This window comes from Pseudomonas sp. ANT_J12, assembly GCF_008370045.1.
In the GTDB taxonomy this organism is placed as follows: domain Bacteria; phylum Pseudomonadota; class Gammaproteobacteria; order Pseudomonadales; family Pseudomonadaceae; genus Aquipseudomonas.
This window is the reverse complement of sequence record NZ_VOBN01000020.1, coordinates 1-114,197: the sequence shown is the minus strand read 5'-3', so window position 1 is coordinate 114,197 and position 114,197 is coordinate 1. Positions and strand designations below refer to the sequence as shown.

The window sequence follows — 114,197 nt, the reverse complement described above, 5'->3', positions numbered from 1 at the left end:
ACAATTTCGACTTCTACTACACCTACGGCCTGTTCCGCCTGGCCGGCATCGTGCAGCAGATCTACTACCGCTTCTTCCATGGTCAGACCCAGGACAAACGCTTCGCGCAGTTCATTCACATGAACAAACTGCTGGAGCAGATGAGCTTGCAGGTCATCCAGAAATCCAGCCTCTGATCCGGCTCCATAACAAGGAAACAGCATGTCCAAGACTCAGTTGTTCGACCTCGACGGCAAGATCGCTTTCGTCTCCGGCGCCAGCCGTGGCATCGGTGAAGCCATCGCCAAACTGCTGGCCCAGCAAGGCGCCCACGTGATCGTTTCGAGCCGCAAACTCGACGGCTGCCAACACGTGGCCGACGCGATCATCGCCGCCGGCGGCAAAGCCACCGCCATCGCTTGCCACATCGGTGAAATGGAACAGATCACCCAAGTCTTCGCCGCCATCCGCGAACAATTCGGGCGCCTGGACATCCTGGTCAACAACGCCGCGACCAACCCGCAATTCTGCAACGTGCTGGACACCGACCTCGGCGCCTTCCAGAAAACCGTCGACGTGAACATCCGCGGCTACTTCTTCATGTCCGTGGAGGCCGGCAAGCTGATGCGCGACAACGGCGGCGGCAGCATCATCAACGTCGCCTCGATCAACGGCATCTCGCCGGGGATCTTCCAGGGCATCTACTCGGTGACCAAGGCCGCCGTGATCAACATGACCAAGGTCTTCGCCAAGGAATGCGCGCAATTCGGCATTCGTTGCAACGCCCTGCTGCCAGGCCTCACCGACACCAAGTTCGCCTCGGCGCTGGTGAAGAACGATGCGATTCTGAAGACGGCGTTGCAGCAGATTCCGCTCAAGCGTGTGGCGGATCCGAGTGAGATGGCGGGGGCGGTGTTGTACCTGGCGAGTGATGCTTCCAGCTATACGACTGGGGTTTCGTTGAATGTGGATGGTGGTTTTCTGTCCTGATTCGATGCGCCGGATACACGAAGGCAGCCTCAGGGCTGCCTTTTTATTGCCCGCCGTCACCCACTGATCGTTCCCACGCTCTGCGTGGGAATGCCTCAAGGGACGCTCCGCGTTCCAGCTCTCGATTGGGACGCGGAGCGTCCCGGGCTGCATTCCCACGCGGAGCGTGGGAACGATCAGCGATCAGCCTGAAGAAATATAAATTCTACTATTTGCAAATAACGAATATTTATTCCATAAATAGCTCTCCTGAAAACAAAAATCCAAAAGGACCCCGGCTATGCGCGAACTCGGTATCGGACTCATCGGCACAGGCTTCATGGGCCGTGCCCACGCCTTGGCGTTTCGTAACGTCAGCGCGGTCTTCGAGCTGCCCTTTAAGCTCAAACTCGCCGCCCTGGCCGATGCCGACCCGCTGCGTGCCCGGCAATGCGCGGACGCCTGGGGTTTCGACAGTGCCCACAGCGACTGGCAACAGCTGATCGATGACCCGAAGGTCAACCTGATCGCCATCACTACCCCCAATCACTTGCACTACCCCATGGCCATGGCCGCCCTCGCCGCCGGTAAACCGGTGTATTGCGAAAAGCCCCTGGCCGTGAGCCTCGAACAAGCCAACGCCATGCGCCTGGCGGCCAAAGCCGCGGGTGTGGTGACGCGGGTGGGTTACAACTATCAGCACAATCCGATGATCGGCCTGGCGCGGGAGCTGATTCAGAACGGCGAGTTGGGCGACCTCATCAGTTTCCAGGGTGAGTTCAGCGAAGACTTCATGGCCGACCCCGCCTCACCGTGGTCCTGGCGTTGCGATGCCGGGCATGCCGGCGGCGCCTTGGCGGACCTGGGCAGTCATCTGCTGTCGATGGCCCGTTTTCTGGTGGGCGATGTCGAAGCGGTGTGCGCCGACACCCAGACCGTGCACCGGCAACGCCCCGCCACCGTCGGCAGCCAGGAGCAACGTTCCATCGCGGTGGACGATCAGGTCCATGCGCTGCTGCGCTTCGCCAATGGCGCCCGGGGCACGTTCAGCAGCAGTTGGCTCAAGCACGGCTACAAGAATCACCTGAGCTTCGAGATCAGCGGCACCCAAGGCACCCTCGCCTTCGATCAGGAACGCTTGAATGAATTGCGTCTGTTCCGCGCCGGGCAGGACGGCTTCCAGCGCGTGCTGGCGGGGCCGAACTTGCCAGGTTATGCGGCGTTCAGCCCGGCAGCCGGGCATCAGCTGGGTTACAACGAACTCAAGACGCTGGAGGTGCATGACCTGGTGATGGCGTTGGCCGGGCTCAGCCAGGGCGGGACGGATTTCGAGCAGGCGTGGGAAGTGGAACGGTTGGCGGCGGCGATTCGTTTGGCGGCGCAGGAGGCGCGTTGGGTCAGGGTTGAAGAGGTGTAAGTCAGGCAAGCCGATGGCACAAATTTACGCTGTACCTGTGGCGAGGGGGCTTGCCCCCGTTGGACTGCGCAGCAGTCCCCTTCCTTGCTTGCGAAGAGCGGGGGCCGCTTCGCGACCCAACGGGGGCAAGCCCCCTCGCCACAAGTTCTTGTGCTTACCGTACGTTTTCGGGTGGCTACTGAGTGACGCAACGGGTGGTCGTGGTGGTTCGAGTCACCTGCGCGTCCATCCGCGCATCGCCCATCACATCGGTTTTATCCAGGGTTTCACAGGTGCGTTCCGGCGGTGGTGGCGCGATGACGGGGGGCGGAGGTGGAGGACTGGCGCAACCACTGGCGATCACCGCGCCAAAGGCGAGCGACAGTGGCATGAAAACGCGTTTCCCAAGACTAGACATAGGCTGACCTGCGGTGGCTGATCGACGTGTTTCCGCGACACGCAAACATCACCGCGCAGCCGCGGGCCGGTCACAGAAAATGAGTACCACGCATTTCTTATAGCCTAGCTGCTTGCCAATGCCAGTAAACATCCTTGAATTGGCTGATCACAGATGGGGCCGCCCACGGTTTATGAGGTCTCAGGCCGATGCAGGCCATTGCTCTCAAGCTCATACCGCAGCTCCTCGATCAACGCCAAGACAGCCTCAGGCGTCCTGAGATTTGCCACACTCAAACCACTGACCACCAGGTCCACCTGCCCCGACACCGGGTGATAGAGCTTCACGGTCAAGGAGTTGTCCCCCGTGAGCGTGCACTCACAGGCCAGCGGCGAAAAACTGCGCTCCAGTTGAGCACGCAATTGAGTTAAATAAATCATGCCGATTTACCCAACCAACACTGCAGAAACGAACACGCTGTTGAACTGTTTATGATCCATGTGACTGTTCCTTAAGCTTTTTCGGAGGGACGCGATCGGGGTTCGAAGACCTCTGTCGCACCCTTGCAGACTAAGAACTGGCGCACCCGCCCAGAACATTCATTTGCACCGCTGCGGCTAGTGCATTTGCACCTTATCGCTGCGCCTTCGGCCGCCATTCGGTGGAGAACAACCCACGCTCGCGTGCCCAGACAATCGCCTCGCTGCGACTGTGCACATCCAGCTTGGAATACACCGTGGAAACGTGATTGCGCACGGTGTTCGGCGCCAGTTTCAGGCGCGCGGCGATTTCCTTGTCGGCCAGGCCTTCACAGATCAACCCGAGGACATCACGCTCCCGGGCCGTCAGGTCGGTGAACGACACACTAGGCAACTTCGGCGAATTGACGTTTTTCACATTGGCGAGCTTTTCGATCAGGGTGCGACTGAACCAGGAGGCGTCTTTCATCACTTCTTCAATCGCCGACACCAGCTCCAGTTCCGTGCGTTTGCGCTCGGTAATGTCCATGAACACCAACAGGTAGCAAGGGCTGTCCTGGATATTCACGGTGTCGGCCGAGACGGCACACTCGATCAGCTCGGCGCCTTTCTTGCGCACCCGGACGTCGATGCGATCCAGGCTGCCAGCCTTCTCCAGGGCCGCAAACAAACGCGTGCGCGCGCCCTTGTCATCGATGAAGTCGATCTGGGTCACGGTCTTGCCGAGCACTTCTTCGCAGGGGTAAGCGAGGGTATCGAGGAAGGCTTCGTTGACGTCGATCACCAGCTGATCCTCAGCACTGCACACCAGCGTCGGCACCGGCGTCAGGCGAAAGGCCTTGGCGAAGCGCTCCTCGCTCTGGCGCAGGGCGAGTTCGACCTTGTGCCGCGCCTCCATGTCGACGAAGGAAAACAGCATGCAGTCTTCTTCGTTGAGCTCCAGGGGTTGCCCGGCAACGACCACCTGTTTACTGCCGCCGTCGGGCAGCTTCAACTCGGCCTGCATTTGCGGAATCGTCGCGTGCTGGCGCAGACGTTCGATTGCCAGGTCTTTCTTTTCCGCGCCTTGCAGAATATCCAGCTCATAGGTGGACACGCCGATCACTTGATCACGGGTGTAGCCGGTCATTTCCAGGAAGCCCTGGTTGACCTTGATGTAACGCAAATCACTGAGACGGCAAATCACCGCCGGAGCCGGGTTGGCGTTGAACGTCTTCTCGAAACGCTGCTCGGCGCTGGCCCATTCGGTGACGTCGTTCATGATCAGCACCAGGGATTCGGTCTTACCTGCGCCGTCAGCCAGTTCCATGCTCCGAACGCTGTGAACCCGCATTCGCTCTTCGTCGTCGGTCGGCATCACTTCCACCAACACATCACTGAAAATCTCGCCCCGGGCGATCCGGTTGATCGGGTAATTGTCTGCGGGCACCAGGTGATTGTTGCGATAGCGCAAGGCGAAGCGCTCGGCATACTCCTTGGCATTCGCCCCCAACTCATTGATCCGTTTGACCCCGTGCATGGCCAGCGCGGCGTCATTGGCCCAGAGAATGGTCTGGTCAAGCTCCAGCAAAATCACCCCGTCGGACAAACCGGCAATGATCTGCTGCAACTGACGACGATTGGTTTCGGTGGTCAGGACGTCCTGGCTCATTGGATCTCCACAAAGTGCGGCGGCGCTCTTTAGCCCCCATGTGAAGATTACGACCGCAGTGGATTAGGAACGTGCGAATACAGACACTGTGGCGAGGGGGGCTTGCCCCCGTTGGGGCGCGAAGCGGCCCTCAGAAAGAAGGGACTGCTGCGCAGTCCAACGGGGGCAAGCCCCCTCGCCACAGGGGCTTGCCTCAACTCAGGGTTTAACGCTGTCCTCGACGATCAACTCACGCAACGTATCGAGAAACAACTTGAGCACCGGCGAGGCATCGTCGGCGCGGTAGGTGACGTATAACGGCACTTCCGGCAACGCCGGGGTCAGGCGGCGGAAGACCAGGCCGGCCGGGGCCATCTGTTCGATGGAGGCCGGCAGCAACGCCACGCCGAACCCGGCCCGCACCAGGCTGAGCAAGGTCTGCACCTCGATCACTTGCTGACGGATCTGCGGGGTAAATCCGGCCTTGATGCAGCACTGATAAAGGAAATCGGCAAACCGCGATTGCTTGAGCTCCAGCGCCACAAACGGTTGCTGCGCCAGGTCCGCAGGCGCCAGGCTTTCGCGTTGCGCCAACGGGTGGTCCGCCGGCATCACCACGCGGATCGGCTCGTAAATCAGCAGTTCATTACGCAACTGCGGATCATCAGAGCCGACTCGAAACACGCAGGCGTCGATGCGTTTAGCCTTCAACGCCTTGACCTGCGCCGCCGGGGTCATCTCGTGCAAGCGCCAATTGACCTGCGGATAGCGCTCGCGAAACAGGTGCAAGGCCCGGGGCAGAACGCCGACCATCACCGAGCTGATCATGCCTATTTCCAGTTCGCCTAATTGCCCACGCCCGGTCTGGCGCGTCAGGTCCAGCGCACGGTTCAGTTGCTCGAAGACCAGCGGCGCCTGCTCCTTGAGCATCTGCCCGGCCGCCGTCAGTTCGACTCGATGATGGGTGCGCTCGAACAACGGCGTGCCGAGCTCCTCTTCCAGCAAGCGAATCTGCTGGCTCAGTGGCGGCTGGCAGATGTGCAAGCGCTCGGCAGCCCGGCCGAAATGCAGTTCTTCAGCCAGGGCCATAAAATAACGCAGCAAGCGCAGGTCCATGGCGCTATCCCAGAATCAGAGGTGTCGAACGCTGACGCACGCCGGTCAGGCTGAACAGCGCATTGGCGATGGCCGGGGCCACCGATGGGCTGCCCAACTCACCGACACCGCCGGGTTTGCTCGGTTCGCCGTCGAGCACGAGGATGTCCGTTACCGGCATGTCCGACATCCGCGTCACCCGATAATCATGGAAATTGCTCTGCACCACCCTGCCCTGTTTGATGTCCAGCCGATCAAACAGCGCATGGCCGAAGCCCCACATCAGGCCACCGTAGATTTGCTCCTCGACCCCACCCGGCGACACCGCCAAGCCGCAATCGACCACGCAGGTGAGCTTGTCGACTTTGGTCGCGCCGTCCTTTTTCGACACCTGGGCGATCACGGCGATGAAGCTGGTGTAACCCTGATTCGTCGCGATCCCCAGCGCGGTGCCTTCGGGCAATGGCTGGCCCCAGCCGGCGCGTTCGGCGGCGCTTTTGAGCACCGCGACATGCCGGGGCCGGTCTTTCATGTTGGCCAGGCGAAACGCCAATGGATCTTGCCCGCCGGCATGGGCCAGTTCATCCATGAAGCTTTCCACGGCGAACACATTGGGAATGAAGCTGACCGAGCGATACCAGCCACTGGGCACGTCGCTTTCATGCTTGATCCAGGCCAGGTCGAGGTGTGGCGGACGATAAGCAAAGTCCCATGCGGTAATGGCCTCGGTGGTGCTGTAGTCCATTTTGTCCGGGCGCTCGAAATAGCCCGGCTCCCATTGTTCTGGCGAGGCCGGCGACACGGCGTTGAGTTGCAGCGCGGTCAATCGGCCCTGAGCGTCCAATGCGCCTTTGACCCGATGCAAGGTCGCCGGGTGCATGAACAAGGCACGCATTTCATCTTCGCGGCTGTTCATCAACTTGACCGGGACCTTCACTTGTTGCGCCAGATAGGCGACTTCGAACAGCCAGTATTTGGATTCCCGGGCACCGAAGCTGCCGCCGGACACCAGCTCGTTGATCGTGACCTTGTCCTTGGCGATCTTGCACACGGTTTCGGCCGCCTCCAGCGCCGACGACGGCACCTGAACCCCGCCCCAGTAAGTGATGGCGTTGTCCTTGACCTGGGCGGTGATGCAGATCGGTTCCAGCGGGTTTTGCACCTTGTAGGGCATACGGTAATCGGCTTCGAGCAGCTTCGCCGCGTTCGGCCATTGAGTACTGACATCGCCCGCAGCCATTGCAGTGACCCGCTGTGCCGCTTTGTCATCCAGTGCGGCTGCCTGCGCTTTCACCAGTTCATCGCTGTCGAACCCGGCCAGTGGCGAGTCGCTCCACTTCACCTCAAGCACGGCACGGCCCTGATGCGCCGCCCAATAGGTCTCGGCCAACACCGCGACCCCTTCCAGATTGCCGCCGAGCACATCCGGGCGCCCGGGAATCGCGATCACTTTGCGCACACCTGGCACTTGCAACGCGGCGGCGGAATCCACCGACATCACCTTCGAACCGACCACTGGCGCACGTTGAATCACCGCCACCAGCATCTGCGGCAATACCACATCGATGCTGTACTTGAAACGCCCGCAGACCTTGGCCGCGGCATCGCGTTTGTGCCGCAGTTTGCCGATGTACTTGAACTGCGCCGGGTCTTTCAGCGTCACCGTGGCCGGTGCGGGCAACTGGGCGGCAACCGTCACCAGCTCGCCGTACCCAAGGCTGCGTTGGCTTTTGCTGTGCAGCACCCGGCCCTCTTCCGTGGTGCAGCTGTCGGGGCTGACGTTCCACTGTTTGGCCGCTGCCGCGATCAACAGCGCCCGCGCCGTGGCACCGGCCATGCGCAAGCGATCGTATTCCAGGGAAACGCTGGTGCTGCCGCCCGTGGAAAACACTTTCCAGACCGGATGAATGTAAGCCTCGAAGAACGGATTCTCCGGGGTGATCACCTGCACGGTCATCGGGTTGACGTCCAGTTCCTCGGCCACGCATGCGGCCAGCGCAGTCTGAGTGCCGGTGCCGGAGTCGTGCTTGTGCACCACCAGTTTCACCGTTCCATCGGGCAGCACGCGGACCCAGGCGTTCGGTTCGAAGTCACCCGTCGTTGCGGCGATGCCAGAAGGCAGATGAAATGCAATCGCCAGCCCCGCCGTCACGGTCGCCGATTGTTTGAGAAAGGCCCGGCGCGACAGAGTGATCATCACGCCTCCTTCGGCGCGGACGCCGCGCGCTTGATGGCTTTGTTGATCCGCCCGTAGGTGCCGCAGCGGCACAGGTTGCCGGACATGGCGTTGCGGATCGACTCATCGTTGACCGCCGCCCCGGTGTTGAGCAACGCAGCGGCGGACATGATCTGCCCGGATTGACAGTAACCGCATTGCGGCACATCTTCGGCAACCCAGGCCAGTTGCAGCGGATGCTGTTCGGTCGGCGACAAGCCTTCGATGGTGGTAATGCGGTGCCCCGCCACAGCATCGACCGGCAACTGGCAGGAACGCACCGCGACGCCGTCCAGGTGCACGGTGCACGCACCGCACAGGCCCATGCCACAGCCGAATTTGGTGCCGGTGAGTTTCAAGTGGTCACGTAACACCCATAACAAGGGCATGGAGGGCGACGCCTCTACCAGCTCGTGTCGTTCGCCGTTTACCGTGAATTCGATCATTGTCAGGCTCCAAGAGAGCGGCCTGTCTTCATGCAGGCCTGGTGATCGATTATTGGAAGCCTGCGCAACAGCGGGCCAGCGACGATTTCTGCCATCCTGTGTAAGTAGGACTAACAGCATGTACAAGCGATACCCGTCGGTGCAGTCCATGAGCGCGTTTATCCAGGCCGCCCGCAGCGGCAGCTTCTCCAGCGCTGCGCGCAAACTCGATCTGACCCACAGCGCCATCAGCCAGCAGATCCGTTCGCTGGAAGATTTCATCGGCCAGCCGCTGTTCGTCCGTGAAGGCGGCGGCAGCAACCTGACTGACGCCGGGCAGTTGTTTGCCAGCGTGTTGTCCGACGGTCTGGCGCAGATTGACCGGGCATTGTCCTCGGTGAAAAACCGCAGCGTGGCGCAACGGCTGACGATTGACGTGGACAGCGAACTGGCCCAGAGCTGGCTCAATCCGCGCTTGCCGCAGCTGCTGGATTTATTGCCGGAGCATGAGGTGGTGTTGCTGTCGATGCCGCGCTCGGATCGCAGCGCATTTGAGCGCGTGGATTTGGCGTTACGCTATGGGTATGGCGATTGGGACGACTGCGAGATGTCGCAGATTTGTGGCGACAGCGTTCGGGCCGTGGCATCGCCTGCATTACTGGAACGGCATGGTTTGCAGGTGCCGATGACTCCAGCGCAGGTGCTGCAATTGCCGTTGCTGGGGTATACGCGCCGGTCGTGGATTCCATGGCTGGATGCGGCGGGCATGACCCCGGTTGAACCTTCGGCACGGGTAGTTTTTGATAATGCGGCGAACCTGATCGCCGCCGCCGAGGCCGGCGTCGGCGCAGGGCTGGTGCGTGGATTGCTGGCGGCGGATGCCTTGCGTTCGGGGCGTCTGGTAGAGCTGAACGAGGCGCAAATTCCAGCGCATTACAACCTCTACGCCGTGTGGCCGCCGGGACAGGCTGAGCGAGTGGCGCCGGTGGTTGAGGTGATCAAAACCCTGGCCCGACGCACCTTCGAGCGCTGATCGCTGATCGCTGATCGTTCCCACGCAGAGCGTGGGAACGATCAGTCGATCGGTTTGCCGCCCGATATCGAACAGGTATCAACACCCCGCCCAATTAATATTGTACGAACCGAACACCCCCTCCCAATACTTCCTCCCAGGCAACCAGCGTCCCGAACCGGATGCGACCAGGCGAGGGAATGCGCGTTCATGCGCATAGAAATGGCCGATAACCCGGGACGTGGTTGCTGTGAGCCCAAAGGCTCCCTTCCCCGCTATCAGGAGATCGACTTCAATGATCATCGATATCAGTTGCTATCCCACCGACCTGGTGGACCTCGCCTGGAGGCATGACGGTGACCCGTTCACCGGCGAGCGTCTGCTGGAGATGATGGATGGCCCCTACATGGTCAATGGCAAACCTCGCCGCATCGACAAAGCCTTCATCCAACCGCCCCAGGGCAACACCATTTACACCTGGACCGACGGCGACCTGAGCGGTCGCGAATCCATCGACGCCTACATGGCCTACACCCTGAAAATGGTCCAGACCTACCCGGACCGATTCATCGGCTGCTTCGTCTACAACCCGCGTTGCGGTGTTCAGAACGGCGTCGAAGCCATCGAGCGCTACGTCACCGAACACGGCTTCAAAATGGTCCAGATGCAGGCCAACATGCACGCCTACCGTCCTGACCGCGCACTGGACTGGGTCCGTCCATGCTTCGAGAAATGCGCCGAGCTGGGTATCCCGGTCAAGCTGCACACCGGTGACGGTCCGTACAGCATCCCGTCCGAATGGGTGCCGATGATCAAGGAATTCCCCAACGTCGATTTCATCATGGCCCACTTCGGCGTGCAGACCGGCGGCGTCTACGTGTTCGAACCGATGCAATGGGCGATGGAACTGCCCAACGTCTACTGCGAATCGGGCTGGTGCCTGCAATCGCGGATCGTCGAGTTCGCCAAGGTCCTGCCGACCCACAAAATCCTCTTCGGCACCGACACCCCGCCAAACGAACCGGGCATGTGGCTGCGCCTGCTCGAAGTGCTTTGCCATGAGCCGCCACAGGGCCTGAACCTCGACGAGGACACCCTCGAAGACTATCTGGGCAACAACACCGCGCGAATGATCGGCCTGGAGCCCACCGCGCCGCCGCGCACCGTCAGCGAAGCAGAGGCGCAACTCAAGCGCCCAGTCACCACCCAACTGGCCAGGAGCTGAACCGATGATTATCGACACCCATCTGCACCCCACCAACCTGGTCGACGAGGCCTGGCGCCACACCGGCGAACCGTTCACGGGCGAGCGCATGCTCAAGCTGATGGACGGCCCGTACATGATCAACGGCAAACCCCGGCGCATCGACATGGGCTTCATCCAGCCGCCACCGGGCAACACCGGGTATCGCGACGGCAACCGTCGCGGCCGCGAAGGCGTGCGTGACTACATGTCGTACATCGCCGAGCTGTGCATGAAGTACCCCGACCGTTTCATCGGTAACTTCAACTTCAACCCGCGCTGGGGACCGGAAAACGGTGCCGCTGAGCTGGAATTCCACATCAAGGAATACGGCTTCAAGATGCTCAAGCTGCACGCCAACATGCACGGCTACCGCCCGGACCGCGCACTCGATTGGCTGCGCCCGGCGATGAAGGTCTGCGCCAAGTACAACATCGTGGTGCTGATCCATACCGGTGACGGTCCCTACACCATCCCGACGATGTTCTACCCGATCATCCGCGAGTTCCCGATGGTCAATTTCATCATCGGTCACTTCGGTATCCAGACCGGTGGCAATTACTCGTTCGAAGCGTTCTGGATGGCCATGGACACGCCGAACGTGTACTGCGAATCCGGCTGGTGCTTCCAGTCGCGGATCGTCGAATTCGCCAAGGAATTGCCGCGTAACAAGATCGTGTTCGGCACTGACTCGCCCCCTAACGAACCGGGGATGTGGTTGCGCGAACTGGAGGTCTTGTGCTCACCGGCGCCGCAGGGTCTGGGCATCGATGAGGATCACCTTGAGGACTACCTGGGCAACAACATCGCCCGGTTGTGCGGCATCGAACCGACGCCGCCACCCAAGGACCTGATCGAGGCGGACATTCGTCTGACCACGACGTACCTCTAGGCTTTTTAAACAAGAGCACAGCGACCTTTCAGGCGTTCAGATGAACCGGCGTTCGATCGACCGGCAGGCCAACGGCTTGTCGATCGAACGTCGCCGATCCCCTGCGCGCCTGCTTTTTTACGAGGTGAAACCATGCCCCTCTCGACGCTCGGCGATACCCAGGACTTCCACGCTTTCATCGACGCCTATCGCCGGCAGTACCCGGACGATGTGCTGACCGTTCACCAACAGCTTTCGGCCGACCAGGACGTCACCGCCCTGGTCGATGCCCTCGCCACACAAGGCCGCGACCCGTTGCTGATCTGCGAAAAGGTCGGCCAGCTCGGCGTGCCGGTGGCGACCAACCTGTTCGCCTCCCGGACCCGCATTGCACGAATCTTCGGCGTGACGCCGGCGCAGTTGCACGAAACTTTTCAGGCCCGTGCCAACCAGCCGATCCCGCCGCGCTACGTGGAAACCGGCCCGGTGCTGGACCAAATCTTCGAAGGCGAAGCGGTAGACCTGGCGCTGCTGCCGATGCTCAAGCACTTCGACAGTGATCGCGGGCCGTACATCACCAACGCGATCATCATTGCCGAAGACCCGGTCACCGGTATCGCCAACATGAGCTACCACCGCTCGATGCGCCATGCCCGCCAGACCCTCGCCACCAGCCTGCATTCACGGGGGCACCTGTGGCGCATGCTGCAAACCGCACGCGAGCGCGGCGAAGAGTTGCGCGTGGCGATGGTGGTCGGTGCGCACCCCTTGTTCATGCTCGCCGCCGCCGCACGCTTGCCCTACGGCAGCGATGAACGTGCGGTGGCCGGTGGCTTGTTCGGTTCGGCGCTGGAACTGGTCAAGACCCCGCGCTACGGCATCGGTGTGCCGGCCTACGCCGAGTTTGTGCTCGAAGGCGCCATCGACCCGGCGGCCTATGCCGAGGAAGGGCCGTTCGGCGAATTCAGCGGCTATTCCTCGGATCGCTCGACCAACAACGTATTGCGCGTCGACACCCTGATGCGCCGCAAGGACGCCTGGTTGGTGGACGTGGTCGGCGGGCGATATGCCGAACACCTGACCCTGGCGCGGCTGCCTCGTGAAGCGGAGATGAGCGAAAAGCTCAAGGCGCGTTTTCCTTCTGTCACCTCCGTCCACTACCCGAATTCCGGCACGCACTTTCATTGCTACGTGGCGCTGGATCAAAGTCGTGACGGCGAGGCGCGGCAAATCATGCTCGCCCTGCTCGGCTGGGACCCGTATCTGAAAACCGTGATCGCGGTGGACAGCGACATCGACATCACCGATGACAGCCAAGTGCTCTGGGCTTTGGCCACGCACTTTCAGCCGCATCAGGACATTTTCGTCATCGACGGCTTGCCCGGCAGTCCGCTTGATCCGTCGTCCTCGGTCAATGGCACCACTTCGCGCATGGGGCTGGATGCGACGCGGGGTTCGGGCTTCGACGGGATCAAGGCGCAATTGAATCAGGACGTGATCGAGCGAGCGCGCACCTTGCTCAAGAGCTACCAGTCATGAACCGTCAGCGGATGGTGGTCGGCATCAGCGGTGCGTCCGGGTTTATCTACGGCGTGCGCCTGCTGGAATTGCTCGCCAGGCTGAACATCGAAACCCACTTGATCATCAGCCGTGCCGCGCTGCTGACCATGGCCCATGAAACCGACTACAAACTTGCCGACGTCACCGCCCTGGCCAGCCATTACCACCGGGCCGACGATGTGGCCGCCGGGATTGCCAGCGGTTCGTTTCGTTGTTTGGGCATGGTGGTCGCGCCGTGCTCCATGCGTACCCTGGCGGAGATTGCCACCGGCACGTCTTCGGGGCTGATCGGGCGTGCCGCTGACGTCACGCTCAAAGAACGCCGCACGCTGGTGTTGATGGCCCGGGAAACCCCGCTGACCCTCGCGCACCTGCGCAACATGACGGCCGTCACCGAGATGGGCGGGATCATCGCCCCGCCGGTGCCAGCCTTCTACGCCCGCCCGCACAACCTTTCGCAAATGGTCGATCACAGCCTCGGCCGTGTCCTCGATCTGTTCGGCCTCGATGCCGGTACCGCGCTGCGCTGGGGTGAACCCGGCCCAGTGGGCGCCGGCCAATCAGCAACACAGAAGGAGCTCGCATGAACAGCCCATTCAATGCCCCAACCCCGAACCGCAAAATCCCGGTGACCATCCTCACCGGCTTCCTCGGCGCCGGCAAAACCACCCTGCTGAACTACATCCTCAAGGAAAACCACGGACGCAAAATCGCCGTGATCGAAAACGAATTCGGCGAAGTCGGCATCGATGGCGACCTGGTGCTCAGCTCCGAAACCGAAGAAATCTACGAGATGGTCAACGGCTGCGTGTGCTGCACCGCCGAAGTCCGCGAAGACCTGGTGCGCATCGTCCGTCAACTGGTAGCGCGCCCGGTGCGCCTCGATCACATCCTGATCGAAACCAGTGGCCTGGCCGATCCGTACCCGGTGGCCCAGAGCTTTTTCATCAACGACCCGATTGCCGACGAAGTGGAACTTGATGCCATCGTGACCATGGTCGACGCCAAGCACATCGCCCAACACCTGGAAGATTTGCAGCTCGATGGCGTCGATAACCAGGCAGTGGATCAGATCGTGTGTGCCGACCGGATCGTGATCAACAAGGTCGATCTGGTCAGCGCCGCAGACGTGGAAGCGCTGCGGGGCAAGATTCGCGGGTTGAACGCCACGGCGGAGCTGGTGACGTCCAGTTATGCCGAGATCGACCTGACGAAAATCCTTGGTATCGGCGCGTTTGAATCGACTCAGAAGCTGATGGAAATCGGTTCGGAACACGACCATCACGCCGACGACCATCATCACGACGAACCGGACCATGAGCACGACCCGAGCGTGTCGTCAGTCGGGATCGCCGTGGACGGCGCGGTGAACCTGGGCGCCTTTCATCGCTGGATCACCCAGCTACGCACCGAGCAGGCCGACACCCTTTACCGCATGAAAGGCGTGCTGTCAGTGGCGAATCAGGACCAACGCTACGTGCTGCAAGGCGTGCACAGCCTGGTCGAGTTCCGCGCTTCGACGGCGTGGGGCACGGAACCGCGCTCCAGCAAAATCGTGTTCATCGGCCGCGACCTGGACCGCGCGGCGCTGAACCAGGGCTTCGCCGCCTGCCTGGCAGGCTGAACACGGCATCGGAGCCGGTGGATGGCGGTTCCGGGCACACAGAACGAAAGGCTGATGCCGGACGCAAAACCCTGTGTGAGCGGGCTTTTGTGGTGTGGGGGCATGCCCCCTCGCCTCAGAGTCAGCTCTCACAAGGAACGGCGGTGGTCGACTGATCACCCCCCGGCATCAGAACGAATACCCCTCTCTACAGCACAAAAACAGCAAGAGGTGTTTCCCCATGTCGTCAGCCACTACCGTCTCCACCGTGCACCCGGTCGATCAGATTCTGCCGGTCCGGCAAATGCTCACCCTCGGCCTGCAACACATGGCCGTCTCGTACATCGGCGCCATCGCCGTGCCGTTGATTGTCGCCAGCGCGTTGAAAATGTCCCAGGCCGATACCGTCGTGCTGATCAGCACCACGCTGTTCTGCTCCGGCATCGCCACCCTGTTGCAAACCGTCGGTTTCTGGAAATTCGGCGTGCGTTTGCCGATTCTCCAGGGCGTGGCGTTCAGCAGCGTCGGCCCGGTGATCGCCATTGGCACCAACCCACAGGTGGGGTTCGCCGGGGTCTGCGGGGCGGTGATCGGCGCGGGGATCTTTACCATGCTCGCCGCGCCGTTCGTGGGTCGATTGCGCCGGTTCTTCCCGCCAGTGGTGACCGGTTGCATCGTCACCGTGATCGGTTTGCAGCTGTTTCCGATTGCTTATGAGTGGGTCGGCGGCGGGCGCAACGCCAGCAATTTCGGCGCGCCGGCCTACCTCGCTGTCGCCGCCGTGGTGCTCGCGACCATCCTGTTGGTCAACCGTTACGGCAGCCCGATGATGCGCAACATGGCGGTACTCGTCGGCATGTTGGTCGGCGCCGGGCTGGCCTACGGGTTGGGCATGGGCAGTTTCCACAGCGTGGAGGAATCGCCGTGGCTCACCGTGCCCTACCCGTTCTACTTCGGCTTGCCGACGTTCAGCCTGATCCCGATTGCCACGATGATCGTGGTGATGATCGTGCAGATGGTCGAGTCCATGGGCCTGTTCGTGGCCATCGGCGACATCGTCGACAAACCGGTGGAAGAGAAACAAGTGATCAACGGCCTGCGCGCCAATGGCCTGGCCAGCACCATCGCCGGGATGTTCGCGGCGTTTCCGTTCATTGCCTTCATGGAAAACGTCGGGCTGGTGATTCTGACCGGCGTGCGCAGCCGCTGGGTGGTGGCGATCAGCGGCTTGCTGATGTGCTCGGTGGCGCTGGTGCCGAAGGCCGGGGCGATCATCGCGTCCATGCCCACTGCCGCATTGGGTGGCGCCGGGATCGCGATGTTCGGCGTGGTGGCGGCGGCCGGGATTCAGACCCTGGCCAAAGTCGATTACGAGCGCAATCGCTACAACGTGCTGATCGTCGGCTTCACCATCGCTGCCGCCCTGGTGCCGGTGCTCGCGCCGACCCTGTTCAAGCAAATGCCCGAGTGGTGCCAGCCGTTCCTGCACAGCAGCGTGGTGATCGCCTGCCTGGTGTCGGTGCTGCTCAACGCTGCGCTTAATGGCGTCAGCGTGCCCGATGCCCCCGCCAGTAACTCTGCCTCCCACATCCTCTGACCGGAGCCGACCATGACTCAACTGCAAAACATCCTGATCAAACACCCCGTGGCGGTGATGACCGGCCTGCGCGGCCCGCGTGCCCGGGCCGGCAATGTCGACATTCGCATCGTCAACGGCCGCATCGCCGAAATGGCCGTCGGACTGGAGGCGCAACCCGGCGAACGGGTAATCGATGCACGTAATTCGGTGGTCTATCCAGGCTGGATCAACACCCACCATCACCTGTTCCAGAACCTGCTCAAAGCCGTGCCCGAAGGTTTGAACCAGGACCTGCAAGGCTGGCTCGCCAGCGTGCCTTACCCGCGTCTCAACCGTTTTACCCCGCAACTGACCCGGATCGCCGCACGGCTGGGGATGGCGGAATTGCTGCTGTCCGGCGTCACCACCTGCGCTGATCATCACTACCTGTATCACGCCCATGGCAGCACCGAGAGCGGTGACCAGTTGTTCGACACCGCCGATGAATTCGGCCTGCGCTTCGTGCTGTGCCGGGGCGGCGCGCTGGAGTCGGCCAGCGCCCATCCGGGGTTCTCGAAAACCGCGCTGCAACCGGAATCGCTGGAGCAAATGGTTGGTGATATCGAGCGGCTCAAGTCTCGCTATCACCAGGACACACCCGATGCCATGCGCCGGGTCGTCGTCGCCCCGACCACCCCGACCTTCTCCCTGCCACCGACCTTGCTTCGGGAGTTGGCGCACACCGCACGCGGGCTCAATTTGCGCTTGCACACGCACCTGTCGGAGACGCAGAACTACGTGAACTTCTGCCGCGAGAAATACAACTGCCTGCCGGTGGAATTCGTCGCCGAACACGAATGGCTCGGCCCCGACGTCTGGTTCGCCCACGCCGTGCACCTGCAACCCGGCGAAATCCGCATGCTCGCGCAAACCGGCACCGGCATTTCCCATTGCCCGGTGAGCAATGCGCGCTTGGGCAGCGGCGTCGCGCCCGTGCCACAAATGGTCGAGGCCGGGGTGCCGATTTCGCTGGGGGTCGATGGTGTGGCGTCCAATGAATCCGGGAGCATGGTCGGCGAAGCGCACACCGCTTGGCTGATCCATCGCGCTGAACAAGGGGCCTCGGCGACCACTGCTGAAGAGGTGATCCACTGGGGCACGGCGGGTGGTGCGCAGGTGTTGGGGCTGGGCGCGGTCGGGACGTTGGAGATTGGCCAAGCTGCGGACCTGGTGATCTATGGCCTGGACCATCCACGGTTCTTTGGCTTCCACGACATTGCCGTGGCACCGGTGGTCGCGGGGGAACCGATTGTCGTGAAATACAGCCTCGTCGGCGGGCGCGTGGTGGTCGACGACGGCGTGATCCCGGGGCTGGATGTGGAGCGGATGCGCGCGCAAGCGTGGGATGGGGTGAGGCAGTTGATGGGCCAGGATGACGACTGAGCCGGGCCAAAACGATCGCTCCCACGCTCCGCACTGAACCCCACCGCAATCATCGCTCCCACGCTCTGCACTGAATCCCACCGCAACGATCGTTCCCACGCTCTGCGTGGGAATGCAGCCCGGGACGCTCCGCGTCCCATCAAACGCCGAACGCAGAGCGTCCGTTGAGGCATTCCCACGCGCGAGCGTGGGAACGATCCGCAATGTAGGTGCTGGCGAAGGCTGCGAACTTTTTACGTTGGCAGCCATGCATCTGGCCTTTCATAAGTTTTTTCGATACCCGCCCTACTCTGTTCTAAAGTTGATGGACACACCCACCCCACTTCAAGCAGTGTCCGGCCCTGGCTTTGTATGGAAACCCAGGCAGGTACAGGAGACAGCCGATGATTCTGGTCGCCCGCCCGTTGATCAGTGCCCCCGCGAAAAAAGGCACGGTACAACTGTGGGTCGGGGTGTTTGGCCTCGACAATCCGACGTCCCCGACGTTCTTCCTCGGCCCGACACCGACCACGCAGGCCCCGGCCGCACCCGCCCCCGACGAAAAACTTTATCCGATCGACGATGGTGTCAAGAACGCGGCTGAAAAACCGCTGAACCACCAGGGCGTGTTCACCTTCGCGCGCCTCGGCGCCGGGATTAATCACTGTTTCCGGCTAGTCGCCAACGGCGTGGAATATAACCTGGCGTTCGTCTCCCAACCCGATGCGGTGCCCGCCGACGGCGCCCCGCTCAACATTCTGCTGAGCTCCTGCTACTACCAGCCCAATGGCGATGACAAAGCCCTGGAAAACGCCGTCGCGCACCTGCCTTCTGGCTTCAAGCCACACTTGAGTCTGATGCTGGGCGATCAAGTGTATCTGGACGTGCCGGTGATCCCTTCGTGGCGTTTCAGCCTGGACGGCGTGCAGAAGCTGATCGGCCAGAAGTACTACAAGAACTGGTGCTCCGACTCGCTCGGCACCGGCGGCTTGCAATCGGTGCTCAGAACGGCGCCGACGGCCTGCATCCCGGATGACCATGAGTTCTGGAACAACTACCCGCTCGATCAGTTTCAGCTGCCGCCGCTGGCCTTTGTCGACAAGCAGGATTGGTCCAACACCGCCATGGATTTGTACGCCGGTTTCCAGTTGGGCGGGCCGTCCAGGACGCCCCAGGACATCCCCGGTTTCCAGCGTATCGAGGTCGATCCGCTGATCATCCTGATGCTCGACACCCGCACCCGACGCGATGAGGATTTCAAGCGCCTGATGCCCGACGATGCGGCGATGGCCCTGCAAAAATGGGCTGACGACCTGATTCAGGCCAAGCAGAACAACTCACCCAAAGTCGGTGTGTTGTCCGCCGGCCAACCCTTGTTTACCAAGCCGCCGGGGGACTTCAGCAAAAAGTACGTCGATGCCGACCTTGCCAACTATCAGCAGTTCGAATTGATCGAGGTGCAACTTGAGCGCCTGGCCAGCCAGGGCATTCCGGTGGTGTTCCTGACCGGCGATGTGCATTGGAGCCGCGTGTGCGCTGCCCGCCACGGCTCGCAACCGACGCCGATGTTGTACGAAGTGATCTGCTCGCCATCGACCATGATCCCGCGCTCGTCCCTGGCGGACATTGCAATGGACAAACTGCGCGGCAAGGATTGGCCCGGCTACCCCGCGGCGCCGGAGGAAAAGGACAGCCCGCACAAGTTCGGCAGCCGCAACAGCTTCATCGTGTCCCGCACCACCGAGGACAACTACTTCCAATGCAACGGCAATCAGATTGCCGTGCTGCAGTTGACCCGATCCGGGTTTGGCCTGGACATGAAAGTGACCTTTTTCGGGGTCAGTAACGACAACCGACTCAAGCAACCCAAGTCCACCGCCAATTACCTCTTACGCTTTTATTGAATCGATCCGACAGGAGATCTGCCATGGCGCACGCGCGCAACTCTTCGGCAAAGGATAAAAACCCGGATTTCGTACCACTCAAACGCACCAAGCAGGAAGGCAATGACGCCTGGGTTTTGCGAGCGATCCAGAAGCTCGACCTGGACCCGAAAGCCTGGTCGTTCATTGCGCTGTTCGGCGCCATCGATATCCTCGCGTTCCGGTTGCGAGTCGCCCAGTCGCACTTGCGCAACGACTTGCTGCCCTCGTATTGGTCCGAGGCCGCGTTCATCAACCTGGCACCGAGGTCGGCGGCCAAGACCACGGCGATCCATGTGCCACTGTTCCAGCCGGAACAGGCCGAGTTCGCCACCAAGCGCAACGGCGTGGTGGAACAACCCCTGAGCCACTTTGCCGATGCCGCGCATTGGGAAAACGTCTGCGTGATCGCGCTACCGGTGCCGCAGCAGACAATTCGCGAATCCATCGAGCGCTTCAAGCATTCGCGCTCGCCGGTCGACAGCCTGGAACATATCCTGCGCTGGCTCGCCTACGCCTGGGGTGCCGATCGCACGCCCAACCCGATCCATGAAGGCATCGGCATGCCCGGGGCGAGCATGTTGGAGGCGGTCTACAACACCGCGCAGTTCGACGTCACGCCGGGCCTGGAATCCCGGGCGGCATGCCCGGAATACCTGTGGATCATGGCCAAGTATTGGTATCCGTATTACCAGCAATTAGGTACCCAGCAGACACCGCGCGGGTTCTTCCATATCCAGCACAGCTACGACATCAAGGAAACCCGCTAAGGGATCGATTATTCACGCCGCGTTGGGGCGTGAACAATCGACGGGTTTTCAACTCAGGCCGCCAATTCACCGTCGGCAATTGCCTTCGAAGCTGCCAACATCGCCCGCAACAACACCGCACACCCAGCCGCCAGATCGTCCGGCGCGGCGTTTTCGATTTCGTTGTGGCTGATCCCGCCTTCGCAGGGTACGAAGATCATCCCGGCCGGGCCGAGTTCGGCGAGGAAGATCGCGTCGTGCCCTGCCCCGCTGACGATGTCCATGTGCGACAAACCCAGCCCCTGTGCCGCGCCGCGGACCGCTTCGACGCAGCCCTTGTCGAAGTACAGCGGCGGGAAGTCGGCGGTGGGGGTCAGTTCGAAGGTCAGGCCGTGCTCCTCACAGGTGGTTTCGATGACTTGGCGCACTTCGGCGATCATCGAATCCAGGCGCGCCGGTTCCAGATGGCGGAAGTCGAGGGTCATGCGCACTTCACCGGGGATGACGTTGCGCGAGCCAGGGTAGGCTTGCAGGCAGCCGACGGTGCCGCAGGCGTGGGGTTGATGGCCGAGGGCAGCGCGGTTGACGGCGCCGACGATCACAGCGGCGCCGACCAGGGCGTCCTTGCGCAGGTGCATGGGGGTCGGGCCGGCGTGGGCTTCGACGCCGCGCAGCTTGAGGTCGAACCATTTCTGGCCGAGGGCGCCCATGACGATGCCGATGGTTTTGTGTTCGTCTTCGAGGATCGGGCCTTGCTCGATGTGCGCCTCGAAATAGGCGCCGACGGCGTGGCCACTGACTTTGCGTGGGCCGGCGTAACCGATCGCGTTCAGGGCTTCGCCAACGGTGACGCCGTCGGCATCGACCTTGGCCAGGGTTTCTTCGAGGGTGAATTTTTCTGCGAACACGCCGGAGCCCATCATGCACGGGGCGAAGCGCGAGCCTTCTTCGTTGGTCCAGACCACCACTTCCAGCGGCGCTTCGGTTTCCACGCCGAGGTCATTGAGGGTGCGCAGCACTTCGACGCCGGCGAGCACGCCGAAGCAGCCGTCGAACTTGCCCCCAGTGGGCTGGGTGTCGATGTGGCTGCCGGTCATCACCGGTGGCAGGTTCGGGTTGCGGCCGGGGCGGCGGGCGAAGATGTTGCCGACGGCGTCGACGGTGACGGTGCAGCCGGCCTCCTCGCACCAATTGACGAAAATATCCCGGGCCTGGCGGTCGAGGTCAGTCAGGGCCAGGCGGCACACGCCGCCCTTGACCGTGGCGCCGAGCTTGGCCAGTTCCATGAGCGACTGCCACAAGCGGTCGCGGTTGATGTGCTGATGGGTGGATTGCAGAACGTCTACGGCAGCGTTCATGGGGATCTCCTCAGGCAGTTGTTATAGGTTTCTTCAGGCATTTTTTGGGTGTTTTTGCGGCCGTCTTCGCGGGCAAGCCTCGCTCCTACAAGGGACTGTGCGAATCTGTAGGAGCGAGGCTTGCCCGCGAAGAGGCCCGCAATCACACCGAAGATTTCACAACCGACGGACTGGTCCGCATCGAACACAACCCGTAATAAATCAACCCGCCCAGCGCCGACCCGGTAAACCAGCCGTAGCTGTAGAACCAGCTGAACGCATCGCTACCCAGCGACAGCAACGTCAGCACCACCGGCACGCCAAAGGCGATAAACCCGAACCAGTTCCACGCCGGGTACACGTCATCGCGATAGAGCCCGGCCAAGTCCAGTTGCTGTTTCTTGATCAGGAAGTAGTCCACCACCATGATCCCGGCGATGGGCCCGAGCAAGCTGGAGTAGCCCAGCAACCAGTTGGAATAGACGGTATCCAGGCTCACGTCGGAGACGATCAGCCCGAGCTTTTTCAGCAACTCATGGCCCATCAGCAGCAACCCGACCAGACCGGTGAGCAGCACGGCTTTGGTGCGGTTAATCACTTTGGGCGCGATGTTCTGGAAGTCGTTGGTCGGCGAGACAATGTTGGCGGCGGTGTTGGTCGACAACGTGGCGATGATGATCAGCGCCATGGCCACCGCAACCCAGACCGGGCTCTGGATATGCCCGATCAGGCTGACCGGATCGGAGACAGTGACGCCCACCAGTTTCACCGACGCGGCGGTCATCACCACACCGAGGGCGGCGAACAGGAACATGGTCAGCGGCAAGCCGAAAATCTGCCCGAGGATCTGGTCCTTCTGGCTTTTGGCATAGCGGCTGAAGTCCGGGATGTTCAGCGACAGCGTGGCCCAGAACCCGACCATCGCCGTCAGCCCGGCGGCGAAGTAACTGACCACGCTCGCACCCTCAGGGCGTTTGGCTGGAATTGCCAGCAGTTCGGTCATCGACACATTGGGCATCGCCCACACCAGCAGACCAATGCCGACCGCCACCAACAATGGTGCGGACAGGGTTTCCAGCCATTTGATCGATTCGGCACCGCGCAGCACCACCCACAGGTTCAGCGTCCAGAAGATCATGAAACCGATGACTTCGCCGGTGCCGCCGAGGGATTTCCAGCCTTCGAATATCGAGCCCAGAAACAGGTGAATCGCCAACCCGCCAAACATCGTCTGAATGCCAAACCAGCCGCACGCCACCAGCGCCCGAATCAGGCACGGCACGTTGGAGCCGAGGATGCCGAAGGACGAGCGCAGCAACACCGGAAACGGAATGCCGTACTTGGTCCCGGCGAAGGCGTTGAGGGTCAGCGGGATCAGGACGATGAGGTTGGCAAACAGAATCGCCAGCAGCGCCTCGCCGACACTCAGGCCGAAATACGCGGTGAGCACGCCGCCGAGGGTATACGTGGGCACGCAGATCGACATGCCGATCCACAGCGCGGTGATGTGCCATTTGTTCCAGGTTCGTTCGTGCACCTTGGTCGGTGCCATGTCGTGGTTGTAACGGGGACTGTCGAGGACGTCGGTGCCGGCTTCGAGCTCAAACAAGCCGTCGCGCTCGGTCACTTGCGATCTGATCTGTTGCATGGCCGCTCCACTGTTCTTTGAATTATTTTTGCTCATCAGGGGCTGGCGCCTGGGGGGCACGAGCCGACGATGGCCGGAGGAACTGACAACTTTCATGGACCGGCCAAGGTGTCAGCGGCGGCATCAATAAACGTGCCGGGGTTCCCGCTGGCGCCTCTTGCCGTGCCATAAAACTTTGCTAAACAACTGATGCTTATCAGTTTTATTCATTCAACTATTGAGTCTTCGGTTACTTGCCACATCACTCAGGCCGAATGCGCAGCAAGTTGTCGGAACCGTCAGGACTCAATCTGGTGCATCCCTCTTTTTTAAAACTTGCGCATCAACCATAGTCCATCCTCAAGCGGCTGATTTCACATAGGAAATCTGGTCTTTTTTTCGATCCTGTCAAGTGCGTCAAAATGGTGATCGGCCTCACCATTTTGGTGATTTCAGTTTTTAATCCTTATTAATCAATAAGTTATTATCAATATAAGCTTATGAAAATTATTCTTGCTCATTCGATAAACTCCAGCTAGCGTCTATTCCTGACAGCGCTGACAGGAATACACCTGTTTGCGCCGGCTTCATATAAAACATTTAGAACCGGCATAAGTCGGTCATGCCTGCGAGGAACTCGGAATGTCTCTGTTGATCCGTGGCGCCACCGTTATTACCCATGATGAAAGTTACCGTGCTGATGTGTATTGCGCCGACGGCGTGATCAAAGCCATTGGTGAAAACCTGGATGTTCCCGCCGGTGCCGAAGTGCTCGACGGCAGCGGCCAATACCTGATGCCCGGCGGCATCGACCCCCACACCCACATGCAACTGCCCTTTATGGGCACCGTGGCCAGTGAAGACTTTTTCAGTGGCACGGCGGCGGGTCTGGCCGGGGGTACGACGTCGATCATCGACTTCGTGATTCCCAATCCGCAGCAGTCGTTGATGGAGGCGTTTCATCAGTGGCGCGGCTGGGCCGAGAAGTCGGCATCGGACTACGGTTTCCACGTCGCGATCACCTGGTGGAGCGAGCAGGTGCGCGAGGAAATGGCCGAGCTGGTCAGCCATCACGGCATCAACAGCTTCAAGCACTTCATGGCCTACAAGAACGCGATCATGGCCGCTGACGACACCCTGGTGGCGAGTTTCGAGCGCTGCCTGGAACTCGGCGCGGTGCCGACCGTGCATGCGGAAAACGGTGAGTTGGTCTATCACCTGCAACGCAAGTTGATGGCCCAGGGCATCACCGGGCCGGAAGCGCATCCACTGTCTCGCCCATCGCAAGTGGAAGGCGAAGCGGCGAGCCGGGCGATTCGCATTGCCGAAACCATTGGCACGCCGTTGTACATGGTGCATGTCTCGACCAAGGAAGCCCTCGACGAAATCACCTACGCTCGCAGCAAGGGGCAACAGGTCTATGGCGAAGTCCTCGCCGGGCATCTGCTGCTGGACGACAGCGTCTATCAACACCCGGACTGGCAGACCGCCGCCGGTTACGTGATGAGCCCGCCCTTCCGCCCGCGCGGCCATCAGGAAGCGCTTTGGCATGGCCTGCAATCCGGCAACCTGCACACCACCGCCACCGACCATTGCTGCTTCTGCGCCGAGCAAAAAGCCGCCGGCAAGGACGATTTCAGCAAGATCCCGAATGGCACCGCCGGTATCGAAGACCGCATGGCGGTGCTCTGGGATGAAGGGGTGAACACTGGACGGTTTTCGATGCAGGACTTCGTCGCCCTCACCTCCACCAACACCGCGAAGATCTTCAACCTCTACCCGCGCAAAGGCGCGATACGCGTTGGCGCTGATGCGGACCTGGTGCTGTGGGACCCGGAAGGCACGCGCACCATCTCCGCCAAAACCCACCATCAGCAGGTGGATTTCAACATCTTCGAAGGCAAGACCGTGCGCGGTGTGCCCAGCCATACCGTCAGCCAGGGCCGCGTGGTCTGGACTGATGGCGATCTGCGCGCCGAGCGCGGGGCCGGGCGGTACGTCGAACGGCCGGCGTATCCGGCGGTGTTTGATTTGCTGAGCAAGCGGGCTGAGCTGCACAAGCCGGTTGCCGTCAAGCGTTGACCCATGATCGTTCCCACGCTCCGCGTGGGAATGCAGCCCGGGACGCTCCGCGTCCCATTGGAACGCAGAGCGTCCCTTGAGGCATTCCCACGCGGAGCGTGGGAACGATCAACCCACTGCCCACCAGAGGCAGACACCTCAAAAACCATGAGGCCTTAAACCGTGATCAAGACCCTGAACCACCTCCCGCATCCCTACGAGAATGCGGCCGCCCTCGCCGGTCATTTCACCGACCTGGCGCCGCCGCTCAACGACCGTCAGGCCCATCTGGAAGCTTCGCGCTGTCTGTATTGCTACGACGCGCCGTGCGTGAATGCCTGTCCGAGCGAGATTGATATTCCGTCGTTCATCCGCAATATCCACACGGAAAACGTCCAGGGCGCCGCGCAGAAAATCCTTTCGGCGAACATCCTTGGCGGCAGTTGCGCCCGGGTTTGTCCGACGGAAATCCTGTGTCAGCAAGCGTGTGTGCGTAACAACGATCATGAGTGCGCACCAGTGTTGATCGGCCTGCTGCAACGCTACGCCGTGGACAACGCGCACTTCAGCGAACACCCGTTCCAGCGCGCCGCCGCCACCGGCAAGCGCATCGCCGTGGTCGGAGCCGGGCCGGCGGGTTTGTCCTGCGCCCACCGCAGTGCCATGCACGGCCATGACGTGGTGATATTCGAAGCCAGGGAAAAGGCTGGCGGCCTCAATGAATACGGGATCGCCAAGTACAAACTGGTGGACGACTACGCGCAAAAGGAACTGGATTTCCTGCTGCAAATCGGCGGCATCGAAATCCGTCACGGGCAGAAACTTGGCGAAAACCTGACCCTCAGCGAACTCCATCAACAATTCGACGCGGTGTTCCTCGGCCTGGGCCTGGCCGCTAGCAAACAACTGGGGCTGGATCACGAGGACGCGCCGGGGCTGCTCGCCGCCACCGATTACATCCGCGAACTGCGCCAGGCCGATGACCTGACGCAACTGCCGCTGGCCGACCGTTGCATCGTCCTCGGCGCCGGCAACACCGCGATCGACATGGCGGTGCAAATGGCGCGTCTTGGGGCTCATGACGTCAATCTGGTCTACCGCCGTGGCGTCGAGGACATGGGCGCCACCGGTCACGAACAAGACATTGCCAAGGCCAACCAGGTGCGTTTGCTGACCTGGGCACAACCGGAACAAGTGCTGCTCGATGATCAAGGCAACGTGCGCGGCATGCGTTTCGCCCGCACGCACATGGTCGACGGTCGCCTGCAAACCACCGGGCAAACCTTCGAACTGGCCGCCGACGCGATCTTCAAAGCCATCGGCCAAGCCTTCGACGGCAGCGCCCTCGCCGACCCGCTGGCCCGGGAACTCAAGCGTCAGGGCGAGCGCATCCACGTGGATGAAAACCTGCGCACCAGCATCCCCGGCGTGTATGCCGGTGGCGACTGCACCAGCCTCGATCAAGACCTGACCGTGCAAGCGGTGCAACACGGCAAACTCGCCGCCGAAGCGATCAACGCCCAACTCATGCTCAACGTGGAGGCTGCGTAAATGGCCGATCTCTCGATTGTCTTCGCCGGCATCAAAGCCCCCAATCCGTTCTGGCTGGCCTCCGCGCCACCCACCGACAAAGCCTACAACGTGGTCCGCGCCTTCGAGGCTGGCTGGGGCGGCGTGGTCTGGAAAACCCTGGGTGAAGACCCGGCGGCGGTCAACGTGTCTTCGCGGTACTCGGCGCACTTCGGGGCCAACCGCGAGGTCATGGGCATCAACAACATTGAGCTGATCACCGACCGTTCGCTGGAAATCAACCTGCGGGAAATCACCCAGGTCAAAAAGGACTGGCCGGACCGTGCGCTGATCGTGTCGCTGATGGTGCCGTGCGTCGAAGAGTCGTGGAAATTCATCCTGCCGCTGGTGGAAGCCACCGGGGCCGACGGCATCGAGCTGAACTTCGGCTGCCCCCACGGCATGCCGGAACGGGGCATGGGCGCGGCGGTCGGTCAGGTGCCGGAGTACGTCGAACAGGTCACCCGTTGGTGCAAGACCTATTGCTCGCTGCCGGTGATCGTCAAGCTCACGCCGAACATCACCGACATCCGTGTCGCCGCCCGTGCAGCCCACCGTGGCGGCGCCGATGCGGTGTCGCTGATCAATACGATCAACTCGATCACCAGCGTCAACCTGGAACAAATGGTCGCCATCCCCACCGTCGGCCACCAAAGCACCCACGGCGGTTATTGCGGTTCGGCAGTGAAGCCGATTGCGCTGAATATGGTCGCCGAAATCGCCCGCGACCCTCAGACCCAGGGCCTGCCGATCTGCGGCATTGGCGGCATCGGCAGTTGGCGCGACGCGGCGGAATTCATCGCGTTGGGCAGCGGCGCGGTGCAGGTGTGCACCGCGGCGATGCTCCATGGGTTCCGCATCGTCGATGAGATGAAGGACGGCTTATCGCGCTGGATGGACAGTCAGGGCTACGCCAGCATCGCGGACTTTTCCGGGCGCGCGGTGGGTAATACGACGGATTGGAAGTACCTCGACATCAACTATCAGGTGATTGCCAAGATTGATCAGGAGGCGTGTATTGGTTGTGGCCGTTGCCATATTGCGTGTGAAGACACGTCGCACCAGGCGATTGCCAGCCTCAGGCAGGCCGACGGGACGCATAAATATGAAGTGATCGATGATGAGTGCGTGGGCTGCAATCTGTGCCAGATCACCTGCCCGGTGGCGGATTGCATTGAGATGGTGCCGATGGATACGGGCAAACCGTTTCTGGACTGGAATCATGATCCGAGAAACCCCTACCACGTCGCCCTGTAACTGATCGTTCCCACGCTCCGCGTGGGAATGCCTCAAGGGACGCTCCGCGTTCCAATGGGACGCAGAGCATCCCGGGCGGCATTCCCACGCAGAGCGTGGGAACGATCGGCTTACGGCTCCAACCCAATCCCGCGCAAAATCACGCTTGTCACCGTCTGCACCGCCCGCTCGAACTGCATGTCCGACAACGGCTGATGGTCATTCAGGATATTCACCTGATGATCAAAGTCGGCGTAATGCTGGGTCGAGGCCCAGATCATGTACAGCAGCGCCGAAGGCTCCACCGGCAGGATGCGTTTGTCCTCCACCCACTGGCGAATTTTCGCTTCTTTCATCTTGGCCCAGTCGTACAGGCTCACGTCCAGCGCCTCACCCAGCGTCGGCGCGCCGTGAATGATCTCGTTGGCCCAGACTTTCGAACCGTACGGCCGGCTGCGGGAATGGTTCATCTTGGCGCGGATGTAGCTGCTGAGCACCACGCGCGGGTCGTCGAACATTTCAAAGCACAAGGCGTCCTGCTTCCACACTTCCAGCAGGTCGAACAACACCGCGCTGTACAGTTCACCCTTGGTGCTGAAGTAGTAATGCAGATTGGAGCGCGGCAGTTGCACTTCGGCGGCGATGTCCGCCATGGCGGTGCTGCCGAAGCCTTTTTCGGCGAAGACCTTCTCGGCCCCCAGCAGGATTTTCTCGACGTTACTGCGACGGATCTCGATCTTGTGATTGCCCATGAGGGCTCCCTGACAACAGCGTTGCCCAAGACTAGCATCCGCTCTGGGTCGCGGCGACAGGCCTTTTTCACTTCCCCGGGGAAAACCGATTGGGTAGCATCCGCCGCACTTTCCCGCCGCGATGGATCACCCGCCGTGAACATTCGACCTCGCGTTGCCACCGACGACGCCGCCCTCGCCACCCTGTGGGAACGCTCGGTGCGCGCGACCCATGACTTTCTGAGCGAAGACGATGTTCAGTTCTTCCTGCCGCTGGTGCGCGATGCCTACCTGCCGGCGCTGACGGTGTGGGTCGCGCAAGACCCGGACAGCACGCCCGCCGGCTTTATCGCCACCGGCGACAACATCGTGCAAATGCTGTTTATCGAACCGTCGCAACGGGGCCGGGGCATTGGCCGCCAGTTGCTCGACCACGTCAAAGCACTGCACACGACCCTGCGCGTCGACGTCAACGAACAGAACCCCCAGGCCCATGGCTTCTATTTGTACTATGGTTTTGAACAGACCGGCCGCTCGCCCACCGATGGCGAAGGTCGGCCGTTCCCCATCATTCACCTGCAACTACGCCCGGCGTAAACATTTCCCGGCGCACAGCGTTCATGCTTAAGTGACGCCCATTAATCTGCCCAGAAGGTAACTGACCATGCTGCTGAAAAAAGCCCTGACCACCGCCGCCCTGCTCGGCTCCCTGCTCGCCGCTTCGTCGGTGTTCGCCCATGCGCATCTGAAAAGCCAGGTTCCGGCGGCCGACAGCACCGTTAGCGCGCCGACGGAATTGCGCCTGGTGTTTTCCGAAGGGGTTGAAGCGACCTTTACCAAAGTGACCATCAACGGCGTACCAGCGAAAAAACTGGCCACCGAAGGCAGCGACAAGAAAACCCTGATCGTTACCCCTGACGCGCCGTTAACGGCGGGTGAGTACAAGGTCGAATGGCACGCGGTGTCGGTCGACACCCACAAAAGTGAAGGCGCCTACAGCTTCAAGGTTGGCCAGTAATTCATGACCGACGCGCTGGTGCTGTGCCGCTTCCTGCATTTTGTGGTGGTGTTGATGCTGTTCGGGGCCTGGGTGTTCCGGCCGCTGTTGCTGAACGCTGACGCCGCCCCTCTGGATCGACAACTGGCGCGCATCACTCGCTGGCTGACCGTCGTGGCCTTGATCAGCGGCGGGACTTGGCTGCTCCTGATCACCGCCAGCATGGCCGGGGCCTGGGATGCGGCGTTCGATCCGTCGACCTTGAGCCTGGTGCTGCGCAATACGTTTTTCGGCCAGGTGTGGAGTTGGCACCTGCTGCTCAATGCCGTGCTGCTCGTGTTGCTGCTGACGCCGCTGCGCGCGAACGTGCCGCTGAGGCTGATCGTAAGCGGCTTGCTGCTCGCGACCCTGGCGCCGGTCGGCCATGGCGCGATGCTTGACGGGCTCAGCGGCCAGTTGCTGATCCTCAACCAGATCATCCACCTGACCTGCGTCGGTGCGTGGCTCGGTGGGTTGATGCTATTGGTGATGATCCTGCGCCAGCCGAACGGCCACGGGCTGAGCACGATACTGCGGCGCTTTAGCGGAGTCGGTTATGGCTTGGTGGCGGGACTGGTGATCACCGGTTTGATCAACGTTCGCGTGTTGACCGGGGCGTTTTGGCCGACACCGCTGTTGTCCGGGTTTGCCTTGATTCTGTTGATCAAGGTCGTGCTGGTGGCGGTGATGCTGGGGCTGGCGCTGTTCAATCGGTTGCGGATCAAGGATTGCGAACAGCGGGTTGGCGCGCTTAAAACCAGTGTGCTGCTCGAATGGTTGCTGGGGATGGGCGCGGTGGCGGCGGTTTCGTTGCTGGGTACCCTGCCACCGATGATTACCGGTTAACCCTGTAGGAGCGAGGCTTGCCCGCGAAAGCGGTGTGTCAGGCAACATTGATGTCGGCTGACAGTCCGCCTTCGCGGGCAAGCCTCGCTCCTACCCGGGCCGGTGCGTTTCAGGGGTTATCGGTATGCCCTTCTGCGGCCGTATCAATGCTGACCACCACCGACATCCCCGGCCGTAGCCGCTCACTTTGCTCCTGCCCCTCATCCACCGTAATCCGCACCGGCACCCGCTGGGCGATCTTGACGAAGTTGCCGGTCGCATTGTCCGCCTGCAACAGGCTGAACTCCGACCCCGTGGCCGGCGAAATCCGCTGCACCTTGCCCTTGAATTTACGATGGTCGAGCGCGTCGACGGTGAAGCTCACCGGTTGGCCGACGCGCACGTCGTCCATCTGGGTTTCCTTCATGTTGGCGATCACCCACAACTGGTTCGGCACCAGCGCCATCAACTGCGCGCCGGAGTTGACGTAGGCGCCGAGGCGCACGCCGATCTGCCCGAGCTGACCGTCACGCGGGGCAATGACGCGGGTGTTGGACAGGTCAATGCGCGCCAGTTGCACCGCCGCTTCGGCGCTGGCCACTGCCGCCTCCAGCGAGCCGCGATTAACGATCACGGTTTGCAAATCCTGCCGGGCAATTTCCAGGTTGGCCTGGGCCTGGGCCACGGCGGCGATGGTCTGGGCGTTGGCGGCCAGGGTCACGTCCAGTTCGCGCCTGGACACCGAGCCGTCATTGATCAGCTCTTTGTTGCGCCGCAGATCCGCCTCACTCTTGCGCTGCTGGGCCTGACTGTCGGCGACCGCTGCCTGACGCAACTTGATGGTCGCTTCGGCGCTGTTGCGTTGCTGCACCACATTGGCCAGCGCGGCTTTCTGCACCGCCAGTTGCGCCAGGGACTGATCGAGGTGTTGCTTGTAGATCCGGTCATCGAGACGCACCAGCAAATCGCCGGCCTTCACAAACTGAAAGTCGGTCACCGGCACTTCGTACACATAACCGCTGAGTTGCGGGCCGATGATCGTCACCTGGCCGCGCACCAGGGCGTTTTCCGTGGTTTCCACAGCACTGCTGAACGGCGGCAATTGCCAGGCATACAACACAATCAGCACACCGATGATGGCAATCGCCGCGAAGCCCATGGACGAGATGATCCGCACCCGCAGCGAACGCGGTTCGGTGGCCGGCGTGGACGGTGGCGCCACGCCCTCAGGGGTGGCGGCGATGGCATTGGTGGTCGTGGTGGTCGGTTCAGTCATGAAGAAGTGGCACCGCTGGGTTGAACGGAAGGAGTGGCAGGCGCTGGGGCGACGGCTTGGGTGGTGCTCATCAGCCACAGGGCGCGAATCGAAATCCAGATCATGGTCAGCACCGCAATCACGGCGATCAGCATGAACACATCGTTGTAAGCCAGCACATTGGCCTCGCGGGTGGCGGCGGTGGCCAGGCTGCGAATGCCTTGCAGGTTGCGCAGGCTCGGGTCGGCGATCATCGAGCCCACCGCATTGCCGCCGCTCTGCACCCGTGCCGCGACGCGCGGATCAAGCAGGGTCAGGTGTTCAACGATATTGCTGGAATGGAATTTTTCGCGAACGCTCTGGAACGTGCCCAGCAGCGCCGCGCCGATCAAGCCGCCGAGGTTCTGGCAGATCCCGAACAGCACCGAAAAACTCACCAGATTGCGCGGATTGGTCAACACCCGGCGCGTGCCCAGGACCATGGTCGGGCCGAGGAAAAACGTGCCGCCGAAAGCCAGCAGGAACTGGCTGATGTACATGTTTTCCGGGCGGGTCAGGTTGTTCGAGTAGCTGTCCATCACCGAGCCGACCGCCATCAGCGCCAGGGACACGATCAGTGGCATGAACAGGTGCTTGGGGTCGATGGTCAGGGCGCTGGTGGCAAGACCTGCGATGCTGCCGAGCAACATCACCACATAGAGACTGTGCAGTTGCTGGCTGCTCATGTTCAGCATCTGCATGAAGCCGACCGCACCGGTGGATTGCTCGGACAACACCATGCGAATCAGGATCACCGCCAGGGCCAGGCGAATCATCACGCCGCTGCCAAGCCAACGGGTCATCAGCATCGGGTTGCTACGGTTATGTTCGATGGCCAGGCCGGCGAGGATCAGCACGATGGACGCCGCCGACGCGACGCCGATCCACGGCGCTTCCAGCCACCAGTCGATACGTCCCAGGGACAGCACGGCGCACAGCAGGGCCACGCCGCTGGCAAGGATGGCGAAGGTCAGGAAGTCGAGCTTTTCGAAGGTCTTGAAGCGGTCGCCCGGCGGCAACTTGAGCAGGAACACGCAGCCCAGCGTCAGCAGCGCCATGCCCAATTCGAACAGGTACAAGCCGCGCCATTCGGCGATTTGCATCAGGTCTTCGGAGAACAATCGCGCCAGCGGCAACGCCAGTTGCGACGCCCCCAGGCCCAGCACCAGCGCCTTCATCCGCCATTTCGCCGGGAAGGCCTGGATCATGTAATACAGGCCCAGCGAACTCAGCGCCGCGCCGACCATGCCGTGGGCCGCGCGCACCGCGATCGCCGAACTCAGGTCGTTGACGAACAGATGGCCGAAGGTCACCAGGGCGTAGAGCACCAGGAACACTTCGGTGAACGCACGCAAGCCGAACTGCTGGCGAAACTTCACCAGCAGCAGGTTCATCGAGACGTTGGTCATCACGTAGGCCGCCGGCAGCCAGGCCATCTCGGCGGTGGTCGCGCCGAGCGCGCCCTGCAGGTAAGGCAGGTTGGCAATCACCAGCGAATTGCCGAGGCCACCGGTCAACGCCACCAGCAAACCCACCAGCGCATAGGCCAGGCGCTTGGGGTTGGAGTGATCGGGCGTCGAAGGAGAACCGGGCAAACTGGGCCGTTCGTGGGGTTGCCAGTTGCGCGGGGCGTAGTGATCCATTCAAAGGCCTTGTGTTGAGATGGCGCCAGTTTGCCGCAAAATCGTCGGGCAAAACACACATCCCTGTGGGTGCGGGCCTGTGTGGCGAGGGGGCTTGCCCCCGTTCGGCTGCGAAGCAGTCGTAAAATCAGACGACTCGGTGGGTCTGAAGAACCTCATGGGGCCGCTTCGCGACCCAACGGGGGCAAGCCCCCTCGCCACACAAGCCTCGCTCCTGCAAAGATCGGCATGTCATCGTACAACTTCTGATTGACAACCCCGCAAAGCCACGCAAATAATCGCCGCCATGTTGTACGACGACGTATAACAAACAATAAAAACAACAAGAAACAAAGGGAAGTCACAGTGAGCAAACTCGTCCGTCATTCCGCCGTCTGCACCCCTCGCCCGACCTTCATCCGCCGCCACACCCTGAGCCTGATCGGTTGCAGCAGCCTGGCCCTCGCCTTGCCCATGACTGGCCACGCCGAAGGTTTTGTCGACGACGCCAGCGCCACGCTGAACCTGCGCAATGCCTACTTCAATCGCAACTTCACCAACCCGGCCTACCCCCAGGGCAAGGCTGAAGAGTGGACGCAAAGCTTTATCCTCGACGCCAAGTCCGGCTTCACCCAAGGCACCGTCGGTTTCGGCGTGGATGTGCTGGGCCTGTACTCGAAGAAACTCGACGGTGGCCAAGGCACCGGCGGCACGGGACTGCTGCCGCTGGATCACGACGGGCGCCCGGCGGATAACTTCGGCCGCACCAACGTGGCGTTCAAGGCCAAGGTGTCGAAGACCGAATTGAAGGTCGGCGAGTGGATGCCGGTGCTGCCCGTCCTGCGCTCGGACGACGGCCGCTCCCTGCCGCAAACCTTCCGCGGCGGCCAGGTGACGTCCAGCGAAATCGATGGCCTGAAGCTCTACGGCGGCCAGTTCCGCGCCAACAGCCCACGCAACGATTCGAGCATGGACGACATGTCGATGAACGGCAAAGCGGCGTTCACCTCGGATCGCTTCAACTTTGGCGGCGGCGAATACACCTTCAATGAAAAGCGCACCCTGGTCGGCGTCTGGTACTCGGAACTCAGCGACATCTATCAGCAGAAATATTTCAACCTGAGCCACAGCCAACCCATCGGCGACTGGACCCTGGGCGCCAACCTCGGCTACTTCATCGGCAAGGAAGACGGCAGCGCCCTGGCCGGCGACCTCGACAACAAAACCGCGTTCGCCATGCTCTCGGCCAGATACGGCGGCAGCACCTTCTATGTAGGCCTGCAAAAACTCAGCGGCGACGATGCCTGGATGCGCGTCAACGGCACCAGCGGCGGCACCCTGGCCAACGACAGCTACAACTCGAGCTACGACAACGCCAAGGAAAAATCCTGGCAAGTGCGCCACGACTACAACTTCGTCGCCCTGGGCATTCCCGGCCTGACCCTGATGAACCGCTACATCAGCGGCGATAACGTGCACACCGGGGCGATCACCGACGGCAAGGAATGGGGCCGCGAAAGCGAACTGGCCTATACCGTACAGAGCGGCGTGCTGAAAAACCTCAACGTCAAGTGGCGTAATGCGAGCATTCGCAAGGACTTCAGCACCAATGAGTTCGATGAGAACCGGATTTTTGTGAGCTATCCGATTTCGTTGTTGTGAGGCGAGCACTGGCATAAGGAGCGACTCAATCCCTGTGGCGAGCGAGCTTGCTCGCGCTGGAGTGCGAAGCGCTCCCAACTATTTTGGGTCTGCTGCGCAGCCCAGCGGGAGCAAGCTCCCTCGCCACAGGGCAGGTGCTTTACTCAAGACCGACGTTGTGACCCTCCGTCCATTTCAACCACCAACGCGTTGACAACCACCGGAAAGGCTAACGATACTCCGCCCAAGTCATACGACAACTTACAACAACTGCAATGACCCGAATTCAGGAACTCCCATGACCACGACATCCCCTGCCCCTTTCAATCGCCTGCTGCTGACCGGTGCCGCCGGTGGCCTCGGCAAAGTCCTGCGCGAAACCCTGCGCCCTTATGCCAACGTGATTCGCCTGTCGGACATCGTCGACATCACCCCGGCCATCGATGACCGCGAAGAAGTCGTGACTTGCGACCTCGCCGACAAGCAGGCCGTGCATCAACTGGTCGAAGGCGTGGACGCGATCCTGCACTTCGGCGGGGTGTCCACCGAGCACTCGTTCGAAGAGATCCTCGGCGCCAATATCTGCGGCGTGTTCCACATCTACGAAGCCGCGCGTCGGCATGGCGTGAAGCGGGTGATTTTCGCCAGTTCCAACCACGTCATCGGTTTCTACAAGCAGGACGAAGTGATCGACGCCCGCTCCCCTCGCCGCCCGGACAGCTACTACGGTTTGTCCAAGTCCTACGGCGAAGACATCGCCAGTTTCTACTTCGATCGCTACGGCATCGAGACCGTCAGCGTGCGCATCGGCTCCTCGTTCCCGGAACCGCAAAACCGCCGCATGATGAGCACCTGGCTGAGCTTCGGCGACCTGACCCAATTGCTTGAACGCGCGCTGTACGCGCCGAATGTCGGCCACACCATCGTCTACGGCGTGTCCGACAACAAGAACGTCTGGTGGGACAACCGTTACGCCGCTGGCCTGGGCTACGTGCCACAGGACAACTCCGAAGTGTTCCGCGACAAGATCGAAGCGCAACCAATGCCGGCCGCGGATGACCCGGCGATGGTTTACCAGGGGGGCGCGTTTGTCGCGTCCGGTCCGTTCGGCGATTGAGCCAACCTCCAAGGGAATGAGCGTCCATGCAAGCCGAATTGATTGTCGATGCCCGTAACGCGGTCGGTGAATGCCCGGTCTGGGTGCCTGAGGAAAACGCCCTGTACTGGGTCGATATTCCCGCCGGGGGCCTGCAACGCTGGAGTGCCGCGACCGGGCATGTGCTGGCCTGGAAAACCCCGGAAATGCTCGCCTGCATGGCCCGACACAGCGACGGTGGCTGGGTCGCCGGGATGGAGAGCGGGTTCTTTCATCTGCGCCCGCACAGCGACGGTAGCCTCGACAGCGAACAGCTGGCCCAGGTCGATCACGCCCGTCCCGACATGCGCCTGAACGATGGGCGCTGTGATCGCCAGGGCCGTTTCTGGGCCGGCAGCATGGTGCTGAACATGGGTGCCAACGTCGCTGAAGGCGCGTTATATCGCTACAGCAGCGGGCAGCGTGGGCCGATCGAGGCACGCCTCTCTGGTTTCCTGGTTCCCAACGGGCTGGGCTTCAGCCCGGATGGCCGGACGATGTACCTGTCTGATTCGCATCCACTGTCTCAGCAGATCTGGGCGTTCGACTACGACATCGAGAGCGGCACGCCGAGCAATCGGCGCCTGTTCGTCGACATGAATCACTACAGCGGCCGCCCCGATGGCGCAGCGGTCGATGCCGAGGGCTGCTACTGGATCTGCGCCAACGACGCCGGGTTTATTCACCGCTTCACCCCGGACGGACGACTCGACCGTTCACTCGCCGTGCCGGTGAAGAAACCGACCATGTGCGCGTTTGGGGGCAGTGGGCTGGACACGTTGTTCGTGACCTCGATTCGCCCCGGGGATGACCATGACGAGCAGTCGTTGGCGGGTGGGGTGTTTGCCCTTGATCCCGGCGTGAAGGGCTTGCCTGAACCTTTATTTCGCGACTATTGATGACCTGTGGCGAGGGAGCTTGCTCCCGCTGGGTCGCGAAGCGGCCCCCCGCAATCCTTCAAACACACTGAGTTGCCTGACTCTACGACTGCTGCGCAGCCGAACGGGAGCAAGCTCCCTCGCCACAGTGGTGTCTGTTTGCCTGAAGCCTCTCATTGAGTCAAAAATCACCATGACACTGACGATTCTGGAACTCGAAGACGATTTCACCCACCTCACCCTCGCCCCCGAACTCGGTGCGAGCATCGTCAACTGGACGGTTCGCAGCAGCGGCCAGCCGTTGTTGCGTCACAGTGACCAACAGGCCCTGAACACCGGCCTGCCCGGCAAACTCGGCTGCTACCCGCTGGCCCCGTGGTCGAACCGGATTTCCGAAGGTGGTTTCGACTGCCCCGAAGGCTGGCTGGCCCTGACGCCGAACAGCCTCACCGATCCCTTGCCGATCCATGGCAGCGCCTGGCAGCAGCCGTGGCGAGTGGTTTCCCAAACCCGAAACGAAGCCGTCCTGGAACTTGATTGCACATCGCCCTTCGCCTACCGCGCCCGGCAACGTTTTCATCTGAGTGAAGGTCGGTTGAGCATCGAGTTGAAAGTCACTCACGTGGGCGAACACGCCGCGTGGCACGGCCTCGGCTTGCACCCTTACTTCCCGCGCACCGCCAATACCCGGTTACAGGCGCAAGCCCGACAGGTCTGGTTATGCGACAGCACAAAACTGCCGACCCAACTCAGCACGTTGCCCGCCGATTGGGATTTCCAGCAGCTCAAGGCGCTCCCACAAACCTTGGTGGACAACGGTTTCTGCGAGTGGAACGGTCACTGCCTGATCCAGCAACCCGAACTCGGTTATGAACTGGAAGGCCAGGCCACCGGCAGCGATTACTACCTGCTCTACTGCCCGGTGGGCTTGGGGTTTTTCTGTATCGAACCGGTGAGCCACCCGGTCAATGCGCATCACCTGCCCGGTCGGCCAGGCTTGCGTTTGCTGGAGCAAGGCCAATCCATTGAGCTGGGTTTGAGCCTGCAATACCGCGAACTTAGCTAACCCAGTAACTGACTCAACACCGCGCGCAATTTGCCGGGCTTCACCGGTTTATTCAGCAGCGGCGCGTCGAGCCGTTGCAGCGAGCGACGGCATTGGTCGGTGCGATCGGCGGTGATGATCACGGCCGGAATCGCCTGGCCAAAATGCTCGCGCAAGTGCCGCACCACGTCGCAGCCCACCACCCCATGATCGAGGTGATAGTCCGCCAGAATCAGTTCCGGCGCCTGTCCCTGCAACGCCGCCAGCGCGGAAAACTCATCCGTGGCGATCACCACTTCACAGCCCCACTGCCCCAGCAGCGCGCTCATGCTTTCAAGGATGCTCACTTCGTTGTCCAGCACCAGCAAACGCCGGCCCGGCAGCGGATTGCCGGTGCCCGGCGTCGGCGCGGCCAGGCTGATCGGCAGGGGCACCTCATGGGAAATCGGCACGTCGATGCTGAACACCGACCCGCGCCCCGGCCATGAGCGCACCTGGATCCGGTAGCCCAGAATCTTGGCAATGCGCTCGACAATCGCCAGCCCCAGGCCCACGCCTTTGCGGTCAGCGGCGCGGCCGACGTCCAGTTGATTGAACTCCAGAAAGATCGAATGCAACCGGTCCGCCGCAATCCCGCGCCCGGTATCCCACACTTCCAGACGCAGCATATCGCCCCGGCGCCGCGCCCCGAGCAGGATGCAGCCCTCGTCGGTGTAGCGGCAGGCATTGCTGAGGAAGTTGCGCAGTATCCGCGTCATCAGGCGCAGGTCGGTGCTGATGGCAAAGTCGCCCATGCGCACCCGCAGGTTCAGCCCCGCCGCCTCGGCCACGGACTGGAACTCCGAGACCAGTGGCGCGAGCAATTCGTCGAGGCGGTACAGCGCGACGTCGGGTTTCACCGCAGCCTGGTCGAGCCGGGAAATGTCCAGCAAATCGGTCAGCAGGTCTTCCGCCCCTTCCAGTGCCTGGTGCGTACGCTCCACCAGCACCTGCTCGACGTCGGGCAGCTTGCGTTCGCGCAAGGTCGAGATCAGCAACCGCGCCGCATTCAGCGGTTGCAGCAGGTCATGGCTGGCGGCGGCGAGGTATTTGTCCTTGCTGCGGTTGGCCGCTTCGGCGGCGTCCCGGGCATCACGCAGGGCCTGGGCGATCTGTTTACGCTGGGTGATCTGCTGTTGCAGGTTGCGGTTGGCTTCGAGCAATTCGTCGGTGCGCGCGGTGACCCGTTGCTCCAGTTCATCGTTGAGTTGCTGCAAGCGTTGCTGGGCCAGTTTGCGTTCGGTGATGTCGGCGACAAAGCCTTCCACCAGCCCTTCCTGATCGGGCTTGAGCAGCAGGTTCATCAGCACGTCGAGGCTGCTGCCGTCCTTGCGCCGCAATTGGGTTTCATAGCCGTGCAGGCTGCGTTCGGTCTTGAGGATCTCGCCAATATTGGCCAGTTCCTTGGCGCCGCCGACAAACAGGTTGCTCGCCAGGTCCGCCAATGAAAACAGCACTTCCTGCGGACTGTCGTAGCCCAGCATCCGCGCCAGCGCCGGGTTGGCGGCGCGCATGCCTTCCAGGAGGCTGGCCTGGAAGATCCCGTGGACCGCGTTTTCGAACAACCACTTGTAGCGATTGCGCTCGGCTTCCAGTTCATCCAGGCGCGCATTGAGTTCCGGGTAGTGACTCTTGCGTGCCGAGTGGCTGCCTAATCCGAGTAACCCGGCCAGCGCCCGTTGCTGGTCTTCAGAGGGCTTCGCCATAGACGACCTCGACATCACGCTGACTGGATTCGCGGGGATTAGTCAGGATGCACGGGTCGTGCATCGCGTGCTGCGACAGGAACGGAATGTCCGCCATGCTCACCCCGTGCAGGCCCAGGGTTTCGTGGAAGCCGATGGAGTGTTTCAGGGCAATCAGGTGGTCGACCAACCGCTTGCAGATCTGCCGGTGATTCAGGCCCCGGCAATCGATGCCGAAGGTCTCGGCGATTACCTTGAAGCGGTCCGGCGCCGAGTTGTAGTTGAACGCCACCACGTGCTCCACCAGCACCGCGTTGCACAAGCCGTGGGGCAAGTCGAGGAAGCCGCCGAGGCTGTGGGACATGGCGTGCACCGCACCGAGGATCGCGTTGGAAAACGCCAGCCCGGCCTGCATGCTGCCGAGCATGATTTTCTCGCGCAGGGCGATGTCGGTCGGGTTGGCGATCATCTGCACCAGGTTGCCGTTGATCAGGCGCATGGCTTCCAACGCATGGGGGTCGGTCAGCGGGCCGTGACCGGTGGAGACGAAGGCTTCGATGGCATGCACCAGCGCGTCGATACCGGTACAGGCCGCCAGGAACGGGTCCATGCTCAGGGTGGTTTCCGGGTCGATCAGCGACACGTCGGGCACCACGGCTTTACTGACGATGGAGAACTTCATGCGTTCTTGCTGGTTGGAAATGATCACGAATTGCGAGACGTCCGCCGACGTGCCGGCGGTGGTCGGGATCAGGATCAGCGGTGGGCTGGGCACGCGGATGGTGTCGACGCCCTCGAACTCCAGAATATTGCGCCCGTGAGCGACGACAATGCCGATGCCTTTGCCGCAATCCATCGGGCTGCCGCCGCCAATCGCGACGATCACATCGCAATGGTTTTCCTTGTACAGCTCGGCGCCGAGCATGACTTCTTCGACCCGAGGGTTGGGCGAGACATCGCTGTACAGGAAGTAGTCGATGCCCTGGGCTTGCAGGCTGGCCTCGACATCCGCGACCCAACCGGCGGCAATCACCCCGGGGTCGCTGACCACCAGCACCTTGCGGGCACCGAAGGTCTTGGCGTAGTTGCCGACGTTGTGCCGGCAACCGGCACCAAAAATGATTTCAGGCGACACGAATTTACGCAGTTGGCTGAGATTCTGGCTCATTGGAAAGCCTGTTTTTATTGTTTTGGAAGGTAGAAGCCACACTAACCCATCCGGCTGCGAATGCAATCAGACCAATGGGTAGCTCGATCCTGCATCCACCACCGATGTCCTGTTGGAGTGAGCGTGTGTGGCGAGGGGGCTTGCCGCCGTTGGGTCGCGAAGCGGCCCCGCTTATCCCAAAGCAGGGGACTGCTGCGCAGTCCAACGGGGGCAAGCCCCCTCGCCACAAAAGCTCGCTCACACAGGGGATGTGCGTTGCACCGTTTATCCGCGATAGATCAGCCGCGAAGCCTTCTCATTGCGCAACGTCAGGTGTTCCATGCCCTGCCCCGGCGCATCGGCTTCCTCGCGGGCTTTGAGGATCACCCCGTGGTGCGGCGACTTGCTGCACACCGGGTCGGCGTTTTCGGCATCGCCGGTGAGCATGAATGCCTGGCAGCGGCAGCCGCCCAGATCTTTGTGTTTTTCATCGCAGGAGCGGCACGGTTCCTTCATCCAGTCATCGCCGCGAAAGCGGTTGAAGCCGAAGGACTCGGTCCAGATGTGTTCGATGCTGTGCTCGCGCACATTCGGAAACTGCACTGGCAATTGCCGGGCACTGTGGCACGGCAGCGCAGTGCCGTCGGGGGTGATGTCGAGAAACAGATTGGCCCAGCCATTCATGCAGGTCTTGGGGCGTTCTTCGTAGTAATCCGGGGTGACGAAGATCAGTTTGCACGGATGCCCCTCGGCCTCAAGTCGCTCGCGGTACTCGTTAGTAATGCGCTCGGCGCGCTGCAATTGCTCGCGGGTGGGCAACAGGCCGACGCGGTTGAGTTCGGCCCAACCGTAGAACTGACACGTGGCCAGTTCGACGAAATCCGCCTCCAGCTCCAGGCACAGGTCGATGATGCGGTCGATGCGGTCGATGTTGTGCCGGTGGGTGACGAAGTTCAGCACCATCGGGTAGCCCTGGGCTTTCACGGCCCGGGCCATGGCGAGCTTCTGGGCGAAGGCCTTGCGCGAGCCGGCGAGCATGTTGTTCACCGTTTCATCGGCGGCCTGGAAACTGATCTGAATGTGATCCAGCCCGGCGACCTTGAAATCGGCAATCTTCTGTTCGGTCAGGCCGATGCCTGAGGTGATCAGGTTGGTGTAGTAACCCATGTCCCGCGCCGCCTTGATCAGCTCCGCCAGGTCCTGGCGCACCAGCGGTTCACCACCGGAAAAGCCCAACTGCGCGGCGCCCAGTTCCCGGGCTTGTTGAAACACCCGAATCCATTCCTCGGTACTCAGTTCCTCACCTTGCTGGGCGAAATCCAGTGGGTTGGAGCAATAGGGACACTGCAACGGGCAGCGATACGTCAGCTCCGCCAACAACCACAACGGCGGCCCCGGTGGCGCGATCAGGCTCACAGGGCGATCCCCCGGTGCCAGACATTTTCGGCGGTCACCGTGTGATACGGCGGGCGCTCCAGCTCGTAGGCCATGCTCATCGCATCGAGCATGCTCCACAGCACGTCGAGCTTGAACTGGAGGATTTCCAGCATCCGTTGCTGGCCTTCGACCGTGACGTAATGGTCCAGAGTGATGCGCAAACCGTGCTCGACATCGCGCCGCGCCTGGCTCAAACGGGTGCGGAAATAGTCGTAGCCGCCAGCGTCGATCCAGGGGTAATGGGTCGGCCAGGCGTCGAGGCGCGATTGGTGGATGTGGGGGGCGAACAGTTCGGTCAGGGAGCTGCTGGCCGCTTCCTGCCAACAGGCGCGACGGGCGAAATTGACGTAGGCGTCCACGGCGAAACGCACACCGGGCAGAACCAATTCTTGAGAGAGGATGTGCTCGCGGTCCAGACCCACGGCTTCACCGAGGCGCAACCAGGCCTCGATCCCGCCTTCGCTGCCGGGCGCGCCGTCGTGGTCGAGGATGCGTTGCAGCCATTCCCGGCGCACATCGCGGTCGGGGCAGTTGGCGAGGATCGCGGCGTCTTTGAGCGGGATGTTGACCTGGTAATAGAAGCGATTGGCGACCCAGCCCTGGATCTGCTCGCGCGTGGCGCGGCCGGCGTACATGGCTTGGTGGAACGGGTGATGAATGTGGTAGTAGGCGCCTTTTGCACGCAGGGCGGCTTCAAATTCGCTGGGGGACATGGGGGTGTCGGGCATTGCGGCTCTCCGGGTTTTTGCGGCGTCAGGGCGGGCCTCTTCGCGGGCAAGCCTTGCTCCTACAGGTTTTGTGTAAGCCTTGGAATCCGCGAACGACGACGTCACGTCGATTTTGGCCATGAAATCCGCGTACAACGACGTCACACCCGTTGACCATGAAATCCGCGTACAACGACGTCACACCGGTTGGTCATGAAATCCGCGTACAACGACGTCACGTCGGTTGACCATGAAATCCGCGACCGACGATGTTATGTAGGAGCGAGGCTTGCCCGCGAAGGGGCCGTCCGCTACAGCACAAGACTCATGCCGTCATACGCCACCTCAACCCCACGCCGCTCCAGCAATGCCCGTTCAGCCGAGTCTTCATCGAGGATCGGGTTGGTGTTGTTAATGTGGATCAGCACCTTGCGCTGGCGGTCAAAGCACTCCAGCACCTCAAGCATCCCGCCGGGACCACTTTGCGGCAGGTGCCCCATTTCACTGCCCAGGCTCTGGCCGACTTCGCACACGCGCATTTCGTCGTCGCGCCACAAGGTGCCGTCCAGCAGCAGGCAATCGGCGAGTTGCATCCAGCCCAGGACTTCTTCGTCGACTTGCCCCAGGCCCGGCGCGTAGAACACCGAGGCGCCGCTGCGCAGGTCTTCGATCAACAGACCGATGGTGTCGCCCGGTTGCGGGTTGCCGCGATTGGGCGAGTACGGCGGTGCATTGCTGACCAAAGGAATCGCGCGGAACTGCAGATGTGCGCACGCCGCGACGCTGAACGGCTCGCGCTTCAAATCAATCGGCTGCCACTGCAACCCACCGTTCCAATGCTTGAGCATGTTGAACAGCGGAAAACCGCTGCTCAAATCCTCATGCACCCGCTCGGTGCACCACACGGCATGGGGGCAGCCTTCGCGCAGGCTCAGCAGGCCGGTGCAATGGTCAATCTGGCTGTCCAGCAGGATCACCCCGGCAATCGCCGTATCGCGACGGCGGCGCGCCGGTTGCAACGCGGGGAAACTTTCCAGTTGCGCCCGAATATCCGGGGAAGCATTGCACAGCACCCACGACACGCCGTCGTCACTCACCGCAATCGAGGACTGCGTGCGCCGTTGGGCGCGCAGGCTGCCATCGCGCACGCCGGTGCACTGGTGACAGTTGCAGTTCCACTGCGGGAAACCACCGCCAGCGGCGGAGCCGAGAACACGGATGTGCATGAGCAATGCTCCAGAAGGCAGGCCCGGCCAACGCAACGGCTGGCCGGGTGATCAATCAACGGTTGGCGAAATACATCGTCACTTCGAAGCCAATGCGCAGATCGGTAAACGCGGGTTTATTCCACATGGGTCAATCCTCTTCTTGTGCCGGGCAATTCCGGTAAAGCCATTAATGCACGGCGCGCCAAGGGCCCGAATGCTACTTTCGAAGGAGGTGGCGGCGTGCGTTGGTAGGGGGTGATCGCGGATCATTGGAAACACGCATAACCCAAGTGGGAACGGGCTTTTGTGGCGAGGGGGCTTGCCCCCGTCGGGTCGCGAAGCGGCCCCCCTTCGTATCAAAAAAAGAAGGGGAATGCTGCGCAGTCCAACGGGGGCAAGCCCCCTCGCCACAAAAGCACGCTCCCACAGAGAGAAGGGGACTGCTGCGCAGTCCAACGGGGGCAAGCCCCCTCGCCACTAAAGCGCGCTCCCACAGAGGGTTGTGGTGTGCTTGGGGGTTAGAAGAACCCCATCGGGTTGATGTCGTAGCTCACGAGCAGGTTTTTGGTCTGCTGGTAATGGTCGAGCATCATCTTGTGGTTTTCACGGCCGACCCCGGACTTCTTGTAGCCACCGAACGCGGCGTGGGCCGGGTACAGGTGGTAGCAGTTGGTCCAGACGCGTCCGGCCTTGATCGCCCGGCCCATGCGGTAGGCGCGATTGATGTCGCGGGTCCACAGGCCGGCACCGAGGCCGAACTCACTGTCGTTGGCAATCGCCAGGGCTTCGGCTTCGTCCTTGAACGTGGTGATGCCCACCACCGGGCCGAAGATTTCTTCCTGGAACACCCGCATTTTGTTGTGGCCCTTGAGCAGGGTCGGCTGGATGTAATACCCCGTCGACAGGTCGCCCTCCAGCCGCTCGGCCGCGCCACCGATCAGCAGCTCCGCGCCCTCTTCCTGGGCAATTTTCAGGTACGAGAGGATCTTGTCGTATTGCTGCTCCGACGCCTGGGCGCCGACCATGGTTTCGGTGTCCAGCGGGTTGCCGCGCTTGATCTTCACGATCTTCTGCATCACCACTTTCATGAAGTCGTCGTAGATCGATTCCTGCACCAGCGCCCGGGACGGACAGGTGCAGACTTCGCCCTGGTTGAAGAACGCCAACACCAGCCCTTCGGCGGCTTTCTCGATGAACTGCGGCTCGGCGTTCATGATGTCTTCGAAGAAGATGTTCGGCGACTTGCCGCCCAGCTCCACGGTGCTCGGAATGATGTTCTCGGCGGCGCAGTGCATGATGTGCGCGCCCACCGGGGTGGAACCGGTGAAGGCAATCTTCGCGATGCGTTTGCTGGTGGCCAGCGCCTCACCGGCCTCGCGACCGAAACCCTGGACGATGTTCAGCACACCGGCCGGCAGCAAATCGGCAATCAGTTCGGCGAAGACCATGATCGACAGCGGCGTCTGCTCGGCGGGTTTGAGCACCACGCAGTTGCCGGCGGCCAGGGCCGGGGCGAGTTTCCAGGCGGCCATCAGCAGCGGGAAGTTCCACGGGATGATCTGCCCGACCACGCCCAACGGCTCGTGGAAGTGATAGGCGGTGGTCAGCTCGTTGATTTCGGCAGCGCCGCCTTCCTGGGCACGGATGCACCCGGCGAAGTAGCGGAAATGGTCGGCGGCCAGGGGCACGTCGGCGTTCAGGGTTTCGCGCACGGCTTTGCCGTTGTCCCAGGTTTCGGCGACGGCGAGGATTTCCAGGTTTTGTTCGATGCGGTCGGCGATCTTCAGCAACACCAGGGAACGGTCCTGGGCCGAGGTCTTGCCCCAGGCATCGGCCGCCGCGTGGGCAGCGTCGAGGGCTTTGTCGATGTCGGCGGCGCTGGAACGCGGGAACTCGGCGATCACTTCACCGTTGACCGGCGAGGTGTTGGTGAAGTACTCGCCATGGACTGGCGGCACGAATTCGCCGCCGATGAAATTGCCGTAGCGCGGTTTGAAGGAAACGACGGCGCCGGGGGTGCCAGGTTGTGCGTAGATCATGGTGGCCTCTGTCTGGGTCGGAGCCTGTCGGGCAAACAGGCGATGCATCGATAGTAGAGAGCCCCGCACGCTGGACGAATGCGCCGTTGGAGGGGGGACTCTCGTTATTTGGTAGTAGGTGATCGTTCCCACGCTCCGCGCGGGAATGCAGCCCGGGACGCTCCGCGTCCCATCAAGAGCCGAACGCGGAGCGTCCGTTGAGGCATTCCCACGCAGAGCGTGGGAACGATCAGTGGCAGCGATCAGTGCTTGGCGACTACCAGGTCTTTAGGCAGCTTAAAGGTCCAGAGCATCCCGCCCTGGTTGAAGTCCTTGATGCGCTTGGCCACTTCGCCGCCCCACAGCGGAACCGCGCCGCCCCAACCGGAGAGCACGGAGACGTACTGTTCGCCGTCCATTTCCCAGGTCACAGGCGAGCCGAGCACACCGGAGCCGGTCTGGAATTCCCAGACTTTCTCGCCGGTCTTGGCGTTGAACGCCTGGAGGAACCCTTCCGGCGTGCCGGTGAACACCAGGTTGCCCTTGGTGGTCAGCACCCCGCCCCACAGCGGCGCGTAGTTCTTGTGGCGCCAGACTTCCTTGCCAGTCACCGGATCGATGGCGCGCAGCACGCCGATGTAGTCTTCGTTCAACGGCTTGATGGTGAAACCGGCCCCCAGGAACGCCGCGCCTTTCTTGTAGGCGATGCCTTCGTTCCAGATGTCCATGCCCCACTCGTTGGACGGCACGTAGAACAGCTTGGTGTCCTTGTTGTAGGCCATCGGCATCCAGTTTTTCGCACCGAGGAACGCCGGCGCTACAAACACCGAACTGCCCTTGGCTTCAGTGCCCGGCGCCCCCGGACGGCTGGCTTCGTTGTAGATCGGCCGGCCATCCTTATCCAGGCCGGTGGCCCAGGTGATCTTGTCCACGAACGGGAAGCCACGGATGAACTTGCCGTTGGTGCGGTCCAGCACGTAGAAGAAGCCGTTGCGGTCGGCGGTGGCGGCGGCTTTGATTTCCTTGCCGCCCTCGGTGTAGTTGAACGAGATCAGCTCGTTGACGCCGTCATAGTCCCAACCGTCGTGGGGCGTGCTCTGGAAGTGCCATTTGATGGTGCCGTCGTCCGGGTTCAGCGCCAGGCGCGACGACGAGTAGAGGTTGTCGCCAGGGCGCAGGTGCGAGTTCCACGGTGCCGGGTTGCCGGTGCCGAACAGCAGCAGATTGGTTTCCGGGTCGTAGTAGCCGCCGAGCCAAGGTGCAGCGCCGCCGGTTTTCCATAAATCGCCGGGCCAGGTCTTGCCGGCTTCGCCGCCGGAGATGCCGTTCTCAATCGCTTTGCCGTCCTTGTAGATGTAGCCCATGTGGCCTTCGACCGTCGGCCGGACCCACAGCAACTCACCGTTTTTCGGGTCGTAGGCGGAGATCTTGCCCACCACGCCGAACTCGCCACCGGCCACGCCGGTGATCAGTTTGCCGTTGATCACCAGCGGCGCGGCGCTGATGGAATAGCCTTCCTTGTGGTCGGCCACTTGCTTGCTCCACACCACTTTGCCAGTGTCCTTGTTCAGGGCCACGAGCTTGGCGTCGAGGGTGCCGAAGAACACCAGGTCGCCGTACAGCGCCACGCCCCGGTTGATCACGTCACAGCATGGGCGGATGTCATCCGGCAGGCGCGCGTCGTATTGCCAGAGCTTCTTGCCGGTGCGCGCATCCACCGCAAACACCCGCGAGTAGGAACCGGTCATGTACATCACGCCGTCCTTGATCATCGGTTGCGCTTGCTGACCGCGCTGCTTTTCACCGCCGAAGGAAAAGGCCCAGACCGGCCGTAGATCCTTGACGTTGTCGACATTGAGGGTGTCCAGCGGGCTGTAGCGCTGACCCTGGACGCCCAGACCGTTGGTGACGATCTGCTCCGGGTTCTTGGGGTCCTGGAGAATGTCCTGGTCGGAGACGGCGGCCAATGCCGAGCCGGACAACAGCATGGCACTGAGCAGCACGCTCAAGACGAAGGGTTGGCGACGTGCGGGTTGGGTCATGACGGCTACCTCTGCGGTTTTTTGTTATGCCCGGGAAATTTTCCCGGTCTGGTGCAGATTCTTGGCCGCCGCCGCCCTGGCAACAATTGCCCGCAGTGTTGAGATTGCTAGTTCCTTAGTAGCGGGTCCCTGGAGAGGATCGTGCGAGGATCGTTCCCACGCTCTGCGTGGGAATGCAGCCCGGGACGCTCCGCCTCCCATCCAGAGCCGAACGCAGAGCGTCCGTTGAGGCATTCCCACGCAGAGCGTGGGAACGATCATTGGCTGCCGGTGGAATCGACGCGGGTCATCTGTGATCGCTCATAGCCCGGGTACAAATGGCTGACACTGCGGATCAGTTCATAACGACTCAGGCTGATCCCCGCAAACCGCTCGGGAATGGGGCTGCGGATCATCTCGGACATATCGCTGCCATTGGCGGCACCGTCGCGCAGGAGTTGGTCGAGCCAGGTCAGGTAGTCGCGCATTTGCTCGAAGGGTTTTGCATCCGTGGCCACCGGCCCGTGACCCGGAACCACCAACGTCCAGGGCAATCCCTGGAGGGTGGCGATGTCCGCCAGCCACACCGCCAGCCCCGGGCTGTTGGGGGTGGTCAGGGCCCGTTGATAAAACACCAGGTCGCCGGCAAACAGCACGCCGGTTTGCTGGTCGAGAATAGCCAGATCCGCGCCGGTATGCCCACCCAGGCCTAGCAGACGCAAATCGTGGTTCCCAAAACTTTTTAACCCCGCCGTCAACGTCTCGCTGGGCAGCACCACTTCGGTACCGCGCATCCAGTCGCCCACCAGGCGATACATGTTCTCGGCCATGGCATCGCCCTGATTTTTCAGCAGCTCAGCGGTGCCGGCCAATGCGCCGATCGGCACGTCAGTGAACGCTTGATTGCCCAGCGCATGGTCGGGGTGATGATGGGTCAGCAGCACCTCGATCACCGGTTTGTCGGTGACCGTGGCGATGACCTTGCGCATCGCTTCGCCGTAGCGTTTCGACGGCCCGGTGTCGATCACCACCACCCCGCGCTCGGTGACGATAAACCCGGTGTTGACGATGTTGCCGCCGTTGGCTTTGGCGAAATTGTCGGTGCTGCCTTCCAGCAGCCAGGTGTCTGGCGCAATCAGCCGCGGCTTGAGGGCGTATTCAAGCTCCGCCAGCGCGGGCAGGCTCATACCGATCAACAACAGCAGGATCCAGCGCATCACGCGCTCCTTGGGTCAGGGGATGGCCGCATCGAATTGATTGCCGCTGTTGTCCCGCAGCAACAGGCGCGTCTGCCCTGCCCCTTCGATGTCGAAGGCCAGGTTGGGGTTTTCGCTGACGGCGGGAAACAACTCCAGCGTGGCCAGCACCTGATCGTTTTGATCGCGCAGTTCGGCATGATTGATAAAGAATTCCGGGATGCCGCTGACCATGCCGTTGTCCATCGGGTGCGCCACCTGCAAGCGCAGGCGACTGAATTCGCCACGGGGATAACGCCCGCCGAGCACTTCGCCGATGTGCTCTTCCCAACCCGGTTGCGTGCGTACCACGCTCGGCGCTGTGCAACCGCCGCCCGCCGCATCGATCAGGGTCGAGCCGACGTGCCACACGCCGTCACGGGTCAGCACCGCCGCGCGCAACGGCGTGGCCTGCTCGATGCGGATGCGGATCGACAGCCACGGCAGCACCCGGTCCTGCGGCTGGAAGTCGACGATCTTCGGCAGCGGATTGAGTTCGGCCCAGGCGAGGATTTTCACCACGTCTCCCTTGAACGCCCGGGCATCGATTTCCAGCGGCACCTGGCGCGCATCTTCAGCGAAGGGCGGCGCCAGCAGCTTGACCCGCTCATCGAATACGAACGGGGCATCGCCGAGCATTTGCTTGTGATAGAACGCCCACATCACCGACGGCACCGGGTCCTTGCCCGGATCGATCTCCACCGCGTGGGCGGCCAACGGCAGCCAACAGGCCAGCAGGTACAGCGCGCGCCAGTTCACTATTGGTACATCTCGGGCACTTCGTATTGCAGGCCGTAACGGGCGTAAATCGCTTGCACCGAGCCCTCGCGAATCATGGCTTCCAGCGCCTCTTCCAGGGCATAGGACAATTGCCGGTTGCTTTCATGCACCGCCATGCCGATCTCCCAGCGTTGCTTGCCCATGTTCGGGTAGGCGTTTTGCGCCAGCGCCACTTGCGGATCGTGAGCCTCATGCACCTGCCAATCGACCTCGCCGCGCATGGCCATGACCGCGTCGACTTCACCGGCCTTCATCGCGGCAAAGGCCTGGGGTACGCCGGGGTAGTGGTGGGTTTTGGCGGCGAGCATGCCGTTGAACACCGAGGTCAGGTAGAACGAGGGCACGCTGTCAACTTCGACGCCAATTGGGTGTTGCTCGAACACCGCGACGCTGCCCACCGAATGCAGACGCCGGCGATCATAGGCGACCTGCCATTGCTCGTTCTGGTACGGGCCGAACATCACCACATGGTCGTTTTCCAGCTCGCCGAGCTCGTTGCGTTTTTGTGAATAGTCGCGGTCGTAAGGCACGCGCATCATCAGGTCCGCCAGTTGCTGATCGTGCAACTGGCTGGCGCGCCAGATGTAGTCGCGCAGGTCGTCGTCGAGCTTCTCGCCGGCCGGGGCCCAGATCAGCTTGAGCTTGACCCCCAGCGCGGTGGCCAGGGCCTGGGCGAGGTCGACATCCACGCCCCGGGGCTGGCCGGCGTCTTCGAAACTGTAAGGCGCGAAGTCCTTGTACACCGCGACCTTCAACTCCCCGGCGGCGATCATTTGGTCATAGGTCCGAACCTGCGCCTGCGCCACCTGGCAGCACAGCAACACAGCACTGATCAACACCGCGAGCAGGCGCATGGATTACTCCTCGACGTGCACGCTGTCCAGGTAGGTGCGCACCGCCCACAGGGCTTCCTGACTCAGGTAATCGGCCATTTTCGGCATGTACACCCGACCGTCGCGCACTGCGCCGTGACGCACCCGTTCGACGAACCATTCATCCCCGGCGTCGCCGACATCGAGCAGGCGCAGGTCCGGGGCAATGCCGCCGGACTTGGCTTCCAGCCCATGGCACGCCGCGCAGTTCTGGTTGTAGGCCGAAGAGCCGATCTCTACCGCTTTATCGTGCTGCGGGGAGTTGCGGTACGGGTTGACCGCCGCCCAACCGTCCCCATCCACTTGCACGCCAGCGTCCTTGATCGGGGTCAGGCCCGGGGTTTCCACCGCTTGCGGCACCACGTTGCCGTGGGCCCAGACCGGGCCTGCGCTGATGAAACCGGCCAGCAGTCCGGCAACAAGCAAGGCGTTGCGTTTTGTTGTCATTGTTATGCCCTCAGGGTTGCACGCAAAACCTCTTTGCAGAGGCTATGGCACCCATCTTAGGAAGCACTTCCCGCCAGCCCCATGCTGCTTTGGTGGCCGCCGCCCAGTACCTTGGTAGTAGGGCTTGTGGCGCACACCCAAATCAGGTGCCGTTCGGGAACTCTTCCCGGCCACAGCGGGACTTTTTCCGTATCCGCCAAGGGGCGGCGAGCACCACCCTGTGCAGGTCAAAACCTCCACTGGGAACTGCAACCATGACAATAAGATCGCTACCCGCCCTTTCCCCTTTGACCCTCGCCGTGCGCGCCTTTGTGCTGGTGAGCAGCCTGTCCCTGAGCACCGTCGGCCACGCCGCGACCGCGCCCGCCACACCGACGCACAACGTCACCTGGGAAGACATTGCCAACGATCACCTGACCACCAAGGACGTGCTGCAATACGGCATGGGCACCAACGCCCAGCGCTGGAGCCCGTTGGCCCAGGTCAACGACAAGAACGTGTTCAAGCTGACCCCGGCCTGGTCCTACTCGTTCGGCGATGAGAAGCAGCGCGGCCAGGAATCCCAGGCCATCGTCAGCGACGGTGTGGTCTACGTCACCGGTTCCTACTCGCGGGTATTCGCCCTCGACGCCAAGACCGGCAAGCGCCTGTGGACCTACAACCATCGCCTGCCGGACAACATTCGTCCGTGCTGCGATGTGGTCAATCGCGGGGCAGCCATTTATGGCGACAAGATCTATTTCGGCACCCTCGATGCGCGGCTGATCGCCCTCGACAAGAACACCGGCAAAGTGGTGTGGAACAAGAAATTCGGCGACCACGCCGCCGGCTACAACATGACCGGCGCGCCAGTGCTGATCAAAGACAAAGTCACCGGCAAGGTGCTGCTGATCCATGGCAGCTCCGGCGATGAATTCGGCGTGGTCGGCCAGTTGTTTGCCCGCGACCCCGACACCGGCGAAGAAGTCTGGATGCGGCCCTTTGTCGAAGGTCACATGGGCCGCTTGAACGGCAAGGACAGCACCCCCACCGGCGACGTCAAGGCGCCGTCCTGGCCGGATGATCCGACCACCGAAACCGGCAAGGTCGAGGCCTGGAGCCACGGCGGCGGCGCGCCTTGGCAGAGCGCGAGTTTCGATCCCGAAACCAACACCCTCATCGTCGGCGCCGGCAACCCCGGCCCGTGGAACACCTGGGCCCGCACCTCCAAGGACGGCAACCCTCACGACTTCGACAGCCTCTACACCTCGGGCCAGGTCGGCGTCGACCCGAGCACCGGCGAGGTGAAATGGTTCTACCAGCACACCCCGAACGATGCCTGGGATTTCTCCGGCAACAACGAGCTGGTGCTGTTCGACTACAAGGACAAGGACGGCAAAGTGATCAAGGCCACCGGCCACGCCGACCGCAACGGTTTCTTCTATGTGGTGGACCGCAACAACGGCAAATTGCAGAACGCGTTCCCCTTCGTCGACAACATCAGTTGGGCCAGCCACATCGATCTGAAAACCGGCAAACCTGTCGAAAATCCGGGCCAGCGTCCAGCCAAACCGTTGCCGGGGGAAACCAAGGGCAAATCCGTGGAAGTCTCGCCGCCGTTCCTCGGTGGCAAGAACTGGAACCCCATGGCCTACAGCCAGGACACCGGTTTGTTCTACATCCCGGGCAACCAGTGGAAAGAGGAATACTGGACCGAAGAGGTCAACTACAAGAAAGGCTCGGCCTACCTGGGCATGGGTTTCCGCATCAAACGCATGTATGACGATCACGTCGGCACCCTGCGCGCCATGAACCCCACCACCGGCAAAGTGGTCTGGGAGCACAAGGAAGCCCTGCCGCTCTGGGCCGGGGTGTTGGCGACCAAGGGCAACCTGGTGTTCACCGGCACGGGCGATGGTTTCTTCAAGGCATTTGACGCGAAAACCGGCGAGGAGCTGTGGAAGTTCCAGACCGGCAGCGGCATCGTCTCGCCGCCGATCACCTGGGAACAGGACGGCGAGCAATACGTCGGCGTGACCGTCGGCTACGGCGGCGCGGTGCCGTTGTGGGGCGGCGACATGGCGGAGCTGACCAAACCGGTGGCTCAGGGCGGGTCGTTCTGGGTGTTCAAGATTCCGAGTTGGGATAGCAAGACGGCGCAAAAGTAACGCCTTGCACACCTGTGGCGAGGGAGCTTGCTCCCGCTGGGCTGAGAGGCGGCCCCCTCACTTTTCAGCCGCACCGAGTTGTCTGGGTTTGCGACTGCTGCGCAGCCGAGCGGGAGCAAGCTCCCTCGCCACAATTGTTTGTGATGACATCATGAGAGCCCTGCCATGAAATACCTACCTCTACTGCTATTGCTAACCGCTCTTCCGGTTTTCGCCACCGACGACGGCGACGACGCCCCGCTGATCATCAACGGCTGCACCCTCGCCGAACACAGCCAATGCCCCGGCGCCAACCTCAAGGGGGCCAACCTGAGCAATCAGGATTTGCGCAGCATGAACCTCAACGGCGCCGACCTGCGCAATGCCGACTTACGCCACGCCCGACTCGACCTCGCCAACCTGGAAAAAGCCCAACTGCAAGGCGCCAACCTGACCCGCGCCAGCCTGCAACAAAGCAACCTGCGCCTGGCCGATTTCAGCGGCGCGACGCTGATGGCGATTCAGGGATGGGGCCTGTTCGCCCAGGGCGCGCAATTCGAAAACGCCAACCTCAGCGCCGCCTACCTGCAATTCGCCCGCCTCTCCGGGGCCAGGCTGCATAACGCCAACCTGCGTGCTGCGGATTTGGAAATGACCTGGCTGAGCAAGGCCGACCTCAAAGGCGCGGACCTGCGCGATGCCAATCTGCAAGAAGCCAAGTTCGGTGAAAGCAACCTGGAGCAAGCGAACCTCAGCGGTGCGCGGCAGCACTATGCGAATTTTCAGGATGCGAATATGGCGGGGTGCATCGGGTGCCCGACCACATGGGATAAATGAGTCGTGAACCGATCGTTCCCACGCTCTGCGTGGGAATGCAGCCCGGGACGCTCCGCGTCCCATCCAACGCCGAACGCGGAGCGTCCGTGGAGGCAATTCCCACGGGTCGCGTGAGAACGATCAACGCTCAGCGTGGGAACGATCATCAGCCCGCCTTGCGCACCACCCCCATATCAATCCCCAAATGCACCAGCTCGGTATGGGACGTGACCTGCAACTTGCTCTTCAACAACGTCAGGTGATTGGAAACCGTCTTGCTGCTGATATTCAGTTGTTCGGCAATCAACCGCGCCGGGGTGCCTTTGGCCAGCATCACGAAGATCTCCAGTTCGCGCTGGGTCATGCTTTGCAAGCGCGGGTCGCTGGCGTCCTGTTGCGGGTGGCACGCCAGTTGGGTCGCCAGGGGTTGTTCGATGTAGGCGTGCCCGGCGAGGATTCTGTGCACCGCTTCGATCAACACCTCCGGCGCCGAGCTTTTGGTCAGGTAGCCCGAAGCCCCGGCGTCCAGCGCCTGGCGCACCAGTGGCAGTTCATCGTGCATGCTGAAAAACAACACCCGCAGTTGCGGCAAGCGCTGGCGCAAGCGGCGGGTGGTTTCGAGGCCGCTGATGCCCGGCAAGCCGAAATCCATGATCACCAGGTTCGGCACCGCTTCCTGGACCCGGATCAGCGCTTCCTCACCCGTGGCCGCTTCGCGCACCTCCATCGCCGGCAACAGCGCGCGCAACAGACTGGCATAGCCCTGACGGACCACCGCATGGTCATCGACCAGCAAAATATTCATGACGCCTCCAAAGGCATGCTCAAAGCCAGCGCCCAACCGGCGCCGGGGTGGCTGATGATCCGCAGTTCGCCGCCAAGGCTGCGGGCGCGTTCGGACATTGAGTACAACCCAACGCCCGGGCGTGGCGGCTGTGCGGCGCCGCGACCGTTATCGCGAATCAGCAAGCGCAAACGCCCGCCGCGATGTTGCAAACACACCCGTACCTGACTGGCCTCGGCGTGCCGCGCAATATTGGTCAGGGCTTCTTGCAACAGGCGATAGAGATGGGTCTTGCTCGGCCCCGACAGCGCCGGCAACTGCGCGCTGACCCGCAACTGGCAATCGATGCCCTGCCGCCCCTGCCATTGCTCCACCAGCAAAGCGAAGGCTTCGGACAGCGGCAGGTGTTGCAGCACCACCGGATACAGGTCATGCACCAACGCTCGAAAGCCCTGTTGCAGGTGTTCGCAGTTGTGTTCCAGCTCGCGCACCGTGCGCTCGACGGTGTCCGGTTGATCCGCCACCAAGCGGAGCAGACAGGCTTGAGCGCGAATCCCGGCCAGGTACTGACCGAGGTCGTCGTGCAGGGTTTGCGCCAGATGGGTGCGTTCCTGCTCCTGCACCGCGAGCAAGGTCTGGGTCAGCCGGGTGTTGTCGGCGCGAGCCTGTTCCAGGGCACCGGTCATGCGATTGAAATGGGTCGCCAGTTGCCGCGCCTCCGGCACGCCTTGCCCGCGTAAGCGCACGTTGAGCTGGCCGGCAGAGACTTGCTGCAACGCGCGGAGCAATTCATCGAGCAGACCCATGCCCCGACGCACCGCCCAGCGGATGGCCAACAGACTTACCATCAACGCCAAGCCGCAGAGGAACAGCACTTGTTGCAGGGAATCCCAGACTTCATCGATCTCGTCCCGCGGGTCCACGGCAATCTGCACCCGCCGACCGTCCTGCAAATCCAGGACCCGGGCAGCGTGCCGGGCTTCGGCGAACAGCAACCGCCCGAGCCAGGCATCCAGGCCATCCTGCAACGGCAGCCGCGCGGCTTCGCCCGGTTGCAGCCAGCGCACCCGCACATGACGCAGGCTTTGGGTCAGTCGCGGCTGAAGGCTGGCCGGATCACGTTCGGCGGTTTCGCTCAGGTACTCGACCACCGCTTCGGCCGATTGCAGCTCGCGTTCCACGTCCGCCAGCGCCTGGTGCACCAGCAACGCCATGCACGCCAGGGTGACCAGGGCGAAAAAGCCGCACACCCACAGGTTGATCCGCCACAGGGCCGACACGCCTAGCGCCCCGGCAGCGCGGGCGACATCTGCACCAGCGTCGGTCGCGGGCCGTGCAGTTTGTCGATGCCGATCAGGGTCAGGATCAGCAACAACGGCAGGAGCAGCGCCTTGAAAATACGCATGGTCGATCCCCTCCTCGGTAATGGCCGTTGAAACCCATGCTAAAACCGCGCCGCCGCCGATGAGTTACTACCTTGGTACTGCCTTAGCGCTACTTTCTGCATATTTCCTCTGCTCCCCGGGCTTTCTATGCTGGCGCTACCCGTCATGGAGTGCCTTATGCGCCAGCTCGCCCCCTACGCCTTGATCTACCTGCTGGCGATTGCCTGCGCCGCCGGGCTGGCGACCCAGAGCCAGGCCGCCGATGCGCCGTTGCAGGTGCAGATCGGCTACCTCGGCTATCGGCCTGATCCGGGGCCGCTGCTGTCGAACGTCATTCCCGAACCCGCCGATGCCGGGCTGCGCGGCGCCGAACTGGCGATCACCGACAGCAACAGCACCGGGCGTTTTCTCAACCACAGCTACAGCCTGATCAGCGCCAGCACCGACACCCCGGATGCGCTGGTCGAAGCGGCCAAGGCCCAGCACGAACAAGGCCTGCGTCTGTTTGTGGTCAACGCCCCGGTGGAAACCCTGCGCCGGCTCAGCGCTGTGTTGCCCGACAGCTTGCTGTTTAACGCTGGCAGCCCGGATGACAGCCTGCGCAGCACCGATTGCCTGCCGAACGTGCTGCACAGCCTGCCGAGCCGGGCGATGTTGGCCGACGCATTGGCGCAATTTCTGGTAGTGCGCAAATGGCAGCGGGCGCTGCTGATCGTCGGCCCGACCCCGGATGATCAAGCCTACGCCGCCGCCCTGCGCCGCGCCGCCAAACGCTTCGGCGTGAAACTGGTGGCGGAAAAAGCCTGGAGCTTCGACAACGATCAGCGCCGCAGCGCCCAGGCCGACATGCCGCTGTTCACCCAGACCGCCGAGTACGACGTGGTGCTGGTGGCGGACGAACGCGGCGACTTCGGCGAATACGTGCCCTACCAGACCTGGTACCCGCGCCCGGTCGCCGGCACCCAGGGCCTGACCCCGGTGGGCTGGCACAAGACTGTGGAAACCTACGGCGCCGCGCAACTGCAAAAACGCTTCGAAGCCTTGACCGGGCGCTGGATGAATGACCGGGATTTCGCCGCGTGGATGGCCGTGCGCAGCATCGCCAGCGCGGTGACCAAACTGCGCCAGGCCGACCCGATGGCGATCCGCGACCTGGAGATCAGCGATCAACTGCCGCTGGACGGTTTCAAGGGGCGCAAGTTGAGTTACCGGGCGTGGAACGGCCAGTTGCGCCAGCCGATCCCCATCGTGCAACCGCGCGCACTGGTCAGCACCTCACCCCAGGACGGTTTCCTGCACCCGGTCAACGAAATGGACAGCCTGGGCTACGACAAGGCCGAAGTGACCTGCCGCTTTCCCTGATTTTCTTCACAACAACGACAATAAAAAGGAATCCGCCATGCGCCGTACCCTGCTCTCATGCGCCCTGCTGCTTGCCGCCGGGCACGCCGTGGCCAGCACCGCCTGGGTCTCCAACGAAAAGGACAACAGCCTGAGCCTGATCGACATGCAGACCCTGCAAGTCACCGACACCCTGCCCGTCGGCCAGCGTCCGCGCGGGTTGCTGCTGTCCCACGACAGCAAGCTGTTGTACATCTGCGCCAGTGACTCGGACCGGGTCCAGGTGATGGACGTGGCCACGCGCAAGATCATCAAGGAGCTGCCGTCGGGCAAGGACCCGGAGCAATTTGCCCTGCACCCGAACAACCGTTGGCTGTATGTCTCCAACGAAGACGATGCGCTGGTCACGGTGATCGACACCGAAACCTCCAAGGTGCTGAGCCAGATCAACGTCGGCGTCGAGCCCGAAGGCATGGCGGTCAGCCCCGATGGCAAGTGGGCGGTGAACACCAGCGAAACCACCAACATGCTGCACTGGATCGACACCAGCACCCAGACGTTGGCCGACAGCACGCTGGTGGATCAACGGCCGCGTTTCGTCGAGTTTTCGCCGGACGGCTCGCAGCTCTGGGCCTCGGCGGAAATCGGCGGCACCGTGACGATTCTCGATGTGGCGACGCGCAAGATCCTCAAGACCCTGAACTTCCAGATCAAGGGTGTGCACCCGGACAAAGTCCAGCCGGTGGGGATCAAGCTCAGCGCCGACGGCAAGTATGGCTTCGTCGCCCTCGGCCCGGCCAACCATGTGGCGGTGGTCGATGCCAAAACCTTTGAAGTGCTCGATTATTTGCTGGTGGGGCGCCGGGTCTGGCAGATGTCGTTCACCCCGGACCAGAAGCAATTACTGGCCACCAACGGCGTCAGCGGCGATGTGTCGGTGATTGATGTCGACAGCCTCAAGGTCAGCAAATCGATCAAGGTCGGGCGCTATCCGTGGGGCGTGGTGGTCACGCCATGAACGCCCTGGAAGTCAGCGAATTGAGTTTCGCCTATGGCACCAAGGAGGCCTTGCGCCAGGTGAGTTTCAACCTGGCGCCGGGGCGTTTTGCCGCGTTGCTGGGGCCGAACGGGGCCGGTAAATCGACGCTGATTGCGCTGCTGACGCGACTGTATGATTTGCAGCGCGGGGACATCCGGGTCGGCGGTTGTTCATTGCGTGACGCACCGCGCCCGGCGCTCAAGCAATTGGGCGTGGTGTTTCAGCAAAGCACGTTGGACCTGGACCTGAGCGTCGAGCAAAACCTGCGTTATCACGCCGCGCTGCACGGCCTGTCCCGGCGCCAGACCGGCCTGCGGGTCGAAGCTGAACTGGCCCGGCAAGGCCTGACCGAACGCCGCCGCGAAAAAGTCCGCGAACTGAATGGCGGCCACCGGCGTCGGGTAGAGATCGCCCGGGCCTTGCTGCATGAGCCGCGTCTATTGCTGCTGGACGAAGCCAGTGTCGGCCTCGACCCGGCCAGTCGCCTGGCGCTCAACCAGCACATTCGCAGCCTGTGCCGCGAGCAAGGCATCAGCGTGCTCTGGACCACCCATTTGCTGGATGAAGTGCAGCCCAGCGATGACTTGCTGATTCTGCATCAGGGTCGACTGGTGGCCAGCGGTCAAGCAGACGTCCTGAGCCAGGAACATGGCGGCGACCTCGGTTCGGCCTTCACTCGACTGACCACCTCGGGAGCCGCTCGATGAATGCGTATTGGCAGTGTTTCAACGGCATCGTGCTGCGCGAATGGCTGCGTTTTGTGTTGCAGCGCACGCGGTTTCTCAGTGCCCTGGTGCGCCCGCTGTTGTGGCTGCTGGTGTTCGCCGCCGGGTTTCGCGCGGCGCTGGGTATCGCGATCATCGAGCCTTACGACACCTACATTCCCTACGAGGTGTACATCATTCCGGGGCTGGCCTGCATGATCCTGCTGTTCAACGGCATGCAGGGCTCGCTGTCGATGGTTTACGACCGGGAAATGGGCAGCATGCGCGTGCTGCTGACCAGTCCCCTGCCCCGAACCTTTCTGCTGTGCAGCAAGTTGTTGGCGACGTCGCTGATCTCGTTGTTGCAGGTCTATGCGTTTTTGGCGATCGCCTGGGTGTACGGCGTGCAACCGCCGGCCATGGGTCTATTGATTGCCTTGCCGGCGTTGCTGCTGGTGGCGTTGATGCTCAGTGCGTTGGGGCTGTTGCTGTCCAACGCGATCCGCCAGTTGGAGAACTTTGCCGGGGTGATGAATTTCGTGATCTTCCCGCTGTTTTTCCTGTCGTCGGCGCTGTATCCGCTGTGGAAAATGCGCGAGTCCAGTGAATGGTTGTACTGGTTGTGTGCGCTGAACCCGTTCACCCACGCCGTGGAGCTGGTGCGGTTTGCCCTGTATGAGCGTTTCAATCCCCTGGCGCTAGCAGTGTGCGTGGGGCTGACGCTGGTGTTCGTGCTACTCGCCGTGCTCACTTTCAACCCGCAGCACGCCGCCGTGCGCAAAGCCACCTGATTGATCGTTCCCACGCTCCGCGTGGGAATGCCTCCTGTGACGCTCTGCGTCACATAGTTCGGGGACGCGGAGCGTCCCGGGCTGCATTCCCACGCGGAGCGTGGGAACGATCATCAACCGGGGGAAAATTACGACTTTAGTACTGCTTTACCTGTCTATCGTCGCATTCCCTTCGCACCGCGCCTGGCATGTAATAGGTTCATAACTATAAGGATTGAACCCCCATGCCGCGTGCCCGACGTCGCCTGCTGCGCCCTTGCCTCGCTGCCCTGTCGCTTAGCCTGCTGCTGAGCACCGCGCAGGCCGAAACCACGCTGTTTTCCGCCGACGGCTACCGCATCGGCCTGTACCGCAGCCCGACACCGAATCAGTTGCAAGACGCGACGATCATCGACACCCCTGCCCTGCAAACCCTGCTCAAGCAGACGCCGCGCCCGGTGCTGATCGACGTCTACCGCCGCCAGTGGCTGCAAGGCCAATTCATCGAAGACCAGCCCCACGAGAACCTGCCCGGCAGCCATTGGCTGGCCAATACCGGCGACGGCGATCTGACACCTGATTGGCAGGCGTACTTTGCGCGTAATCTGGACCAACTGACTGACGGCGATCACCAACAACCGCTGGTCTTCTACTGCCGCGCCGATTGCTGGCTGAGCTGGAACGCGGTAAAACGCGCCACCGCCATGGGCTATAAGTCAGTGTATTGGTATCGCGATGGCCTGGATGCCTGGCAAGCGGCGAACCTGCCCGTTGCGCCGGCCCAGCCCGAGCCCTTTCCCTGACTGAACACGTGCACGATGTTGCCCCACCAAAAATCAAAATAATGAGGTGAATGGCCATGTACAAAATTCTGATTGCCGACGATCACCCGCTGTTTCGCGAAGCCATTCATAACGTCATCAGCGACGGTTTCCCCGGCAGCGAAGTGATGGAAACCGCCGACCTGGACAGCGCCCTGCTGTTGACCCAGGAACACGACGACCTGGACCTGATCCTGCTGGACCTGAACATGCCCGGCATGCACGGCCTCAATGGCCTGATCAACCTGCGCAACGAGGCGCCGACCATTCCGGTGGTGATTGTCTCGGCCGAACAGGACAAGCAGATCGTGCTGCAAGCCATCACGTATGGCGCGGTGGGGTTTATCACCAAGTCCTCGCCACGGCTGCAAATGACCGAAGCCATCCAGCAGATTCTCAACGGCAACGTGTACCTGCCGCCGGACATCATCCGCACGCAAAAACCCGGCACCCATCGGCGGATGAACGACAACCCGAGCTTCCCGCCGGAACTGCTCCAGGCCCTGACCCGCAAGCAGTTGCTGGTGCTGGAACGCATGACCAAGGGCGAGTCGAACAAACAGATCGCCTACACCCTGGAAATCGCCGAAACCACGGTCAAGGCCCACGTTTCGGCGATCCTGCGCAAACTCAATGTGCACAATCGGGTGCAGGCGATCTTGAGTGCCGGGGATATTGATTTCGGGTCTTACCTGCGGCGTTGAAACGCGGTCCCCTGTGGCGAGGGAGCTTGCTCCCGCTGGGCTGCGTAGCGGCCCCAAAAATCTTGTGAGCGCTGCGCACTCAAGCGGGAGCAAGCTCCCTCGCCACAGGGGACCGCGCCGGCTCGGGTTATCGGGATGGGCCGAGCAGGTGACTCATCGCTGTCTTGAGCTTCATCGGCCGCACCGGCTTATGCATCAACATATGCCCCAACTCCCGGATCTGCAGCTTCAGCTCATTGCTGTAATTGGCCGTAATCATCATCGCCGGGATGGCCGAGCCGCGCCGGGCGTTGATCCGGGCCACGGCATCGACGCCGTTCTGGTCGTCGTCCAGGTGATAGTCGGCGATCAGCAGATCGGCCTCTTGGTGATAGTTGTCCACCTGCCGCGCCAGGTCCTGCTCCGACAGCGCCGTGACCACCAGACAGCCCCACCCTTCCAGCAACGTGCGCATCCCCGCGCAAATCGCCGCGTCGTTATCCAGCACCCACACCCGTGCCCCGCGCAGGCGTTCCAGCATGGGTTCGCTCATCAGCAGGTTCGGTAACGCCTTGGGCGCCGTGGCGCTGAGCGGCACTTCGACGGAAAACATCGAGCCCTTGCCCGGCCACGACCGCACGTGAATCCGGTGCCCGAGGATCCCGGCGATTTTCTCGACGATGGCCAAGCCCAGGCCCAAGCCGCGATCCTGATCCGGGCGCTGCACATCGCCACGCTTGAACTCCTGAAAAATCTCCTCCAGCCGGTTTTCGGCGATGCCCATGCCGCTGTCCCAGACTTCAATCGACAAGCGCTGATGATGACGCCGGCAACCGAGCACCACGCGGCCGCTGTAGGTGTAGCGAATTGCGTTGCTCAGCAGATTGCGCAGGATCCGCGCCAGTAACTGAATGTCGCTGCGTACCAGCGCCGAACACGCAATGAAATGCAGCTCCAGCCCTTCACTTCGCGCCACGTGGGTGTATTCGGCGGCGAGGTTGTCGAGCAATTCGCTGAGGGCGAATGGCGCGATGTCGGCCTTGATCACCCCGGCATCCAGTTTGGAAATGTCCACCAGGGTGCCGAGCAGGTTTTCCACGTCTTCCAGGGAATTGCTGACGTTGCGCACCAGCATTTCGTTGGCCTGGGGCTCCCGGCGTTCGAGCAAGGCGCTGGTAAACAAGCGTGCGGCGTTCAGCGGTTGCAGCAAATCGTGGCTGACGGCAGCAAGGAACTTGGTCTTCGACAGGTTGGCCTGTTCGGCTTCCAGTTTGGCCTCGCGCAGACGAGATTCGACCCGCCGACGCTCGTCAATCTCGCGCAGCAGTTGATCGTTGAGGGTGGTCAGTTCCGCCGTGCGTTCGCGCACACGCAACTCCAGGTTTTGATAGGCCTGATGCAAGGCCTCGGCGGTGCGGCGGCGTTCGGTGATGTCGCGGATCAACACGAAAATCCCCACCACTTCCCCGGTGGCCAGGCGATTGGGCACGTAGGAGCGCAGCATGTAGCGCTCCTGGTTATTGATGTTGGTTTCAGCGAACTCAAAGGTCACGCTCTCACCGGCCAGGGCCCGGGCGACATAGGCTTCCAGGCGCTGGTAATGCTGCTCGCTGTGCACTTCCCGCAGGCTCTGCCCGAGCATCACGCCCCGGGGCCAGCAGTACCATTGTTCGTAGACCTTGTTGGTGAATTCGTAGACCAGATCAGCGTTGAGATAGGCGATCAGCGCCGGCACGTGGTCGGTGATCAAGCGAATCCAGCGCTCGCTTTCGCTGAGCGCTTCGGCGTGCTGGTAGCGTTCGGTGATGTCGGTGAAGGTGTTGACGAAACCGCCAGTGGGCAGCGGATGGGTACGAATTTCCAGGACCCGGCCATCGTAGAGACGCTGTTCGCATTCCTGCACCGGCCGGCCATTGTTGTCGCGACTGGCGGGCGTCAGCAGGGTCAATTCGCTGTCGGCGATCACTTCGGCAAACGGCCGATGGGCGGCCACCGGCGCGAGGCCGCTGAGTTCAAGGAAGCGCCGGTTCCACAGTTCCAGAATGCCCTCGGCGTTGACCATCGCCACGCCCTGGGACAGGTTGTCCACCGCCCGTTGCAGCAAATGGGATTTTTGCGCCACGGCTTGCTCGCGGCGCACGGTTTCGCTGAGTTTGACGTCGGTGATGTCGGTGAACAGGATCACCCGCCCGCCTTCCTGGGTCGGCCGTTCGCTGACTTGCAGCCAGCGGCCATTTTGCAGGCGATACAGCAGGTTTTGGTCGGCGTGGCCCCGGGGTTCCTCGATGAACAACCCGGTGGCGGTCATCAAGCGCTTGACCTCCGCCAGGTGCATGCCGGCGATGATCCGCACCCGGCTATTGCCCCAAAACGCCTTGAAACGGCTGTTGAACAGGACGATGCGCTGGTCTTCGTCGAACAGCACGAAGGCGTCGGAAATGCTCTCGATGGCGTCGATCAAATGCTGGTGCGCGGTTTCCGCCCGCAAACGGGCATCGCTGAGCAAATGATTGCCAGCCTTGAGTTCGGCCATGGCCTGGTTCAGCGCATCGGTGCGCTCGCGGACCTGCTCGGCCAGCACCACCGAATGCTGGAACGCCGCATACGGGTCGTTGCCCCGGGTGATGCCGGATTCGATGCGTTCGATCAGCGCGCCGTTGATGCGCTGCAATTTGTGGTTGTCCCGTTGCAGACTGGCGATCTGCGCCTGCAGCTCAACGGTGTCCAGGGGAACGGCCTCGGGCAATGGCAACCCCGGTGAAGGTCTGGTTGATGTGCATGCCATTGAACTGTTCTCCGTAGGTGTTGAACCCCATCACCCGATGCTCGCGCAAAAACGTTCCGATTGACTCCAGGCTGTCGCGGTCCTCCAGTTCCAGGCGCCGCAGAAAACAGTCGCAGCCGATGGTCAGCAGCAGGTCGCCGAGGCGTTCTTCCAGGCCTTCGAACAGCGCTTGCAGGTTCGGCAGCATGGGGCCGGGGGTCATGGCGGTGAGGACGATGCCGTTTTCCACGGCGCAGTAGAAACTCAGGCTCAGGTCCGGGTGCACCTGTTGGATGGCGCGTACGTAATACTGATCGTTGATGCGCACCGCCAACGGGTGCGCGGCGAAGATCCGGTGATCGAGCTCGGCCACCGGCACGCCGATATGGCGGGCGTACTCCTCGGCGGCAGGTTCGGCGTTGAGTTCGAAAACCCGTCGCGACGCACTGTCAGCGCCAGTGACCACCAGTTTTTCCGCCCGGGGCAGGATGTGGTGGGTGGTGAAGACTTCGAAGTCGAGCCAGGTGTTGACCAGCACCACCACTGCCGCGCCGCTGTGGAACGCGCCGTCGAAGTAGACGTGGGTGTGGGTCAGGTAGTTGTCATCACCAGCGGAACCGCCGAAATGCGGGATGTCGCCCAACGCCGCACTCAACGCGGCGAGGACCATTTCTTCGCGGCTGGACAGGCCATCGAGCAAGGTCAGGGCAAAGCTGTTGCCCTTGATCGGCGCCAGGGTGTTACTGCGGCAACCGCCCACCAGGCGTTCGACCATTTGCTGGGCGTCGATCAGGCTGAAGCGCTCCATTTCGTCGATCAGTTCGATGGCGATGGAAAAGTGCCGATGATCGAACCCTACCGCCGTCACGCAATTGCGGCCGTAACCTTGCGGCGTGATTTCCCCGGCGCTGGTGCACCCCACCAGGCGAATCCCGCCGAAGCTCTGTTGCAAGGCCGGGCCCAGCACCTGCAAGTCGTACTCGGCGGAACAGAAAAACAGCACAAACCCCAGGTGCGGATGCAACAGCTGTCGCGCCAACTCCTGGGCCGCCTGCTGCGCATCGGTGGCCTGGGACATGGCACTGACCACCCCTTCACTCTGGACCTGCTGCATCTTCGCCTCCCGCAGGTGCGCCTGTATGAGGTACGAGTGTACGAAGCCTGCAGGCCGGGACGTATGCTACTTGGGTAGCGGTCTTGGGCTTCGATGGGATGAGAGTGGTGTCAAATCTAAAACCTCACACCGATCCCTGTAAGAGCGAGGCGTGCCCGCGAAAGCGGTGTGTCAGTCGACATCCATGTTGAATGTGACGGCCTCTTCGCGGGCAAGCCTCGCTCCTACAGGGGATTTACGCGCAGCCAGACTCGCCACCCAAGCCTTACCAGGTCAACACCGCCCCCACCGCAACCGTATCGGTGTCTTCGTTCTGCGCACTGGTGTCGTGGCCATCGATGCTGAACTGGTTGTACTCGGCCACCAACTTGAGGTTGTCATTGACGTCATGGAATAGCGCGATGCCGCGGGTTTTATAGTCTGCGCCGCTGCCCACCACGCCGTTGCCATCGTCGTTGGTCTTGCCGTAGGACAGCGCCAAACGGTTCTTGCCCAGTTTGTACGAGCCCTGCATCAGATAGCCCTTGCTATCGACATTGCGCAACGTCGCTTCGCCGGCATTGTTGGTGAAGAACGGGTTGATGCCCTTGGCCTGGAACCCGGAGCCGGTCAGCGATAACCCACCCATTTTCGCCTGCACGCCGTAGCCGACGCCTTTGGAGGTGACGGATTGAACGCTGGAATCGGTGTTGTCCGAGGTCTGGTAGCTGCCGTTGACCCAGCTGTAGATCTTCGCCCCGGCGACATCGAACTGGTAGGTGATCTCGCTCTCGGTGCGCGGGTTTTCCTGGTAGGCCTTGCCCAGCGGACTGCTGTCGTTGGTGTCCACCGGGTCCATGATCCCCACCGCCACGCGCAAGCCGTCCATCACCGGGGTGCGGTAAGTGATTTGCGAGGTGGGGAACGGATACGGATAACCACTGCCGATGTTGCCGAACGACACCCCGCCGCCGTCCACCAGCCCCAGGCTGTCACTGACCTGGCCGTAACCGGCGAGCAGTTCATCGAGCAGGATGTTGGAGCGGGCAAACAGCCCGAAGTCCTTGCCGATCAGCACCTCGCCCCACGCCGGATTGGCTACGGTGCCGTAGAACTGCCGTACATCGATGGCGGTGTCGGTGCCGTTGGTTTCGCTGTCGTTGATGGTCACCCAGAACGAAGCGCGGGCGCCGAGCTTGAGGTCATCGACCTGCTTGCCCATGTTGAAGCCCAGGTAGTTGGGCAGAAACCCCATCTTGACCCGCGCCTGCCGCCGGTCGAACTGATCGCCAGCGCGGTCGACCTTGCTGTTCACATAGAAAGCGTTGATGTAACCGTCAGTGGAGAACGTGGTCTGGTCCTTGTCATACAGCATGATCTCGGCCTCGGCCAATGAGCTCAGGCCAAGGGACGACAGACTGACGATAACGGCCGGCAGGAAACGATGCGTAAAGTTCTTATTGTTAGGCATGAAGCGCTCCGCAACAGGGGGACAAGTTGTCGGAGGCGATTATCGAAAGCTGACCGGCGGCGTCATACGCTGCCTTGGAGGTGGTTGTGAAGTGCTTTGGACGGGCCGGTGGCGCGCGGCAAGTCCGGCGTAAGACCGGGCCACGACAAGGCCCGGAACTTTGGGCGTACGCCTGCGAGCGCTACTGGCGCCCGGAGGAACCACTACCGGTCAGGCGCCCGCTCTAAACAGCATGTACGCAGCGACTACGACGCAGACGCTGGCGAAGCCAACTTGCAGCGTTCGGGCGGGAACCCGGGCGCACAACTTGCGGCCAATGACCATGCCAACGATGCTGGCGACGATAAACGCCACGCCCAGACGATCAATTCGCACCCCGGCGTGAAACGCGCCGATCACGCCGATGGCCGAGATCAGGCTGATCACCATCAAGGACGTGGCGATGATCCCGCGCATCTGTACATCGGTCAGCTGCTTGAATGCCGGGACGATCAGAAAGCCGCCGCCCACGCCCAATAACCCCGACACCACCCCGGTCACCGCGCCGAGGGCGGCCAGGGTTGCGGTGCATTTGGCGGTCCAGGAAAAACGCCCGGTCTGTTGATCGAGCATGCAATTCTTCTGGCCCCAGTTGGCGTGGCCGTGATCGTTCGGGCCTGCGTCCTGACGCTCCTTGCGCAACATCCGCCAGGCCACCATGACCATCAGCAGGCTGAACAGGGTCATCAGGATTTTTTCCGGCAACTGGTGGGCGAAGAAGATGCCCAGCGGGGAGAAAATCGCCCCCATCAAGGCAATCAACATCGCCGCGCGATAACGCACCAGCCCGTGGCGCAAACCGTCGATGGCGCCGACCGCCGCCGCACTGCCCACCGCAAACAACGCGACCGGCGCCGCTTGGGTCATGGTCCAACCCAGGCCCAGCACCAACGCCGGCACCGCCAGAATCCCGCCCCCGGCGCCGGTCAAACCGAGCACCAGGCCCATCAGCACACCAAAAAAACTTGCCAGCAGCATAGGGTTCTCTCAATCGACCTTGGACACGGCAGTCAGCCACTCGCGGCCCTTGAGCATGCCATTCCAGTAAAACCACGGCAGCAGTGTCGCCTTGAGCCACCACGCCGAACGACGCGGCACGGTGGGGTCGAGGGGAAAGGTCGGCAGCAACTTACCGGCATAGCCAAATTCGGCGAGGATGACCTTGCCCTTCTCCACCGTCAGCGGGCAGGAACCGTAGCCGTCGTATTTGAGCGGCAGCGGCTGTTGCTTGCGCAGGGCCAGCAGGTTTTCGGCGACCACCACGATCTGCTTGCGCACGGCGGCGGCGGTTTTGGCGTTGCTGGTGGAGCAGATATCACCGAGGCCGAAGACCTCGGGGTAACGCACGTGTTGCAGCGTGTGCAGGTGCACTTCGCACCAGCCGGCGGCGTCGGCCAAAGGGCTTTGCCGGATGAAATCCGGGGCTACTTGCGGCGGCACGACGTGCAACAGGTCGAAGGTTTTTTCTTCAACGGTGACCGTGCCGGCCGCGTCCTTGACCTCGAACCACGCGGTTTTCGCCGGGCCATCGACCTTGATCAGATTGGAAGTGAAGGCCAGCCGCGCGTTGTACTTTTCGATGTACTTCATCAGCGGCGGCACGAACGTCGGCACGCCGAACAGCGCGGCGCCGGCGAGGTTGAACTCGACATCGATGGTGCTGAGCACACCGCTTTTGAGCCAGTGATCGCAAGACAGGTACAACGCCTTTTGCGGCGCCCCGGCACATTTGATCGGGATTGGCGGCTGGGTGAAGATCGCCTTGCCACCGCGCAGATTCTTGACCAGTTCCCAGGTGTAGGCCGCGTGTTGATAGCTGTAGTTGGAAGTCACGCCGTGTTGGCCGAGGGACTCCTGCAAACCTTCGATCTTCTCCCAGGCCAGGCGCAGGCCGGGGCAGACGATGAGGTGTTGATAGCCGACGGTGCGACCGTCGTCGAGGGTCAGGTGCTTGTTGTCGGCGGCGATATCAGTAACAGCCGCTTGCAGCCAGGTGGCTTGACGCGGCATGACGCTGGCCATTGGGCGCACGGTGTCTTGCAGGTTGTAGGCGCCACCACCGACCAGGGTCCAGGCCGGCTGATAGAAATGCTGGGGATTGGGTTCGATAACGGTGATGTGCAACGACGGATCGCGCTTGAGCAGGCTGGCAACAACACCAATCCCTGCCGTGCCGCCGCCTATTACCACGATGTCTGCACTGATGGTTGGGCCCCAGTGTTGATCGTTCATTGGTTGTCCCTATTTACTTCTGCACGCATTTAGTCGGGTCAGGCCCAGCTTTTTAATACCGCCCCGCAATACAGGCCGGACAGGGTCTTCATCACCTGGATGACTTCGTGGCTGGCCAGCCCATAGAAAATGTATTTGCCTTCACGCCGAGTCGCGACCAGGCCCTCGTCGCGCAAGATGCCCAGCTGTTGGGACAGTGTGGGCTGGCGCACGCCGGTCATGGCTTCCAATTCGCCCACATTGCGTTCGCCCTGGGTCAATTGACAGAGAATCAGCAAGCGATCCTCATTGGCCAAAGCCTTGAGCAACGCGCAAGCTTTGGAGGCCGATGCCCGCAGTTGGGCGACTTCACCTTCGGTCAGACTGGATTGCATTTGCAGGATGCCTTCGACGTCACTTAAGCTGCAGACATTATGTGTAAACATAAAGTGTTGCAACCGGTTACTGTCTTCCCACTCCTTTCACAGGTTCGTGTCCCATGCCCGCGCTGATTGAAGCCTTCCTCGACCCCGCCTCGTCCACCTACAGCTACGTGATCTACGAGCAGGCTGGCGGGCAATGCGCGATCGTCGACCCGGTGCTCGATTACGACCCGGCGGCCGGGCGCACCACCACGGCCCAGGCTGATCGCGTAATTGAGTTCGTGCGCGAACACCAATTACAGGTGCAATGGCTGCTGGAAACCCACGCCCACGCCGATCACCTCTCCGCCGCACCGTACCTGCGTCGCGAGCTGGGCGGGAAGATTGCGATCGGGCAGTCGATCAGCAAGGTGCAGGGCGTATTCAAGACCCTGTTCAACCTGGAGCCGGAATTTTGTGTGGATGGCTCGCAGTTCGATCACCTGTTCGCCCCGAACGAGTCGTTCATGATCGGTAACCTCAAGGCCACCGCGCTGCACGTGCCCGGCCATACACCGGCGGACATGGCGTATTTGATCGATGGGGATGTGATTCTGGTGGGCGATACGCTGTTCATGCCGGATGTCGGCACGGCGCGTTGCGATTTTCCGGGGGGCAATGCGAACCAGTTGTTTGCTTCGATTCAGAAGCTGCTGGCCTTCCCTGCCGGTGTTCGGCTTTACGTTTGCCACGATTACCCGCCTGAGGGCCGTGAGCCTGAGTGCCAGACCACCGTGGGTGAGCAGCGCAAAAGCAACATTCACGTGCATGACGGTATTGATGAAGCGGCGTTCGTGGCCATGCGTACGCAGCGTGATGCCGGGTTGGGCATGCCGAATTTGCTGCTGCCGGCGATTCAGGTGAATGTGCGGGCGGGGAATATGCCGCCGGCTGAGGAAAACGGCGTGACCTACCTGAAGATCCCGATCAACAAACTCTAACGCTTGATCGTTCCCACGCTCCGCGTGGGAATGCCGCCAGGGACGCTCCGCGTTCCGCTTCGGATGTGACGCAGAGCGTCACGGGATGTATTCCCACGCGGAGCGTGGGAACGATCAGTGGACGCCTTCAGGCGAGGGTCAAGCCATTCGCCGGCAATGGCAGCGCGGTTTTGTAGCGCACTTGCTTGAGCGCAAAGCTCGAACGAATGTTGGCAACCCCGGGCACTTTGGTGAGGAAATCCATCATGAAGCGCTCCAGCGACTGAATCGTCGGCACCAACACCCGGATCAGATAATCCGGATCCCCCGCCATCAAGTAGCATTCCATCACTTCCGGGCGATCGGAAATCGCCTCTTCGAAATGCGCCAGCGCCTCCTCCACCTGCTTCTCCAGGCTGACGTGAATGAACACATTCACATGCAGCCCCAGCAGGTCGGCATCCAGCAGGGTCACTTGCTCGCGAATCAGGCCCAGTTCTTCCATCGCCTTGACCCGGTTGAAACACGGCGTCGGCGACAGGTTCACCGAACGGGCGAGGTCAGCGTTGGTGATGCGGGCGTTCTCCTGAAGACTATTGAGAATGCCGATATCGGTACGGTCCAGTTTGCGCATGAGACAAAACCACCTGTTATTTTTGTTTAGGAAGATTTTTTATCCTCAAATGACTGCCAACGCAACGAAACACAGAGAAATATTCTCCTGCGCCGGGCCTATGATGTTTGTAGGACAAGATTTCCATTAACCGTGGAATGACCGTCAGCTCACTACAAAAAATTCACAAGATCGAGCGTAGAAGCCATGAACCAAGCGTACGAACCGCTGCGCCTGCACGTTCCCGAACCTTCGGGCCGTCCCGGCTGCAAGACCGACTTCTCCTACCTGCATCTGACTGACGCAGGTCTGGTGCGCAAACCCCCAATCGACGTAGAACCGGCCGACACCGCTGATCTGGCCAAGGGCTTGATTCGTGTGCTCGACGACCAGGGCAACGCACTGGGTCCATGGGCCGAAGGCGTGCCGTCCGAGATCCTGCGTAAAGGCATGCGCGCCATGCTCAAGACGCGGATTTTCGACAACCGCATGGTGGTCGCCCAGCGTCAGAAAAAAATGTCGTTCTACATGCAAAGCCTCGGCGAAGAAGCCATCGGCAGCGCCCAGGCCCTGGCCTTGAACATCGACGACATGTGCTTCCCCACCTACCGTCAGCAAAGCATCCTCATGGCCCGCGAAGTGCCGCTGGTGGACCTGATCTGCCAACTGCTGTCCAACGAGCGCGATCCGCTCAAGGGCCGGCAGCTGCCGATCATGTACTCGGTACGCGATCACGGCTTCTTCACCATTTCCGGCAACCTCGCCACCCAATTCGTACAAGGTGTGGGCTGGGGCATGGCGTCGGCGATCAAGGGCGACACCAAAATCGCTTCGGCCTGGATCGGCGACGGCGCCACCGCTGAATCGGACTTCCACACCGCCCTCACCTTCGCCCACGTTTACCGCGCGCCGGTGATCCTCAACGTGGTCAACAACCAGTGGGCGATCTCGACGTTCCAGGCGATTGCCGGTGGTGAAGCCACCACGTTCGCCGGTCGTGGCGTCGGTTGCGGGATTGCCTCCCTGCGGGTCGATGGCAACGATTTCGTCGCGGTCTACGCCGCCTCTGCCTGGGCCGCCGAACGGGCGCGCCGCAACCTCGGGCCGACCATGATCGAATGGGTCACCTACCGCGCCGGCCCGCACTCCACCTCCGATGATCCTTCGAAATACCGTCCCGCCGACGACTGGAGCCACTTCCCGTTGGGCGATCCGATCGCGCGCCTCAAGCAGCACCTGATCAAGATCGGCCAGTGGTCCGAAGAGGAACACACCGTCGTCAGCGCCGAACTGGAAGCCGAAGTCATTGCCGCGCAGAAAGAAGCCGAAACGTACGGCACCCTCGCCGGTGGCCAGACACCAAGCGCCGCGACCATGTTCGAAGACGTCTACAAAGAGATGCCGGAGCACTTGAAGCGCCAGCGTCAAGAGTTGGGGATCTGACATGAACGACCACAACAACCATATTGAGCTGGAAACCGCCATGACCACGACCACCATGACCATGATCCAGGCCCTGCGCTCGGCCATGGACGTGATGCTTGAGCGCGACGACAACGTCGTGGTGTTCGGCCAGGACGTGGGCTACTTCGGCGGCGTGTTCCGTTGCACCGAAGGCTTGCAGAGCAAGTACGGCACCTCCCGGGTGTTCGATGCGCCGATTTCCGAAAGCGGCATCGTCGGCGTTGCGGTGGGCATGGGCGCCTACGGTCTGCGGCCGGTGGCCGAGATTCAGTTCGCCGACTACGTGTACCCGGCGTCCGACCAGATCATTTCGGAAGCGGCGCGCCTGCGTTATCGCTCGGCCGGCGAGTTCACCGCGCCGATGACCCTGCGCATGCCTTGCGGCGGCGGCATCTACGGCGGCCAGACCCACAGCCAGAGCATCGAGGCGATGTTCACTCAGGTCTGCGGCCTGCGCACGGTCATGCCGTCCAACCCGTATGACGCCAAAGGCTTGCTGATCGCCTCCATCGAAAACGATGACCCGGTGATCTTCCTGGAGCCAAAACGCCTGTACAACGGCCCGTTCGATGGCCACCACGACCGTCCGGTCACCCCATGGTCGAAACACCCCGCTGCGCAAGTGCCGGACGGCTACTACACCGTTCCGCTGGACGTCGCCGCCATCGCCCGTCCGGGCAAGGAAGTCACGATCCTGACCTACGGCACCACGGTTTACGTGTCGCAAGTCGCCGCTGAAGAAAGCGGTGTCGACGCTGAAGTTATCGATCTACGCAGCCTGTGGCCGCTGGACCTGGAAACCATCGTCAAATCCGTGAAGAAAACCGGTCGCTGCGTGATCGTTCACGAAGCCACCCGCACCTGCGGTTTCGGCGCGGAATTGGTCGCGTTGGTGCAAGAGCATTGCTTCCACTACCTGGAAGCGCCGATCGAACGCGTCACCGGTTGGGACACCCCCTACCCGCACGCGCAAGAGTGGGCGTATTTCCCAGGGCCGTCCCGAGTGGGCGCGGCGTTGAAACGGGTTATGGAGGTCTGAATGGGCACGCACGTTATTAAAATGCCGGACATTGGTGAAGGCATTGCAGAAGTTGAGTTGTCGGTGTGGCACGTCAAGGTTGGCGACATGGTCGTCGAAGACCAGGTGCTGGCCGATGTCATGACCGATAAGGCGATGGTCGATATTCCGTCGCCGGTGCATGGCAAGGTGATTTCCCTGGGCGGCCAGCCGGGCGAAGTCATGGCGGTTGGCAGCATTTTGATCAGCATTGAAGTGGAAGGCGCGGGTAACTATAAAGAGTCCGCGCAGCCGACAGCCGTTGCCGTTAAAGAAGCACCGGTTGCAGCGGCGCCAAAGGTTGAAGCTGAACGCAAACCGGTGGCGGCGCCGCGTCCTGCGGTCGCGTGCCAGGGCCCGATGGTCGCCCGTGAAGCCGATGAACGCCCGCTGGCCTCCCCGGCCGTGCGTAAACATGCGCTGGATCTCGGCATTCAGTTGCGCCTGGTACGTGGCACTGGCCCGGCCGGTCGCGTATTGCACGAAGACCTCGACGCTTATCTGGCCCAGGGTCAGTCGAATGCCTCGGCACCGGTTGCCGCCGCTTACGCCCAGCGTAACGACGAAGAGCAAATCCCGCTGATCGGCATGCGCCGCAAGATCGCCCAGCGCATGCAGGACGCCACCCAGCGCGCTGCCCACTTCAGTTATGTCGAGGAAATCGACGTCACCGCCGTGGAAGAACTGCGCGCGCACTTGAACGAAAAACACGGTGCGACTCGCGGCAAGTTGACCTTGCTGCCGTTCCTGGTCCGCGCCCTGGTCGTTGCCCTGCGCGACTTCCCGCAGATCAACGCCCGTTACGACGATGAAGCCCAGGTCATCACCCGCCTCGGCGCGGTGCATGTCGGCGTCGCCACCCAGAGCGATATCGGTTTGATGGTGCCCGTGGTGCGTCACGCCGAAGCCCGCAGCCTGTGGGACAGCGCGTCGGAAATCTCGCGTTTGGCCACCGCTGCACGCAATGGCAAGGCCAGCCGCGATGAACTGTCCGGCTCAAGCATTACCCTGACCAGCCTCGGCGCGTTGGGCGGCATTGTCAGCACGCCGGTGCTGAACCTGCCGGAAGTGGCGATCGTCGGCGTGAACAAAATCGTCGAACGCCCGATGGTGGTCAAAGGCCAGATCGTGATTCGCAAGATGATGAACCTCTCCAGCTCCTTCGATCACCGGGTGGTCGACGGCATGGACGCGGCGCAATTCATCCAGGCCATTCGTGGCCTGCTCGAACAACCCGCCTCCCTGTTTGTGGAGTAGGAAATGCAAAACTTGAACACCACGCTGCTGATCATCGGCGGCGGCCCTGGCGGTTACGTGACAGCGATCCGTGCCGGCCAGTTGGGCATTTCGACCATTCTGGTGGAAGGTGAATCGTTGGGCGGTACTTGCCTGAACATCGGCTGCATTCCGTCGAAGGCGCTGATTCACGTCGCCGAGCAGTTTCACCAGACCCAACACCACAGCCAGCATTCGGCTCTGGGTATCAGCGTTTCGGCGCCGACCCTCGACATCACGAAAAGCGTCGAGTGGAAGGACGGCATCGTTGATCGCCTGACCACTGGCGTGTCGGCGCTGCTTAAAAAGCACAAAATCCAGGTCATCCAGGGTTGGGCCAAGGTCATCGACGGCAAGACCGTTGAAGTCGGCGACACGCGGATCCAGTGCGAACACCTGGTGCTGGCCACCGGCTCCAAGAGCGTGAACCTGCCGATGCTGCCGATTGGCGGGCCGATCATCTCCTCCACCGAAGCCCTGGCGCCGAAGTCCGTGCCTAAACGGCTGATCGTGGTCGGTGGCGGTTACATCGGCCTGGAGCTGGGGATTGCCTATCGCAAGCTCGGCGCCGAGGTCAGTGTGGTCGAGGCCCAGGATCGTATCCTGCCGGCCTACGACGCCGAACTGACGCACCCGGTGCACGAGGCGCTGAAGCACCTTGGCGTCAACCTTTACTTGAAGCACAGCGTGCAAGGCTTTGATTCGGCTAGTAATACGCTGCAAGTGCTTGATCCGAATGGCGACGTTTTGAATCTTGAAACTGATCAGGTATTGGTGGCCGTCGGTCGCAAGCCGAACACTCAGGGCTGGAACCTGGAAGCGCTGAATCTGGCGATGAACGGTTCGGCGATCAAGATCGACAACCGCTGCCAGACCAGCATGCGCAACGTCTACGCCATCGGCGACCTGAGCGGCGAACCAATGCTCGCGCACCGGGCCATGGCCCAGGGCGAGATGGTGGCTGAGCTGATCAGCGGCAAATCCCGCGAATTCAACCCGACGGCCATCGCTGCCGTGTGCTTTACCGACCCGGAACTGGTGGTGGTCGGCAAGACGCCGATTGAAGCCGAAGCGGCCGGTCTGGACTGCATCGTTTCCAGCTTCCCGTTCGCCGCCAATGGCCGGGCGATGACCCTGGAGTCGAAAACCGGCTTCGTGCGGGTGGTCGCTCGTCGGGACAATCACCTGATTGTCGGCTGGCAAGCGGTGGGCGTGGGCGTTTCGGAGTTGTCGACCGCGTTCGGCCAAAGCCTGGAAATGGGCGCGCGGCTGGAAGACATCGCCGGCACCATCCATGCGCATCCGACGCTGGGCGAAGCGGTGCAGGAAGCGGCGTTGCGGGCGCTTGGGCACGCGCTGCACCTCTGACTGATCGTAACGGATCGTTCCCACGCTCCGCGTGGGAATGCAGCCCGGGACGCTCCGCGTCCCAAAGCGGACGCAGAGCGTCCGTTGAGGCATTCCCACGCGGAGCGTGGGAACGATCAGCGCGCGGGGAACGATCAAAGGAATGCATTCCAGGCTGCGAAACCGGCCCGGAATGAAGTATTGTTGTCCCCATCCAAAAAAACGTCAGAAGCCTTGAACCGTTTCGGCGGTTGTTCAGTGATAGAGGGTGTCATGGGTAACGAGAGCATCAATTGGGACAAGCTGGGTTTTGACTACATCAAGACCGACAAACGCTATCTGTCGTACTGGCGCAATGGCGAGTGGGACGCAGGCACCCTGACCGAAGATAACGTGCTGCACATCAGCGAAGGCTCGACTGCCCTTCACTATGGCCAGCAATGCTTCGAAGGCATGAAGGCTTATCGTTGCAAGGACGGCTCGATCAACCTGTTCCGCCCGGACCAGAACGCCCTGCGCATGCAACGCAGCTGCGCACGCCTGCTGATGCCGTTCGTGGAAACCGAGCAGTTCATTGAAGCCTGCAAAGCCGTGGTCCGCGCCAACGAGCGTTTCATCCCGCCTTACGGCACTGGCGGCGCGCTGTACCTGCGTCCGTTCGTGATCGGCGTGGGTGACAACATCGGCGTGCGTACCGCCCCTGAGTTCATCTTCTCGATCTTCGCGATTCCGGTCGGCGCTTACTTCAAGGGCGGCCTGACTCCGCACAACTTCCTGATCTCCAGCTACGACCGCGCCGCCCCACAAGGCACCGGTGCGGCCAAGGTCGGTGGCAACTATGCCGCCAGCCTGATGCCCGGCTCCCAAGCCAAGAAGGCGCACTTCGCTGACTGCATCTACCTGGACCCGATGACCCACACCAAAATCGAGGAAGTCGGTTCGGCCAACTTCTTCGGGATCACCCACGACAACAAGTTCGTGACCCCGAACTCGCCGTCGGTCCTGCCAGGCATCACCCGCCTGTCGTTGATCGAACTGGCAAAATCGCGTCTGGGTCTGGAAGTGATCGAAGGCGATGTGCTGATCGACAAACTGTCGGACTTCAAGGAAGCCGGCGCCTGCGGCACCGCTGCCGTAATCACCCCGATCGGCGGCATCAGCTACAACGACCACCTGCACGTGTTCCACAGCGAAACCGAAGTCGGCCCGGTCACCCAGAAGCTCTACAAAGAGCTGACCGGCGTACAGACCGGCGACATCGAAGCGCCAGCGGGCTGGATCGTCAAGGTTTGACCTGACGTCCGTTGCACAAAAGCCCCCCATCGAGTGATCGATGTGGGGCTTTTTGATCTTCAGCGCTTCATGCCAATCCGTTTCCCCTGCCTCCCGGCAATCCCGCTCGCCTGCCCGTCCTGCTGCTTACCCGTGCGCGCCTGGGTGATCAACCCCGGAATCAACACGCCTTCGGGCAGGTTCTTCCAGAACCGCGCTGGCAAATGCCCTTGCATGACCTTCGGGTTCAACCGCGCCGGGTTGAAGATGTGGCTGTAGTAGGTCAGCCACATATCGCCGTGGGGATCGTCGACGTTCTGCGCCAGTTGTTGCCATTCAACCGGGCATTGGCGTTGGTGGATCAACTGCTCGCCATCGTAATAGACGCCGTCGCGGGGTGTGGCGATCAACCAGCGGTGGCGGCCCATGCGCCCGACAAAGTGCTCGCTGGCGCTGTGCAGGATGTCGTGGGCCGGTTCATGCCACGCCACGTATTGCGGGCCTTCGGCATGCTTGGGCCGCTCGACGAACCGCACAAACGCATGCAAATGATGGGCTTCGCGCTGCACCTGCTTGATCCGCCGCTGCAGCTCACTGCCGAGCTTGTCACCGGCCAGCATCGCCGTGCGATCACCATGACTGACCCGCCACAACACCTCATAGAGCAGGCTCCAGCGCTGATCGCCACGATAACGGGCGGCGCTCTCCAGGATGCCGAGCAAGGTCAATGGAATGCGCGCCTGAAACGGACCATTGCCAGCGGGCGGCGCATCGTCGCTGGCAAACAGGTCGGTGACACCTTCCGACGCCCAGCTGACCAGGCTCGGATCGATCTCATGGCTGAGCAACCACCGCGCCTGTTGCCGCCAGGTGTCAAACAGGTCGTCACAGTCCAGGCTGATCATCCCCACAACCCCATTTGTTGCGGTTGCGGCCGGTCCCGCAGTTGCTGATAGAGCAAATGGCTGGTGACTTCCGCCTGCTGGGGGTGGTAATCGCTGGTGATAAAGAACGGCTTGGCCTTGGCCAGCACGCAACGCATGCGCGCCAGGTCTTCATAGCGTATGCGCCGCTGTTGGCGCAGCGCCACCAGACGTTCGGTGGTGCGCAGGCCAATCCCTGGAATCCGCGCGATCAACGAAGCCTCAGCGCGATTGAGGTCCAGGGGAAACACGTCGCGATTTTCCAGCGCCCAGGCCAGTTTCGGGTCGATGTCCAGGGCCAGATCCCCCGGTCCCTTGAACAACTCGCCAGCGGTGAAGCCGTAGCTGCGCAGCAGAAAATCGGCCTGATACAAACGGTGTTCGCGCATCAGCGGCGGCGCCGCCAGGGGCACACTTTTCGGGCTGTTGGGGATCGGGCTGAACGCCGAGTAATAGACCCGCCGCAGGCGATAGCTGCCATACAGCGCCTGGGCGCTGTGGAGGATGGTGCTGTCATCGGTGTCATCGGCGCCGACGATCATCTGCGTGCTCTGCCCGGCCGGGGCGAATTTCGGTGACCGAGGTTCATTGAGCACGGTTTGCTCGCCGGTGTAGATGGTCTGCATCGCCTGCTTGATCGAGCCCAGTTGCTTTTCCGGGGCCAGGGTTTGCAGGCTGAGGTCGGTCGGCAGTTCGATATTGACGCTCAACCGGTCGGCATAGCGCCCTGCTTCGGCAATCAGCGCCGAATCGGCTTCGGGAATGGTCTTGAGGTGGATATAGCCGCGAAACTCATGTTCTTCGCGCAACAGCCTGGCCACGCGGATCAGTTGTTCCATGGTGTAGTCGGCCGAGCGGATGATCCCCGAACTGAGAAACAAGCCGCTGACGCAGTTGCGACGGTAGAAATCCAGGGTCAACGTCACCACTTCTTCCGGACTGAATCGCGCCCGAGGCACATCGCTGGAACGGCGATTGACGCAATACTGGCAGTCGTAGAGGCAGAAGTTGGTCAGCAGAATCTTCAGCAACGAAACACACCGCCCGTCCGGCGTGTAGCTGTGGCAAATCCCCATGCCATCGGTGGAACCCAGCCCGCTCTTGCCTTCGGAGCTGCGCTTGGGCGCGCCACTGCTGGCGCAGGACGCGTCGTACTTGGCGGCGTCGGCGAGAATGCTGAGCTTGTCGATGAGTTCCATGGGGCACGCCTTATACTGTTCGTATATACAGTATCGCTTCGCCCTTCGACGCACAACCCGCAGATGCACCCCTCGTCGGATCAGAGGAAATCGGCGCCCGCCTCAATTCATTACTAAACTTGCGGCGTGCAACCGCCATCGACAGGTATCGACACACCATGGGCAAATTCTGGCGCAAGTATCTGGCCTTGCTGGACACCGACTTCACCACGCAGGTGTTCGACAACATCAAGAACCTGCTGGTCTGCGCTTTACTGTTTGCGGCGGGCACCAATGCGTTGCACAGCGAACATCACCCGTACATGGGGCTGCTCACCTCGGACGTCGCGGGCTGGGCGCTGATCGCGGTCTCTGCGCTGCTGATGCTGCTCAGCGTCAGCGACGGCTTGCGTCGCTTGTCACGGCTGCCGTATCACACGGCGTTCCAGGTGATTCTGTTTTTGATCTACCTGGTGCTGGCGGTGCGGGTGGTGGAGTACGTCTGGGATTTCCGGGCGTAGGAAAGATCGGCCGGCAACACCAGATCAAACCGCACACCCATCTCCTTGCGCCCCGCCGCCGTCAATGCCAACGCCCGACTGTCCAGGCCTTGGGTCACCCATTTACGCTTGATCGCCACCTGCAACAACGCCGCCCCGAGCGAACCACCCAGATGCGGCCGACGCATGCTCCAGTCCAGGCACGGGCAGGCAAAGCGACGACGCATCGTGCTCAAGTCTTTGACTTCGATGCCCAAGCCTTCAAACAACGCCTCACCGCTGTCACTCAGCTGATAAACCTGCTCGTCAGTCTCCAGCAACCACCCCGCCTCAATCATCCGGTCATGCAGCAACACCGCCAGGGTGCCGGCCATGTGGTCGTAGCAGGTGCGGGCGAATTGCAGGCGATCAGGGGTGCGCGAATTGAAAGTGGGCGCGGCGTTCTGGCCGATCACCATCAAGGCTTCCAGCGCCTGGGCCACGCGTTTGTCGGCGAGGCTGTAATACCGATGGCGGCCCTGGACGTGCAGCCGCACCAGCGCCGATTCCTTGAGCTTGGCCAAATGCGCACTGGCCGTGGAGGCGCTGACCTCGGCAATCGCCGCCAGCTCGGTGCTGGTGCGGGCGTGGCCGTCCATCAGCGAACAGAGGATCTTCGTCCGGGCCGGCTCCGCAATCGCGGCGGCGACCTGAGAGACGCCGATGTCGTGCTGTTCAACGTTCATATTTCGCTCCCGGACGAATCAAGGCCGTTGTGAACTGGAGATAGTAGCAACACTTTCCCCACCACGAACAAGGCTGCGACCCATGGACCCGATCATCGCTGCGACTCATGCCGATCCTTATCCCTATTACGCGCAATTGCGTGCAGAGGGCGGGCTGGTTTTTCATCAAGGACTGAAGCTGTGGGTGGCCAGCAGTGCCGCGACCGTGGCGGCGGTGTTGGCGCATCCTGCTTGCCAGGTGCGCCCGGCCGGTGAGCCAGTGCCCAAGACGATTGTTGACGGTTTGGCCGGCGAAGTATTTGGGCGGTTGATGCGGATGAATGAAGGTGAACGGCAGCGCTGTCCCCGGGCGGCGATTGAGCCGGGGTTGGCGTTGATCGACCCTGTCGAAATACAAACGTTGGTCAGTGCACGGTTGATCACCCCGGACGCCGAGGGTTTATCGAAAGCCATGTTTTATGGCCCGGTGTGCGTGGTCGCGACGTTGCTCGGGTTCTCCCCCGCCCAGACCCGAGAGGTCAACGAATTGACCGCTGACTTCGTGGCCTGTCTGTCGCCGCTGAGCACTCGTCTTCAACTGGACCGCGCTCACGAGGCGGCTGAGCAATTGCGGGGGCATTTCTTCGAATTGCTGGATGACCCGGACGTGCACAGCCCTCTGTTAAATGGCATCAAGCAACGCTTCGCTTCTTCGGACAACGAAATGCTGATCGCCAACCTGATCGGCCTGTGCTCGCAAACCTATGAGGCCACGGCCGGGTTGATTGGCAATGCGCTGGTGGCGTTGATTCGCGATCCGTTGTTGCTGCGCGATGTTGACTCGTTCCTGGCCGAAGTCCAACGCCTCGACCCCTCAGTCCAGAACACCCGCCGCTTCGTCGTCGCGCCTTGCGTAATCGACGGTATCAACCTGAACCCCGGCGACACCATTCTGGTGCTGCTGGCCTCGGCCAATCGCGATCCGCAGCTCAACGAGCAACCCGATACATTCATCGTCGACCGCCCAAACCGTCGCAGCTTCACCTTCGGCGCGGGCCGCCATCAATGTCCGGGGCAGACATTGGCGTTGAGCATTGCCAGCGCCACATTGAGGCAAATCCTGGCGATAAATCCTGCGCTGGACGGTTTGACCTGGCACTACCGCCCGTCCCTGAATGGTCGGATTCCACTGTTGACCGAAGCCCAAGCCTGATCACTCAGGCGACGCGGTATTCCACCGTCAGGTGCGACAACTCATGAACAGGCGCCAAACGCTCGCGAATGGCATCTGCACTGACACTGGCCGCCGCCACCACGCTGACGATCGCCGCCCGGGCGTCAGGCCCGACCTGCCAGACGTGCAGGTCGCTGATGGTCACGTCGCCGGGGGTTTCCAGCAGTTCGCGGATTTCTCCGGCCACGTGTTCGTCGGTGGTATCGAGCAGCACGGCGGCGCTGTCGCGCATCAGGCCGTAGGCCCATTTCGCGATCACGACGGCGCCGACGATGCCCATCACCGGGTCGAGCCAGACCCAACCCAGATAGCGGCCGGCCAGCAACGCGGCGATGGCGAGGACCGAGGTCAAGGCATCGGCCAGCACGTGGACGTAGGCTGAACGCAGGTTGTTATCGTGATGATGACCGTGGTCGTGGCTGTGCCCGTGATCATGGCCGTGATGCCCATGATTGCCCGCCAGCAGGAAGGCACTGACGACGTTCACCGCCAGCCCCACCACGGCAATGATCGTCGCCTCGGTGAAGGCCACGGTGGTGGGTTGAAACAGACGCAGGATGGACTCGCCAGCAATGCCCAGCGACACCAGCCCCAGCACCATGGCCGAGGCAAACCCGGCCAGATCGCCGACCTTGCCGGTGCCGAAACTGAAGCGCGCATTACTCGCGTGGCGCCGGGCAAACCCGTAAGCCGCCGCCGCGATGCCCAGGGCCACCGCATGGGTGGCCATGTGAAAACCATCGGCCAGCAACGCCATTGAACCGGTGATATAACCGGCGGCGATTTCGCCAATCATCATCACGAACGTCAACGCCACCACCCACAACGTGCGGCGGCCGTTTTCATCGTGGGAGGCGCCGAGGAACATGTGATCGTGCGTAAAACGAGAAGCCTGGGGTGTCAGTGTCATGGTGTTCGGCCTACTTCGAATAACGGCGGATGGCTTGCAGCAACTCTTCCACGCCCTGGGCGCGCTCTTCGTTGCTGAGGTCGGGATGGGCCACGTGCTCACGGGCGTGGGCGTCGATGAACTGGTCCATCAAACCATTGACCGCGCCACGGATCGCCGCGACCAGATGCAGGGTCTTGGCGCAATCGGCATCGGATTCCAAGGCCTTCTCCACCGCTTGCACCTGCCCGGCAATGCGCCGGACGCGATTGAGCAGATCATCCTTGTGTTCGTGAATGTGCGACATACCTATACCCCCTACCCCTATGTGGCGCGCATAGTCTCTGGAATAGCCCAGGGCGGCAAGGATTTATTCAAGGTTTTTCTGGTGGCCTGACGAACAACGTGATCTTTTGATCTTCATTCGCCAAACATAAAAAACCCGCCCTCCCATAGCACCGGGATGGCGGGGCTTGTCATCTCAAATCACAGCCAATCAATCATCCCGCGTCAAAACTTCCAACAACTCAATCTCAAAAACCAGATTCGAATTCGGCGTAATCGCGCCCATCGTCCGTTCGCCATAGGCTAAATGCGCCGGCACCAGCAGCTTGCGCTTGCCACCGACCTGCATGCCCATAATCCCCTGGTCCCAGCCTTTAATAACCCGACCCGTCCCGATCACACACTGAAAAGGCTTGCCACGGCTATAGGAAGAATCGAACTCGGTGCCGTCTTCCAGCCATCCGCGATATTGCGTGGTGATCAGTGCGCCTTTGACCGCTGCTTTGCCGTCGCCCAGTTCAAGGTCGATTACCTGAAGCTCATCATTCATTACATACACTCGTCTGTTGTCTCCCCCGGAGGGACTTAATGGCCGCCGTTTTCCCAGAATCGCGGGCAATTGGCAACTGTTCGGCGCGGTTTAGCTCTATTTCCGACCGCAACCCTGAACTAAGCTAAGCACCATCAACCCCACGGTTAAAACACCCGATGATGGCCATCCCTGAATGAGTGTCCTCTGGATCTGCGCTGCCATCGGCTTAGTGATGCTTGCCGTGCTGATTGTGCTGGTCTGCCGCCAGTCTGTCCTGCGACGGCAGTTGGCGGAATGCCGCGCGCTGATCGCCAGCCTGTCCACGGCGCAAAATATTCACCTGGACGCTGACGCCGAACGTTTCAAACGCAGCCAGTACTTCGCCCGCATCGGCACCTGGGACTGGGACGTGGACACGGACACGCTGTATTGGTCGGACGCGATCTACGGCATGTTCGGGTTCAAGACCGGTGAAGTCACGCCCTCCTACGCCTTGTTCTGTTCCTGCGTACACCCGGACGACCGAGCCAAGGTCCGCGCCGGCGAGTTGCGTTGCCTGGAAACCGGCGAAAACCATGACGAGGAATACCGCGTGGTCTGGCCCGACGGCACCATCCGCTGGCTGCGCGAGACTGGCAATGTGGTGAAAAACGATCACGACACCACGATCAAAATGATGGGTGTGGTCCGCGACATCACCGAAGAAAAAGCCTCCGCCAGCTACCTGCAACACTTGGCCCATTACGACCCGCTGACCGGCCTGCCCAATCGCCTGGTGCTTGAAGAACGCCTGTCTAAAGCGCTGGAACAGGCGCGCATCAGCGCGACACGGGTGGCGCTGGTGTTTGTCGACCTCAATGGTTTCAAGGCGATCAACGACCATTACGGGCATGCGGCCGGCGACCGGGTACTGGTCACCACCGCCACGCGGCTCAAACGCATCCTGCGCTCAACCGACACCGTGGCCCGGATTGGCGGCGACGAATTCGTGGTGATCCTCCAGGGCCTGCCGCCCGGCATTAATCTGCAAGACGAAGCGCGCAGCATCTGCCAGAAAATCTTCGTCGAACTCTTACCGCCGGTGACGATTGGCAATGACCAGCGCCACATTGGCACCAGCCTGGGCGTCGCGGTGTTCCCGGACCATGCGCCGAGCATGGACCGGTTGATTCACATTGCAGATTTGGCGATGTATGAGGCCAAGCGCAGTGGGAATAATCAGTATCGGTTGGGCATCAAGGCGTTGAGTCCTAGTTAGTGACGGACGAACTAACGCTCCACCGGCGTAACATCCACGATCGTCCCGCTGGTAATCAACACCATCATGTACTTGTCATTGATCTGCACCCACTGCGCGTCAGACGCCGGCGCCTTCAGACCTTTGGCCTTCCAGTTCTTCACGGCTTTTTCGCTGCGCTGATACACCTCCGGCGCACGGTCGCCTTTCACCAGGCTGTGGGCGTTGTTGGCGCCGGGCTGGACGGTTTTCTGCGCTGTTTCGGCGGCCTGGACGATAGGACTGATTGCGGCAATACCGGCGACAAGGGCGAGGCTGGCGATAAGGGTTTTGCTGTTCATCGGTGAACCTCTTGGGATGTCGTGACTACTGAGTTCCGACTGCGCTCGTGGCGAATCATTCCTTACTGTAGCGATGATTCTGCAACTGACTGTACTGGAGGTGTCGCGCCGGCTCGGCGTAGGCTACGAAAAAGCCAGCAGGATTCGCCATGCACGTCGCCATTCTGACCTTCGATGGTTTCAACGAACTGGACTCCCTGATCGCCTACGGCATGCTCAGCCGGATTTCGCTGTTGGGAGATCAGGACTGGCGGGTGAGTATCGCCTCGCCAACACCGCGTGTGACGTCGATGAACGGTTTGACCATCGATGCGCACATCAATCTGCAGCAAGCCTGCGCAGCCGATGCGGTGTTGATCGGCAGTGGCCGCAAGACCCGCGAAGTGGCCGACAACCCGGAGATCATGGCGCAGTTGCAATTCGACCCGGCGCGGCAACTGCTTGGGGCGCAATGCTCCGGCACGTTCCTGCTGGCCAGGCTCGGGTTGCTCGGCGATGCCCCGGCCTGCACCGACGCGATCAGCAAGCCTTGGGTGCAAGCGGCCGGGGTCAATGTGATCAATCAAGCGTTTTACGCCAATGGCAACATCGCCACGGCCGGTGGCTGTTTGGCGTCGCAATACTTGTCAGCGTGGTTTCTGGCCCGGCTCAAAGGCACGCAAGCCGCGCGGGAAGTGCTGCACAATTTCGCGCCGGTGGGCGAGAAAGACGACTATGTCGCGCGGGCGTTTGCGCACATCGAAGCGAGCCTGTAGCGGCATAATCCACAATGTATTGATCCACTTCGAACATCAATACATGCCAACTATGCAATTAACATATCGATGCCTCTGCTCCACTATCCGCCCCAATAAGAACCGTGCGCCGCTCCCACGCAGCGCACGTCATAAAAGCGGTGGAGTACAGATCAATGACAGCCTCAATCCCTTCCGGGCGCTCCCGGGCCAGTGCGATTTTCCGGGTCACCTCGGGTAACTTCCTGGAACAGTTCGACTTCTTCCTTTTCGGCTTTTACGCCACGCAGATTGCTGCCGTGTTCTTCCCGGCCAGCAGCGAATTCGCCTCCCTGATGATGACCTTCGCGGTGTTCGGCGCCGGGTTCCTGATGCGCCCGCTCGGCGCCGTGGTGCTGGGTGCGTACATCGATGACGTGGGCCGGCGCAAAGGCTTGATCGTGACGTTGTCGATCATGGCCAGCGGGACGATCCTGATTGTGCTGGTGCCCGGTTACGAGACCATCGGGCTGTTCGCCCCCGCCATTGTGTTGATTGGCCGCTTGCTGCAAGGCTTCTCGGCCGGTGCGGAAATGGGCGGTGTCTCGGTGTACCTCTCGGAGATCGCCACGCCAGGCAACAAGGGCTTTTTCACCAGTTGGCAGTCGGCCAGCCAGCAAGTGGCGATCATCGTCGCCGCAGCGCTGGGCTATGGGCTGAACCAATGGATGGCGCCGACGATGATTGCCGATTGGGGCTGGCGGATTCCGTTCTTCGTCGGCTGCATGATCGTGCCGTTCATTTTCTTCCTGCGCCGCAACCTCGAAGAAACCGCCGAGTTCGCTGCGCGCAAACACCGCCCGAGCATGGGTGAAGTGTTCCGAACCTTGGCGCAGAACTGGGGGATCGTGCTCGGCGGGATGATGATGGTCGCCCTGACCACCACCGCGTTTTACCTGATCACCGTGTACGCCCCGACCTTCGGCAAAACCGTGTTGCACCTGAGCACGTCCGATGCGCTGCTGGTGACGTTGCTGGTCGGTGTTTCGAACTTTTTCTGGCTGCCGATTGGCGGGGCCTTGTCCGACCGCATCGGCCGGCGTCCGGTGCTGATCGCCATGGCGCTGCTGACCCTGGCGACGGCCTATCCGGCGCTGACCTATCTGGTGAACGCACCGAGCTTCCTCAACATGCTGCTGGTGTTGCTGTGGCTGTCGTTCATTTATGGCTTGTACAACGGCGCGATGATCGCCGCACTCACCGAGATCATGCCGGTGGAAGTGCGGGTCGCCGGGTTCTCCCTGGCGTACAGCCTGGCGACGGCGGTGTTTGGTGGGTTCACTCCAGCGATGTCGACCTTGCTGATCCAGTACACCGGCGACAAGGCCGCACCCGGTTACTGGATGAGTTTCGCGGCGCTCTGCGCCCTCTGCGCGACCTTGTTTCTCTATCGCCGCTCCACCGGCCGCCTGCAACCGGCCGTGTCCTGACCCACCTTTGACTGCGAGAACTATTCGATGAAAACGCTGTTCAACTACGCCGCCCTGCTGCTCATCGCGGGTCTGAGCACCATTGCCCAGGCCGAAGAGCTACACGTGATGACCTCCGGCGGCTTTACCGCGGCTTACAAAATCCTCGGTCCGCAATTCGCCAAGTCCACCGGCAATACCCTCGACACCGCCCTCGGCCCCTCGATGGGCAAGGCGCCGGAAGCGATCCCCAATCGCCTGGCGCGCGGTGAACACGCCGACGTGGTGATCATGGTCGGCTACGCACTGGACGAGTTGATCAAACAAGGCAAAGTCGACCCCGCGTCACGGGTGGAACTGGCGGACTCGCGGATCGGCCTGGTGGTGCGCGAAGGCGCGGCGAAACCTGATATCAGCTCTGTGGAAGGTTTGAAAAAGACCCTGCTCGATGCCCGATCGGTGGCCTACTCCGACAGCGCCAGCGGTGTGTACATCGAGGAGCAGTTGTTCAAAAAACTCGGCATCGAAGACCAGCTCAAGCCGAAGTCGAAGATGATTCCGAAAATCCCGGTGGGCTCGGTCGTTGCCACTGGCGACTACCAACTGGGCTTCCAGCAGGTCAGCGAACTGTTGCCGGTGCCGGGGGTGAGTTTTGTGGCGAAGATTCCCGAGTCGGTGCAATCGGTGACGCGTTTTGCCGCCGGCATTCCGGTGGGCGCGCAACACCCCGCGCAAGCCAAGGCATTGCTCGATTACCTGGCCTCCCCGGCCGTGCAGCCGCAGGTGCAAGCCACCGGCCTGGATTCGGTCACCCGCTGATCGGCTGGATTTTCATTTCCACCACCAGCCGTTCCAGTTCCAGGGCTGCCGGGGTCAAGGTGCGACCCCGGCGTTTGATCAGCCCGACACTGCGCATCACCTGCGGATCGGTCAGCGGCACCCGCGTCAGAATCGGGTGGTCCTGCGCCGGCATCGCCATCATCGGCACCGCCGCCACGCCCAATCCCGCCTCCACCAGCCCGATCATCGTCGTGACGTGACGGGTTTCACAGATGCTCGGCCGCTGCGGCACCACGCCGGCCAGCGCCTGATCCAGCAAAAAACGGTTGCCCGAGGTCTTGTCGAGCGAGATGTAGTCCTGCCGGTAAAACTCGTCCCACGTCACGCTGCTGCGCCCGGCCAACGGATGATCGCGGCGACAGGCCACCACATAACCTTCTTGCACCAAGGGTTCGAAATCGACCTCGGCCTCCAGCGTGCCCATGAAACTCAAACCGAAATCCGCCTCGCCGTTGACCACTGCGCTGAGTACATCGTGGGCGCTGGAATCGAGGACCTTGACCTTGATCCGTGGAAATTGCCGGTGGTAGTGGGCAATCACCCGCGGCATGAAGTAGTACGCCGCCGACGGCACACACGCAACGGTGACGTGGCCAAGCCGGGTCGAGGAGACTTCGCTGATGCCGAGCAGCGCCACGTCCAGGTCGTCCAGCAAACGCTCGACGCTGGGAATGAAGCCGCGCCCGGCCTGGGTCAGGCTGACCTTGCGCGTGGTGCGCTCGAACAGCTTCACACCGAGGGCATCTTCGAGTTTTTCGATGCGCCGGCTCAGGGCAGGCTGGGAAATGCGCACGGTGTCGGCGGCCTTGCGAAAACTGCCCTGTTCGACCACGGCGCGAAAGGCTTGCAGGTCGTTGAGGTCGAAATTGATGGCCATGTTGCGCACTCGCAGGACGGGCAGATTGATCAGCTTATCCTATGAATGTAACCAATTGATGCGAATTGTAACAACTGTACCGCTAAGCTTTGCTGACGCATCCGGTTACAGCCTTTATCCTTGGCCCCCCATGCCGTACCGAGTCTTTGGAGTTTTGCCATGCCCCATGAAGGCAACTTGTTGCAAGCCGCTGTCGTGTTTCTGTTCGCGGCGGTGCTCACCGTGCCTTTGGCCAAGCGTCTGCAATTGGGCGCGGTGCTGGGTTATCTGTTTGCCGGGGTGATCATCGGGCCGTCGGTGCTGGGCTTGATCGGCAATCCGCAAAGCGTCAGCCACATCTCGGAACTGGGGGTGGTGTTGCTGCTGTTTATCATCGGCCTGGAGCTGTCACCGCGACGATTGTGGGTGATGCGTAAATCGGTGTTCGGCGTCGGGCTGGCGCAGGTGTTGCTTACAGGGTCGGTGATTGGCGTGCTGGCGTTGTTTGTATTCGGCCAGAGTCTGAATAGCTCGATTGTGCTGGGCCTGGGTCTGGCACTGTCGTCCACGGCATTCGGTTTGCAAAGCCTGGCCGAGCGCAAGGAACTGACCAGCCCCCACGGGCGGCTGGCGTTCGCGATTCTGTTGTTTCAGGACATCGCTGCGATCCCGTTGATCGCCATGGTGCCGCTGCTGGCCGGCGGTGATCACACCAGCAGTGCCGCCGAAGACTTGAATCACGGTTTGCGGGTGCTGGGCAGTATTGCGGTGGTGGTGATCGGCGGGCGTTACCTGCTGCGGCCGGTGTTCCGGGTGGTGGCCAAGACCGGCCTGCCGGAAGTCTCCACCGCCACCGCATTGCTGGTGGTGATCGGCACCGCATGGCTGATGGACCTGGTCGGCGTGTCGATGGCGTTGGGCGCGTTCCTTGCCGGGTTGCTGCTCGCGGACTCTGAATACCGCCATGAACTGGAAGCGCAGATCGAACCGTTCAAGGGTTTGTTGCTGGGATTGTTCTTCATCAGCGTCGGCATGGGCGCCAACCTGAGCCTGCTGCTGAGCGCGCCGGTCGCCGTGTTGGGGCTGACCCTGCTGCTGATCGCGATCAAGCTCCCGCTGCTGTTTGTCGTCGGACGCCTGGCCGGTGGCTTGGGCAAGGTCAGTGCGATTCGCCTCGGCATCGTGCTGGCGGCCGGTGGTGAATTTGCGTTCGTGGTGTTCAAGATCGGTCGCGACCAGGGCTTGTTCGAGCCGCGCCTGTACGACTTGCTGGTGCTGACGATTACCTTGTCCATGGCGGTAACGCCGCTGTTGCTGCTGCTGTGCGCGCGGCTGTATTCGCCAAAAGTGCAGCCGGTGGTGGTGCCGGAGAAATTCCGCGAAATCGACACCGACGCCCCACGCGTGGTGATTGCCGGCATGGGCCGCATGGGCCAGATCGTTGCGCGGATCCTGCGGGCGCAGAACATCAAGTTCGTGGCGTTGGACACGTCGGTGGAAACCATCGAACTGTCCCGCAGCTTTGGCGGCGTGCCGGTGTTCTACGGCGACCCGATGCGCCCGGAAATCCTCAGTGCGGCCAAGGTCGAGCAGGCGGAATACTTCGTGATCGCCACCGACGACCCGGACACCAACATCAAGACCGCCGAGCTGGTGCACAAGCTCTACCCGCACATGAAAATCATCGCTCGGGCGCGTAACCGTCAACACGTGCACCGCTTGGTCGACCTTGGCGCCGAAGCGATTCGGGAAACCTACTATTCCAGCCTGGAAATGAGCCGGCGTACGCTGGTGGGCCTCGGGTTGACCCAGGCCCAGGCCGATGCGCGGATCAAACGCTTCAAGCATCACGATGAACAAGTGCTGGAAGCGCAGCATGCGATTTACGACGATGCGGCAAAGGTCTTGCAGAGCGCGCAGGAAGCGCGGGCCGAATTGGCCAAGTTGTTTGAAGCGGATCAGTTGGAAGAACAGGAATCGGGTAAGGCTTGATCCTGACCTGATCGCCTGATCGTTCCCACGCTCCACGTGGGAATGCCTCAAGGAACGCTCCGCGTTCCAGCTCTCGAAAGGGACGCGGAGCGTCCCGGGCTGCATTCCCACGCAGAGCGTGGGAACGCTCATCGCCAGGCGTCAGGCCAGTTCCCGTTCTTTCACTTCAACCCCGGCCTTCACCTCGAACCGATCCGCCAAAAACGGCGTGATGTCCAGCGGCAACGGCTCATTGTTCACCAGCCTATCCAGCAACACCCCGGTAATCGCCGACGTCAGAATCCCCGTGCGGAAATGCCCGCAGGCATTGAGATAGCCTTCCACACCCTGCATCGGCCCCAGAATCGGCAACTCATCCGGCGAGCCCGGACGCAAACCGGCCCAGGTGCGCTTGAGGTTGACGTCGGCCAGTGCCGGAATGCAGCGCACCGCGCCTTGCACCAAACCGGCGATTTCCGGGTAGGTGGTGGTGACGTCGAAGCCTTTGTCCTCGGTGGTGCTGCCGATCAGGATCTCGCCGTTGTCCTTCTGCGCTACGTAGCAATCGCTGGTGGTCAGGCAACCGCGCAGGATCTTCGGCATGCGCTCGGTCAGCAGGATCTGGCCTTTCACCGGGTTCACCGGAATGCGAATACCGGTGGCCTGTTCGCTCAAGTCCGCCGCCCAGGCACCGGCCGCATTGATCAGGGTGTCGCAATGAAACACCCCGGCCTCGGCGGTTTGTACCCCGGTCACCCGCGAACCATGGTGCAGCACCCCGGTGACGTTGGTGTTGAAGTACATGTCCACGCCGTTCTGCCGCGCGCCTTCGGTGTAGGCGTCGGCCAGGCGGAACGGGCTGACCTGGTGATCGCACAGGAACTCCAGCGCTCCCCTCGCCTCGTGGCTGACACTCGGTTCGGCTTCGCGCAACGCGGCCTGATCGAGCCAACGGATCTGGTCCGCCAGGTGCGGAATGCAGGCAACGATGTGCTCGGCGTAGAGCCGGTCTTCATCGTCGTAGATCACGAACTTCAGCCCGGTTTTCTCGAACTTGAAATCCATCCCGTGGTTGTCCTGCAATTCCTTGTGCAGCGCCGGGTACAGGGCGTTGGACTGCAAGGCGAAATCGAAGAACGAATCCGGCAGGATGTGCGGCGTGCTGGAGTCGACCACCACCGCCGAGCCCTGGGTTTCACGCTTGCGGTTGGCCGACATCATGCGAAAGAAGATCACCCCGCAACCCAGCCCTACCGACTCGCCGATGGCCCACAAACCGCCAGCCGAGGCCCGGGTCGCGTTGCCCGGGCGCTTGGCGTCGATCAGCGCGACCTTGAGGTTTTTGCGCTTGGACAGTTGATAGGCGCAGGACGCCCCGATCACACCGCCGCCGGCGATGACCACGTCATAGAACTTACTCATGGTTGGCGCCCTCCGTGGCGGCGTTGTGAAAGGCTGAAAACGGAATCGGATCGATGGGGAAGCGCGGGCGCAACCAGCCCACGTCCTGACGCCCGGTGGCTTCGCGCAGGCGGTCGCTGCAATAGCCGACGCACATCCGGCCCTGGCAGTCGCCCATGCTGACGCGGGTGCGCATTTTCAGGCTGGCCATGTCTTGCACACCCTGCGCAAGCGCCCGGTCGATGTCGGCGCGGGTGGCGTGTTCGCAACGGCAGATCACCGTGTCGCTGGCGGGCAATGCGGTCTGCCCGGCGCCACGTTCGGTGTAGCGGTCAACCGCGGCGCGAAAACGCACGATCGACTTGAGTTTCGACAGGCAGCGATCGCGCCTGACCAGTGCCAGTTCGGTGTCCAGCACGCCCCGTTGCTGCAGGATCGACAGCGCTGCGATCCGCCCGGCCAGCATCGCCGCTTCGCCGCCGCGAATCCCGCCCATGTCCCCGGCCAGGTGCACGTGCGGCTCATTGCTTTGCTGCCAGCTATTGGCGCTGGCTCGCAGGTAGCCGTCATCGCTGAAGCCGTGGTTCAGGCCCATTTGCTGACTGAGTTGGGTGCGCGGAATAAAGCCGTAGCCGACGGCCAGGGTCTGTGCGGCAATCTGTTCGGCACGGCTCAGGTCCGGCACCCACGTGCTGGAATACGGCGCCACGGTGACCGATTTCAATTCGGCGTCTCCCTGGGCCTCGACCACGCCCCAGCCGTAATACATCGGGATGCCGTGCAGTTTGAGGAACGCCAGCATGCTCAAGCCATCGAGGAACAGCTGCGGTTTGTTCAGCAGCGCCAGGCTCTCCCGGGCGATCTTGCCGAACGCGCACGCCTCGTAGACCCCGGCGACGGTGACCCCGGACGCGTGCAACTGACACGCCACCAGCGGCAGCAATGGACCGGTGCCGGTAATCACCACTGGCCCTTGGGGCTTGACCACGCCACTCTTGATTTGCAGTTGCAGGCCGCCCAGCAGGATCACGCCAGGCAAGGTCCAGCCGGGAAACGGTACGCTGCGCTCATGGCAACCGGCCGCCAGCAACAATTGCGGGTACTCGATTTCGTGCAAGTGCTCGTCGGCATCCAGCACCACCAGCGCACGCGTGCCTTCGGCACCGACCACCCGATGATTGAGCCGCACATCGATCAGGCCCGCGTGCGCCTGGAATTCGCCATGCAATTTGCCCAGGACTTCGGAATAGCGCGGCCCCAGGTAATCGAGCTGCACGCCATCGCGTAGCGGTCCGCGATAGACCACGCCGCCGAGCCGCGAAGCTTCTTCAAGCAAAATGCTGCGCACGCCATGCCGGGCCAGTTCAATGGCCGCGGCCATGCCCGCCGGCCCGCCGCCGACGATCACCGGATGCAGGTTCATAAAACCTCCTGCTCGGCGATGCGATTGACCTGGGTTTCGACGGTCATGCCGTCACGTACGACGGTCTGGCAGGCGCGGCGCTTGTGCCGGCCGTTGATTTTTACCAGGCAGCATTGGCACACGCCCATGCCGCAATAGGCCCCACTGATTTGATCGTGATCGTTGCGAGCCACCTGGCGCAGGCCAAGGGATTGAATGACCGTGAGGACGGTTTCGCCGATGGCGGCGCTGACCGCTTGGCCGTTGATGTGCAAAGTCATGTCCGCCCGGACCAGCGGCTGGATATCGAAGGTTCTGTCTAAGCGTTGCATTGCGATGTTCTTCCGTGAAAGTTTCAGGGTTCGACAGCTCCATGCTGCACTACACCTTGCCGGCCAACTGATACACACACAATGAGGAGGTCTGCATGGGTACGCCGACAGCGCATAAGCTGCGCACCAAAGCACTGTAGTCGATGCCGCAGCGAGGGCCTGGATCTTTTACGGTAAGCGATATTTCGCTTCGAAATATTGATCCACGCCAGTGAAAGCCCCCCACTGCATGCCGTGCGTCAGTTGGAAAACACGTACTGACCCTTGATTTTTTTTGGCCCGAAAAAAGCCAGGTCCGGGAACAGCTTCATCTTCAGGTACAACACGAAATACACCATGCCCAGGGTGATGCCGGCGCCGATCAGCGTGGTCAGCGGATCTTCGGCAAAGTCTTTGAACAAGCGCGACGACTGGCTGAGGGAAAGCACGATGTAGACGGTGTAGAACTGCGCCAGGTTTTTGTAGAAGCCATAGGCAAACCACAATGGGATGAGCCCGGCGAACAAGGTTAAAAACACTGTGGTCTTCGGCCCGATCGTCGATCCCAGCAAGAATCCCACCACCGCGCCGAGCACGGCCTGGGCCACCGTGAGCACAATCAGTATCGTGAGCTTGCGCCGATGCTGGCGGTTGAGCGCCGGATCCGGGTGCGCGCCGATCCAGTAAGCCAGCACCCGATCCTTGACCGCCCCGCCAGAGAACGCCTTGAACGTCTCGGTCCGCGACCGCCCGGCGTCGAGCATGGCCAGCAGTTGCCGTTTGATTTGCTTCTTGTCCACTTACTTCTCCCTGATACAACACAACAATAAATGTGGGCGCGCGCTTTTGTGGCGAGGGGCTTGCCCCCGTTCGGCTGCGTAGCAGTCGTAAAACCGTCCTATGCGGTACATCTGATCCACCGCGATGGCAGGTTTCAGGGCTGCTTCGCACCCCAACGGGGGCAAGCCCCTCGCCACAAAAGCCCGCGCCTACAGGTATAAGTCCTGTTACATCTTGCCCCAGAAAGCAAAACGCCGCTTCTACCAGAGGCAGAAGCGGCAGAGGCATGAGCCTCAGAGGATCAGTGCATGAACAGGGCGATCAGGATAATGATCGGGATCGGCACGCCGAGAAAAAACAAAAGTAATGAGCGCATGATGATTCTCCTGGGTTAGCGAACAGGTGGCACGGTGGTGGTGGTGACGTAGGCATCCGATTCCAGATACACCACGGCATCCCGGCGACGACCGCCGTAGGTTGCGGCGAGGCTGGCGAAGAACGCACCGGCCAACAGCGCGATGAACATCCACAACGCGGTCCAGGCAGCGACTTTGGCGGCGGTGTCGGCCGCTTGTTGGGCGGCAAGCTTGGCATCGGCAATGGCTTTCTGGGTGCGGGCGTAGACTTCATCGACACGGCGCTCGGCATCAGCCTGAGTCAGGTTGGTGCGTTGGGCGACCAGTTGCGCGAGGTAGGTCCGGTCTTCTGCGGACAGGCCGTTATTGCTCAGGCTGCGCGCAAAGATGCGGGTCACGGTGCCACGGGCGGCGTCATCGCTGACGGCGGCTGGGCGATCATCGCGGAACAGGCTGTCGACGAAGTAACCGTACTGGTCACTGCTGGTGTTGGCAGCGGCCGTGCCGGCAGCTGCGGTCATGGCCGTTGCAGCACCACCGGCGACACTCGCCCCGGCCTGCACACCACCGCTGACGATACTGCTGACCGAACCGACCACCAGGGTCGCGGTCACCAGGGTCGCCACGCACCAGGCGAGGAAGCCATGGGCAGTGTCACGGAAATAGACTTCATCGCCATGCATGTTGGCCCACTTCACCCGCAAGCGACCGGCAATGTAGCCGCCGAGCCCGGAAGCCACGATTTGCGTAACCGCCAGCCAAACGATGGTGGAAATGCCCAGGCCCTTGGCGCTGACGCCCTCATTGGCCCACGGTGAAACAGCGGAAAAGCCCAGGCCGAAGCCGAGCAATACCAGAATCAGCGACAACGCGGCGGCTGCAGCAGCCCCGGCGAAGATCGCGCCCCAGGACACGCCCGAGAGCGTGCTCGATTCATCTGCGGCAGGATAAAAACCCTCAGAAGATCTATTCATTATTGTTCAGCTCCAGGCATGAAAGATGTTGTTACAACTCGTCGAAAGAGGAATTGCAGACACCGTGCCAGTCGCCGACTTTAAATAAATCGTTCTATATCAACAGGTTAAAAATAATCCAAATCCTAGGACCATGCATTTTGCAAGAGCGGCTTAATATCAGCGGGTTTTATGCATTGGGCGCCAACCTGCAAAAAAACGCCGCAGATGCAAGGTTCCTCAACCAACATGAAAGTTAATTTAATAAGCCGCGCGTATTTCTTGGCAAAATGCCCTCATTCTGTAATGAACCGCATAGCAGGCCCGCCCTATGACCCGCATCTTGACCATCGAAGACGACGCCGTGACCGCCCGGGAGATCGTGGCTGAACTGAGCAGCCACGGCCTGGACGTGGATTGGGTGGACAATGGCCGCGAAGGCCTGGCGCGGGCCGTCAGCGGCGACTATGACCTGATCACCCTCGACCGCATGCTGCCGGAGCTGGATGGCCTGGCCATCGTCACCACGCTGCGGACCATGGGCGTGGCCACACCGATTCTGATGATCAGCGCTCTCTCCGATGTCGATGAACGCGTGCGCGGCCTGCGCGCCGGTGGCGACGATTACCTGACCAAACCCTTTGCCACCGATGAAATGGCGGCGCGGGTGGAAGTGCTGCTGCGTCGCCAGAGCACCGTCAGCACCCAGGCCACCACGCTGCGGGTGGCGGACCTGGAGCTGAACCTGATCAGCCACGAGGCCAGCCGCGACGGTGAATTGCTGACGCTGCTGCCGACTGAATACAAACTGCTGGAATTTTTGATGCGCAACACCGGGCAGATCCTGTCGCGCATGATGATTTTCGAAGAGGTCTGGGGTTATCACTTCGACCCCGGCACCAACTTGATCGACGTGCACATCGGCCGCCTGCGCAAGAAGATCGACCCGCCCGGCAACGTCCCGTTGATCCGGACTGTGCGAGGCTCGGGGTATGTCATTGCTGAACCCCTCTAAAGGCTGGCGCTCTTCCAGCAGCCGATTGCTGGCGCTCTACAGTTCCCTGTTCGTGGCCTGGAGCGGGATCCTCATGGGGGTCATGTATTACGAGGTCTCCGGCTACCTGGACAACCTGGCCAAGCACTCGCTGATGCAGCGCCAGCACCTGTTCTCGCGCTTCCAGGGTGAACAACTGGTGGATGCCCTCGCCGCCAGCATGACCTTCGACATCCGTGGCATCGACGCCTATGGCCTGTTCGACGCCCAGCATCGCTACCTCAGCGGCGCCCTGCGCGATATTCCGGCGGATTTGCCGCTGGATGGCCGTATCCACATGCTCGACAACTGCGCCGAGTCCGACGACCCGACCCTGCCCGCCGACAGTTGCGACGCCGTGGCCACCCCGACCCTCGACGGTCGCTGGCTGGTGCTGGTGCGCGACAACGGTTCGTTGTTCGCCGTGACCCAGATCATCCTCCACGCGTTGTTCTGGGGCGTGTCCCTGACCATCCTCCCCGGCATCGCCGGTTGGCACCTGTTGCGCCGCCGCCCGCTGCGGCGCATCCGGGCGATCCAGGCCAGCGCCGAAGCCATCGTCGCCGGCGACCTGACCCACCGCTTGCCGCTGTCCAACCGCCGCGACGAACTGGACATGCTCGCCGCCATCGTCAACGCCATGCTCGAACGCATTGAGCGCCTGATGAATGAAGTCAAAGGCGTGTGCGACAACATCGCCCACGACCTGCGCACCCCGCTGACCCGCCTGCGAGCGCAGCTGTACCGGATCCAGCAACAGGCCGGCGACGGCTCGCCGCTGGCGGTGCAGCTGGATTCGGTATTGGCCGAAGCCGACACCTTGATGGCACGGTTTCGTGGGTTGCTGAGGATTTCCGAGCTGGAGGATCGTCAGCGCCGTTCAGGGTTTGTGCAGTTAGATCCGGTGCCGCTGTTACGGGAACTGCATGACTTTTATCTGCCCTTGGCGGAAGAAGGCGAACTGGTTTTTCACCTGCAACTGCCTGAAGTCTTGCCGTCATTGAATGGCGACCGGGCGTTGTTGTTCGAGGCCATTGCGAACCTGCTGAGCAACTCGATCAAATTCACCCCGCCCGGTGGCGAAGTGATCTTGCGCGGGCTCAACCAGGGCGGGCATACGCGGATTGAAGTGCTCGACTCCGGGCCGGGTATTGCGCCGTCGGAACGGGAAGCGGTGTTCCAACGGTTTTACCGGGCCGAGGGAGGGAATCAGCAGAGTGGGTTTGGCTTGGGGCTGTCCATCGTTGCGGCGATTGTCAACCTGCACGGCTTTACCCTCGACGTCGGCACCAGCGACAGCGGCGGCGCGCGGTTGGCGCTGGATTGCCGGCAAAGCCTGATTCCCCAGACCTGACGCGAACATCGAGCCCCCGCCGTAGGAGCGAAGCTTGCTCGCGAAAGCGTCGTGTCAGTCGACATCTGATTTGACTGATACTCCGCTTTCGCGAGCAAGCTTTGCTCCTACAGGGGTTAGCGGCGCGTATTAGCTGATCGTTCCCACGCTCCGCGTGGTAATGCACCCCGGGAAGCTCCGCGTCCCTTTCCAGAGCTGGAACGCGGAGCGTCCCTTGAGGCATTCCCACGCAGAGCGTGGGAACGATCGTGACCAATGTAGGAGCGAAGCTTGCTCGCGAAAGCGTCGTGTCAGTCGACATCTGAATTGACTGATACTCCGCGTTCGCGAGCAAGCTTTGCTCCTACAGGGGTTGGCGGCGCGTATTGGCTGATCGTTCCCACGCTCCGCGTGGGAATGCAGCCCGGGACGCTCCGCGTCCCTTTCCAGAGCTGGAACGCGGAGCGTCCCTTGAGGCGTTCCCACGCAGAGCATGGCAACGATCGTGACCAATGTAGGAGCGAAGCTTGCTCGCGAAAGCGTCGTGTCAGTCGATATCTGAATTGACTGATACTCCGCGTTCGCGAGCAAGCTTTGCTCCTACAGGGGTTGGCGGCGCGTATTAGCTGATCGTTCCCACGCTCCGCGTGGGAATGCAGCCCGGGACGCTCTGCGTCCCTTTCCAGAGCTGGAACGCGGAGCGTCCCTTGAGGCGTTCCCAGCAGAGCATGGGAACGATCGTGCACGTGCTGTGGGGGCTTAGGCCGGGTAGTTGGCCCGCAGGGCTTCGAGGCCGCCCTTGTAGATCCCGTCAAACAACGCTTCCACTTCCGCATCGGTCACGCCTTTGGCGGTAAACCGGCCGGACCAGGTCACCCGAGCGCCCTGCCCTTGGGCTTCAACTTGCAACGTCGCCAGGTAATCAGTCGCCGGGAACGGCGCTTCCTCAATCGAGTAGCTGTAGGCTTTCGCCCCGTTGTCGAACGCTTGCAGACGCTCAACCACCACCGCGCCGTCCGCCGTTTGCAGACTGCGCACGCGCCCGCCTTCGCTCAGCTCGCTTTTGACAATGAACGGTAGCCAGTCCGGCAGCGAGTCAAAGCCGCCGATCAATTGCCAGACCTGGTCGGTCGAAGCCGGAATATCGATAGTCGCTGATGCAGTTGCCATAAATACGTTTCTCTCTGTGAATTCAGGTTCAGATAGCCATGCTGTCGACGACACCGCCATCGACCCGCAACGCCGCGCCAGTGGTGGCCGAGGACAGTGGCGAGGCGATGTAGGCCACCAGGTTGGCGACTTCTGCCACATCCGCTACGCGCTGGATGATCGAACTCGGGCGGGCCTTGCGCACGAAGGCGTCGGCTTCTTCCCGGGCGCTGCGGCCGGACTCGGCGGTGGCGTCCTTGAGCATCTGTTCCAGGCCGTCGGTGAAGGTCGGGCCGGGCAGGATCGCATTGACAGTGACGCCGGTGCCGGCCAGGCGTTTGGCCAAGCCATGGGACACCGCCAGGTTGGCGCTTTTGGTCACGCCATAGTTGATCATGTCGGCCGGAATCGCCACCCCGGATTCCGAGGACAGGAAGATCACCCGGCCCCAACCGTTCTTGACCATCTCTGGCGTGTAGTGCCGAGCTAGGCGCACGCCGGAGATCACGTTGACTTCATAGAAACGCGTCCACTCACTGTCCGGCGCGTCGAAGAAATCCACTTCATTAAAGATGCCGAGGTTGTTCACCAGGATGTCCGCCCGAGGTTCGGCGGCGAACAGTTGCTCGGCGCCTTCAGCGGTGCCGAGGTCGGCGGTCAGGCCACGCAATTGCGCACCCGGCACGCTTAGACGAATGTCCGCCAACGCCTGCTCAACCTTGGCCGAGTCGCGGCCGATCACCACCACCGTGGCGCCGGATTCGGCCAGTGCCTTGCTGATGCCCAGGCCAATGCCGGCGGTGCTGCCGCTGACGATGGCGAGTTTCCCCGTCAGATCGATTTTCATACCACACCTCCTGGCAATGGAGCCCGTTCGGAAATCAGCTCCGCGTCACGCAGTGCCTGCCAGAACGCCGCAGGAATCACCTCATTCAACGCGGCCACATCTTCAGCAATCCGATCAGGACGGCTGGAACCGGGAATCACTGCCGCCACGGCCGGGTTGGCCAAGGAGAACTGCAACGCCGCCGCTTTGATGCTCACGCCATGGGCCGCCGCAATTTTCTTGATCTGCTCGACCTTGCTGATGATCGCCGGGCTCGCCTTCTGGTATTCGAAGTGCGTACCGCCGGCCAGAATGCCCGAGCTGTACGGACCGCCAACGACGATTTCCACGTTCTGCGCCAGCGCCGAATCCATCAGGCGTTGCAACGCACGGTCATGGTCCAGCAGCGTGTAGCGACCGGCCAACAGAAAACCGTCTGGCTGCGCTTCGGTCAGGTCCAGCGTCAATTCGCACGGCTCAACCTTGTTCACACCCAAACCCCAGCCTTTGATCACGCCTTCTTCGCGCAAACGAGTCAGCACTTTGAACGCGCCGGTGCGGGCCTGGTTGAAGTATTCCAGCCATTGATCGCCGTAGAAGTCCTGAGCGATGTCGTGCACCCAGACGATGTCCAGGCGATCGGTTTGCAGGCGCTTGAGGCTGTCTTCGATCGAACGCATGGTCGCGTCGGCACTGTAGTCGTTGACGATTTTGTTCGGGCGGCCGTGTTCAAACACACCGGCCTTCTCGCCCAGATCACGGGCGGCGGTGTCTTCGACTTCGTCGAGAATCACCCGGCCGACCTTGCTGCTGAGCACGTAGTCGTCGCGGTTGTATTGGGACAGCGCGGTGCCGAGGCGAATTTCCGACAGGCCCGAACCGTAGAAAGGCGCGGTGTCGAAATAACGCACGCCGGCATCCCAGGCGGCGTGCACGGTGGCCATCGCTTCTTCTTCGGGGATGGCGCGGAACATGTTGCCCAACGGGGCGGTGCCGAAACCCAGCGTGCCGGGCAGTTTGTCTTTCAAGCTCATGGGTGATTCCTCTTGAGTGTCAGTGGTCAGCGCATGGGTGACCGTTGAGCAGATCGTAGATTGGCAGGATCGGACCGTCCAAGACATAATGCGCAGCACTTGAGTCCCCAGAGGTCTGACATGATCGACATCCGCCAATTGCGCTACTTCGTCGCCGTCGCCGAGGAAGAACACGTCGGTCGCGCCGCCGAACGCCTGCACATTTCCCAGTCGCCCCTGAGCCGGCAGATCGCCCAGCTCGAAGAACGCCTGGGCCTGACCCTGTTCGAACGCAGCCAGCAACGCATCCGCCTGACCCGCGACGGCCAGACCTTCCTCGCCGAAACCCGAGCCCTGCTGACCCACGCCAATCGCCTGGAATCCCTGGGCAAACGCCTGGGTCGTGGTGAAGAAGGCGGGTTGTGCATCGGCTACATTGAGAACGCCATGCATGCTGGCGTGTTGCCGAACGCCTTGCGCGTGTTGCGGGTGGACCGGCCGAACGTGCACGTTGCGCTGTACAACCTCAGCTCCGCCGAACAATTGGAAGGCCTGCGCCAGCGTAGTCTGGATATCGCCCTGGTGAGTGAGCCGCCCGTCAGTGATGACCCGGATTTGCTGGGTTTCCAGGTGCTGGATGACCCGATGCTGCTTGCTTTGCCGGAAGATCACCCGCTGGTTCAGCAGGCGGTTTTGACGCCGGAAGACCTGGCCCATCAGGAATGGATCGGCGTGCAGCACCACCATAACCTCACTGGTCGTGAGAACTTCGTCAGCGCCTGCATCCGCGCCGGCTTCACCCCGGACATCCGCATGGAAGCCACCGGCCCCTTCACGGCATTGGCCCTGGTGGCCTCGGGACTGGGCATCGCCATGATCCAGAAAGGCCTGAGCCGCAACGCACCGCCCGGCGTGGTCCTGCGGGAAGTGCCATGGATTGGCTTCACCCGACCGCTGTGGGCGGCGTGGCACCGGATCAATCTGCGGCCGTTGGTGGAGACGTTCAGGAAGGTGCTGACGGAGCCCAGTTCTTCGCAGTAATGATCGTTCCCACGCTCCGCGTGGGAATGCCTCAAGGGACGCTCCGCGTTCCAGCTCTGAAAAGGGATGCGGAGCGTCCCGGGCTGCATTCCCACGCGGAGCGTGGGAACGATCAGTCCAGTGTCCGGCTCACTATTCGCTCACCCAACGCCAGGCAACTGGTCAAACCCGGTGGGCAGCGCCTGCCCGGTGCTGGCGTCGAGGCTGCGTAACGTCTCGCGGCCCAAGGCGCTGCGCTGCCCGTCGATAAACTGCTGACCCAAAATAGCGGACATCAAAAAACTCCCGCGCCCGCGCTTGGCGGGCGATCACTCGAATTGAAGGGTTACGCCTGTGGCGCACGCTTCACTCTGGGGTTGGGGTCATGGGCAAACAAAGGACAACAACGGGCCAGGGGATGAGCGTTTGTCATCCCCTGGCCCGCGGCCGTCAGTGAATCGCTACCGGGTTGATGTTGACCTGGGTCGAGCCCTTGTACAGCGGCTGGCCGAGGACAAACATGAACTCCCAGGCCTTGTCTTTGACCAGGGCGCGGCTGTCGATCAGCTCCAGGTTGTAGATGCCGTTCTTGGCCAGCATGTACTGGTTGACCGGGAACTCCTGGCCATCTTTGGCCGGGTAGATTTCCGAAGCCCAAGTGTCACCGCCGAACGCGACAATCTGCTTGTCCACCAGCCATTTGGCGGCGGCCATGCCGATGCCCGGCTCCACCGCGAGGAATTTCTTGTTGTCCTTGCCCAACAGCTCCAGCCAACCGGTGTTGAACAACACCACATCGCCTTTCTGGATGGTGATGCCTTGCAGGTCGAGGGCTTTCTGGATATCGGCGACGCTGAATTCGGTTTTTTCCGGGACGATCGGTGTGCCGTACACGGCGGTCATGTCCAGCACCACACCACGGGTGACGATCGGCGGGACTTTCTCGATCCCGAGTTTTTTCACGCCTTCGACGGTGACGAAATCGGCGGCGCGGTTGCCGTTGTAGTAGACGTAATCGATGCCGATATGGCCGATGCCGTTGAGCTGGGTGCCAACGCCGGTCCAACCCACCACCAGTTCATCGTTGAAGGTGAATTTGTTCGGGCCCATGGTCGTGCCACCCGCCTCGCCCGGCTGGACGTTGGTCAGGTTGAAACTGCGATGGCGGAAGGCTGGAAGGGTCTTGTCGATAGGCACGGCCAGCGGATACGTTTTGCCGGTCTTGATCAGTTTGGCGGCGTTGAGCACCGAGTCGGCGTTGAGCAGATTGAGCGCACCGATTTCATCGTTGGCGCCGTATTTCGAGGGGTACCATTTTTCCGCATCCGCAGCCTGGGCCGCGCTGAAGGTGAAGAGCAAGGTGAACGGCAGTATCAAACGGTTGAGCATGGGGCGTCCTTGTGGGTTTCGAGTGGAACCCAAGGTACGCAGCCCGTCTGTGGGGAAACAGACAGGTATGGGCAATACATTAGTTCTGGATAGTCACGAATTTGTAGGAGCGAAGCTTGCTCGCGAAGGCGGCTTCAAATTCAACATTGTTGTCGACTGACACACCGCCTTCGCGGGCAAGCCTCGCTCCTACAGGGACCATCATTAACTGTCATTTACCTGAACAACTTCCAACTTCAATAATCGAATGCGAAGTTCCTCCATTCAATTGCACTTTAATCAAGTATTGAAGGTTGACTTCATCCACCGGCCTGAGTAAATTGCGCGGGCCGGTTTCACAGGCCTTTTTTCAACTCACAAAAGAATCCAATGGACACAGTATCTAGTCGCTGTCGGGCAACTGCGAATTCGCAGGACCTGGCACATAACCCAGAACATGACGGGACTCGACTTTGTGGTCGGGTGAGCTGCGCTAGAGCTTGATGCTCCACCGTAACTTGCCTCGCCGGCGTCAGTCCGGTCCAGAGGTATGTTATGAACTTCAACATCACTGTAATGCCCGGCGTACGCGCCTTTGCCTCGACCATGCGGGTCCGGCTCAGCCATGAGCGCCCGCAGGCAAACCGGGTTGTCGCCCCGTTTTCCAGCCCTTCCTCCCCTGCCACGGCCCCTCTGCGAGCCAACTGGCGCGTCTGCCCGATGACGGGCCAGCTTCAGCAACGCTGGAGCCTCGACGACAGCCAGGAACCACCGAGTCGGCGCATCGCGCGTCTGTTCCAAGAGGCGAGCCTGATGCTCGGCCTGCTCATCGGGGCACGCACTTTCAACTGATCTGAAGGCACTTTAAAAGTCCTTCCCTTAACGTTTTCCTTCGTTGGAATTCGATAACTTCTTATTGCCCGTTAAATAGCGAGTTAGTTATGGACGAAGCCAGTAGACGGTTCGCTGCCCGTTATTATTCAAACAACGGCCAGCGAACATTAAACCCTGAAAACGCAACTATCAGAATCGATCGCCTATTGGCGGCTCGACATACGTGCGCTCGTCTTTGATTAGCTGAGGTGCCTGTGTGTCGTGCCGCGAATCGGCGGCAGGAGCACAGCTATGACCCTTGTAAAAACCGCAAAGAAAACCACACAGGGTGCCAGCAACGACAACGCCAAACTGTCGATGCGCGCCGCCCGGGAAGCGCAAAACGGCCTGGCCGTAACGCTGACCAACCTCAACGCCAGCACCGATGGCCTGACCGAACTCGAAGCCCAGGGCCGCCTGGCGCGCAACGGTCACAACGAAGTGGCCCACGACAAGCCGCCTCACGCCCTGATCCAACTGCTAAAAGCCCTGAACAATCCCTTCATCTATGTGTTGCTGACCCTGGCTGCCATCAGTTTTTTCACGGACTACTGGCTGCCAATCAGCAACGGTGAAGCGGAGGACGCCGACCTGACCAAAGTCATCATTATCATGACCATGGTCAGCCTCAGCAGCCTGCTGCGGTTCTGGCAGGAATACCGCTCGGCCAAGTCCGCCGAAGCCCTGAAAGCGATGGTGCGCACCACCGCCACCGTGCTGCGCCGCGAGCACAAGGACGGCAAGCCGCTGCTGCGCGAAGTGCCGATGCGCGATCTGGTGGCCGGCGACATCGTGCAGCTCAGCGCCGGTGACATGATCCCGGCGGACATCCGCCTGATCGAATCCCGCGACCTGTTTATCAGCCAGGCGGTGCTGACCGGCGAAGCGTTGCCGGTCGAGAAATACGACACCCTGGGCAACGTGGCGCAAAAGTCCGCCACCGGTAGCGCGACCGATCAATCCAACCTGCTGGACCTGCCGAACATCTGCTTCATGGGCACCAACGTGGTCAGCGGCACCGCCAAAGCGGTGGTGGTCGCCACCGGGGCGCGGACTTACTTCGGTTCCCTGGCCAAAGCCATCGTCGGCTCCCGGGTGCAAACCGCGTTCGACCGTGGGGTTAACAGCGTCAGTTGGTTGCTGATCCGCTTCATGCTGGTGATGGTGCCGATCGTGTTCCTGCTCAACGGCTTCTCCAAGGGTGACTGGGGCGACGCGTTCCTGTTTGCCCTGGCGGTGGCGGTCGGCCTGACCCCGGAAATGCTGCCGATGATCGTCAGCGCCAACCTGGCCAAAGGTGCGATGGCCATGGCCAAGCGCAAAGTGGTGGTCAAGCGCCTCAACGCGATCCAGAACTTCGGTTCGATGGACGTGCTGTGCACCGACAAGACCGGCACCCTGACCCAGGACAAGATCATTCTGGAGCACCACGTCGACAGCCAGGGTCGGCGCGATGATTCGATCCTCGAACTGGCGTGGCTCAACAGCCATCACCAGAGTGGCCTGAAGAATCTGATGGACCAGGCCGTGGTGCAATTTGCCAATGCGAACCCGAAGTTTCGAGTTCCATTCGCCTACAGCAAGGTCGATGAACTGCCGTTCGACTTCGTGCGTCGGCGCCTGTCGATCATCGTCAAGGACAGCCGCGACGATCACCTGATGGTGTGCAAGGGCGCGGTCGAGGAAATGCTCTCCATCGCCAGCCACCTCAATGAAAACGGTCAGGTGATTGCGCTGGATGAGCAACGGCGTAAAGACCTGCTGGCCTTGGCTAACGAGTACAACGAGGACGGCTTTCGGGTGCTGCTGGTCGCCACCCGCGAGATTCCAAAAGCCCAGAGCAAGAACCAGTACCACACCGCCGATGAGCGCGACCTGGTGATTCGCGGCTTCCTGACCTTCCTCGATCCGCCGAAGGAAACCGCCGGCCCGGCCATTGCCGCGCTGCGGGACATGGGCGTGACGGTCAAAGTGCTGACCGGTGACAACGCCGTGGTCACCTGCAAGATCTGCCGCGAAGTCGGCCTCGACCCAGGCACGCCGCTGCTCGGCCAGGACATCGAGCACATGGACGACACCACGCTCAAGCTGCGGGTCGAAGAACGCACGGTATTTGCCAAGTTGACGCCGCTGCAGAAATCCCGGGTGCTCAAGGCCCTGCAAGCCAACGGTCACACCGTGGGTTTCCTCGGCGACGGTATCAACGACGCCCCGGCCCTGCGCGATGCTGATGTCGGGATTTCGGTGGACAGCGGCACCGACATTGCCAAGGAATCGGCGGACATCATCCTCCTGGAAAAGAGCCTGATGGTGCTTGAGGAAGGCGTGCTTAAGGGCCGCGAAACCTTCGGCAATATCATGAAGTACCTGAACATGACCGCCAGCTCCAACTTCGGCAACGTGTTCTCGGTGCTGGTGGCCAGTGCGTTCATTCCGTTTTTGCCAATGCTGTCGATCCATTTGCTGCTGCAAAACCTCATGTACGACATCTCTCAGCTGGCGTTGCCGTGGGACAAGATGGACAAGGAATTCCTGCGCAAGCCACGCAAGTGGGACGCGAAAAACATCGGCCGTTTCATGCTGTGGATCGGGCCGACCTCATCGATCTTCGACATCACCACGTTTGCCCTGATGTGGTACGTGTTCGCCGCCAACAGCGTGGAAATGCAGAGCCTGTTCCAGTCCGGCTGGTTCATCGAAGGGCTGCTGTCGCAGACGCTGGTGGTGCACATGCTGCGCACGCAAAAGATCCCGTTCTTCCAGAGCACGGCAGCGTTGCCGGTGATCCTGGCGACCGGGGTGGTGATTGGCCTGGGCATCTACATTCCGTTCTCGCCGCTGGGCACATTGGTCGGCCTGGTGCCGTTGCCATGGGAGTACTTCCCTTGGCTGGTGGGCACGCTGCTCAGCTACTGCGTAGTGGCGCAGACCATGAAGACGATCTACATCCGCCGGTTCAAGCAGTGGTTCTGATCGCCTGAACCCCACACTCTCTGTAGGAGCGAGGCTTGCCCGCGAAGACGGTCTGACATTCAACATTGTTGTCGACTGACATACCGCCTTCGCGGGCAAGCCTCGCTCCTACAGGTTTTGTGTTCACAGCCTCTTCGGCCTTCGGGTCTTCGATAAATGCAACACGAAATAAAGGAGAGTTCTCATGTCGGGAACGACTCTACTGCTCAACCTCGCGGGCGCCATCGCTCTGTTGCTGTGGGGCACGCACATGATTTCTTCGGCGCTGTTGCGCGGCTTCGGCACGCCGCTGCGCCACTGGATGGGTCGGCACCTGAACAACCGCTGGCTGGCCCTGCTCGCCGGCATCGGCATCACCGGCGTCTTGCAAAGCAGCACCGCCGTCAGCCTGATGGCCACCTCGTTCACCGCGGCCGGCACGTTGGGCCTGGCCCCGGCGCTGGCGGTGATGCTCGGCGCCAATATCGGTTCGACGCTGGTGGTGCAGCTGCTCAGCGCTGACATCTCGATACTGACGCCCATCGTTTTGCTGGCAGGGCTGATCATCTTCCGGCTGCGGGATGACTCACGTTTCGAGAGCATCGGCTGTGCGCTGATCGGCCTGGGATTGATGCTGATGGCCCTGCACAGGCTCGGCTCGACCTTGGCCGAAGTGGAAGCCACTCCAGTGTTCCAGCTGATCATGCAAAGCCTGGACGGCGATCTGTTGATCGCGTTGCTGGTGGCACTGATCCTCACCTGGCTCTGCCATTCCAGCGTGGCCGTGGTGTTGCTGATCGCCTCCCTCGCGGCGACAGGCATGCTCTCGGCCACCACCCTCGTCGCGTTGGTGCTCGGGGTAAACATCGGCGGTGCATTGCCGTCGGTGATCAATGCCGGATCGAGCGTCGGCCGGCGCCTGCCCCTGGGCAATCTGCTGGTTCGGGCGCTGGGCGCAGCGGCGGTGTTGCCGCTGGCCGGGTGGCTGGCGGCGCTGAACCTCGATCCGGCGGCGCTGGTGGTTTACCTGCACACCGGCTTCAACCTGTTGCTGGCTCTGGTGTTCATCGGCTTCACCGGGCCCATGGCCAAACTGCTGACTCGGCTGCTGCCGGAGCCGGCGCGGGATGTCGATCCGGGCATGCCGCGCTACCTCGATGAGGCCGGGTTGGAGATGGCCAGCATCGGCCTGTCCAACGCCGCCCGAGAAGCCCTGCGCATCGCCGACATGCTCTCGGCCATGCTGGCGCGCACGCTGCAACTGTTCCACACCTCGGCGCCGGCCTGTGCCGATGAGGTGCGGCGCATCGATCAATCCACCGACCTGCTCAGCGCGGCGATTCGTGCGTACCTGGCGGACATCGGCCAGGAAGGCATCAGCGACAGCGATGCCGATCGCGCCCAGGAAATCCTCACCTTCGTGATCAACCTCGAACACGCGGCGGACATTCTTTGCAGCAGCCTCACGCAATTGGCCATGCGCCGCTTGCGTCGTGGCGAGCACTTTTCGGTGTTCGAACTGCGCAACATCGCGCCGCTGCACGAAGCGCTGCTGGACAGCCTGAGCCTGGCGATCACCGTGTTCCTGCGCGAAGACATTGCCACCGCGCACCAGTTGATCAGCCGCAAGGAAACCGTGCGCCGCCTTGAAGCCGACGCCAGCCGCCAACACTTTCGCAAACTCCAGTAGGACAAAAACACCTGGGCCGAATCCGGCGACATCTTCCAGCGGGTGCTGCGCGATTACCGTCGCGTGCATCACCACATCGCCGCCCTCGCCTATCCGTTACTGGAACGGGCCGGCGAGCCGCTGGGCGATGATCAGGCCAACGAGGTCTCGCCATGCGCGTCCTGATCTGCGCCGGCCGCCATTACACCGACAGCCGCCAGTGCCGCCGCGTGCTCGACGCCTTCCAGCGCCTGCACCCGGTGCAGGTGTTGATTCACGGCGGCAATCAATACCTGGGCGCCGACATCGAGGAATGGGCCCGGGAACACGGCGCCGACATCGTGCGCTACCCGCCCAACTGGCAACGCCACGGCAAATTGGCCGAACGGCTGCGCAATCACTTCATGCTCCATGACAGCGGGCCCGATGTGGTCATTGCCCTGCCTGGCGGCGAAGACACCGAGGATTTAGTGGCACAGGCCCGAGGCAAGGGTTTGCAGACTTTATCGGTGGCGGATCGGGGATGATCAGTCAGAACACCAAACCTGTGATCAACTTCAATCCCCTGTGAGAGCGGGCTTGCTCGCGAAGTGGCCATCACATCCAACATTTATGCTGACTGAAATACCGCCTTCGCGAGCAAGCTTTGCTCCTACAAGGGATTTCGGGTGAAAGTTGGATTTGTGATCGACTTCAATCTCCCACAGGGGGGCTCTGGTGAGCACAGAATCTTTCAGCGATACCGCGCGGCCGCCGTGGAGTGGCCAAACGAGCCGCTGAGCACCTGGCGCTGGGCCTCGTAGGCATCCCATTTCTCGCCTTCATGCAATCCCGGGATGGTCACCACTTCGCCCTGGGCCAACCCAACCAGCGCGGCATCGACCATGTCCTGGGCCGACATCACGATCTCTTGCGGCAGGTTTTCCACCGGGTTGCCGGCCTCGCTCCAGAAATCAGTGGCGGTGGCGCCGGGCAGTACGGCCTGGATGCGCACGCCTTTGTCGGCGAGTTCGTGGTGCATGGACTGGCTCAGGCCCAGCACGAAGGCCTTGGTCCCGCCGTAAACGCCGTTGAGGATTTGCGGGGCGATGGCGACGATCGAGGCGATGTTGATCACGGTCCCGGCGCCACGGGCGACGAAGCCGGGCACTGCGGCGTAGGCCAGGCGCATCAGCGCGGTGACGTTGAGGGTGATCATGTCTTCCATGTCATCCACCGGGCTGCCGAGTAGCGGCATCACCCCGCCGACCCCGGCGTTGTTGACCAGCAAGGTGATGCTGGCGTCGGTGCGCAGGAGGGCTTCGACGCGCAGCAGGTCAGCCTTGTCTTTGAGGTCGGCGGCAACCACTTCAACGGCACGCCCGGTTTCATTGCTCAACTGGTTGGCCAGGGTGTTCAGTTTGTTTTGGCTGCGGGCCACTAGAATCAAGTCATACCCTTGCCGTGCGAGACGGTCGGCGTAGACCGCGCCGATGCCGGAAGAAGCGCCTGTGATCAGCGCGGTGCCTTTGGATGAAAGTGTCATTTTGGATTTCCTTCACAGTGAGGCGATCAGTTCGCCGGGTGTGAACAGTTATAAATGGGCTGACACTTGTCTCAAATGACGTTTAAAGTACGTTTTTCGGACACGACCTTTTTGAGGGCACAGCAATGACTTCCGTGGCGTTTGTGGTGTTCGAGGGTTTCCAGTCCATGGCGCTGGCGGCGATGCCGGTGTTTGAGTACGCCAATTTCAGTGCGGGCGAACCTTTGTATGAAGTCAGCGTGTTGTCCGAAGATGGCCGCACGTTGCGTGCTTCCGGCGGATTGAGCGTGGGCACTGAGGCATTCGACGATCGGGTGTACGACACCGTGATCGTGGTCGGTGGCGATTCCATCATCGAGCAGGCACCCGACGCGGTGCTGACGTATGTGCGCGGCAGCGTGAACACCGCATGGCGCACGGCATCGATTTGCTCCGGGGCGTTTGTGCTAGCCCAGGCCGGGTTGCTGGAAGGACGCCGCGCCACGACGCATTGGGCGTATGCCCGAGAGTTGCAGGCACGGTTTCCGGCGATCAAGGTCGAGGAAGACCGGATCTTCGTGATCGACGGATCGATCTGGACCTCGGCCGGCATGACTGCCGGCATCGATTTGGCGCTGGCCATGGTCGAGAAGGACCACGGCGCCGAACTGGCCCGGGCGGTGGCGCAGAAACTGGTGATGTACCACCGGCGTGCGGGCGGTCAGTCGCAGCACTCGGCGTTGCTGGAACTGGAGCCGAAATCCGACCGCATCCAGACCGTGCTCGGCTACGCCCGGGAACACCTGACGTCGGCGCTGTCGGTGGAACAACTGGCGGACGTGGCGCGGCTCAGCCCGCGGCAATTCAGCCGGGCGTTTCGTGCTGAAACCGGGCAATCGCCGGCCAAGGCGATTGAGAACCTGCGCCTGGAAGCGGCGCGGCAGTTGCTCGAACGGGGGCGATTGACGCTGGATCAGATTGCCGAAGAGACGGGGTTCAGTGATCGGCGACGGATGCGCGAAGCGTTTCTAAGAGCATTCGGGCAACCGCCGCAAGTCATCCGGCGCAATGCCCGCTCGGCTTGATGCTGATCCCCTGTGGGAGCGGGTTTGCTCGCGAAAGCGGTCTTTCAGCCAGTAAAGATGTTGCCTGACACACCGCCTTCGCGAGCAAGCCCGCTCCCACAGGTTCATGGCTCGCCGCAAAGGGGTCGTCGACTCCATACGGTATCTACACTGGATGTATGCACTGTGTGGAGCCAACCATGAACATCTCCCCCAAACTGGCGTTTTTCGCCGTGATCTCCACCCTCGCCTACCTCGGCCTCGCCGTGTGGGGGTTGGGTGGGTTTGCGGCGTTCTTTGCCCACGGTTCGCTGGTGCTGGTGGCGCTGGCCACGGGGGTGATGGCGGTGGCGTCGCTGTTCACCGAGGTCAACCTGAGTTCCGGCGAACGGGAAGACCGGGGTAATCGCTGGGTGCTGCCGGTGTTCGGCATCATCGGGTTGCTCAGCGGATTCCTGCCGGCCTACACCGACCGCCTCGACTTCTGGACCTTTGGTGGCGAAGGCGTGCGTTGGCTGGGTGCGCTGCTGTTCACCCTCGGCGGCGCCCTGCGGCTATGGCCGGTGTTTGTGCTGGGCAAACGATTTAGCGGGTTGGTGGCGATTCAGCCGGGGCATACCCTGGTGACCGACGGGATCTACCGAACCCTGCGCAACCCGAGTTATCTGGGGTTGATGGTGATCGGCATTGGCTGGGCGCTGGCGTTTCGTTCATCGGTGGGGTTGGTGCTGGCGGCGCTGACGTTGATCCCGCTGATTGCGCGGATTCATTCGGAGGAGGCGCTGCTGCGGGCGCAGTTTGGTCGTGAATATGAGGAGTATTGCGGCAGGACCTGGCGGCTGATCCCCGGAATCTACTGACCCACACCAAACCCTGTGGGAGCGGGCTTGCTCGCGAAAGCGGTGGGTCAGCCACTATCTATGGTGACTGACCCACCGCTTTC

The 114,197-nt window shown here is 61.7% G+C and carries 104 protein-coding genes and 1 pseudogene (1 of these 105 running past the window's edge); 53 read left to right on the top strand and 52 right to left on the bottom strand.

Annotation, left to right across the window (positions count from 1 at the left end):
* The 3 genes from FQ192_RS28045 to FQ192_RS28035 all read left to right on the top strand — a co-directional run.
* Positions 1-176, top strand: partial view of a phosphotransferase family protein gene (locus FQ192_RS28045; RefSeq protein ID WP_149661428.1) — the 3' portion only. Its footprint begins 892 nt before the window's first position; 176 of the gene's 1,068 nt are visible here — the last part of the coding sequence; its start codon lies beyond the left edge, outside the window; the stop codon is at positions 174-176.
* A gap of 25 nt (positions 177-201) precedes the next feature.
* Complete coding sequence (locus FQ192_RS28040; RefSeq protein ID WP_133838939.1) at positions 202-969, top strand: SDR family oxidoreductase; 768 nt, start codon at positions 202-204, stop codon at positions 967-969.
* A gap of 280 nt (positions 970-1,249) precedes the next feature.
* The gene (locus FQ192_RS28035; RefSeq protein WP_149661427.1) at positions 1,250-2,365 is read left to right on the top strand and encodes a Gfo/Idh/MocA family protein; all 1,116 of its coding nucleotides are present in this window, start codon (positions 1,250-1,252) and stop codon (positions 2,363-2,365) included.
* Between the two features lie 175 nt (positions 2,366-2,540).
* Here the strand turns inward: FQ192_RS28035 and FQ192_RS28030 are convergent, their stop codons facing one another.
* The 6 genes from FQ192_RS28030 to FQ192_RS28000 form a co-directional block, all read right to left on the bottom strand.
* Complete coding sequence (locus FQ192_RS28030) at positions 2,541-2,735, bottom strand: hypothetical protein (RefSeq protein ID WP_149661426.1); 195 nt, start codon at positions 2,733-2,735, stop codon at positions 2,541-2,543.
* Between the two features lie 197 nt (positions 2,736-2,932).
* Positions 2,933-3,181 carry a DUF1652 domain-containing protein gene (locus FQ192_RS28025; protein WP_149661425.1) on the bottom strand — a complete coding sequence of 83 codons (249 nt, stop codon included), beginning with the start codon at positions 3,179-3,181 and terminating at the stop codon, positions 2,933-2,935.
* 193 nt (positions 3,182-3,374) lie between these two features.
* On the bottom strand, positions 3,375-4,871 hold the full coding sequence (locus tag FQ192_RS28020; RefSeq protein WP_149661424.1) for a helix-turn-helix transcriptional regulator: 1,497 nt from the start codon (positions 4,869-4,871) through the stop codon (positions 3,375-3,377).
* A 198-nt stretch (positions 4,872-5,069) separates the two neighbouring features.
* Positions 5,070-5,966 carry a LysR substrate-binding domain-containing protein gene (locus FQ192_RS28010; protein WP_149661423.1) on the bottom strand — a complete coding sequence of 299 codons (897 nt, stop codon included), beginning with the start codon at positions 5,964-5,966 and terminating at the stop codon, positions 5,070-5,072.
* Between the two features lie 4 nt (positions 5,967-5,970).
* Positions 5,971-8,142 carry a molybdopterin cofactor-binding domain-containing protein gene (locus tag FQ192_RS28005; RefSeq protein WP_149661422.1) on the bottom strand — a complete coding sequence of 724 codons (2,172 nt, stop codon included), beginning with the start codon at positions 8,140-8,142 and terminating at the stop codon, positions 5,971-5,973.
* Positions 8,142-8,606: a (2Fe-2S)-binding protein gene (locus FQ192_RS28000; RefSeq protein ID WP_149661421.1), complete on the bottom strand. Its 465-nt coding sequence runs from the start codon at positions 8,604-8,606 to the stop codon at positions 8,142-8,144. Before FQ192_RS28000 ends, FQ192_RS28005 begins: the two co-directional genes overlap by 1 nt.
* A gap of 118 nt (positions 8,607-8,724) precedes the next feature.
* On the opposite strand from FQ192_RS28000, the gene FQ192_RS27995 reads away from it, so the two are divergent.
* The 10 genes from FQ192_RS27995 to FQ192_RS27945 all read left to right on the top strand — a co-directional run bounded on the left by FQ192_RS27995 (position 8,725) and on the right by FQ192_RS27945 (position 20,546).
* Positions 8,725-9,618, top strand: a complete 894-nt coding sequence (locus FQ192_RS27995) for a LysR substrate-binding domain-containing protein (RefSeq protein ID WP_149661420.1) — start codon at positions 8,725-8,727, stop codon at positions 9,616-9,618.
* Positions 9,619-9,892: 274 nt separating this feature from the next.
* A complete protein-coding gene (locus FQ192_RS27990) occupies positions 9,893-10,822 on the top strand; it encodes an amidohydrolase family protein (RefSeq protein ID WP_149661419.1) in 930 nt (309 codons plus the stop codon).
* Positions 10,823-10,826: 4 nt separating this feature from the next.
* Positions 10,827-11,732, top strand: a complete 906-nt coding sequence (locus FQ192_RS27985; RefSeq protein ID WP_134418495.1) for an amidohydrolase family protein — start codon at positions 10,827-10,829, stop codon at positions 11,730-11,732.
* A 132-nt stretch (positions 11,733-11,864) separates the two neighbouring features.
* Positions 11,865-13,250 (top strand): UbiD family decarboxylase, encoded by a 1,386-nt coding sequence (locus FQ192_RS27980; RefSeq protein WP_149661418.1) that lies wholly within the window; start codon positions 11,865-11,867, stop codon positions 13,248-13,250.
* A complete protein-coding gene (locus FQ192_RS27975) occupies positions 13,247-13,858 on the top strand; it encodes a UbiX family flavin prenyltransferase (protein ID WP_149661417.1) in 612 nt (203 codons plus the stop codon). Before FQ192_RS27980 ends, FQ192_RS27975 begins: the two co-directional genes overlap by 4 nt.
* A complete protein-coding gene (locus FQ192_RS27970) occupies positions 13,855-14,895 on the top strand; it encodes a GTP-binding protein (RefSeq protein WP_149661416.1) in 1,041 nt (346 codons plus the stop codon). Before FQ192_RS27975 ends, FQ192_RS27970 begins: the two co-directional genes overlap by 4 nt.
* 220 nt (positions 14,896-15,115) lie before the next feature.
* Complete coding sequence (locus FQ192_RS27965; protein ID WP_149661415.1) at positions 15,116-16,471, top strand: nucleobase:cation symporter-2 family protein; 1,356 nt, start codon at positions 15,116-15,118, stop codon at positions 16,469-16,471.
* Positions 16,472-16,483: 12 nt separating this feature from the next.
* A complete protein-coding gene (locus FQ192_RS27960) occupies positions 16,484-17,875 on the top strand; it encodes an amidohydrolase family protein (protein ID WP_149661414.1) in 1,392 nt (463 codons plus the stop codon).
* Between the two features lie 383 nt (positions 17,876-18,258).
* On the top strand, positions 18,259-19,758 hold the full coding sequence (locus FQ192_RS27950) for a hypothetical protein (protein WP_149661413.1): 1,500 nt from the start codon (positions 18,259-18,261) through the stop codon (positions 19,756-19,758).
* Between the two features lie 23 nt (positions 19,759-19,781).
* A complete protein-coding gene (locus FQ192_RS27945; RefSeq protein ID WP_149661412.1) occupies positions 19,782-20,546 on the top strand; it encodes a hypothetical protein in 765 nt (254 codons plus the stop codon).
* A 53-nt stretch (positions 20,547-20,599) separates the two neighbouring features.
* On the opposite strand, the gene FQ192_RS27940 is transcribed toward FQ192_RS27945, so the two are convergent.
* Together FQ192_RS27940 and FQ192_RS27935 are read right to left on the bottom strand one after the other, a co-directional pair.
* On the bottom strand, positions 20,600-21,883 hold the full coding sequence (locus FQ192_RS27940) for a Zn-dependent hydrolase (RefSeq protein WP_149661411.1): 1,284 nt from the start codon (positions 21,881-21,883) through the stop codon (positions 20,600-20,602).
* A gap of 142 nt (positions 21,884-22,025) precedes the next feature.
* Positions 22,026-23,510: an NCS1 family nucleobase:cation symporter-1 gene (locus FQ192_RS27935; protein WP_149661410.1), complete on the bottom strand. Its 1,485-nt coding sequence runs from the start codon at positions 23,508-23,510 to the stop codon at positions 22,026-22,028.
* Between the two features lie 621 nt (positions 23,511-24,131).
* Between FQ192_RS27935 and hydA the strand changes: the two genes are divergently transcribed.
* The 3 genes from hydA to preA all read left to right on the top strand — a co-directional run bounded on the left by hydA (position 24,132) and on the right by preA (position 28,376).
* Positions 24,132-25,571 carry a dihydropyrimidinase gene (gene hydA / locus FQ192_RS27930; protein ID WP_149661409.1) on the top strand — a complete coding sequence of 480 codons (1,440 nt, stop codon included), beginning with the start codon at positions 24,132-24,134 and terminating at the stop codon, positions 25,569-25,571.
* Between the two features lie 162 nt (positions 25,572-25,733).
* Positions 25,734-27,101 carry an NAD(P)-dependent oxidoreductase gene (locus FQ192_RS27925; RefSeq protein WP_149661408.1) on the top strand — a complete coding sequence of 456 codons (1,368 nt, stop codon included), beginning with the start codon at positions 25,734-25,736 and terminating at the stop codon, positions 27,099-27,101.
* The gene (preA, locus tag FQ192_RS27920) at positions 27,102-28,376 is read left to right on the top strand and encodes an NAD-dependent dihydropyrimidine dehydrogenase subunit PreA (protein WP_149661407.1); all 1,275 of its coding nucleotides are present in this window, start codon (positions 27,102-27,104) and stop codon (positions 28,374-28,376) included.
* Positions 28,377-28,486: 110 nt separating this feature from the next.
* On the opposite strand, the gene FQ192_RS27915 is transcribed toward preA, so the two are convergent.
* Positions 28,487-29,107: a TetR/AcrR family transcriptional regulator gene (locus tag FQ192_RS27915; RefSeq protein ID WP_149661406.1), complete on the bottom strand. Its 621-nt coding sequence runs from the start codon at positions 29,105-29,107 to the stop codon at positions 28,487-28,489.
* A gap of 135 nt (positions 29,108-29,242) precedes the next feature.
* Between FQ192_RS27915 and FQ192_RS27910 the strand changes: the two genes are divergently transcribed.
* The 3 genes from FQ192_RS27910 to copD all read left to right on the top strand — a co-directional run bounded on the left by FQ192_RS27910 (position 29,243) and on the right by copD (position 30,968).
* A complete protein-coding gene (locus FQ192_RS27910; RefSeq protein WP_149661405.1) occupies positions 29,243-29,683 on the top strand; it encodes an acetyltransferase in 441 nt (146 codons plus the stop codon).
* A gap of 67 nt (positions 29,684-29,750) precedes the next feature.
* On the top strand, positions 29,751-30,104 hold the full coding sequence (gene copC / locus FQ192_RS27905) for a copper homeostasis periplasmic binding protein CopC (protein WP_149661404.1): 354 nt from the start codon (positions 29,751-29,753) through the stop codon (positions 30,102-30,104).
* 3 nt (positions 30,105-30,107) lie between these two features.
* Positions 30,108-30,968, top strand: a complete 861-nt coding sequence (copD, locus tag FQ192_RS27900; protein WP_149661403.1) for a copper homeostasis membrane protein CopD — start codon at positions 30,108-30,110, stop codon at positions 30,966-30,968.
* A gap of 109 nt (positions 30,969-31,077) precedes the next feature.
* On the opposite strand, the gene FQ192_RS27895 is transcribed toward copD, so the two are convergent.
* Positions 31,078-32,223 (bottom strand): HlyD family secretion protein, encoded by a 1,146-nt coding sequence (locus tag FQ192_RS27895; RefSeq protein WP_149661402.1) that lies wholly within the window; start codon positions 32,221-32,223, stop codon positions 31,078-31,080.
* A complete protein-coding gene (locus FQ192_RS27890; RefSeq protein ID WP_149661401.1) occupies positions 32,220-33,884 on the bottom strand; it encodes an MFS transporter in 1,665 nt (554 codons plus the stop codon). Before FQ192_RS27890 ends, FQ192_RS27895 begins: the two co-directional genes overlap by 4 nt.
* 345 nt (positions 33,885-34,229) lie before the next feature.
* Here FQ192_RS27890 and FQ192_RS27880 point away from each other — a divergent pair, with 345 nt between their 5' ends.
* The 4 genes from FQ192_RS27880 to FQ192_RS27865 all read left to right on the top strand — a co-directional run bounded on the left by FQ192_RS27880 (position 34,230) and on the right by FQ192_RS27865 (position 38,583).
* Positions 34,230-35,525, top strand: coding sequence for an OprD family porin (locus tag FQ192_RS27880; RefSeq protein WP_178129259.1), 1,296 nt, complete (start codon positions 34,230-34,232; stop codon positions 35,523-35,525).
* Between the two features lie 277 nt (positions 35,526-35,802).
* Positions 35,803-36,621 carry an NAD(P)-dependent oxidoreductase gene (locus tag FQ192_RS27875; protein WP_149661400.1) on the top strand — a complete coding sequence of 273 codons (819 nt, stop codon included), beginning with the start codon at positions 35,803-35,805 and terminating at the stop codon, positions 36,619-36,621.
* Between the two features lie 26 nt (positions 36,622-36,647).
* Complete coding sequence (locus FQ192_RS27870; protein WP_149661399.1) at positions 36,648-37,538, top strand: SMP-30/gluconolactonase/LRE family protein; 891 nt, start codon at positions 36,648-36,650, stop codon at positions 37,536-37,538.
* 172 nt (positions 37,539-37,710) lie between these two features.
* On the top strand, positions 37,711-38,583 hold the full coding sequence (locus FQ192_RS27865; protein ID WP_149661398.1) for an aldose 1-epimerase: 873 nt from the start codon (positions 37,711-37,713) through the stop codon (positions 38,581-38,583).
* Here the strand turns inward: FQ192_RS27865 and FQ192_RS27860 are convergent.
* The 12 genes from FQ192_RS27860 to pedF form a co-directional block, all read right to left on the bottom strand.
* Positions 38,580-40,307: a NahK/ErcS family hybrid sensor histidine kinase/response regulator gene (locus FQ192_RS27860; RefSeq protein WP_149661397.1), complete on the bottom strand. Its 1,728-nt coding sequence runs from the start codon at positions 40,305-40,307 to the stop codon at positions 38,580-38,582. The two genes, FQ192_RS27865 and FQ192_RS27860, sit on opposite strands and share 4 nt — an antisense overlap.
* On the bottom strand, positions 40,291-41,454 hold the full coding sequence (ercA, locus tag FQ192_RS27855; protein ID WP_149661396.1) for an alcohol dehydrogenase-like regulatory protein ErcA: 1,164 nt from the start codon (positions 41,452-41,454) through the stop codon (positions 40,291-40,293). The genes FQ192_RS27860 and ercA overlap by 17 nt, the downstream gene beginning before the upstream one ends.
* 264 nt (positions 41,455-41,718) lie before the next feature.
* Entirely contained in the window at positions 41,719-42,849 is a 1,131-nt protein-coding gene (gene pqqE / locus FQ192_RS27850) for a pyrroloquinoline quinone biosynthesis protein PqqE (protein WP_149661395.1), read from the bottom strand.
* On the bottom strand, positions 42,846-43,598 hold the full coding sequence (pqqC, locus tag FQ192_RS27845; RefSeq protein WP_149661394.1) for a pyrroloquinoline-quinone synthase PqqC: 753 nt from the start codon (positions 43,596-43,598) through the stop codon (positions 42,846-42,848). Before pqqC ends, pqqE begins: the two co-directional genes overlap by 4 nt.
* Before the next feature lie 290 nt (positions 43,599-43,888).
* A complete protein-coding gene (pqqB, locus tag FQ192_RS27840) occupies positions 43,889-44,803 on the bottom strand; it encodes a pyrroloquinoline quinone biosynthesis protein PqqB (RefSeq protein ID WP_149661393.1) in 915 nt (304 codons plus the stop codon).
* Positions 44,804-44,858: 55 nt separating this feature from the next.
* On the bottom strand, positions 44,859-44,930 hold the full coding sequence (gene pqqA / locus FQ192_RS27835) for a pyrroloquinoline quinone precursor peptide PqqA (RefSeq protein WP_010455123.1): 72 nt from the start codon (positions 44,928-44,930) through the stop codon (positions 44,859-44,861).
* A gap of 373 nt (positions 44,931-45,303) precedes the next feature.
* A complete protein-coding gene (locus tag FQ192_RS27825) occupies positions 45,304-46,824 on the bottom strand; it encodes an aldehyde dehydrogenase family protein (protein WP_133838914.1) in 1,521 nt (506 codons plus the stop codon).
* A gap of 242 nt (positions 46,825-47,066) precedes the next feature.
* A complete protein-coding gene (locus FQ192_RS27820) occupies positions 47,067-48,845 on the bottom strand; it encodes a PQQ-dependent methanol/ethanol family dehydrogenase (protein WP_149661391.1) in 1,779 nt (592 codons plus the stop codon).
* 257 nt (positions 48,846-49,102) lie between these two features.
* Positions 49,103-50,041 (bottom strand): quinoprotein relay system zinc metallohydrolase 1, encoded by a 939-nt coding sequence (locus tag FQ192_RS27815; protein ID WP_149661390.1) that lies wholly within the window; start codon positions 50,039-50,041, stop codon positions 49,103-49,105.
* Between the two features lie 15 nt (positions 50,042-50,056).
* Positions 50,057-50,818 carry a quinoprotein dehydrogenase-associated SoxYZ-like carrier gene (locus FQ192_RS27810; protein WP_149661389.1) on the bottom strand — a complete coding sequence of 254 codons (762 nt, stop codon included), beginning with the start codon at positions 50,816-50,818 and terminating at the stop codon, positions 50,057-50,059.
* Positions 50,818-51,693: an ABC transporter substrate-binding protein gene (locus tag FQ192_RS27805; protein WP_149661388.1), complete on the bottom strand. Its 876-nt coding sequence runs from the start codon at positions 51,691-51,693 to the stop codon at positions 50,818-50,820. The genes FQ192_RS27810 and FQ192_RS27805 overlap by 1 nt, the downstream gene beginning before the upstream one ends.
* A 3-nt stretch (positions 51,694-51,696) precedes the next feature.
* Positions 51,697-52,158, bottom strand: coding sequence for a cytochrome c-550 PedF (gene pedF, locus FQ192_RS27800; protein ID WP_149661387.1), 462 nt, complete (start codon positions 52,156-52,158; stop codon positions 51,697-51,699).
* 254 nt (positions 52,159-52,412) lie between these two features.
* Here pedF and exaA point away from each other — a divergent pair, with 254 nt between their 5' ends.
* Entirely contained in the window at positions 52,413-54,305 is a 1,893-nt protein-coding gene (exaA, locus tag FQ192_RS27795) for a quinoprotein ethanol dehydrogenase (protein WP_149661386.1), read from the top strand.
* Between the two features lie 165 nt (positions 54,306-54,470).
* Positions 54,471-55,121: a pentapeptide repeat-containing protein gene (locus FQ192_RS27785; RefSeq protein ID WP_149661384.1), complete on the top strand. Its 651-nt coding sequence runs from the start codon at positions 54,471-54,473 to the stop codon at positions 55,119-55,121.
* Positions 55,122-55,266: 145 nt separating this feature from the next.
* Here the strand turns inward: FQ192_RS27785 and FQ192_RS27780 are convergent, their stop codons facing one another.
* From FQ192_RS27780 to FQ192_RS34665, 3 genes are read right to left on the bottom strand one after another with little or no spacing between them, the layout of a single operon-like run.
* Entirely contained in the window at positions 55,267-55,905 is a 639-nt protein-coding gene (locus tag FQ192_RS27780) for a response regulator transcription factor (protein ID WP_149661383.1), read from the bottom strand.
* Entirely contained in the window at positions 55,902-57,164 is a 1,263-nt protein-coding gene (locus FQ192_RS27775) for a sensor histidine kinase (RefSeq protein ID WP_149661382.1), read from the bottom strand. The genes FQ192_RS27780 and FQ192_RS27775 overlap by 4 nt, the downstream gene beginning before the upstream one ends.
* Positions 57,165-57,166: 2 nt before the next feature.
* Positions 57,167-57,289, bottom strand: a complete 123-nt coding sequence (locus FQ192_RS34665; RefSeq protein WP_256672391.1) for a hypothetical protein — start codon at positions 57,287-57,289, stop codon at positions 57,167-57,169.
* A 157-nt stretch (positions 57,290-57,446) separates the two neighbouring features.
* Here FQ192_RS34665 and FQ192_RS27770 point away from each other — a divergent pair, with 157 nt between their 5' ends.
* The 6 genes from FQ192_RS27770 to FQ192_RS27740 all read left to right on the top strand — a co-directional run bounded on the left by FQ192_RS27770 (position 57,447) and on the right by FQ192_RS27740 (position 62,648).
* The gene (locus FQ192_RS27770; protein WP_149661381.1) at positions 57,447-58,631 is read left to right on the top strand and encodes an ABC transporter substrate-binding protein; all 1,185 of its coding nucleotides are present in this window, start codon (positions 57,447-57,449) and stop codon (positions 58,629-58,631) included.
* A 37-nt stretch (positions 58,632-58,668) separates the two neighbouring features.
* Positions 58,669-59,628, top strand: coding sequence for a YVTN family beta-propeller repeat protein (locus tag FQ192_RS27765; protein ID WP_133838900.1), 960 nt, complete (start codon positions 58,669-58,671; stop codon positions 59,626-59,628).
* Complete coding sequence (locus FQ192_RS27760; protein ID WP_149661380.1) at positions 59,625-60,356, top strand: ABC transporter ATP-binding protein; 732 nt, start codon at positions 59,625-59,627, stop codon at positions 60,354-60,356. Before FQ192_RS27765 ends, FQ192_RS27760 begins: the two co-directional genes overlap by 4 nt.
* Entirely contained in the window at positions 60,353-61,144 is a 792-nt protein-coding gene (locus tag FQ192_RS27755; protein ID WP_133838898.1) for an ABC transporter permease, read from the top strand. Before FQ192_RS27760 ends, FQ192_RS27755 begins: the two co-directional genes overlap by 4 nt.
* Before the next feature lie 224 nt (positions 61,145-61,368).
* A complete protein-coding gene (locus FQ192_RS27745) occupies positions 61,369-61,926 on the top strand; it encodes a PQQ-dependent catabolism-associated CXXCW motif protein (RefSeq protein WP_149661378.1) in 558 nt (185 codons plus the stop codon).
* A 56-nt stretch (positions 61,927-61,982) separates the two neighbouring features.
* A complete protein-coding gene (locus FQ192_RS27740; protein WP_123508683.1) occupies positions 61,983-62,648 on the top strand; it encodes a response regulator transcription factor in 666 nt (221 codons plus the stop codon).
* Positions 62,649-62,775: 127 nt separating this feature from the next.
* Here FQ192_RS27740 and nahK read toward each other — a convergent pair whose 3' ends face one another.
* The 6 genes from nahK to FQ192_RS27710 form a co-directional block, all read right to left on the bottom strand.
* Entirely contained in the window at positions 62,776-65,373 is a 2,598-nt protein-coding gene (gene nahK / locus FQ192_RS27735) for a hybrid sensor histidine kinase/response regulator NahK/ErcS' (protein WP_149661430.1), read from the bottom strand.
* A complete protein-coding gene (gene nosP / locus FQ192_RS27730) occupies positions 65,342-66,505 on the bottom strand; it encodes a nitric oxide-sensing protein NosP (RefSeq protein ID WP_149661377.1) in 1,164 nt (387 codons plus the stop codon). Before nosP ends, nahK begins: the two co-directional genes overlap by 32 nt.
* A 265-nt stretch (positions 66,506-66,770) precedes the next feature.
* A complete protein-coding gene (locus FQ192_RS27725; RefSeq protein ID WP_149661376.1) occupies positions 66,771-67,955 on the bottom strand; it encodes a porin in 1,185 nt (394 codons plus the stop codon).
* A 210-nt stretch (positions 67,956-68,165) separates the two neighbouring features.
* Complete coding sequence (locus FQ192_RS27720; protein WP_149661375.1) at positions 68,166-68,972, bottom strand: sulfite exporter TauE/SafE family protein; 807 nt, start codon at positions 68,970-68,972, stop codon at positions 68,166-68,168.
* Between the two features lie 9 nt (positions 68,973-68,981).
* On the bottom strand, positions 68,982-70,226 hold the full coding sequence (locus FQ192_RS27715; RefSeq protein ID WP_149661374.1) for an FAD/NAD(P)-binding oxidoreductase: 1,245 nt from the start codon (positions 70,224-70,226) through the stop codon (positions 68,982-68,984).
* Positions 70,227-70,264: 38 nt separating this feature from the next.
* Complete coding sequence (locus tag FQ192_RS27710) at positions 70,265-70,600, bottom strand: helix-turn-helix transcriptional regulator (RefSeq protein WP_149661373.1); 336 nt, start codon at positions 70,598-70,600, stop codon at positions 70,265-70,267.
* 104 nt (positions 70,601-70,704) lie between these two features.
* Between FQ192_RS27710 and FQ192_RS27705 the strand changes: the two genes are divergently transcribed.
* Positions 70,705-71,568, top strand: coding sequence for an MBL fold metallo-hydrolase (locus FQ192_RS27705; protein ID WP_149661372.1), 864 nt, complete (start codon positions 70,705-70,707; stop codon positions 71,566-71,568).
* 127 nt (positions 71,569-71,695) lie between these two features.
* Here the strand turns inward: FQ192_RS27705 and bkdR are convergent, their stop codons facing one another.
* Positions 71,696-72,181, bottom strand: coding sequence for a Bkd operon transcriptional regulator BkdR (bkdR, locus tag FQ192_RS27700; protein ID WP_123408806.1), 486 nt, complete (start codon positions 72,179-72,181; stop codon positions 71,696-71,698).
* A 186-nt stretch (positions 72,182-72,367) separates the two neighbouring features.
* Between bkdR and FQ192_RS27695 the strand changes: the two genes are divergently transcribed.
* From FQ192_RS27695 to FQ192_RS27675, 5 genes are all read left to right on the top strand, one after another.
* The gene (locus FQ192_RS27695; protein WP_149661371.1) at positions 72,368-73,603 is read left to right on the top strand and encodes a 3-methyl-2-oxobutanoate dehydrogenase (2-methylpropanoyl-transferring) subunit alpha; all 1,236 of its coding nucleotides are present in this window, start codon (positions 72,368-72,370) and stop codon (positions 73,601-73,603) included.
* A gap of 1 nt (position 73,604) precedes the next feature.
* Positions 73,605-74,663: an alpha-ketoacid dehydrogenase subunit beta gene (locus FQ192_RS27690; RefSeq protein ID WP_149661370.1), complete on the top strand. Its 1,059-nt coding sequence runs from the start codon at positions 73,605-73,607 to the stop codon at positions 74,661-74,663.
* On the top strand, positions 74,664-75,938 hold the full coding sequence (locus FQ192_RS27685) for a dihydrolipoamide acetyltransferase family protein (protein ID WP_149661369.1): 1,275 nt from the start codon (positions 74,664-74,666) through the stop codon (positions 75,936-75,938).
* 3 nt (positions 75,939-75,941) lie between these two features.
* Complete coding sequence (gene lpdA, locus FQ192_RS27680) at positions 75,942-77,324, top strand: dihydrolipoyl dehydrogenase (RefSeq protein ID WP_149661368.1); 1,383 nt, start codon at positions 75,942-75,944, stop codon at positions 77,322-77,324.
* A 252-nt stretch (positions 77,325-77,576) separates the two neighbouring features.
* Positions 77,577-78,596: a branched-chain amino acid aminotransferase gene (locus tag FQ192_RS27675; RefSeq protein WP_149661367.1), complete on the top strand. Its 1,020-nt coding sequence runs from the start codon at positions 77,577-77,579 to the stop codon at positions 78,594-78,596.
* A 59-nt stretch (positions 78,597-78,655) separates the two neighbouring features.
* Here the strand turns inward: FQ192_RS27675 and FQ192_RS27670 are convergent, their stop codons facing one another.
* Both FQ192_RS27670 and FQ192_RS27665 read right to left on the bottom strand, forming a co-directional pair.
* Positions 78,656-79,480: a TIGR03915 family putative DNA repair protein gene (locus FQ192_RS27670; RefSeq protein ID WP_149661366.1), complete on the bottom strand. Its 825-nt coding sequence runs from the start codon at positions 79,478-79,480 to the stop codon at positions 78,656-78,658.
* The gene (locus FQ192_RS27665; protein WP_149661365.1) at positions 79,477-80,697 is read right to left on the bottom strand and encodes a putative DNA modification/repair radical SAM protein; all 1,221 of its coding nucleotides are present in this window, start codon (positions 80,695-80,697) and stop codon (positions 79,477-79,479) included. The genes FQ192_RS27670 and FQ192_RS27665 overlap by 4 nt, the downstream gene beginning before the upstream one ends.
* A gap of 158 nt (positions 80,698-80,855) precedes the next feature.
* Here FQ192_RS27665 and FQ192_RS27660 point away from each other — a divergent pair, with 158 nt between their 5' ends.
* On the top strand, positions 80,856-81,197 hold the full coding sequence (locus FQ192_RS27660) for a hypothetical protein (protein WP_123408798.1): 342 nt from the start codon (positions 80,856-80,858) through the stop codon (positions 81,195-81,197).
* On the opposite strand, the gene FQ192_RS27655 is transcribed toward FQ192_RS27660, so the two are convergent.
* On the bottom strand, positions 81,143-81,901 hold the full coding sequence (locus FQ192_RS27655; protein ID WP_149661364.1) for a helix-turn-helix transcriptional regulator: 759 nt from the start codon (positions 81,899-81,901) through the stop codon (positions 81,143-81,145). The two genes, FQ192_RS27660 and FQ192_RS27655, sit on opposite strands and share 55 nt — an antisense overlap.
* A gap of 82 nt (positions 81,902-81,983) precedes the next feature.
* Here FQ192_RS27655 and FQ192_RS27650 point away from each other — a divergent pair, with 82 nt between their 5' ends.
* Positions 81,984-83,093: a cytochrome P450 gene (locus tag FQ192_RS27650; protein WP_149661363.1), complete on the top strand. Its 1,110-nt coding sequence runs from the start codon at positions 81,984-81,986 to the stop codon at positions 83,091-83,093.
* A gap of 4 nt (positions 83,094-83,097) precedes the next feature.
* On the opposite strand, the gene dmeF is transcribed toward FQ192_RS27650, so the two are convergent.
* From dmeF to FQ192_RS27635, 3 genes are all read right to left on the bottom strand, one after another.
* The gene (dmeF, locus tag FQ192_RS27645; protein ID WP_149661362.1) at positions 83,098-84,024 is read right to left on the bottom strand and encodes a CDF family Co(II)/Ni(II) efflux transporter DmeF; all 927 of its coding nucleotides are present in this window, start codon (positions 84,022-84,024) and stop codon (positions 83,098-83,100) included.
* A gap of 10 nt (positions 84,025-84,034) precedes the next feature.
* Complete coding sequence (locus FQ192_RS27640; protein WP_149661361.1) at positions 84,035-84,310, bottom strand: metal/formaldehyde-sensitive transcriptional repressor; 276 nt, start codon at positions 84,308-84,310, stop codon at positions 84,035-84,037.
* Positions 84,311-84,499: 189 nt separating this feature from the next.
* A complete protein-coding gene (locus FQ192_RS27635; protein ID WP_149661360.1) occupies positions 84,500-84,838 on the bottom strand; it encodes an FKBP-type peptidyl-prolyl cis-trans isomerase in 339 nt (112 codons plus the stop codon).
* Positions 84,839-85,013: 175 nt separating this feature from the next.
* Between FQ192_RS27635 and FQ192_RS27630 the strand changes: the two genes are divergently transcribed.
* Entirely contained in the window at positions 85,014-86,078 is a 1,065-nt protein-coding gene (locus FQ192_RS27630; RefSeq protein ID WP_149661359.1) for a sensor domain-containing diguanylate cyclase, read from the top strand.
* An 11-nt stretch (positions 86,079-86,089) separates the two neighbouring features.
* Here the strand turns inward: FQ192_RS27630 and FQ192_RS27625 are convergent, their stop codons facing one another.
* Positions 86,090-86,398, bottom strand: a complete 309-nt coding sequence (locus FQ192_RS27625; protein WP_149661358.1) for an RcnB family protein — start codon at positions 86,396-86,398, stop codon at positions 86,090-86,092.
* A gap of 149 nt (positions 86,399-86,547) precedes the next feature.
* On the opposite strand from FQ192_RS27625, the gene FQ192_RS27620 reads away from it, so the two are divergent.
* The 3 genes from FQ192_RS27620 to FQ192_RS27610 all read left to right on the top strand — a co-directional run bounded on the left by FQ192_RS27620 (position 86,548) and on the right by FQ192_RS27610 (position 89,399).
* Positions 86,548-87,153: a DJ-1/PfpI family protein gene (locus tag FQ192_RS27620; protein ID WP_149661357.1), complete on the top strand. Its 606-nt coding sequence runs from the start codon at positions 86,548-86,550 to the stop codon at positions 87,151-87,153.
* Between the two features lie 155 nt (positions 87,154-87,308).
* The gene (locus FQ192_RS27615; protein WP_149661356.1) at positions 87,309-88,601 is read left to right on the top strand and encodes an MFS transporter; all 1,293 of its coding nucleotides are present in this window, start codon (positions 87,309-87,311) and stop codon (positions 88,599-88,601) included.
* 27 nt (positions 88,602-88,628) lie between these two features.
* On the top strand, positions 88,629-89,399 hold the full coding sequence (locus FQ192_RS27610; protein ID WP_149661355.1) for a substrate-binding domain-containing protein: 771 nt from the start codon (positions 88,629-88,631) through the stop codon (positions 89,397-89,399).
* Here FQ192_RS27610 and FQ192_RS27605 read toward each other — a convergent pair.
* Positions 89,389-90,297: a LysR family transcriptional regulator gene (locus FQ192_RS27605; RefSeq protein ID WP_149661354.1), complete on the bottom strand. Its 909-nt coding sequence runs from the start codon at positions 90,295-90,297 to the stop codon at positions 89,389-89,391. The two genes, FQ192_RS27610 and FQ192_RS27605, sit on opposite strands and share 11 nt — an antisense overlap.
* A gap of 159 nt (positions 90,298-90,456) precedes the next feature.
* Here FQ192_RS27605 and FQ192_RS27600 point away from each other — a divergent pair, with 159 nt between their 5' ends.
* Positions 90,457-92,268, top strand: a complete 1,812-nt coding sequence (locus FQ192_RS27600) for a monovalent cation:proton antiporter-2 (CPA2) family protein (RefSeq protein ID WP_149661353.1) — start codon at positions 90,457-90,459, stop codon at positions 92,266-92,268.
* 141 nt (positions 92,269-92,409) lie between these two features.
* On the opposite strand, the gene hcnC is transcribed toward FQ192_RS27600, so the two are convergent.
* From hcnC to FQ192_RS27575, 5 genes are all read right to left on the bottom strand, one after another.
* Complete coding sequence (gene hcnC, locus FQ192_RS27595) at positions 92,410-93,669, bottom strand: cyanide-forming glycine dehydrogenase subunit HcnC (RefSeq protein ID WP_149661352.1); 1,260 nt, start codon at positions 93,667-93,669, stop codon at positions 92,410-92,412.
* Positions 93,662-95,071, bottom strand: coding sequence for a cyanide-forming glycine dehydrogenase subunit HcnB (hcnB, locus tag FQ192_RS27590; RefSeq protein ID WP_149661351.1), 1,410 nt, complete (start codon positions 95,069-95,071; stop codon positions 93,662-93,664). Before hcnB ends, hcnC begins: the two co-directional genes overlap by 8 nt.
* The gene (gene hcnA / locus FQ192_RS27585; RefSeq protein ID WP_149661350.1) at positions 95,068-95,382 is read right to left on the bottom strand and encodes a cyanide-forming glycine dehydrogenase subunit HcnA; all 315 of its coding nucleotides are present in this window, start codon (positions 95,380-95,382) and stop codon (positions 95,068-95,070) included. The genes hcnB and hcnA overlap by 4 nt, the downstream gene beginning before the upstream one ends.
* A 239-nt stretch (positions 95,383-95,621) precedes the next feature.
* Positions 95,622-96,161 (bottom strand): hypothetical protein, encoded by a 540-nt coding sequence (locus tag FQ192_RS27580; RefSeq protein WP_149661349.1) that lies wholly within the window; start codon positions 96,159-96,161, stop codon positions 95,622-95,624.
* Between the two features lie 371 nt (positions 96,162-96,532).
* Positions 96,533-97,471 (bottom strand): hypothetical protein, encoded by a 939-nt coding sequence (locus FQ192_RS27575; protein ID WP_149661348.1) that lies wholly within the window; start codon positions 97,469-97,471, stop codon positions 96,533-96,535.
* Positions 97,472-97,781: 310 nt separating this feature from the next.
* On the opposite strand from FQ192_RS27575, the gene FQ192_RS27570 reads away from it, so the two are divergent.
* Positions 97,782-98,465: a response regulator transcription factor gene (locus tag FQ192_RS27570; protein ID WP_149661347.1), complete on the top strand. Its 684-nt coding sequence runs from the start codon at positions 97,782-97,784 to the stop codon at positions 98,463-98,465.
* Entirely contained in the window at positions 98,443-99,837 is a 1,395-nt protein-coding gene (locus FQ192_RS27565; RefSeq protein WP_149661346.1) for a HAMP domain-containing sensor histidine kinase, read from the top strand. Before FQ192_RS27570 ends, FQ192_RS27565 begins: the two co-directional genes overlap by 23 nt.
* A 738-nt stretch (positions 99,838-100,575) precedes the next feature.
* On the opposite strand, the gene FQ192_RS27555 is transcribed toward FQ192_RS27565, so the two are convergent.
* Genes FQ192_RS27555 through FQ192_RS27545 form a run of 3 tightly spaced genes read right to left on the bottom strand, consistent with a single transcriptional unit; the run spans position 100,576 to position 102,825 of the window.
* Positions 100,576-100,986, bottom strand: coding sequence for an SRPBCC family protein (locus tag FQ192_RS27555; RefSeq protein WP_149661344.1), 411 nt, complete (start codon positions 100,984-100,986; stop codon positions 100,576-100,578).
* A 28-nt stretch (positions 100,987-101,014) separates the two neighbouring features.
* On the bottom strand, positions 101,015-101,812 hold the full coding sequence (locus FQ192_RS27550; protein WP_149661343.1) for an SDR family NAD(P)-dependent oxidoreductase: 798 nt from the start codon (positions 101,810-101,812) through the stop codon (positions 101,015-101,017).
* A complete protein-coding gene (locus tag FQ192_RS27545) occupies positions 101,809-102,825 on the bottom strand; it encodes an aldo/keto reductase (protein ID WP_149661342.1) in 1,017 nt (338 codons plus the stop codon). Before FQ192_RS27545 ends, FQ192_RS27550 begins: the two co-directional genes overlap by 4 nt.
* Positions 102,826-102,945: 120 nt before the next feature.
* Here FQ192_RS27545 and FQ192_RS27540 point away from each other — a divergent pair, with 120 nt between their 5' ends.
* Positions 102,946-103,845 (top strand): LysR substrate-binding domain-containing protein, encoded by a 900-nt coding sequence (locus tag FQ192_RS27540; protein WP_149661341.1) that lies wholly within the window; start codon positions 102,946-102,948, stop codon positions 103,843-103,845.
* 140 nt (positions 103,846-103,985) lie between these two features.
* Here the strand turns inward: FQ192_RS27540 and FQ192_RS27530 are convergent, their stop codons facing one another.
* Entirely contained in the window at positions 103,986-104,120 is a 135-nt protein-coding gene (locus FQ192_RS27530) for a hypothetical protein (protein WP_372242366.1), read from the bottom strand.
* Positions 104,121-104,274: 154 nt separating this feature from the next.
* Positions 104,275-105,213, bottom strand: coding sequence for a cyclase family protein (locus FQ192_RS27525; RefSeq protein WP_149661339.1), 939 nt, complete (start codon positions 105,211-105,213; stop codon positions 104,275-104,277).
* Positions 105,214-105,747: 534 nt separating this feature from the next.
* Here FQ192_RS27525 and FQ192_RS27520 point away from each other — a divergent pair.
* The 4 genes and pseudogenes from FQ192_RS27520 to FQ192_RS27500 all read left to right on the top strand — a co-directional run bounded on the left by FQ192_RS27520 (position 105,748) and on the right by FQ192_RS27500 (position 111,213).
* Positions 105,748-106,044 carry a hypothetical protein gene (locus FQ192_RS27520; protein ID WP_149661338.1) on the top strand — a complete coding sequence of 99 codons (297 nt, stop codon included), beginning with the start codon at positions 105,748-105,750 and terminating at the stop codon, positions 106,042-106,044.
* A gap of 273 nt (positions 106,045-106,317) precedes the next feature.
* A complete protein-coding gene (gene mgtA, locus FQ192_RS27515) occupies positions 106,318-109,038 on the top strand; it encodes a magnesium-translocating P-type ATPase (protein WP_149661337.1) in 2,721 nt (906 codons plus the stop codon).
* 184 nt (positions 109,039-109,222) lie between these two features.
* A pseudogene (locus FQ192_RS27505) lies at positions 109,223-110,872 on the top strand (Na/Pi cotransporter family protein).
* Entirely contained in the window at positions 110,860-111,213 is a 354-nt protein-coding gene (locus FQ192_RS27500) for a DUF2493 domain-containing protein (protein ID WP_149661336.1), read from the top strand. The pseudogene FQ192_RS27505 and the gene FQ192_RS27500 overlap by 13 nt, the downstream one beginning before the upstream one ends.
* Before the next feature lie 206 nt (positions 111,214-111,419).
* Here FQ192_RS27500 and FQ192_RS27495 read toward each other — a convergent pair whose 3' ends face one another.
* Positions 111,420-112,211: an SDR family oxidoreductase gene (locus tag FQ192_RS27495; protein ID WP_149661335.1), complete on the bottom strand. Its 792-nt coding sequence runs from the start codon at positions 112,209-112,211 to the stop codon at positions 111,420-111,422.
* Positions 112,212-112,336: 125 nt separating this feature from the next.
* On the opposite strand from FQ192_RS27495, the gene FQ192_RS27490 reads away from it, so the two are divergent.
* Positions 112,337-113,275, top strand: coding sequence for a GlxA family transcriptional regulator (locus FQ192_RS27490; protein ID WP_149661334.1), 939 nt, complete (start codon positions 112,337-112,339; stop codon positions 113,273-113,275).
* Positions 113,276-113,454: 179 nt separating this feature from the next.
* A complete protein-coding gene (locus FQ192_RS27485; protein WP_149661333.1) occupies positions 113,455-114,114 on the top strand; it encodes an isoprenylcysteine carboxylmethyltransferase family protein in 660 nt (219 codons plus the stop codon).
* Positions 114,115-114,197: the final 83 nt, after the last annotated feature.

Excerpts from the sequence above, each read along its gene's own strand:
- FQ192_RS27970 (WP_149661416.1), top strand. The coding sequence starts at position 13,855 with ATGAACAGCCCATTCAATGCCCCAACCCCGAACCGCAAAATCCCGGTG.
- hydA (WP_149661409.1), top strand. The coding sequence starts at position 24,132 with ATGTCTCTGTTGATCCGTGGCGCCACCGTTATTACCCATGATGAAAGT.
- FQ192_RS27890 (WP_149661401.1), bottom strand. The coding sequence starts at position 33,884 with ATGGATCACTACGCCCCGCGCAACTGGCAACCCCACGAACGGCCCAGT.
- FQ192_RS27725 (WP_149661376.1), bottom strand. The coding sequence starts at position 67,955 with ATGCCTAACAATAAGAACTTTACGCATCGTTTCCTGCCGGCCGTTATC.
- FQ192_RS27625 (WP_149661358.1), bottom strand. The coding sequence starts at position 86,398 with ATGAACAGCAAAACCCTTATCGCCAGCCTCGCCCTTGTCGCCGGTATT.
- FQ192_RS27695 (WP_149661371.1), top strand. The coding sequence starts at position 72,368 with ATGAACCAAGCGTACGAACCGCTGCGCCTGCACGTTCCCGAACCTTCG.
- FQ192_RS28005 (WP_149661422.1), bottom strand. The coding sequence starts at position 8,142 with ATGATCACTCTGTCGCGCCGGGCCTTTCTCAAACAATCGGCGACCGTG.
- FQ192_RS27485 (WP_149661333.1), top strand. The coding sequence starts at position 113,455 with ATGAACATCTCCCCCAAACTGGCGTTTTTCGCCGTGATCTCCACCCTC.
- FQ192_RS27545 (WP_149661342.1), bottom strand. The coding sequence starts at position 102,825 with ATGAGCTTGAAAGACAAACTGCCCGGCACGCTGGGTTTCGGCACCGCC.
- FQ192_RS27570 (WP_149661347.1), top strand. The coding sequence starts at position 97,782 with ATGACCCGCATCTTGACCATCGAAGACGACGCCGTGACCGCCCGGGAG.
- FQ192_RS27935 (WP_149661410.1), bottom strand. The coding sequence starts at position 23,510 with ATGCAACAGATCAGATCGCAAGTGACCGAGCGCGACGGCTTGTTTGAG.
- FQ192_RS27865 (WP_149661398.1), top strand. The coding sequence starts at position 37,711 with ATGACACTGACGATTCTGGAACTCGAAGACGATTTCACCCACCTCACC.
- FQ192_RS27555 (WP_149661344.1), bottom strand. The coding sequence starts at position 100,986 with ATGGCAACTGCATCAGCGACTATCGATATTCCGGCTTCGACCGACCAG.
- bkdR (WP_123408806.1), bottom strand. The coding sequence starts at position 72,181 with ATGCGCAAACTGGACCGTACCGATATCGGCATTCTCAATAGTCTTCAG.
- hcnA (WP_149661350.1), bottom strand. The coding sequence starts at position 95,382 with ATGCAACGCTTAGACAGAACCTTCGATATCCAGCCGCTGGTCCGGGCG.
- FQ192_RS27565 (WP_149661346.1), top strand. The coding sequence starts at position 98,443 with ATGTCATTGCTGAACCCCTCTAAAGGCTGGCGCTCTTCCAGCAGCCGA.
- FQ192_RS27655 (WP_149661364.1), bottom strand. The coding sequence starts at position 81,901 with ATGAACGTTGAACAGCACGACATCGGCGTCTCTCAGGTCGCCGCCGCG.
- FQ192_RS27575 (WP_149661348.1), bottom strand. The coding sequence starts at position 97,471 with ATGAATAGATCTTCTGAGGGTTTTTATCCTGCCGCAGATGAATCGAGC.
- FQ192_RS27875 (WP_149661400.1), top strand. The coding sequence starts at position 35,803 with ATGACCACGACATCCCCTGCCCCTTTCAATCGCCTGCTGCTGACCGGT.
- FQ192_RS27980 (WP_149661418.1), top strand. The coding sequence starts at position 11,865 with ATGCCCCTCTCGACGCTCGGCGATACCCAGGACTTCCACGCTTTCATC.
- FQ192_RS27710 (WP_149661373.1), bottom strand. The coding sequence starts at position 70,600 with ATGCAATCCAGTCTGACCGAAGGTGAAGTCGCCCAACTGCGGGCATCG.
- FQ192_RS27940 (WP_149661411.1), bottom strand. The coding sequence starts at position 21,883 with ATGAACGCTGCCGTAGACGTTCTGCAATCCACCCATCAGCACATCAAC.
- FQ192_RS27915 (WP_149661406.1), bottom strand. The coding sequence starts at position 29,107 with ATGGGCAATCACAAGATCGAGATCCGTCGCAGTAACGTCGAGAAAATC.
- FQ192_RS27895 (WP_149661402.1), bottom strand. The coding sequence starts at position 32,223 with ATGACTGAACCGACCACCACGACCACCAATGCCATCGCCGCCACCCCT.
- FQ192_RS27660 (WP_123408798.1), top strand. The coding sequence starts at position 80,856 with ATGGGCAAATTCTGGCGCAAGTATCTGGCCTTGCTGGACACCGACTTC.
- FQ192_RS27615 (WP_149661356.1), top strand. The coding sequence starts at position 87,309 with ATGACAGCCTCAATCCCTTCCGGGCGCTCCCGGGCCAGTGCGATTTTC.
- ercA (WP_149661396.1), bottom strand. The coding sequence starts at position 41,454 with ATGAGCCAGAATCTCAGCCAACTGCGTAAATTCGTGTCGCCTGAAATC.
- FQ192_RS27780 (WP_149661383.1), bottom strand. The coding sequence starts at position 55,905 with ATGAATATTTTGCTGGTCGATGACCATGCGGTGGTCCGTCAGGGCTAT.
- FQ192_RS27985 (WP_134418495.1), top strand. The coding sequence starts at position 10,827 with ATGATTATCGACACCCATCTGCACCCCACCAACCTGGTCGACGAGGCC.
- FQ192_RS27630 (WP_149661359.1), top strand. The coding sequence starts at position 85,014 with ATGAGTGTCCTCTGGATCTGCGCTGCCATCGGCTTAGTGATGCTTGCC.
- FQ192_RS27500 (WP_149661336.1), top strand. The coding sequence starts at position 110,860 with ATGCGCGTCCTGATCTGCGCCGGCCGCCATTACACCGACAGCCGCCAG.
- FQ192_RS27720 (WP_149661375.1), bottom strand. The coding sequence starts at position 68,972 with ATGCTGCTGGCAAGTTTTTTTGGTGTGCTGATGGGCCTGGTGCTCGGT.
- FQ192_RS27495 (WP_149661335.1), bottom strand. The coding sequence starts at position 112,211 with ATGACACTTTCATCCAAAGGCACCGCGCTGATCACAGGCGCTTCTTCC.
- FQ192_RS27995 (WP_149661420.1), top strand. The coding sequence starts at position 8,725 with ATGTACAAGCGATACCCGTCGGTGCAGTCCATGAGCGCGTTTATCCAG.
- FQ192_RS27990 (WP_149661419.1), top strand. The coding sequence starts at position 9,893 with ATGATCATCGATATCAGTTGCTATCCCACCGACCTGGTGGACCTCGCC.
- FQ192_RS27860 (WP_149661397.1), bottom strand. The coding sequence starts at position 40,307 with ATGGCGAAGCCCTCTGAAGACCAGCAACGGGCGCTGGCCGGGTTACTC.
- hcnB (WP_149661351.1), bottom strand. The coding sequence starts at position 95,071 with ATGAACCTGCATCCGGTGATCGTCGGCGGCGGGCCGGCGGGCATGGCC.
- FQ192_RS27945 (WP_149661412.1), top strand. The coding sequence starts at position 19,782 with ATGGCGCACGCGCGCAACTCTTCGGCAAAGGATAAAAACCCGGATTTC.
- FQ192_RS27530 (WP_372242366.1), bottom strand. The coding sequence starts at position 104,120 with ATGTCCGCTATTTTGGGTCAGCAGTTTATCGACGGGCAGCGCAGCGCC.
- FQ192_RS27650 (WP_149661363.1), top strand. The coding sequence starts at position 81,984 with ATGGACCCGATCATCGCTGCGACTCATGCCGATCCTTATCCCTATTAC.
- FQ192_RS27770 (WP_149661381.1), top strand. The coding sequence starts at position 57,447 with ATGCGCCAGCTCGCCCCCTACGCCTTGATCTACCTGCTGGCGATTGCC.
- FQ192_RS27665 (WP_149661365.1), bottom strand. The coding sequence starts at position 80,697 with ATGGAACTCATCGACAAGCTCAGCATTCTCGCCGACGCCGCCAAGTAC.
- FQ192_RS27685 (WP_149661369.1), top strand. The coding sequence starts at position 74,664 with ATGGGCACGCACGTTATTAAAATGCCGGACATTGGTGAAGGCATTGCA.
- pedF (WP_149661387.1), bottom strand. The coding sequence starts at position 52,158 with ATGACAACAAAACGCAACGCCTTGCTTGTTGCCGGACTGCTGGCCGGT.
- FQ192_RS27740 (WP_123508683.1), top strand. The coding sequence starts at position 61,983 with ATGTACAAAATTCTGATTGCCGACGATCACCCGCTGTTTCGCGAAGCC.
- FQ192_RS27520 (WP_149661338.1), top strand. The coding sequence starts at position 105,748 with ATGAACTTCAACATCACTGTAATGCCCGGCGTACGCGCCTTTGCCTCG.
- FQ192_RS27610 (WP_149661355.1), top strand. The coding sequence starts at position 88,629 with ATGAAAACGCTGTTCAACTACGCCGCCCTGCTGCTCATCGCGGGTCTG.
- FQ192_RS27670 (WP_149661366.1), bottom strand. The coding sequence starts at position 79,480 with ATGATCAGCCTGGACTGTGACGACCTGTTTGACACCTGGCGGCAACAG.
- FQ192_RS27715 (WP_149661374.1), bottom strand. The coding sequence starts at position 70,226 with ATGAACGATCAACACTGGGGCCCAACCATCAGTGCAGACATCGTGGTA.
- FQ192_RS27820 (WP_149661391.1), bottom strand. The coding sequence starts at position 48,845 with ATGACCCAACCCGCACGTCGCCAACCCTTCGTCTTGAGCGTGCTGCTC.
- FQ192_RS27690 (WP_149661370.1), top strand. The coding sequence starts at position 73,605 with ATGAACGACCACAACAACCATATTGAGCTGGAAACCGCCATGACCACG.
- FQ192_RS27825 (WP_133838914.1), bottom strand. The coding sequence starts at position 46,824 with ATGATCTACGCACAACCTGGCACCCCCGGCGCCGTCGTTTCCTTCAAA.
- exaA (WP_149661386.1), top strand. The coding sequence starts at position 52,413 with ATGACAATAAGATCGCTACCCGCCCTTTCCCCTTTGACCCTCGCCGTG.
- FQ192_RS27640 (WP_149661361.1), bottom strand. The coding sequence starts at position 84,310 with ATGTCGCACATTCACGAACACAAGGATGATCTGCTCAATCGCGTCCGG.
- FQ192_RS27600 (WP_149661353.1), top strand. The coding sequence starts at position 90,457 with ATGCCCCATGAAGGCAACTTGTTGCAAGCCGCTGTCGTGTTTCTGTTC.
- FQ192_RS27745 (WP_149661378.1), top strand. The coding sequence starts at position 61,369 with ATGCCGCGTGCCCGACGTCGCCTGCTGCGCCCTTGCCTCGCTGCCCTG.
- FQ192_RS27765 (WP_133838900.1), top strand. The coding sequence starts at position 58,669 with ATGCGCCGTACCCTGCTCTCATGCGCCCTGCTGCTTGCCGCCGGGCAC.
- mgtA (WP_149661337.1), top strand. The coding sequence starts at position 106,318 with ATGACCCTTGTAAAAACCGCAAAGAAAACCACACAGGGTGCCAGCAAC.
- FQ192_RS28030 (WP_149661426.1), bottom strand. The coding sequence starts at position 2,735 with ATGCCACTGTCGCTCGCCTTTGGCGCGGTGATCGCCAGTGGTTGCGCC.
- FQ192_RS27815 (WP_149661390.1), bottom strand. The coding sequence starts at position 50,041 with ATGCGCTGGATCCTGCTGTTGTTGATCGGTATGAGCCTGCCCGCGCTG.
- FQ192_RS27960 (WP_149661414.1), top strand. The coding sequence starts at position 16,484 with ATGACTCAACTGCAAAACATCCTGATCAAACACCCCGTGGCGGTGATG.
- FQ192_RS27635 (WP_149661360.1), bottom strand. The coding sequence starts at position 84,838 with ATGAATGATGAGCTTCAGGTAATCGACCTTGAACTGGGCGACGGCAAA.
- copC (WP_149661404.1), top strand. The coding sequence starts at position 29,751 with ATGCTGCTGAAAAAAGCCCTGACCACCGCCGCCCTGCTCGGCTCCCTG.
- FQ192_RS27705 (WP_149661372.1), top strand. The coding sequence starts at position 70,705 with ATGCCCGCGCTGATTGAAGCCTTCCTCGACCCCGCCTCGTCCACCTAC.
- preA (WP_149661407.1), top strand. The coding sequence starts at position 27,102 with ATGGCCGATCTCTCGATTGTCTTCGCCGGCATCAAAGCCCCCAATCCG.
- FQ192_RS27540 (WP_149661341.1), top strand. The coding sequence starts at position 102,946 with ATGATCGACATCCGCCAATTGCGCTACTTCGTCGCCGTCGCCGAGGAA.
- FQ192_RS27950 (WP_149661413.1), top strand. The coding sequence starts at position 18,259 with ATGATTCTGGTCGCCCGCCCGTTGATCAGTGCCCCCGCGAAAAAAGGC.
- dmeF (WP_149661362.1), bottom strand. The coding sequence starts at position 84,024 with ATGACACTGACACCCCAGGCTTCTCGTTTTACGCACGATCACATGTTC.
- lpdA (WP_149661368.1), top strand. The coding sequence starts at position 75,942 with ATGCAAAACTTGAACACCACGCTGCTGATCATCGGCGGCGGCCCTGGC.
- FQ192_RS27870 (WP_149661399.1), top strand. The coding sequence starts at position 36,648 with ATGCAAGCCGAATTGATTGTCGATGCCCGTAACGCGGTCGGTGAATGC.
- FQ192_RS27755 (WP_133838898.1), top strand. The coding sequence starts at position 60,353 with ATGAATGCGTATTGGCAGTGTTTCAACGGCATCGTGCTGCGCGAATGG.
- pqqC (WP_149661394.1), bottom strand. The coding sequence starts at position 43,598 with ATGCCCGACACCCCCATGTCCCCCAGCGAATTTGAAGCCGCCCTGCGT.
- FQ192_RS27490 (WP_149661334.1), top strand. The coding sequence starts at position 112,337 with ATGACTTCCGTGGCGTTTGTGGTGTTCGAGGGTTTCCAGTCCATGGCG.
- FQ192_RS27760 (WP_149661380.1), top strand. The coding sequence starts at position 59,625 with ATGAACGCCCTGGAAGTCAGCGAATTGAGTTTCGCCTATGGCACCAAG.
- FQ192_RS27550 (WP_149661343.1), bottom strand. The coding sequence starts at position 101,812 with ATGAAAATCGATCTGACGGGGAAACTCGCCATCGTCAGCGGCAGCACC.
- FQ192_RS28035 (WP_149661427.1), top strand. The coding sequence starts at position 1,250 with ATGCGCGAACTCGGTATCGGACTCATCGGCACAGGCTTCATGGGCCGT.
- nosP (WP_149661377.1), bottom strand. The coding sequence starts at position 66,505 with ATGCAGCAGGTCCAGAGTGAAGGGGTGGTCAGTGCCATGTCCCAGGCC.
- hcnC (WP_149661352.1), bottom strand. The coding sequence starts at position 93,669 with ATGAGTAAGTTCTATGACGTGGTCATCGCCGGCGGCGGTGTGATCGGG.
- copD (WP_149661403.1), top strand. The coding sequence starts at position 30,108 with ATGACCGACGCGCTGGTGCTGTGCCGCTTCCTGCATTTTGTGGTGGTG.
- pqqB (WP_149661393.1), bottom strand. The coding sequence starts at position 44,803 with ATGCACATCCGTGTTCTCGGCTCCGCCGCTGGCGGTGGTTTCCCGCAG.
- FQ192_RS34665 (WP_256672391.1), bottom strand. The coding sequence starts at position 57,289 with ATGCGTATTTTCAAGGCGCTGCTCCTGCCGTTGTTGCTGATCCTGACC.
- FQ192_RS28040 (WP_133838939.1), top strand. The coding sequence starts at position 202 with ATGTCCAAGACTCAGTTGTTCGACCTCGACGGCAAGATCGCTTTCGTC.
- FQ192_RS27620 (WP_149661357.1), top strand. The coding sequence starts at position 86,548 with ATGCACGTCGCCATTCTGACCTTCGATGGTTTCAACGAACTGGACTCC.
- FQ192_RS27805 (WP_149661388.1), bottom strand. The coding sequence starts at position 51,693 with ATGCGCCTGCTCGCGGTGTTGATCAGTGCTGTGTTGCTGTGCTGCCAG.
- FQ192_RS27975 (WP_149661417.1), top strand. The coding sequence starts at position 13,247 with ATGAACCGTCAGCGGATGGTGGTCGGCATCAGCGGTGCGTCCGGGTTT.
- FQ192_RS28025 (WP_149661425.1), bottom strand. The coding sequence starts at position 3,181 with ATGATTTATTTAACTCAATTGCGTGCTCAACTGGAGCGCAGTTTTTCG.
- FQ192_RS27675 (WP_149661367.1), top strand. The coding sequence starts at position 77,577 with ATGGGTAACGAGAGCATCAATTGGGACAAGCTGGGTTTTGACTACATC.
- FQ192_RS27965 (WP_149661415.1), top strand. The coding sequence starts at position 15,116 with ATGTCGTCAGCCACTACCGTCTCCACCGTGCACCCGGTCGATCAGATT.
- FQ192_RS28020 (WP_149661424.1), bottom strand. The coding sequence starts at position 4,871 with ATGAGCCAGGACGTCCTGACCACCGAAACCAATCGTCGTCAGTTGCAG.
- FQ192_RS27525 (WP_149661339.1), bottom strand. The coding sequence starts at position 105,213 with ATGCTCAACCGTTTGATACTGCCGTTCACCTTGCTCTTCACCTTCAGC.
- FQ192_RS27605 (WP_149661354.1), bottom strand. The coding sequence starts at position 90,297 with ATGGCCATCAATTTCGACCTCAACGACCTGCAAGCCTTTCGCGCCGTG.
- FQ192_RS28000 (WP_149661421.1), bottom strand. The coding sequence starts at position 8,606 with ATGATCGAATTCACGGTAAACGGCGAACGACACGAGCTGGTAGAGGCG.
- FQ192_RS28010 (WP_149661423.1), bottom strand. The coding sequence starts at position 5,966 with ATGGACCTGCGCTTGCTGCGTTATTTTATGGCCCTGGCTGAAGAACTG.
- FQ192_RS27785 (WP_149661384.1), top strand. The coding sequence starts at position 54,471 with ATGAAATACCTACCTCTACTGCTATTGCTAACCGCTCTTCCGGTTTTC.